The sequence below is a fragment of the Fertoeibacter niger genome (assembly GCF_009380135.2).
GTDB classification, from domain to species: Bacteria; Pseudomonadota; Alphaproteobacteria; order Rhodobacterales; family Rhodobacteraceae; genus Fertoeibacter; species Fertoeibacter niger.
Window position 1 is genome coordinate 1 of the sequence record NZ_WHUT02000009.1, and the last position, 115,081, is coordinate 115,081.

Annotated in this window: 106 protein-coding genes and 1 pseudogene (1 of these 107 cut by a window edge); 66 read left to right on the plus strand and 41 right to left on the minus strand. The window is 64.8% G+C overall.

The features are described 5' to 3' along the window. From GEU84_RS14845 to GEU84_RS14855, 3 genes are all read right to left on the minus strand, one after another. On the minus strand, positions 1–2,709 hold a 2,709-nt coding region (locus tag GEU84_RS14845; protein WP_174539902.1), incomplete at its 3' end, for an efflux RND transporter permease subunit. Between the two features lie 10 nt (positions 2,710–2,719). Next, the gene (locus GEU84_RS14850) at positions 2,720–3,823 is read right to left on the minus strand and encodes an efflux RND transporter periplasmic adaptor subunit (protein ID WP_338144811.1); all 1,104 of its coding nucleotides are present in this window, start codon (positions 3,821–3,823) and stop codon (positions 2,720–2,722) included. An 85-nt stretch (positions 3,824–3,908) separates the two neighbouring features. Next, positions 3,909–4,526 carry a TetR/AcrR family transcriptional regulator gene (locus GEU84_RS14855; protein ID WP_152827724.1) on the minus strand — a complete coding sequence of 206 codons (618 nt, stop codon included), beginning with the start codon at positions 4,524–4,526 and terminating at the stop codon, positions 3,909–3,911. A gap of 312 nt (positions 4,527–4,838) precedes the next feature. Here GEU84_RS14855 and purU point away from each other — a divergent pair, with 312 nt between their 5' ends. Further along, on the plus strand, positions 4,839–5,723 hold the full coding sequence (gene purU, locus GEU84_RS14860) for a formyltetrahydrofolate deformylase (protein ID WP_152827722.1): 885 nt from the start codon (positions 4,839–4,841) through the stop codon (positions 5,721–5,723). A gap of 75 nt (positions 5,724–5,798) precedes the next feature. Here the strand turns inward: purU and GEU84_RS14865 are convergent, their stop codons facing one another. Continuing rightward, a complete protein-coding gene (locus GEU84_RS14865) occupies positions 5,799–6,827 on the minus strand; it encodes a replication initiation protein (RefSeq protein WP_152827720.1) in 1,029 nt (342 codons plus the stop codon). 601 nt (positions 6,828–7,428) lie between these two features. On the opposite strand from GEU84_RS14865, the gene GEU84_RS14870 reads away from it, so the two are divergent. Together GEU84_RS14870 and GEU84_RS14875 are read left to right on the plus strand one after the other, a co-directional pair. Next, positions 7,429–8,631, plus strand: a complete 1,203-nt coding sequence (locus GEU84_RS14870) for an AAA family ATPase (RefSeq protein WP_152827718.1) — start codon at positions 7,429–7,431, stop codon at positions 8,629–8,631. Beyond that, positions 8,628–9,599, plus strand: coding sequence for a ParB/RepB/Spo0J family partition protein (locus GEU84_RS14875; RefSeq protein ID WP_152827716.1), 972 nt, complete (start codon positions 8,628–8,630; stop codon positions 9,597–9,599). The genes GEU84_RS14870 and GEU84_RS14875 overlap by 4 nt, the downstream gene beginning before the upstream one ends. A 188-nt stretch (positions 9,600–9,787) precedes the next feature. Here GEU84_RS14875 and GEU84_RS14880 read toward each other — a convergent pair whose 3' ends face one another. Together GEU84_RS14880 and GEU84_RS14885 are read right to left on the minus strand one after the other, a co-directional pair. Further along, the gene (locus GEU84_RS14880) at positions 9,788–9,976 is read right to left on the minus strand and encodes a DUF3734 domain-containing protein (protein ID WP_338144818.1); all 189 of its coding nucleotides are present in this window, start codon (positions 9,974–9,976) and stop codon (positions 9,788–9,790) included. 99 nt (positions 9,977–10,075) lie between these two features. After that, the gene (locus tag GEU84_RS14885; protein WP_152827712.1) at positions 10,076–10,852 is read right to left on the minus strand and encodes a 3-hydroxybutyrate dehydrogenase; all 777 of its coding nucleotides are present in this window, start codon (positions 10,850–10,852) and stop codon (positions 10,076–10,078) included. Positions 10,853–11,154: 302 nt separating this feature from the next. Between GEU84_RS14885 and pstS the strand changes: the two genes are divergently transcribed. The 3 genes from pstS (at position 11,155) to GEU84_RS14900 (ending at position 15,192) form a co-directional block, all read left to right on the plus strand. After that, positions 11,155–12,222, plus strand: coding sequence for a phosphate ABC transporter substrate-binding protein PstS (pstS, locus tag GEU84_RS14890; RefSeq protein WP_174539903.1), 1,068 nt, complete (start codon positions 11,155–11,157; stop codon positions 12,220–12,222). Between the two features lie 77 nt (positions 12,223–12,299). After that, positions 12,300–14,036, plus strand: coding sequence for a Na/Pi cotransporter family protein (locus GEU84_RS14895; RefSeq protein ID WP_152827708.1), 1,737 nt, complete (start codon positions 12,300–12,302; stop codon positions 14,034–14,036). A 100-nt stretch (positions 14,037–14,136) separates the two neighbouring features. Further along, entirely contained in the window at positions 14,137–15,192 is a 1,056-nt protein-coding gene (locus GEU84_RS14900; protein ID WP_152827706.1) for a tyrosine-type recombinase/integrase, read from the plus strand. Here GEU84_RS14900 and GEU84_RS14905 read toward each other — a convergent pair. Continuing rightward, entirely contained in the window at positions 15,189–15,602 is a 414-nt protein-coding gene (locus GEU84_RS14905) for a MarR family winged helix-turn-helix transcriptional regulator (protein ID WP_338144812.1), read from the minus strand. The genes GEU84_RS14900 and GEU84_RS14905 overlap by 4 nt on opposite strands. Before the next feature lie 128 nt (positions 15,603–15,730). Here GEU84_RS14905 and GEU84_RS14910 point away from each other — a divergent pair, with 128 nt between their 5' ends. The 17 genes from GEU84_RS14910 (at position 15,731) to GEU84_RS14990 (ending at position 36,363) form a co-directional block, all read left to right on the plus strand. Continuing rightward, positions 15,731–16,576 (plus strand): FAD binding domain-containing protein, encoded by an 846-nt coding sequence (locus GEU84_RS14910; protein ID WP_152827704.1) that lies wholly within the window; start codon positions 15,731–15,733, stop codon positions 16,574–16,576. Continuing rightward, the gene (locus tag GEU84_RS14915) at positions 16,573–19,299 is read left to right on the plus strand and encodes a molybdopterin-dependent oxidoreductase (RefSeq protein WP_152827702.1); all 2,727 of its coding nucleotides are present in this window, start codon (positions 16,573–16,575) and stop codon (positions 19,297–19,299) included. Before GEU84_RS14910 ends, GEU84_RS14915 begins: the two co-directional genes overlap by 4 nt. After that, on the plus strand, positions 19,296–20,759 hold the full coding sequence (locus GEU84_RS14920) for a 6-hydroxynicotinate reductase (protein WP_152827700.1): 1,464 nt from the start codon (positions 19,296–19,298) through the stop codon (positions 20,757–20,759). Before GEU84_RS14915 ends, GEU84_RS14920 begins: the two co-directional genes overlap by 4 nt. Further along, entirely contained in the window at positions 20,756–21,646 is an 891-nt protein-coding gene (locus GEU84_RS14925) for a UPF0280 family protein (protein ID WP_241427717.1), read from the plus strand. The genes GEU84_RS14920 and GEU84_RS14925 overlap by 4 nt, the downstream gene beginning before the upstream one ends. Beyond that, positions 21,639–22,220 (plus strand): amino acid synthesis family protein, encoded by a 582-nt coding sequence (locus GEU84_RS14930; protein WP_174539904.1) that lies wholly within the window; start codon positions 21,639–21,641, stop codon positions 22,218–22,220. The genes GEU84_RS14925 and GEU84_RS14930 overlap by 8 nt, the downstream gene beginning before the upstream one ends. Continuing rightward, positions 22,187–23,581, plus strand: coding sequence for a hypothetical protein (locus tag GEU84_RS14935; RefSeq protein ID WP_174539905.1), 1,395 nt, complete (start codon positions 22,187–22,189; stop codon positions 23,579–23,581). Before GEU84_RS14930 ends, GEU84_RS14935 begins: the two co-directional genes overlap by 34 nt. 110 nt (positions 23,582–23,691) lie before the next feature. Beyond that, positions 23,692–24,981: an ABC transporter substrate-binding protein gene (locus GEU84_RS14940; RefSeq protein WP_152827696.1), complete on the plus strand. Its 1,290-nt coding sequence runs from the start codon at positions 23,692–23,694 to the stop codon at positions 24,979–24,981. An 85-nt stretch (positions 24,982–25,066) separates the two neighbouring features. Further along, complete coding sequence (locus GEU84_RS14945) at positions 25,067–25,945, plus strand: branched-chain amino acid ABC transporter permease (protein WP_152827694.1); 879 nt, start codon at positions 25,067–25,069, stop codon at positions 25,943–25,945. Beyond that, positions 25,942–26,871 carry a branched-chain amino acid ABC transporter permease gene (locus tag GEU84_RS14950; RefSeq protein ID WP_152827692.1) on the plus strand — a complete coding sequence of 310 codons (930 nt, stop codon included), beginning with the start codon at positions 25,942–25,944 and terminating at the stop codon, positions 26,869–26,871. The genes GEU84_RS14945 and GEU84_RS14950 overlap by 4 nt, the downstream gene beginning before the upstream one ends. Then, positions 26,868–27,566: an ABC transporter ATP-binding protein gene (locus tag GEU84_RS14955; protein WP_217438585.1), complete on the plus strand. Its 699-nt coding sequence runs from the start codon at positions 26,868–26,870 to the stop codon at positions 27,564–27,566. The genes GEU84_RS14950 and GEU84_RS14955 overlap by 4 nt, the downstream gene beginning before the upstream one ends. Further along, positions 27,567–28,262, plus strand: coding sequence for an ABC transporter ATP-binding protein (locus GEU84_RS14960; protein ID WP_152827688.1), 696 nt, complete (start codon positions 27,567–27,569; stop codon positions 28,260–28,262). Then, entirely contained in the window at positions 28,263–30,323 is a 2,061-nt protein-coding gene (locus tag GEU84_RS14965) for a hydantoinase/oxoprolinase family protein (RefSeq protein WP_152827686.1), read from the plus strand. After that, on the plus strand, positions 30,316–31,998 hold the full coding sequence (locus GEU84_RS14970) for a hydantoinase B/oxoprolinase family protein (protein WP_152827684.1): 1,683 nt from the start codon (positions 30,316–30,318) through the stop codon (positions 31,996–31,998). The genes GEU84_RS14965 and GEU84_RS14970 overlap by 8 nt, the downstream gene beginning before the upstream one ends. A gap of 206 nt (positions 31,999–32,204) precedes the next feature. Continuing rightward, on the plus strand, positions 32,205–33,524 hold the full coding sequence (gene ugpB / locus GEU84_RS14975; RefSeq protein WP_152827682.1) for a sn-glycerol-3-phosphate ABC transporter substrate-binding protein UgpB: 1,320 nt from the start codon (positions 32,205–32,207) through the stop codon (positions 33,522–33,524). Positions 33,525–33,588: 64 nt separating this feature from the next. After that, positions 33,589–34,467 carry a sn-glycerol-3-phosphate ABC transporter permease UgpA gene (gene ugpA / locus GEU84_RS14980; protein WP_152827680.1) on the plus strand — a complete coding sequence of 293 codons (879 nt, stop codon included), beginning with the start codon at positions 33,589–33,591 and terminating at the stop codon, positions 34,465–34,467. Further along, positions 34,467–35,315 (plus strand): sn-glycerol-3-phosphate ABC transporter permease UgpE, encoded by an 849-nt coding sequence (ugpE, locus tag GEU84_RS14985; RefSeq protein WP_152827678.1) that lies wholly within the window; start codon positions 34,467–34,469, stop codon positions 35,313–35,315. Before ugpA ends, ugpE begins: the two co-directional genes overlap by 1 nt. A 1-nt stretch (position 35,316) precedes the next feature. Next, entirely contained in the window at positions 35,317–36,363 is a 1,047-nt protein-coding gene (locus GEU84_RS14990) for a sn-glycerol-3-phosphate import ATP-binding protein UgpC (RefSeq protein WP_152827676.1), read from the plus strand. An 8-nt stretch (positions 36,364–36,371) separates the two neighbouring features. On the opposite strand, the gene GEU84_RS14995 is transcribed toward GEU84_RS14990, so the two are convergent. Continuing rightward, positions 36,372–37,136 carry a DeoR family transcriptional regulator gene (locus GEU84_RS14995; protein WP_174539906.1) on the minus strand — a complete coding sequence of 255 codons (765 nt, stop codon included), beginning with the start codon at positions 37,134–37,136 and terminating at the stop codon, positions 36,372–36,374. A 207-nt stretch (positions 37,137–37,343) separates the two neighbouring features. Here GEU84_RS14995 and glpD point away from each other — a divergent pair, with 207 nt between their 5' ends. From glpD to phoB, 24 genes and pseudogenes are all read left to right on the plus strand, one after another. After that, complete coding sequence (gene glpD, locus GEU84_RS15000) at positions 37,344–38,954, plus strand: glycerol-3-phosphate dehydrogenase (RefSeq protein ID WP_174539907.1); 1,611 nt, start codon at positions 37,344–37,346, stop codon at positions 38,952–38,954. Positions 38,955–38,963: 9 nt separating this feature from the next. Then, the gene (locus tag GEU84_RS15005; RefSeq protein ID WP_152827674.1) at positions 38,964–40,049 is read left to right on the plus strand and encodes an ABC transporter ATP-binding protein; all 1,086 of its coding nucleotides are present in this window, start codon (positions 38,964–38,966) and stop codon (positions 40,047–40,049) included. 3 nt (positions 40,050–40,052) lie between these two features. Beyond that, the gene (locus GEU84_RS15010) at positions 40,053–41,144 is read left to right on the plus strand and encodes an ABC transporter ATP-binding protein (RefSeq protein WP_152827672.1); all 1,092 of its coding nucleotides are present in this window, start codon (positions 40,053–40,055) and stop codon (positions 41,142–41,144) included. Beyond that, positions 41,144–42,016 carry a carbohydrate ABC transporter permease gene (locus tag GEU84_RS15015; protein WP_152827670.1) on the plus strand — a complete coding sequence of 291 codons (873 nt, stop codon included), beginning with the start codon at positions 41,144–41,146 and terminating at the stop codon, positions 42,014–42,016. The genes GEU84_RS15010 and GEU84_RS15015 overlap by 1 nt, the downstream gene beginning before the upstream one ends. After that, positions 42,016–42,819, plus strand: coding sequence for a carbohydrate ABC transporter permease (locus GEU84_RS15020; RefSeq protein ID WP_152827807.1), 804 nt, complete (start codon positions 42,016–42,018; stop codon positions 42,817–42,819). The genes GEU84_RS15015 and GEU84_RS15020 overlap by 1 nt, the downstream gene beginning before the upstream one ends. Then, complete coding sequence (locus GEU84_RS15025; protein WP_152827668.1) at positions 42,819–43,220, plus strand: DUF2160 domain-containing protein; 402 nt, start codon at positions 42,819–42,821, stop codon at positions 43,218–43,220. The genes GEU84_RS15020 and GEU84_RS15025 overlap by 1 nt, the downstream gene beginning before the upstream one ends. A 47-nt stretch (positions 43,221–43,267) precedes the next feature. After that, entirely contained in the window at positions 43,268–44,986 is a 1,719-nt protein-coding gene (locus tag GEU84_RS15030) for an ABC transporter substrate-binding protein (protein ID WP_152827666.1), read from the plus strand. A 289-nt stretch (positions 44,987–45,275) separates the two neighbouring features. Continuing rightward, entirely contained in the window at positions 45,276–46,763 is a 1,488-nt protein-coding gene (glpK, locus tag GEU84_RS15035; RefSeq protein ID WP_152827664.1) for a glycerol kinase GlpK, read from the plus strand. Next, on the plus strand, positions 46,760–47,893 hold the full coding sequence (locus GEU84_RS15040) for an iron-containing alcohol dehydrogenase (RefSeq protein WP_174539908.1): 1,134 nt from the start codon (positions 46,760–46,762) through the stop codon (positions 47,891–47,893). The genes glpK and GEU84_RS15040 overlap by 4 nt, the downstream gene beginning before the upstream one ends. Before the next feature lie 118 nt (positions 47,894–48,011). Further along, positions 48,012–48,596 carry an ANTAR domain-containing response regulator gene (locus GEU84_RS15045; RefSeq protein WP_152827662.1) on the plus strand — a complete coding sequence of 195 codons (585 nt, stop codon included), beginning with the start codon at positions 48,012–48,014 and terminating at the stop codon, positions 48,594–48,596. Then, complete coding sequence (locus GEU84_RS15050; protein WP_152827660.1) at positions 48,593–49,759, plus strand: ABC transporter substrate-binding protein; 1,167 nt, start codon at positions 48,593–48,595, stop codon at positions 49,757–49,759. The genes GEU84_RS15045 and GEU84_RS15050 overlap by 4 nt, the downstream gene beginning before the upstream one ends. A 244-nt stretch (positions 49,760–50,003) precedes the next feature. Beyond that, entirely contained in the window at positions 50,004–51,365 is a 1,362-nt protein-coding gene (locus GEU84_RS15055; protein WP_152827658.1) for a CmpA/NrtA family ABC transporter substrate-binding protein, read from the plus strand. A gap of 40 nt (positions 51,366–51,405) precedes the next feature. After that, positions 51,406–52,479 carry an ABC transporter permease gene (locus GEU84_RS15060; protein WP_152827656.1) on the plus strand — a complete coding sequence of 358 codons (1,074 nt, stop codon included), beginning with the start codon at positions 51,406–51,408 and terminating at the stop codon, positions 52,477–52,479. Between the two features lie 5 nt (positions 52,480–52,484). Beyond that, complete coding sequence (locus GEU84_RS15065) at positions 52,485–54,173, plus strand: ABC transporter ATP-binding protein (RefSeq protein WP_152827654.1); 1,689 nt, start codon at positions 52,485–52,487, stop codon at positions 54,171–54,173. Beyond that, a complete protein-coding gene (nirB, locus tag GEU84_RS15070) occupies positions 54,173–56,611 on the plus strand; it encodes a nitrite reductase large subunit NirB (protein WP_152827652.1) in 2,439 nt (812 codons plus the stop codon). The genes GEU84_RS15065 and nirB overlap by 1 nt, the downstream gene beginning before the upstream one ends. Continuing rightward, the gene (gene nirD, locus GEU84_RS15075) at positions 56,608–56,940 is read left to right on the plus strand and encodes a nitrite reductase small subunit NirD (protein ID WP_152827650.1); all 333 of its coding nucleotides are present in this window, start codon (positions 56,608–56,610) and stop codon (positions 56,938–56,940) included. The genes nirB and nirD overlap by 4 nt, the downstream gene beginning before the upstream one ends. 26 nt (positions 56,941–56,966) lie before the next feature. Beyond that, the gene (locus tag GEU84_RS15080) at positions 56,967–59,597 is read left to right on the plus strand and encodes a nitrate reductase (protein ID WP_152827802.1); all 2,631 of its coding nucleotides are present in this window, start codon (positions 56,967–56,969) and stop codon (positions 59,595–59,597) included. A gap of 3 nt (positions 59,598–59,600) precedes the next feature. Then, positions 59,601–60,374, plus strand: coding sequence for a uroporphyrinogen-III C-methyltransferase (gene cobA / locus GEU84_RS15085; RefSeq protein ID WP_152827648.1), 774 nt, complete (start codon positions 59,601–59,603; stop codon positions 60,372–60,374). 399 nt (positions 60,375–60,773) lie between these two features. Continuing rightward, positions 60,774–61,814 (plus strand): substrate-binding domain-containing protein, encoded by a 1,041-nt coding sequence (locus GEU84_RS15090; protein ID WP_152827646.1) that lies wholly within the window; start codon positions 60,774–60,776, stop codon positions 61,812–61,814. Between the two features lie 72 nt (positions 61,815–61,886). Continuing rightward, positions 61,887–63,337, plus strand: a pseudogene (gene pstC, locus GEU84_RS15095) (phosphate ABC transporter permease subunit PstC). Then, on the plus strand, positions 63,334–64,692 hold the full coding sequence (gene pstA / locus GEU84_RS15100; protein WP_152827644.1) for a phosphate ABC transporter permease PstA: 1,359 nt from the start codon (positions 63,334–63,336) through the stop codon (positions 64,690–64,692). Before pstC ends, pstA begins: the two are co-directional and overlap by 4 nt. A 22-nt stretch (positions 64,693–64,714) precedes the next feature. Continuing rightward, positions 64,715–65,512 carry a phosphate ABC transporter ATP-binding protein PstB gene (gene pstB, locus GEU84_RS15105; protein WP_152827642.1) on the plus strand — a complete coding sequence of 266 codons (798 nt, stop codon included), beginning with the start codon at positions 64,715–64,717 and terminating at the stop codon, positions 65,510–65,512. 11 nt (positions 65,513–65,523) lie between these two features. Further along, positions 65,524–66,243: a phosphate signaling complex protein PhoU gene (phoU, locus tag GEU84_RS15110; RefSeq protein ID WP_152827640.1), complete on the plus strand. Its 720-nt coding sequence runs from the start codon at positions 65,524–65,526 to the stop codon at positions 66,241–66,243. Beyond that, positions 66,243–66,935, plus strand: coding sequence for a phosphate regulon transcriptional regulator PhoB (gene phoB, locus GEU84_RS15115; RefSeq protein WP_152827638.1), 693 nt, complete (start codon positions 66,243–66,245; stop codon positions 66,933–66,935). Before phoU ends, phoB begins: the two co-directional genes overlap by 1 nt. A 160-nt stretch (positions 66,936–67,095) precedes the next feature. Here phoB and GEU84_RS15120 read toward each other — a convergent pair whose 3' ends face one another. From GEU84_RS15120 to ytfQ, 6 genes are read right to left on the minus strand one after another with little or no spacing between them, the layout of a single operon-like run. After that, complete coding sequence (locus GEU84_RS15120) at positions 67,096–68,619, minus strand: aldehyde dehydrogenase (NADP(+)) (protein WP_152827636.1); 1,524 nt, start codon at positions 68,617–68,619, stop codon at positions 67,096–67,098. Between the two features lie 47 nt (positions 68,620–68,666). Continuing rightward, positions 68,667–69,401, minus strand: a complete 735-nt coding sequence (locus tag GEU84_RS15125; protein WP_152827634.1) for a FadR/GntR family transcriptional regulator — start codon at positions 69,399–69,401, stop codon at positions 68,667–68,669. 1 nt (position 69,402) lies between these two features. Then, positions 69,403–70,380: a galactofuranose ABC transporter, permease protein YjfF gene (gene yjfF / locus GEU84_RS15130; protein ID WP_152827632.1), complete on the minus strand. Its 978-nt coding sequence runs from the start codon at positions 70,378–70,380 to the stop codon at positions 69,403–69,405. Then, complete coding sequence (locus GEU84_RS15135; protein ID WP_152827630.1) at positions 70,377–71,390, minus strand: ABC transporter permease; 1,014 nt, start codon at positions 71,388–71,390, stop codon at positions 70,377–70,379. Before GEU84_RS15135 ends, yjfF begins: the two co-directional genes overlap by 4 nt. Further along, positions 71,387–72,940 (minus strand): sugar ABC transporter ATP-binding protein, encoded by a 1,554-nt coding sequence (locus GEU84_RS15140; protein WP_152827628.1) that lies wholly within the window; start codon positions 72,938–72,940, stop codon positions 71,387–71,389. Before GEU84_RS15140 ends, GEU84_RS15135 begins: the two co-directional genes overlap by 4 nt. A gap of 56 nt (positions 72,941–72,996) precedes the next feature. Next, on the minus strand, positions 72,997–73,968 hold the full coding sequence (ytfQ, locus tag GEU84_RS15145) for a galactofuranose ABC transporter, galactofuranose-binding protein YtfQ (RefSeq protein ID WP_152827626.1): 972 nt from the start codon (positions 73,966–73,968) through the stop codon (positions 72,997–72,999). Positions 73,969–74,155: 187 nt separating this feature from the next. On the opposite strand from ytfQ, the gene GEU84_RS15150 reads away from it, so the two are divergent. Continuing rightward, complete coding sequence (locus tag GEU84_RS15150; RefSeq protein ID WP_152827624.1) at positions 74,156–74,416, plus strand: hypothetical protein; 261 nt, start codon at positions 74,156–74,158, stop codon at positions 74,414–74,416. A gap of 12 nt (positions 74,417–74,428) precedes the next feature. On the opposite strand, the gene GEU84_RS15155 is transcribed toward GEU84_RS15150, so the two are convergent. From GEU84_RS15155 to GEU84_RS15215, 13 genes are all read right to left on the minus strand, one after another. Continuing rightward, positions 74,429–74,863 (minus strand): DUF302 domain-containing protein, encoded by a 435-nt coding sequence (locus tag GEU84_RS15155; protein WP_152827622.1) that lies wholly within the window; start codon positions 74,861–74,863, stop codon positions 74,429–74,431. 24 nt (positions 74,864–74,887) lie between these two features. Further along, positions 74,888–75,799, minus strand: coding sequence for an MBL fold metallo-hydrolase (locus GEU84_RS15160; protein ID WP_152827620.1), 912 nt, complete (start codon positions 75,797–75,799; stop codon positions 74,888–74,890). Between the two features lie 53 nt (positions 75,800–75,852). Beyond that, positions 75,853–77,115, minus strand: a complete 1,263-nt coding sequence (locus tag GEU84_RS15165) for an NAD(P)/FAD-dependent oxidoreductase (RefSeq protein ID WP_152827618.1) — start codon at positions 77,113–77,115, stop codon at positions 75,853–75,855. 46 nt (positions 77,116–77,161) lie between these two features. Beyond that, complete coding sequence (locus GEU84_RS15170) at positions 77,162–77,869, minus strand: c-type cytochrome (RefSeq protein WP_152827616.1); 708 nt, start codon at positions 77,867–77,869, stop codon at positions 77,162–77,164. 2 nt (positions 77,870–77,871) lie between these two features. Further along, a complete protein-coding gene (locus tag GEU84_RS15175; protein ID WP_241427718.1) occupies positions 77,872–79,230 on the minus strand; it encodes a c-type cytochrome in 1,359 nt (452 codons plus the stop codon). Then, positions 79,214–80,473: a sulfite dehydrogenase gene (gene soxC, locus GEU84_RS15180; RefSeq protein WP_152827614.1), complete on the minus strand. Its 1,260-nt coding sequence runs from the start codon at positions 80,471–80,473 to the stop codon at positions 79,214–79,216. The genes GEU84_RS15175 and soxC overlap by 17 nt, the downstream gene beginning before the upstream one ends. 17 nt (positions 80,474–80,490) lie before the next feature. Continuing rightward, positions 80,491–82,182: a thiosulfohydrolase SoxB gene (gene soxB / locus GEU84_RS15185; RefSeq protein ID WP_152827612.1), complete on the minus strand. Its 1,692-nt coding sequence runs from the start codon at positions 82,180–82,182 to the stop codon at positions 80,491–80,493. A 119-nt stretch (positions 82,183–82,301) separates the two neighbouring features. Then, positions 82,302–83,165: a sulfur oxidation c-type cytochrome SoxA gene (gene soxA / locus GEU84_RS15190; RefSeq protein WP_152827610.1), complete on the minus strand. Its 864-nt coding sequence runs from the start codon at positions 83,163–83,165 to the stop codon at positions 82,302–82,304. A gap of 29 nt (positions 83,166–83,194) precedes the next feature. Beyond that, positions 83,195–83,524 carry a thiosulfate oxidation carrier complex protein SoxZ gene (gene soxZ, locus GEU84_RS15195; RefSeq protein ID WP_152827609.1) on the minus strand — a complete coding sequence of 110 codons (330 nt, stop codon included), beginning with the start codon at positions 83,522–83,524 and terminating at the stop codon, positions 83,195–83,197. A gap of 18 nt (positions 83,525–83,542) precedes the next feature. Next, positions 83,543–83,962 carry a thiosulfate oxidation carrier protein SoxY gene (gene soxY, locus GEU84_RS15200; RefSeq protein WP_174539909.1) on the minus strand — a complete coding sequence of 140 codons (420 nt, stop codon included), beginning with the start codon at positions 83,960–83,962 and terminating at the stop codon, positions 83,543–83,545. Between the two features lie 32 nt (positions 83,963–83,994). Then, positions 83,995–84,468, minus strand: a complete 474-nt coding sequence (gene soxX, locus GEU84_RS15205) for a sulfur oxidation c-type cytochrome SoxX (RefSeq protein WP_152827607.1) — start codon at positions 84,466–84,468, stop codon at positions 83,995–83,997. A gap of 111 nt (positions 84,469–84,579) precedes the next feature. Further along, positions 84,580–85,137 (minus strand): SoxW family protein, encoded by a 558-nt coding sequence (locus tag GEU84_RS15210; RefSeq protein ID WP_152827604.1) that lies wholly within the window; start codon positions 85,135–85,137, stop codon positions 84,580–84,582. 11 nt (positions 85,138–85,148) lie between these two features. Continuing rightward, complete coding sequence (locus tag GEU84_RS15215) at positions 85,149–85,886, minus strand: cytochrome c biogenesis CcdA family protein (RefSeq protein ID WP_152827602.1); 738 nt, start codon at positions 85,884–85,886, stop codon at positions 85,149–85,151. Positions 85,887–85,969: 83 nt separating this feature from the next. Between GEU84_RS15215 and GEU84_RS15220 the strand changes: the two genes are divergently transcribed. The 3 genes from GEU84_RS15220 (at position 85,970) to GEU84_RS15230 (ending at position 87,871) form a co-directional block, all read left to right on the plus strand. Then, complete coding sequence (locus GEU84_RS15220) at positions 85,970–86,326, plus strand: thioredoxin domain-containing protein (protein ID WP_152827600.1); 357 nt, start codon at positions 85,970–85,972, stop codon at positions 86,324–86,326. A 113-nt stretch (positions 86,327–86,439) separates the two neighbouring features. After that, positions 86,440–86,805 (plus strand): ArsR/SmtB family transcription factor, encoded by a 366-nt coding sequence (locus GEU84_RS15225; RefSeq protein WP_420899285.1) that lies wholly within the window; start codon positions 86,440–86,442, stop codon positions 86,803–86,805. A gap of 19 nt (positions 86,806–86,824) precedes the next feature. Further along, positions 86,825–87,871, plus strand: coding sequence for a YeeE/YedE family protein (locus tag GEU84_RS15230; RefSeq protein ID WP_174539910.1), 1,047 nt, complete (start codon positions 86,825–86,827; stop codon positions 87,869–87,871). Between the two features lie 356 nt (positions 87,872–88,227). On the opposite strand, the gene GEU84_RS15235 is transcribed toward GEU84_RS15230, so the two are convergent. After that, positions 88,228–88,905, minus strand: a complete 678-nt coding sequence (locus GEU84_RS15235; RefSeq protein ID WP_152827598.1) for a phosphoribosyltransferase — start codon at positions 88,903–88,905, stop codon at positions 88,228–88,230. A gap of 67 nt (positions 88,906–88,972) precedes the next feature. Beyond that, positions 88,973–89,872, minus strand: a complete 900-nt coding sequence (locus tag GEU84_RS15240; RefSeq protein WP_152827596.1) for a LysR family transcriptional regulator — start codon at positions 89,870–89,872, stop codon at positions 88,973–88,975. 152 nt (positions 89,873–90,024) lie between these two features. On the opposite strand from GEU84_RS15240, the gene atzF reads away from it, so the two are divergent. After that, the gene (atzF, locus tag GEU84_RS15245) at positions 90,025–91,821 is read left to right on the plus strand and encodes an allophanate hydrolase (RefSeq protein ID WP_152827594.1); all 1,797 of its coding nucleotides are present in this window, start codon (positions 90,025–90,027) and stop codon (positions 91,819–91,821) included. 5 nt (positions 91,822–91,826) lie between these two features. Here atzF and GEU84_RS15250 read toward each other — a convergent pair whose 3' ends face one another. After that, positions 91,827–92,186 (minus strand): AtzH-like domain-containing protein, encoded by a 360-nt coding sequence (locus GEU84_RS15250; RefSeq protein WP_152827592.1) that lies wholly within the window; start codon positions 92,184–92,186, stop codon positions 91,827–91,829. Between the two features lie 80 nt (positions 92,187–92,266). Between GEU84_RS15250 and GEU84_RS15255 the strand changes: the two genes are divergently transcribed. The 12 genes from GEU84_RS15255 (at position 92,267) to GEU84_RS15310 (ending at position 104,353) form a co-directional block, all read left to right on the plus strand. Further along, a complete protein-coding gene (locus tag GEU84_RS15255; RefSeq protein ID WP_152827590.1) occupies positions 92,267–92,950 on the plus strand; it encodes a cysteine hydrolase family protein in 684 nt (227 codons plus the stop codon). Positions 92,951–92,965: 15 nt separating this feature from the next. Then, positions 92,966–94,549: a regulator gene (locus GEU84_RS15260; RefSeq protein ID WP_152827588.1), complete on the plus strand. Its 1,584-nt coding sequence runs from the start codon at positions 92,966–92,968 to the stop codon at positions 94,547–94,549. Beyond that, a complete protein-coding gene (locus GEU84_RS15265; RefSeq protein WP_152827586.1) occupies positions 94,546–94,743 on the plus strand; it encodes a DUF4089 domain-containing protein in 198 nt (65 codons plus the stop codon). Before GEU84_RS15260 ends, GEU84_RS15265 begins: the two co-directional genes overlap by 4 nt. After that, on the plus strand, positions 94,736–96,151 hold the full coding sequence (locus GEU84_RS15270) for an AtzE family amidohydrolase (RefSeq protein ID WP_152827584.1): 1,416 nt from the start codon (positions 94,736–94,738) through the stop codon (positions 96,149–96,151). Before GEU84_RS15265 ends, GEU84_RS15270 begins: the two co-directional genes overlap by 8 nt. A 74-nt stretch (positions 96,152–96,225) precedes the next feature. After that, complete coding sequence (locus GEU84_RS15275) at positions 96,226–96,906, plus strand: HAD family hydrolase (protein ID WP_152827582.1); 681 nt, start codon at positions 96,226–96,228, stop codon at positions 96,904–96,906. Next, positions 96,903–97,853 carry a sugar-binding transcriptional regulator gene (locus GEU84_RS15280; RefSeq protein ID WP_152827580.1) on the plus strand — a complete coding sequence of 317 codons (951 nt, stop codon included), beginning with the start codon at positions 96,903–96,905 and terminating at the stop codon, positions 97,851–97,853. The genes GEU84_RS15275 and GEU84_RS15280 overlap by 4 nt, the downstream gene beginning before the upstream one ends. Positions 97,854–97,969: 116 nt before the next feature. After that, the gene (locus tag GEU84_RS15285; protein ID WP_152827578.1) at positions 97,970–99,277 is read left to right on the plus strand and encodes an ABC transporter substrate-binding protein; all 1,308 of its coding nucleotides are present in this window, start codon (positions 97,970–97,972) and stop codon (positions 99,275–99,277) included. Between the two features lie 125 nt (positions 99,278–99,402). Then, the gene (locus tag GEU84_RS15290; protein ID WP_152827576.1) at positions 99,403–100,275 is read left to right on the plus strand and encodes a carbohydrate ABC transporter permease; all 873 of its coding nucleotides are present in this window, start codon (positions 99,403–99,405) and stop codon (positions 100,273–100,275) included. Between the two features lie 9 nt (positions 100,276–100,284). Beyond that, positions 100,285–101,115: a carbohydrate ABC transporter permease gene (locus GEU84_RS15295; protein ID WP_152827574.1), complete on the plus strand. Its 831-nt coding sequence runs from the start codon at positions 100,285–100,287 to the stop codon at positions 101,113–101,115. A gap of 7 nt (positions 101,116–101,122) precedes the next feature. Next, positions 101,123–102,121, plus strand: a complete 999-nt coding sequence (locus tag GEU84_RS15300; RefSeq protein ID WP_152827572.1) for an ABC transporter ATP-binding protein — start codon at positions 101,123–101,125, stop codon at positions 102,119–102,121. Next, positions 102,118–102,888, plus strand: a complete 771-nt coding sequence (locus GEU84_RS15305) for an L-iditol 2-dehydrogenase (RefSeq protein ID WP_152827570.1) — start codon at positions 102,118–102,120, stop codon at positions 102,886–102,888. The genes GEU84_RS15300 and GEU84_RS15305 overlap by 4 nt, the downstream gene beginning before the upstream one ends. Before the next feature lies 1 nt (position 102,889). Then, complete coding sequence (locus GEU84_RS15310; protein WP_152827568.1) at positions 102,890–104,353, plus strand: mannitol dehydrogenase family protein; 1,464 nt, start codon at positions 102,890–102,892, stop codon at positions 104,351–104,353. On the opposite strand, the gene GEU84_RS15315 is transcribed toward GEU84_RS15310, so the two are convergent. The 5 genes from GEU84_RS15315 to GEU84_RS15335 all read right to left on the minus strand — a co-directional run bounded on the left by GEU84_RS15315 (position 104,354) and on the right by GEU84_RS15335 (position 108,915). Next, positions 104,354–105,028 carry a DUF1028 domain-containing protein gene (locus tag GEU84_RS15315; protein WP_152827566.1) on the minus strand — a complete coding sequence of 225 codons (675 nt, stop codon included), beginning with the start codon at positions 105,026–105,028 and terminating at the stop codon, positions 104,354–104,356. It abuts the gene before it with no gap. A gap of 222 nt (positions 105,029–105,250) precedes the next feature. Beyond that, a complete protein-coding gene (locus tag GEU84_RS15320) occupies positions 105,251–105,667 on the minus strand; it encodes a RidA family protein (protein ID WP_152827564.1) in 417 nt (138 codons plus the stop codon). Positions 105,668–105,676: 9 nt separating this feature from the next. Continuing rightward, the gene (locus GEU84_RS15325; protein WP_152827562.1) at positions 105,677–106,849 is read right to left on the minus strand and encodes a LysR substrate-binding domain-containing protein; all 1,173 of its coding nucleotides are present in this window, start codon (positions 106,847–106,849) and stop codon (positions 105,677–105,679) included. After that, positions 106,846–108,363, minus strand: coding sequence for a 4-hydroxyphenylacetate 3-hydroxylase family protein (locus GEU84_RS15330; protein ID WP_152827560.1), 1,518 nt, complete (start codon positions 108,361–108,363; stop codon positions 106,846–106,848). Before GEU84_RS15330 ends, GEU84_RS15325 begins: the two co-directional genes overlap by 4 nt. Before the next feature lie 96 nt (positions 108,364–108,459). Further along, complete coding sequence (locus GEU84_RS15335; protein ID WP_174539911.1) at positions 108,460–108,915, minus strand: transcriptional regulator, SarA/Rot family; 456 nt, start codon at positions 108,913–108,915, stop codon at positions 108,460–108,462. 165 nt (positions 108,916–109,080) lie between these two features. On the opposite strand from GEU84_RS15335, the gene GEU84_RS15340 reads away from it, so the two are divergent. Beyond that, on the plus strand, positions 109,081–109,509 hold the full coding sequence (locus GEU84_RS15340; RefSeq protein ID WP_152827558.1) for an organic hydroperoxide resistance protein: 429 nt from the start codon (positions 109,081–109,083) through the stop codon (positions 109,507–109,509). A gap of 58 nt (positions 109,510–109,567) precedes the next feature. Here the strand turns inward: GEU84_RS15340 and GEU84_RS15345 are convergent, their stop codons facing one another. The 4 genes from GEU84_RS15345 to GEU84_RS15360 form a co-directional block, all read right to left on the minus strand. Continuing rightward, the gene (locus tag GEU84_RS15345; RefSeq protein WP_152827555.1) at positions 109,568–111,139 is read right to left on the minus strand and encodes a GMC family oxidoreductase; all 1,572 of its coding nucleotides are present in this window, start codon (positions 111,137–111,139) and stop codon (positions 109,568–109,570) included. A 14-nt stretch (positions 111,140–111,153) separates the two neighbouring features. Continuing rightward, positions 111,154–111,651: a Twin-arginine translocation pathway signal gene (locus GEU84_RS15350; protein WP_174539912.1), complete on the minus strand. Its 498-nt coding sequence runs from the start codon at positions 111,649–111,651 to the stop codon at positions 111,154–111,156. Positions 111,652–111,757: 106 nt separating this feature from the next. Next, a complete protein-coding gene (locus tag GEU84_RS15355) occupies positions 111,758–112,153 on the minus strand; it encodes a VOC family protein (RefSeq protein ID WP_152827551.1) in 396 nt (131 codons plus the stop codon). A 129-nt stretch (positions 112,154–112,282) separates the two neighbouring features. Next, positions 112,283–112,576 carry a ribbon-helix-helix domain-containing protein gene (locus tag GEU84_RS15360; RefSeq protein ID WP_152827549.1) on the minus strand — a complete coding sequence of 98 codons (294 nt, stop codon included), beginning with the start codon at positions 112,574–112,576 and terminating at the stop codon, positions 112,283–112,285. Positions 112,577–112,804: 228 nt separating this feature from the next. On the opposite strand from GEU84_RS15360, the gene GEU84_RS15365 reads away from it, so the two are divergent. Further along, the gene (locus GEU84_RS15365) at positions 112,805–114,094 is read left to right on the plus strand and encodes an AGE family epimerase/isomerase (RefSeq protein WP_241427719.1); all 1,290 of its coding nucleotides are present in this window, start codon (positions 112,805–112,807) and stop codon (positions 114,092–114,094) included. A gap of 273 nt (positions 114,095–114,367) precedes the next feature. On the opposite strand, the gene GEU84_RS15370 is transcribed toward GEU84_RS15365, so the two are convergent. Next, on the minus strand, positions 114,368–114,859 hold the full coding sequence (locus GEU84_RS15370; protein ID WP_152827545.1) for a hypothetical protein: 492 nt from the start codon (positions 114,857–114,859) through the stop codon (positions 114,368–114,370). A 149-nt stretch (positions 114,860–115,008) separates the two neighbouring features. Continuing rightward, on the minus strand, positions 115,009–115,081 hold the final stretch of the coding sequence (locus tag GEU84_RS15375) for a Crp/Fnr family transcriptional regulator (RefSeq protein WP_152827543.1). 659 nt of this gene lie beyond the right edge of the window; only the last 73 of its 732 coding nucleotides appear in the window; its start codon lies off the right edge, out of view; the stop codon is at positions 115,009–115,011.

Below are 115,081 nucleotides of genomic sequence, written 5' to 3' on the forward strand. Positions count from 1 at the left end.
CAGGCTGAACAGGATGGTAAAGGGCTGAATGACGGATTTGAACAGCAGGATCAGCACCGTCAGCACCAGCATCAGGCCCATGATCATGGCGTTGCCAAAGCTGGCGGTCAGTTCGGCCTGAATTTCCGCATCGCCCGCCTCGGCCACGCGCACCGAAGGCGGCAGTTCCACGCCGTCGGTGATTTCCTTGAACCGTGCCGATGCGGTGCCAAGCGCCACACCGACGGGCAGGTTGGCCCCGATGGTGGCGCGGCGTTCGCGGTTCAACCTGTCGACCATGCTGGGGCCTTCGGCAATCCGCACATCAGCCACCGTGCTGAGCGGCACTGTCGCGCCGCTGGCGGTGGTGATCTTCAGCGCCTCGATCCGGCCCAGATCCTCGCGCGCGGCGTCGTTCAGCCGCACACGCACCGGGATAAGCCGGTCATCCAGCCCGATCTTGGCCAGCGCCGCATCACCATCGCCCAGGGTCGCCACGCGCACCACTTCGGCGATCTGGCTGGTGGTGATGCCCAGACGCGCCGCCTCTTCCAGCCGGGGGGTGATCTGCACCTCGGGGCGCGGCAAGGCCCCCTCTGATGCGACCTGCGCCAGCAAGGGGTCGCTGCGCAGCGCCGCCTCCAGCCGTGCGACGGCCACGTTCAGGTCAGCCTCGTTTGTGGACAGGATCGAGAAGGAAATATCACGCTCGCCCCGGTCGTTCAGCTTGAAGGCGCGCACATCGGGCACGGCGGCCAGCAGGGTGAAAATCTCGGCCTCGATCTCGGCCTGCGGGCGCAGACGGCCTTCGGCGACCCGGTCGGGGATGTAATCGCCGACGAAAGGAATGGTCTTGCCGATGTCGGTCAGCTTGCCCAGCAGCGAATGGTCGAGCTTGTCCAGCAGCACGGTCAGGCTGGCGCGGCGCACATCCAGATCGCCGGTAGGTGACGCGCCGCCAAGCACGAATACGTTGGCCACGCCGTCAACGTCCTTGATGGCATCGACCATGGCCAATGTGGTGCGGTCAGTTTCCTCCAGCGTCGATCCGGGCGGCAATTCCACGCTCATCGGGATGCGGCTGACATCCTCGGGCGGAATGAAGCTGCCCGGAATCTGGATCATGAAATAGACCGATACCGCCAGAATGCCGATGGCCCCCAGCAGCGTCAGGTAACGCGCCTTCAGCGTGCGGCGCACAAAGCCCAGATAGCCGGTCATGATCCAGCCATCTTTCTGATCCTCCTCATGGGCGTCCTTGTCGCGCATGAGGTAAGCGGCCATCATCGGCGTGATCAGACGCGCCACCAGCAGGCTGAACAGCACGGCAATGGCCACCGTCAGACCGAATTGTCGGAAATACTGCCCCGGAATGCCGGGCATGAAGGACACCGGCACGAACACCGCGACGATCGTGAAGGTGGTGGCAATCACCGCCAGACCGATTTCATCGGCCGCCTCGATCGCGGCGCGATAGGGTGTCTTGCCCATGCGTATGTGCCGGGCGATGTTCTCGATCTCGACAATCGCGTCGTCCACCAGAATGCCGGTGGCCAGTGTGATGGCAAGGAAGGACACGAGGTTAAGCGAGAAGCCCAGCATGTCCATCACCCAGAAGGTCGGCACGGCGGACAGCGGCAGCGCCACGGCGGCAATCAGCGTGGCACGCCAGTTCTTCAGGAAGGCAAGCACCACCAGAACAGCCAGCAACGCGCCCTCGATCAGCGTGTGAAGGGCGGCCTCGTAGTTGCCGTAGGTGTAATAAACCGTGTCATCGACCAGCGTCATGTAGACGTCGGGGTTGGTGGCGCGGATCTGGTCCAGCGTTTCATTCACCACCTCGGCCACCGACACTTCGGACGCACCCTTGGCACGGAATACCGCAAAGGTCACAACCTGCTCGCCATCATAGCGCGAGAAGGACCGCAGTTCCTCATAGGTGTCTTTCACCTCGCCCAGATCGCCCAGCCGCACATGCTGGCCGGTGGGCAGGGCGATGGTGGTGGTGGCCAGGTCGGCCACAGTCGATGCATCGCCCAGCGTGCGGATGGCCTGCTCCCCTGCCCCGATGCTGGACCGGCCCGCGCCCAGATCGGTGTTGGTGGCGCGCAGCTGCTGGTTCACCGCCGAAGCGGTGATGCCGAAACTGTCCAGCTTCACCGGGTCAAGCTCCACCCGGATCTCGCGGTCTGCCCCGCCGTAGCGGTCCACCCGGCCGATGCCGGGGCGGCCCTGCAACGACCGGGTGATGGTGTCATCGACGAACCACGACAGTTCCTCGATGGTCATGTTGGGGTTTGACACGGCGAAGGTCATGATTGCCTGACCCTCGACATCAATCCGCGTGACAATCGGGCTTTCGATGTCGCCCGGCAGATCGCCGCGTATCTGGTCGATGGCGTCTTTCACATCCTGCACCGCCTTTTCGGTCGGCACATCCATGCTGAATTCGACGGCAGTGGTGGACACACCATCCGTCACCGATGATATGATGTTCTTGACCCCGGTGATGCCCGCCACGGCATCTTCGATTTCCTTGGTGATCTGGCTTTCCATTTCCGCAGGCGCGGCCCCGGATTGCGCCACCGTCACCGCCACAAGCGGCACGTCGATATTCGGGAAACGGGTGATCGGCAGCGCGTTGAACGACTGCCAGCCCAGCACCATGAGCATGAAGAACCCCAGAATCGGCGCGATGGGGTTGCGGATCGACCAGGCGGAAAAGTTCATGGCAGCTGCCTCAGTTCGTCGCGGCCGGGGCCGGAACAGGGTTTACCCGATCACCGTCGCGCACGAAGGCGGCGGCTTTTGTCACCACAAGGTCGCCGGCCACAAGACCCGCCACCACTTCCACCATGCCGGCATCGCGGATGCCGGTTTGCACCACCACGCGTTCGACAAGGCCGTCACGCACCCGCATCACCGTTGCACCCTCGTCGCTGGCGCCGATGGCGGAAACAGGCACCGCCAGCGCCTCGCGTTCCGCCACCAGAATTTCGGCATCGACGAACATTCCCGGGCGCAGCAGGTCGGGCGTATCCACCGTGATCCGCGCACGGCCCAGACGGGTCTGCATGTCGATGCTGGGCTCTACCAGCCGCACGGTGCCCGTCAGGGGTTCGGCAGCGGCTACCGAGGACAGCCGCGCCACCTGCCCCGGCTTCAGCCGCAGCAGATCACGTTCCGCCACATCGGCGCGCAGTTCCAGCGCACCGTCGCGGTTGATGGCGAACATCGGCTCGCCCGCCGCACTGGCCACGGCTCCGACCAGCGCGTTGCGCTCCACCACTTCACCCGAAACCGGGGCCACAACCTCGGTGCGCGACAATTGCAGGTCGATATTCTCGATCTGCGCCTCCACCAGCTTGGCCTGCGCGCGGGCAGCTTCCAGCGACTGCACGGCCACCGTGACGCCCGCCGTGGCCGAAATGGCCCGGGCCGAGGTCTGTTCGGCTGCCGCCTGCGTGGCTGCCCCCTGTCTTACCAATTGTGCGGTGCGGGCATTGGCGCGCTGCGCCTCGTCGGCATTGGCCCGCGCCTCCAGCTGCTGAGCCTCGGCCTGGGCCACCGTGGCCGCTGCCGAGGCGCGCGACGCGATCAGTTCGCTTTTCTGCAATTCCAGCGAGGTTTTTGACAGCCGGGCCAGAACCTGCCCTTCTGTCACACGGTCGCCGATCTCCACCTCCAGCGTCTCGATGGGCTGGCCTTCGATCAGCGGCTGCACCTGCACCCGTTCAACCGCGCCGACCATACCAGATGCCAGCAGCCTGTCGCGCATCAGCCGGGTTTCCACGGTGGAAACCGTGATGGCTGGCAGCGCGGCGCGCGGCGCTTCGGGTGTCACGGCGGTTTCTGCCGCCAACGGTCCTGAAAGCCCGGCTGACAGGGCCGCAACTGCAAGAATTCGAAACACTACACACCCGGTCATGTCAGCCCTTCACATCGTCAGGAGAGATTTCATTCAGCATATGGTCGATGTTGCGCCGGATCAGCGCAACTACATCGGCCTGCGACACATTTTCCACCTGCGCCACCATGGCGGCAGACTTTACCATCATCACGATCACCGCCGCATGCGCCCCGAAGCGCCGGGCCGCCTCGGGGCCGGGCAAGCCCGTTGCATGGGCAAAAATCGTGATCAGATAGCCCGCAATCTCTGTTTCCATCCGGGTCAGAACCTGCGCGATTTCCGGTTTTCGCAGGGCCGCAGCGCAGATTTCCGCCCACAGCGGGCCGTCCTCATCACAGACCTTGCCACTGACACGCTCGGCAATCGTCTGGCGCAGGCGCACCATAGGCGCAGGGGAGTTGATGATGGCGGCGAAGTCTTGCTCTGTCTCGGCCAGATCACGTGCCACCAACGCCTCGATGATTGCGGCCTTTGACGGGAAATAGCGGTAGAAATTGCCCACGCTCATGCCGGCCGCACGCGCCAGATCCTGCATCGACGCGCCGTCAAAACCCTTGGCTATGAAAATCTGGCGGATGCTTGACAGGATCGCATCGCTGCGATCGTCTGCCGTTGTCTCAAGGGCGGTCTGCGGCATTTCGGATTGATCCGTTGTGGTGTTTGGCCGTGCAGGTTTCGATCATGTGTGACCAGTGTTGACAGGTCGGCGCTGGGGTCAATCTGCGCGGGCCAGCCGCGCGAATGAACGTTCATTCACCGACATAGTGACCCCGCGTCATGGGTCAAGTGCAATTCATGCTGCAACTGAAAAAATCCCCCTGCCCTTTTCGGCACGGGTCAGTTCGGGCGATGTCCGAAAACGTCAACAAGCCGTCGCTTTGGGCTGTTGACGGGTTTGCCCGGGCGCGCTAGCCGCAATATCAGCCGTTTTCGTGCCAGAGGAAGCCCCATGTCGCAATTCGTTCTCACCGTAACTTGCCCTTCACGCCGCGGGATCGTCGCCGCGATCGCAGGCTATCTCGCAGAAAACGGCTGCAACATCATCGATAGCGCCCAATTTGACGATCTGGAAACCGGGCGATTCTTCATGCGCGTGGGCTTTACCCCCGAAACCGGCGCGACGCTGGATGCGCTGACCAGCGGGTTTGCTGCCACCGCCCAGGCCTTTGCGATGGATTGGGCGATGCATGACCGCGCCCGCAAGGCCAAGGTTCTGCTGATGGTGTCGAACTTCGGCCATTGCCTGAATGATCTGCTTTACCGTTGGCGCATCGGTGCGCTGCCGGTCGAGATTGTGGGCGTGGTGTCGAACCACCTGACCTATCAGAAAGTGGTGGTGAACCACGACATCCCCTTTCACCACATCAAGGTGACAAAGGACAACAAGCCCGAGGCCGAGGCGCGGCTGCTGGCGCTGGTGGACGATTCAGGAGCCGAACTGGTGGTGCTTGCGCGCTATATGCAAGTGCTGTCGGATGCGTTCTGCACGCGGATGTCGGGGCGGATCATCAACATCCACCATTCGTTCTTGCCGTCGTTCAAGGGGGCCAACCCCTACAAGCAGGCCTATGAGCGGGGGGTCAAGCTGATCGGGGCCACCGCGCATTATGTGACCGCCGATCTGGACGAAGGCCCGATCATCGAGCAGGACACCGTGCGCATCACCCATGCGCAATCGTCCGAAGATTATGTCAGCCTGGGGCGCGATGTGGAGGCTTCGGTTCTGGCGCGGGCTATCCACGCCCATATCCACCACCGGGTTTTCCCGAACGGCAACAAGACGGTGGTGTTTCCCGCGTCGCCCGGCGGCTATGCGTCGGAACGCATGGGCTGACCAGCAAAGGGCAGGCGGGATGGCAAAGCTCGCCTGCCCCGAGGTTGGGCAACCCAAAAATTGCCAATTGGCAATTCACACCGGGTTGCGGGCCGCAAAGGTGCGGAAGAAGGCGAGAAAGGCCCGGTCGGGGTCATCGGCGGACGGTTTTCCCGCCGCCCAGGCGCGCCATTCGCCCTCGACAAAATAGATGTCATAGCCCGCGTGGCGCAGGCGGGCGGTTTCATAGGTTTCGCTGCGCAGCGCAGGGCCGCGCGCATCCAGCCAGCCCGGCCTGGGGCGCAGCACGGGTTGCGGAGCCTCGGCCACAGGTTCGGTCCGTCCCTCGGCCCTGGCCCGCCGCCCCACCTTGGAAAACTGCAACGCCCGCCCCGCCGCACCGGTGGCATCACCATCCTTGCGCCACCAGCGCAATTCCACATGGCTGACGGCGCGACCTGTCTTGATCGGCTCGATCTCCACCATGAAATCCGACAGCGCGTTCACCTCGGCCACCGCCGGGTCAATGGCCCGCAGCTTCAGGTTCGACCACGAGGAAAGCTTGCCCTTCGGCACGCCCATGATGCCGCGCAGCGCCTCCAGACTAAAACGCTCGGATGCCTTCCAGCGCAGGTTGCCGCGCTTCTGCACCATCTCATACAGCGTCAACGCATATTTGGACGACAGCGCGAACATCACCTCGCGCTGCAACCGGGCAAAGACTTGGCTGTTGCCGATGATCTTGCGCAAACGCGCGGGGATTTCGTATTCGATCATCCCATCGGCCCGCAGAGCCTCGATATTGCCGCCCAGCAGTTGCACCCGCTCGATCGCCGACTCGCCGTCCCAGCTGACCGCAACCTTGACGATGGCCGACATCAGCCGCTCAAGGCTTTCACCGATCCGGTCGTTGGAATTGTGGCTGCCGCGCAGGGAGGCCTTGGCGATCAGATGCGTCACCGGCTTGTCGATGGCCTCCCATGCGTTTTCAAGCAACTGGTTGTAGATGCGCCGGTCGTTCAGCGTCAGCGGCGTCACTTCTATCAGATCCACCAGCTCTCCTGGCTTGACCAGACTTTCGGCATTGGGCCGCGCATCCACCGTGCGATATGATCGTTCCGCCATGCCAGCCCTACCTGCAACCGCTTACTTTTGTAGCCCATCATCCGTAAGGTTTCAAGCCGGGGCCACATCGCCACCCAAAAGGTAAGAGATCAGCAGGATACAGCACGAAAACCGATTCGCAGGCATATGCTTTCAAAGGGAAAAAACACCGCGTTTGCCAGGCAGGGCGCACTCACCCAATCTGTAAGATTATCCCCCACCCGAAATGTAGCGCCAGACCGCCCGATTCGTAAGCCGCCGCGGCCCGGGATGTAAGCGCAGCGCACCCGGAATGTAACGGATGAACCCGAAATAAGGTTTGGTTTCAAAGAGCTGCCTGTGATGAATCTTGAATCAACTAGAAAAGGAACCCAAAGGCGGTTTGTCTGATTTGATTTTACAGTTGAGCTCAAACGGCCCGGCCTCAAGGCCCCTTACAAAATGGGTGGAAAACCTGCCGGCGCAACGTCAGATATGCAACTGGATCGAAGATCGCAGGAAATGCCGTTATCAGGGGCATGAACCGCCAACTTTCGCTTTTCCCGGCGATACCCCAGATAATCCGAACTTTACCTCACGATCGGAATAGCGCATGATTTCGCCACATCATCCGGGAATGCGCATGGATACCACAGTTCTGCCCCCCGTCACACTCGACGAACTGGCGCTGCTGACGCGGCGGGCCTCGACCGTCATCGATCGCTTGCGCGAGCGGGTCTTCGCGCCAGGCACACAAAAGCAGCTTGATCTGCGGTTCAACGTGCGCACCGCCGCCGAAATGGCGGGGCGCACCGAAAAGGCGATCCGCGATGCCGAGGCCGATGGACGTCTGCCCGCACCGGAAAAGGATGACACCACCGGGCGGCGCAACGGCTATGCGCTCAGCGACGTGAACCGCATGCGCGAGGTGTTCGGCACCCTGCCGCACCGGGCCGCCGATGATCCGCCGCTGGTTCTGGCGGTGCAGAATTTCAAGGGCGGGGTGGGCAAATCCACTGTTGTCACCCATCTGGCGCAGTATTTCGCCCTGAAAGGCTACCGCGTCTGCGTGATCGACTGCGACAGCCAAGCCTCGACCACCGCGATTTTCGGGCTGAATCCCGATGTCGATGTGGATGAAGAGGAAGACACGCTTTACCCGTTCTTCCGCCACGGTGGCCCCAAGTCGCTGCATTATGCCCTGCGTGCGACCTACTGGCCGGGCATTGCCGTGATCCCGGCCAATCTGGGCCTTTACGACGCCGAGTATGAATTTGCCGCCCGCATGGCGCGCGAACCCACCTTCATCCTTGACCGGCTGCGCGAGGGGGTGGAAACCATCTCCGACCAGTTCGACATCATCATTCTTGACCCGCCACCTGCGCTGGGGATGCTGTCGCTGTCTGTTCTGCGGGCTGCATCGGCGCTGATCATCCCCGCACCGCCCAACAATATCGACTTCGCCTCCACCGCGCATTTCCTGAAGATGATGGAGGCGACGCTTTCCGAATTGTCGCGCCACGGCGGCGCGCGGTCTTACAGCTTTGTCAAAATCCTTGCGTCGAAGATGAATGACCAGAAATCCGCCCATGTGGCCATCAAGCGCATGATGGATGCCGTGTTTCCGCAGGACATGCTGCAGGCCGTGCTGAAAGACAGCGCCGAGATTGACAATGCCACCGCCAATCTGGGCACGGTCTATGAGATGACCGGCCCCGGCACACGCACCGAAACCCATCGCCGTTGCCGCGCCTATCTGGATGCGGTGGGCCGCGAGGTGGAGCTTTTGGCGCGCAAGACCTGGCCCAGCCATCACCGCGCCCTGCGCAAGGAGGGTCTGCTATGAGCAAACGCCACGACGCGATTTTCGATGATGTGCTGAAGGGCATGTCGGCGCCCGAGGCCCCAGCTGCCGACGACCGGGGCGGCACCCGTTTTTTGCGCCGCGCCAACGCGTTGGCAGATGCGGGCGCGCGCGAGGAAAAGGTGCTGCGCTGGGTTGACCCGGAAACCTGCGTGATGTGGGCACGGCACAACCGCGCCTATGATCTGCTGAATGCCGAAAATTGCCGTGACCTGATCGACAGTCTCAAGGCGCAGGGCCAGCAGGAATTTCCCGCCATCGTGCGGCGGCATGCCGGGGCAGGGGCAGATTACGAGGTGATCTGCGGCGCACGGCGGCACTTCGCCGTGTCCTGGCTGCGCGCCAACAATTACCCGCAGTTCCGCTATCTGATCGAAGTGCGCGACCTGACGGATGAAGAGGCGTTCCGCCTGTCTGACATCGAAAACCGCGACCGTGAGGATCTGTCGGATTTCGAGCGGGCGCGTGACTATGCGGCGGCGCTCGACCTCTACTATGGTGGGCGGCAAAAGGCGATGGCGGAACGGCTGGAGGTTTCCGAAGGCTGGCTGTCACGCTATCTGCAACTGGCGCGCTTGCCTGCGTTGGTCGTGGCGGCCTGGCCCTCGATCCGCGAGTTGAAAGAGCTGCATGCGCGGGCGCTGAAGCCCCTGCTGGCCGAGCCCGACAGCGAAGGGCGTGTGCTGGCGGAGGCTGCCCGGATCGGTGCAGAACAGCAGGCGGCACGGGCGGGGCAGGGGGTGCCGGTGCCCGCGCTGAAGGTGCTTGACCGGCTGAAGCGGGCTGGCGAGGGGCCACGGCCTGCCCGCACGACCGGGCCAGTTCCGGTTGCCGGTTTGACGATGCGCAAGCGCGGCAAGACCGTGACGCTTGAATTCCCCGACTCTTTGCCCGAGGCAGATCTGCGCGCGGCGCTGGACAGGTTTCTGGCAGAGCGCTTTGACAAATAGAAAATTGCCAATTGGCAATTTCGCCAAGCCCATGCCCGCAGGATGACGAAACCCGCAAAGGCGGGCAGGCATGGGCGAGGCTGGCACAAGGTTAAATTACGAACTATCAGATACTTGCACGGATGATGCGCATGGAAAAGCCGCCCATGCGCATCACCACACGCCTCGGTTCCCGCTGAGCGACAGCCTCAGGCGGGATCGCCCCAAGGCACATCATGCCCGGTTGCACCCCCGGTTTCGGTCGGCATTTCCAGCCAGTCATGCTGCGCAATCCTGCGGCGCGCTTCTTCCAGACCCGCCTGCCAGTGTTCCTGCATCAAGGTGCCAGAACACGGGTGATCCCGCTCCCTCGTCAGTCTTCTGCCGATGGACCAGATGCGCGATGTTGATCCGTGGCACCTCGGCGGTGTCGGCCAGCAACGCCCGGCACCGGGGCGGGCGGCATTCTCGCCGTGGTCATTTCTCGCGCAGCGGGCTCAATGGGCCGTCCAGCCGCCATCGATGGATTGCACGGTGCCGGTGATCGACCCGGCCTCATCCGAGGCCAGATAGGCCACCAGCCCGGCCACCTGATCAATGGTGACAAAGGCCTTGGTCGGTTGCGCGGCCAGCAGCACGTCCTGGATCACCTGCTGTTCGGTCATTCCGCGCGCGGCCATGGTTTCTGGAATCTGCTTTTCCACCAGCGGGGTCCAGACATAGCCGGGGGCGATGGCATTGGCGGTCACGCCATGCGGCGCCACTTCCAGTGCCACGGTCTTGGTCAGCCCGGCCAACCCGTGCTTTGCCGCGACATAGGCCGATTTGTAGGGCGAGGCCACCAGCGCATGCGCCGAGGCGATGTTCAGGATGCGGCCCCAGCCGCGCGCCTTCATGCCCGGCACCGCGGCGCGGATGGTATGGAACGCCGCTGTCAGGTTGATGGCCACGATCGCATCCCATTTCGCCACCGGAAAATCCTCGACCGGGCTGACAAACTGGATGCCCGCGTTGTTCACCAGCACATCCACGCCGCCAAAGGCTTCATCCGCCTCGGCCATCATGGCGGCGATCGCATCCGCATCCATCATGTTGGCAGAGGAGTAGCGGCAGACGACGCCGAACTCGTCGGCAATCGCCGCGCGTTCCGCCTCGGCTGCATCCAGATCGCCCAGCCCGTTCAGCATGATGTTCATGCCGCCCTGCGCCAGACGCCGCGCCACCGCCAGACCGATCCCGCTGGTCGATCCCGTCACCACTGCCGAACGCTGCATCGCAGCCCCCTTTGCCTGAGTATCACGGCTCCCTGCCACTGTCGGCCACCGCAACCCCAGCGCCTAGCGCGCACAGGTGTCGCGCCGATGACGGAACGGCGAAATTTCCGCTATGGGGCTCGCTTGCCAAATCGCCGCAAGCCAGGATTTTACTGCAGGCCCGGCACACGCGACGCCACGTCAACAAAGCGTTACCGGCGGGGTCTAGGAGTCGCGTTGCAACGGGCTGGTGGCAGGTCGGAGGTTCAATCGACCGGCATGCCCCGGCGAGTATGCGGACACAGCCGATGGGGGCTTTTCACATGTCTGGATTGATCTGGAAACAGGCGGCGGCAGGGTTTGCTGTCTGTGCCGCACTGCTGATGCCTGCAAAAACCGCCGAGGCAGACCCGATTTTGGGTGCCGGTTCCACCTTTGCCTTCCCGATGATCGCATCCTGGTCGGAAGGCTTGCAGATCGACCGCGCCGGCGGCACCGACTATGTGCCCAATGACGCGGGTGTCGATTACGAGCCGGTGGGTTCGGTTGGCGGCATGATGCGGCTGGCCCAGCCACAGGTCGATTTCGCGGCCACCGATGCGCCGTTGCCACCAGCCGAGCTGGAGGCGCGTAACCTGGCGCAGTTTCCCATTGTGGTGGGCGGACTGGCCGTTGTGGTGAACCTGCCCGGCGTGGAAAGCGGGCAGATGCAGATGCCCCGGGCCGTGCTGGCCGACATGTATCTCGGCCGCATCACCCGCTGGTCTGATGCGGCGCTGGCCGCCGCCAATCCGGGGCTGACGCTGCCTGACCTGCCGGTCAACGTGGTGGCGCGGCTGGATGGTTCAGGCTCCACCATGACCTTTACGCAATATCTGGCGCGGTCCAGCGCCGACTGGGCCGCAGCGCATGGCGCAGATACGCGGATCGACTGGCCCGCGGGCATCAGCGTCAAGGGCAGCGGCAAGATCGTGCAGGCGGTGCAGACCACGCCCGGCGCCATCGGTTATGTCGAATACGGCCAGGCCACCCGCGCCGGGCTGACCACCGTGGCGGTGGAGAATGCCGCCGGGGCCTTCATCGCCCCGTCGCCCGAAGCCTTCGCGCAAACCGCACGGCAGGCAAGCTGGGCCGAAGAGCAGGGGTTTTACCTGCATCTGACCGGCATCGACGCCGCCGATGCCTATCCGATAACGACGGCCACTTTCGCGCTGATGCGCAAGGGCGACACCGCTTCCCGCACCCTGCGCACGCTTTACTTCTTCAACTACGCGCTGGAACGCGGTGCCGACCGGGCGCGCGGTCTGGGCTATGTGCCCCTGCCCAAGACGCTGGTGGCACAGGTACAGAATTCCTGGCGCAAGACATTGCCGGGTGCCGAGGGGTTCTGACCCCTCCACCCCATTACGTTCCCGACCCTGCCTGACCCTGCCCCCGCACACGGGCGGCATCATGAAAGGACTGTGAAATGGAAGTCGATATTTTCAGAGAGATGATCGTGCCGATCATCGGCGGCCTCGGGATCTTCCTCCTTGGGCTGGATTTCATGTCGAACGGCATCCAGTCGCTCGCCGTGAACAAGATGCGTGCGCTGCTGGCCAAGTTTGCAGGCACGCCGGTAAAGGGCGTGATTGCGGGCACGATGATCACAGGGGTGCTGCAATCCTCTACCGCCATGACGGTGATGACGGTGGGCCTTGTGAACGCGGGCGTCATCGCGCTGCGGCCCGCGATCAGCGTCATCATGGGCGCCAACGTGGGCACCACGCTGGGCAACGGGCTGATCGCTCTGCCGCTGGGGCCGCTGGGCCTGCTGTTTGCGGGCATTGCCGCGCTGTTCTACGTGTTCGGCAAATCCGAGCGGATGCGCAACATCGCGCTGGCCTGCATGGGCTTTGGCCTGATCTTCTACGGTCTGAACCTGATGACCGGCGGCCTGAAGCCCTTGCGCAACATGCCCGAGATCATGGGCGTCATCTCCAGCCTGACCGCCGACAGCTTTGTGGGCTTGCTCAGCTGCGTGCTGATCGCCGCCTGCATCACCGCGCTGATCCACTCCTCCTCGGCCACCATCGGCATCGTGATGGGCCTCGGCGCTGCGGGTGTGCTGGACTGGCAGACCGCAGTGGCCTTTTCGCTGGGCGCCGACCTGGGCACCACGATCACATCTTGGATGGCCTCGCTGAACCTGTCGAAAAACGCCAAGCGCGCGGCCTATGCGCATATCTCGTTCAACTTCATCGGCGTGGCGGTGATGCTGCCGCTGTTCTTCCCCGCGATGATGCTGCTGGAATATGTGATGGGCTTCTTTGGTGGCGATCCGGCAGTGCCGGTGATGGTGGACGGCGAAGCCACCTATCCGCTGGTGCCTGTGGCGGTTGGCCTTTATTCCACCGCCTTCAACATCTTCAACCTCTGCCTGCTGTTCCCCTTTGTCGGTGTGTTCGAGAATGTGCTGCAACGCATCGGCCGCACCCTGTCGGAAGACATCGAGGATTTCTCGACACCGCGCTATCTGAGCGGTGAACTGTCCAAAGACCTGCTGCGCGCCGTGCCTGCGGTAGAGGCTGAAACCAGACGCCATCTGGAGGCGGGGGCCCTGTTTCTGGCCATCGCCCGGGGTGCCAAACATGCGCCCTCCGACCTGAACGAACACCACACGGCGGTGGATATTCTGAACCGCGACATCCGCAAGTTCTCGGCAGATCTCTTCCGTGACGACATGCCGGTCGAACAGCTTGATCTGGTCGGCAGCCTGATCGAAGAGGCTGATTTTACCGCCAGCCTTGCGGAATCGCTGCATCAGGTGGCCCGCCGGGTGAAACGGGAAGAGTTCGGCTCTCAGGCGATGGTGATGGTCGAGGCGGGCCTGACCCGGCTGGATGCCGCCCTGGGCCGCATTCTGCCCCTGCCCGCTGGCATGCCGGTGCCGATGATGCCCGCTGGCCATGTGCAGACCGACCCGATCGAGGTGTTGCGCAATCGCGTGCTGACCACGGGCACCGGCATATCTTCGGCCGAGCGCGGGGCCATTCTGGCGATCTTTGGCAGCATCGAGCGCGCCGAACTGCTGATCGACCGGATCGAGGCGGAACGCCGCTCGGTCAACCGCGCCGAAGTGCTGGAAAAGGTGCGCCCGATGTTTGCGGCCCCCGCCCGCAGCGATGACAGCACCGGCAGCTTCAGCCCGGTTCCGGCAGAGTAACCTGTCACCACTGCACATCCGCCCCGGGGCAACCGGGGCGGATGTTCTCTTTTCGTGCCTTTTCCTTGCACAATGCGCGCTGCTGCCGCAATGTGCGGCCATGAGCCTGCCGCAATCCCCGCTTCCCGTCCCGCTGCTGCGCCTGTCCGAAGCGGACGAGGCGGCGCTGACCGATCTTTACATCCGTGGCACCCCGGCCAACACCCTGCGCGCTTATGAGCGTGACCTGATCTACCTGACCGCCTGGAAGGCCGTGACCTTCGGCAAACCGCTGGCTTGGCCCGAGGCCGATGCCGTCGCCCTGCGATTCGTGCTGGATCATGCGCGTGATCTGGCGACGGCCCCATCCGATGATGCCGCCCGTCAGACCGCCGAGGTGCTGATGGCGCAGGGTCTGCGCCGCAGTCTGGCCTGCCCCGCCCCCGCCACGCTTGACCGCCGCATCGCAAGCTGGCAGGCGTTTCACCGTATGCGCAACCTTGTCTCGCCGTTCGAGGCGCCCTTGGTGCGGCAGGCCCGCGCCAAGGCCCGCCGCGCCGCCTCGCGCCCCCGGCAACCCAAATCGGCCCGGCCCATCACGCTGCCCTTGCTGGAAAAACTGCTGGCCACCTGCGACAACAGCCTGCGCGGGCTGCGTGACCGCGCGATCCTCAGCCTTGGTTTCGCATCCGGCGGGCGACGGCGATCGGAACTGACCAGCCTGAGGCTTGACGACATCGGGACCGAGGATTTTGCCGCCAAGGGCCTGTTGTGGATCAGGCTGTTGGAAACAAAAACCACGGCCAGGGGCACCGCGCCCAAGCTGGTGCTGAAAGGGCGACCCGCCCGCGCGCTGATGGGCTGGATCATCGCGTTGCGTGCCGATGACGGCCCGCTGTTCCGGCCCATTTCCAAATCGGGGCGCGCCCTGCCGCGCCGCATGGCCCCCGATGCTATCCGCATCATCCTGACGCACCGGCTGGCGCTGGCGGGTCTGCCCGCCGACCATGCCTCGCCGCACGGGCTGCGGTCCGGCTTTCTGACCCAGGCGGCATTGGAGGGTGCGCCGATCCAGGCGGCCATGCGGCTGTCGCTGCACCGTTCGGTGGCACAGGCGCAACGCTATTACGATGATGTGGAAATCGAGGAAAATCCGGCGACCGACCTGATGGGTTAGGTGAGCCGTGTCAGCAACGCCATCAACTGCACCCGTTCGTCGGACGACAAGGGCTCCATCGTGCGGTCGGACACCTGCAAGGCCCTGTCCAGCGACTGCGCCAGCAGCGACTGCCCGGCCTCGGTCAAGGCGACGGTCAGGCGGCGCTTGTCGGCGGCATTGGCGGATGTGGCCACCAGCCCCTGCCGGGCCAGCCGGTCCACCACGCCCTTGATCGTCGCCGCATCCATCGCCGTCGCCCGCCCCAGATGATTCTGCGACAGCGGCCCCAGCTCTTCCAGCCGCGCAATGACAGCGAATTGGGTGGTGGTCACTTCGGGGATCATCTCGGAAAACAACGCCAGATGGCGCTGCGTCACGCGGCGCAGCACATAGCCGATCTGGTCATCCAGCACATAGGGAGGCGGCACTTTTTTCACCCTTCCCCGATAGCCAAGGCCGCGCGCCAGCGCAAGGCAGTTGACAGGGCCGGTTCAGTCACCGCATCATGTTTGCACGCAAATGAATTGGCGCAGCCCGCGCCCCGGATCCGCCCCGCATGACACCCTACTCGCGTCCTGCCAGCCTTCCCGAAACGCTCTTTCTTCTGGCGCAGGGCCAGCCGCTGCTGCTGGCCGGGGGCACCGATGTCTATCCCGCCACCCAGGCGCAATGGCTGACGCGCCCGGTGATCGACATATCCGCCGTGCCGGAACTGCATGGCATCACCCGGGGGCCGGATGGCCTGCGCATCGGGGCCGGCACGACATGGGCCGCGATCGCGGCGGCGGCGCTGCCCCCGGCTTGCAATGCGCTGCAACAGGCGGCGCAAGAGGTGGGGGGCCGGCAGATCCAGAATGCGGGCACCATCGGCGGCAATCTGTGCAACGCATCACCCGCCGCTGATGGCGTGCCGCCGCTGCTGGTGCTGGATGCGGTGATCGAACTCGCCTCGCCGCGCGGGCTGCGCCGGGTCGCGCTGGCCGATTTCCTGACCGGGCCGCGCCAGACCCTGCGTGCGGCGGATGAGGTGATGGTGGCGGTGATCGTGCCTGATGCGGCGCTGTCTGGGGCCAGTCATTTCGTGAAACTGGGCGCGCGGGCCTATCTGGTGATTTCCATCGCCATGGTTGCCGTGCGGCTGCTGGTGGTCGCGGGCCGGGTGCAACAGGCGGCGCTGGCCGTGGGCGCATGCAGCGCCGTGGCGCGGCGGCTGCCCGGGGCCGAACAGGCTCTGCTCGGGCTTGCACCGCAGGAAACGGCCGCTGCCATCGACGCGGCGCAGGTGGCCGCCGCCCTTGCCCCGCTGGACGATCTGCGCGCCACTGCCGTTTACCGCGCCGAGGCGGCGGCAGAACTGCTGCGCCGCGCGCTGGCCACGCTTGCTCAGGATCACGCCGGATGAGCCTTGATTTCACCCTGAACGGTCGCACCGTCAGTCTTGACGTTGCCCCCACCCGCCGCCTGTCAGACACATTGCGCGAAACGGCGGGGCTTTGCGGCACCAAGGTGGGCTGCGATGCGGGCGATTGCGGGGCCTGCACGGTGCTGGTCGATGGTGCCGCCGTCTGCGCCTGCCTGATGCCAAGCGCCCGGGTGCAGGGCTGCCATGTGGAAACCATCGAGGCCACAGACCCCACGCTGACCCGCCTGCGCGCCGCCTTTCTGCGCCACGGGGCGGCGCAATGCGGCATCTGCACCCCGGGCATGCTGATGGCCGCCACCGCCCTGCTGCGCGAAACGCCACAGCCGACCGAGGCCGAGGCGGAACATGCCCTTGGTGGCGTTCTGTGCCGCTGCACCGGCTACCGAAAGATTCTGGCCGCCGTCTGCGATGCCGGGGCTGCTGTGCCGGCCCCGGTCGCAGCCCAAGGTCAGGCCGTGGGCAGCCGCCTGCACAGGCTGGATGGCGCGGCGAAAGTGGCGGGTGATGTGTTCGGGGCCGATCTGTGGCAACCCGGCGGGCTGCTGCTGAAGGCCGTCCGGTCCCCCCATCCGCGCGCCGCATTCCACTTTGGCGATCTGGCGGCTTGGCAGGCGGGCAGGGGCAATGTGGCCGCGATCCTGACCGCCGCCGATATTCCGGGCGTCAACCGCTTTGGCGTGATCCCGCCCTTTGCCGATCAGCCCGCGCTGGCCGAGACTGAGGCGCGGTTCCGGGGCGAGGCCGTGGCGCTTGTGGCCTTCGAGGATGACGGCACACCGCCCGATCTGGCAGATTTCCCCGTGCAATGGCAGGTGCTGCCCGCCGTGCTTGACCCGGCCTCAGCCGAGGCCACCGATGCCCCGCAGCTGCACGCCACCCGCCCGGGCAACCGCCTGACCGAGGGCCGCGTGCGCCGGGGCGATGCGGCTGCAGCACTGGCCGGATCGGCGCATGTGGTCAGCGGCAGCACGCAGACCGGTTTCGTCGAGCATGCCTATATCGAGCCTGAGGCCGGTGCGGCCTGGATGGACGGCGACACGCTGGTGATCCGCGCCTGCACCCAGGCCCCGGTGATGGACCGTGACGATTGCTGCGCCATCCTTGCCCTGCCAGCCGAACGGCTGCGCATCATCCCCTCGGCTGTGGGCGGCGGGTTTGGCTCGAAACTGGATGTCAGCCTGCAACCGCTGCTGGGGCTGGCGGTGCTGAAAACCGGGCGACCGGCGCGCATGGTCTATACGCGGGCTGAATCCATGGCCTCGACCACCAAACGGCACCCGGCGCAAATGCAGGCCAGCATCGGCTGCGACGCGCAGGGGCGGATCACCGGCATGGTGTTTGAAGGCGTGTTCGACACAGGGGCCTATGCCAGCTGGGGGCCGACCGTGGCCAACCGTGTGCCGGTGCATGCCTCGGGCCCCTATTTCACGCCGCATTACAACGCCGGGGCGCGCGCCATCCACACCAACAACCCGGTGTCGGGGGCGTTTCGCGGTTTTGGCGTGCCGCAGGCGGCGATCATGCAGGAAACGCTGTATGACCGTCTGGCCGAAGCGGCGGGCATCGACCGGCTGGCCTTCCGCAGGATCAACGCCTTGCAGACCGGGCAGGCGACAGCGACAGGGCAGGTGGTGCAGGCGGCGGGCATCGCCGCATGCCTTGATGCGCTGGCCCCCCACTGGCAGCGCGCGCTGGCCGACGCTGCGGCGGCCAATGCCACGCCCGGTCCGCTGCGGCGGGGGGTGGGTGTCGCCTCCTGCTGGTATGGTTGTGGGAATACGTCGCTGCCCAACCCCTCCACCATCCGCATCGGTCTGAGCAGGGATGGTGCATTGGTCCTGCATCAGGGCGCGACCGATATCGGGCAGGGGTCAAACACCGTCATCACCCAGATCGCCGCCGATGCGCTGGGGTTGCCGGTGGGCGCATTCACCCTGATCGGCCCCGACACCGCGCTGACGCCCGATGCCGGCAAAACCTCGGCCTCGCGGCAGACCTTTGTGTCGGGCCGGGCGGCGCTGGCGGCGGGGCACGCGTTGCGCGCCACCATCCTGCGGCTGGCAAATGCAGGTGATACGGCGGTGTTGGCGCTGGAGGCGGCGACGCTGACCGTCATCGAAGGTGCGGAACGCCGGGTGATCGACCTTTCCGCCCTGCCGCCCGATCCGCAGGGCTATGCCCTTTCGGCCGAGGAAACCTATGACCCGCCCACCAGCCCGCTGGATGCCGACGGGCAGGGCACACCCTATGCGCTTTATGGCTATGGCGCGCAGATGGTCGAACTGGCGGTGGATTCCGCGCTTGGCACCGTGCATCTGCTGAAGATCACCGCCGCGCATGACGTGGGCCGCGCCATAAACCCCACGCTGGCCGAGGGGCAGATCGAGGGTGGCATCGCACAGGGCATCGGTCTGGCGCTGATGGAGGAATATATTCCAGGCCGCACCGAAAACCTGCATGATTACCTGATCCCCACCATCGGCGACGTGCCGCCCGTCGAAAGCCTGCTGATCGAGGTGCCCGACCCCGAGGGTCCATTTGGCGCCAAGGGTCTGGGTGAACATGTGCTGATCCCCACAGCGCCCGCGATCCTGAACGCCATCCGCCACGCCACGGGGGCCGAAATCACCCGTCTGCCCGCCCTGCCGCACCGGGTATTGGCGGCGATCAAACAGGCTTCGGGCCAAGGGAGCCAGCCATGACCGGCGAAGCAGCCCCCCGCGCCGTGGTCGAGAAAATCCGCTGCGATGCCTGCCCGGTCATGTGCTATATCGCACCGGGCCAGACCGGGGCCTGCGACCGCTATGCCAATGAGGGTGGCCGCATCATCCGCACCGATCCGGTCACGCTCTTGTCGCGCACCGTCAACGGCGGCGGGCGCATCATTCCCTTTGCCCGGGCCGAATGGGATGGTGCGATGATCCCACCCGCCGACACATTCGTGACCGGCATCGGTGCGGGCACCACTTACCCCGATTACAAACCGGCCCCCTTCATCGTGTCTTCGCAGGTTGCGGGCGCCGATATGGTGACGGTCGTGACCGAGGCGATCTTCAGCTATTGCGGGGTCAAGGTGAAGATCGACACTGACCGGCATCTGGGGCTGGAAGGGGCGATCGTCAGGGCGGGCGGAGAGGCTGTCGGCCATGTCACTACCGCCGAATATGGCAGCCAGATGCTGTCGCTGGGCGGGGTGCATCACCTGACCGGCGGCTCGAAACCCGAAGGGCGGCAGACCTGTGCGGCCCTGCTGGCCCTGTGCAACGGCGAGGCGGTGGATCTGACCATCGACGGCGGGTCGGCGCTGACGGTGCAGGCCGGTGCGGCGCCTGTGGTTGATGGCACGCGTGAGCGGCGCATGCGCGTGGGCTGCGGGTCTGCCACCATCGGCATGTTTGCCGCACAATGGCAGGGGCTGGTGGATGAGGTGGTGGTGGTCGATGACCACATCACCGGCGTGGTCAGCGAACATCAGGCGGGCAAGGTGCTGGGCTGGGCCGACACGGGCATAAAGATACTGGGCCACCGTTCCACCCCCGGGCGGTATTTCCGGGTGTCGGAACCGGGGCTGGGCTGGGGCGGCACAAAAATCAGCGATCCGCTGGAAATTCTGGGGCCGTGGAACGCCCGCAAGGGGGCAAGGCCGGGTCTGACCCTGCTGATGGTATCCACCACCGGCGAGGAATATGCCTATTATGTGCTGGACGAGGCTCTGGTGCCGCAACCCCACCCGCTGCCCATGGCCCTGCACGAGACTGTGCGCCTGATTGATGAAAACTGCGAACCCTCGCTTTGCACGGTGTTGTTCATCGGCGGGGCAGGGGGGTCTTTGCGGGCCGGGGTCACGCAAAACCCGGTGCGGCTGACCCGCTCGGTGCAATCCGGTGCCACGCGGATGACCAGCGGCGGGGCGGAGTGTTTCGTCTGGCCGGGGGGCGGCATCACCTTCATGGTCGATGTGTTGCGCCTGCCGAAAGGGGCCTTCGGCTATGTGCCCACGCCCGCGCTGGTGGCCCCGCTGGAATTCACGCTGCCCCACGCTGCCTATCTGGCGATGGGCGGGCACGAAGCCGCGATCCGCACCCTGGCCGAGATGGTGGGGCAGGGCGGCGAATACGCCACATCGGCCCGGCTGGATGGCTGGGTGGAGGGCGGGGCATGACGGCAGCGGTCTCCATGCGGGCGCAGGCCGCGCCGCAGGGCGGGCCCGGCCCACAGGCGGCGCTGTTGCCCGACGGGCGCCTGCACCTGCACCATGGCCCCATCGACCTGATCATCGGGGTGTTTGGCCCGGGCGACATTGCCGCCGCCCATGCCCGGGCGATGGCGCGGTTTGACGGGCTGCTGGAAGGTCTGGTGGCCGAGCTTCCCGCGCTGCGGTCGGCCACGCCCCACCCCCTGCGCGGCCCGGTGGCCCGGGCCATGGCCGCCGCCGTTGCCCCATTTCGCCCCGCCTTCATCACGCCGATGGCTGCCGTGGCGGGCGCTGTGGCCGATGCTGTGCTGGCCGTGCTGCCCGGGCCCGGCATCACCCGGGCCTATGTGAACAACGGTGGCGATATTGCACTGCTGCTGGCGGAGGGGCAGGCGCTGACCGCCGCCATTGCCGCCCGGCCCGGCCTGCCCGACCGCGTGACCATAGCCCATGCCGATCCGGTGCGCGGCATTGCCACATCCGGCTGGCGCGGGCGCAGTTTCTCGCTGGGCATTGCCGATGCCGTCACCGTGCTGGCCCCCAATGCCGCCACGGCCGATGCCGCCGCCACGATGATCGCCAATGCGGTCGACCTGCCCGGCCACCCCGCGATCGCCCGCCGACCGGCGCGCGATATGGACGCTGACAGCGACCTTGGGCAGCGCCTTGTGACCATTGCCGTTGCACCCTTGGGCCCAACCGACTGTGCCGCGGCGCTTGACGCTGGGGCAGCCTTCGCCGATACCCTTTGCCAGCGCGGCCTGATCAACGGGGCCGCGCTGTTTCTTCAGGGTGCAACCCGAACCATTGGCCAGCCCCTGTTGGCCCCGAATCCGGAGCAACCCCGTGCCTGATTTTCCCCTGCGCAAACTGTCGGTTACGGTTGAAGAGATTTGCCACGAAGGCGGGCCGCCCCCCGCCACCCCCCGCCTGCGCGGGGCCGTGCTGGCGGTGGTGAAAAACCCCTTTGCCGGTGGCTATACCCCTGATCTGCAAGCCGCGATGGAGGATCTGCGCCCGTTGGGCCTGATGATGACTGACCGGCTGATTGCGGCGCTTGGCGGCCCCGACGGCATCGACAGCTATGGCAAGGGCGCGCTGGTGGGTGCGGCGGGTGAAAGCGAACACGGCGCACTGTGGCATGTGCCCGGCGGCTATGCGATGCGCGAACGGCTGGGGGAAAGCCGGGCCATCGTGCCCTCGGCGATGAAGGTGGGCCCGCTGGGTGGCAGTCTGGATGTGCCGCTGGGCCACATCAACGCCGCCTATGTGCGCAGCCATTTCGATGCCATGACCGTTTGGGTGCCAGACGGGCCGAAACCTGACGAGATCGTGCTGGCGCTGGCCATGGCCAAAGGCGGGCGCATCCACTCGCGCATGGGCGGGCTGGAGGTATGGCAGGTGACGGGCGAGGACGGGCTGCGCTGATGCGGGGGGCGGGCCTTGCCACGCTGCTGCTGATCCCCGGCGCGGCGCTGGCCTGTGCCCTGCCACCCTCCATCGTGATGACGCTGCCCACAGGCTATTACATGGCGGGTGCTGCGGCGACGGTGGCGGTGACGGCGCTGCTGGGCGCGGGGGCGCAGCGCCTGCCAGCCTTGCGCGCGGTGGCGCTGTGGGAACGGCGCGTGCTGCTGCCTGTGGGCCTGACCAGCTATCTGGCCTTCCTATTGTTTCTTGCGCTGGTCTTTGTCGGCTTCTTCGGCAGCCGCGACCCGATGCACAACCTGCTGACGCTTGTGTTCTGGACAGTGGTCTGGGTGGCGGTTCCCATCGGATCATTGCTGTTCGGCAATCTGTGGCGGGCGGTGAACCCCTGGGTCGGGCCGGTGCGCATCGCCAGGGCGCTGCTGGGGCGCCGGGGGGGCATCGGGCTGGCGCGGCTAGGCCAGTGGCCTGCCGTTCTGGGATACCTGAGTTTCGCGTGGTTCGAGATCGTGTCGCTGTCGCCTGACGATCCGGCCGTTCTGGCCACCGCGGCGCTGGCCTATTGGCTGGTGATCTTCGTTCTGGCGGTCTTGGAGGGCGAGGACTGGTTGCAGGAGGGTGAGTTTTTCACCGTCTATTTCACGCTTATCGCCCGCATCGCCCCGTTCTGGCTGGTGATCACCGGCGCCCGCGCGCGGCTTATGGCGGGCTGGCCCGGCACGCAGGTGCTGGCGATGCCGCCACTTGCCCCCTCGGCCATCGCCTTTGTCACGCTGGCGTTGGCGGCGCTGACCTTTGACGGGCTGGCAAAGACCTTCTGGTGGATGGGCCTGATCGGGGTGAACCCGCTGGAATTTCCGGGGCGCTCGGCGGTGATGGGGGTCAATACGCTGGGGCTGCTGACGGTCTGGGCGATCACGGCGGCCACCATTCTGGGCGCGCTGTCGCTGGGGCGACGATTCGCGGGTGAGGGGCGGGGCGACGCGGGGCCGATCATGCTCAGCTTTCTGGCCATCGCGGCGGGTTATCACGGTGCCCATTACCTCGTCACCCTGCTGACCGCCGGGCAATACACACTGGCCGCGCTGAACGACCCGTTCTTTCGCGGTGACGCGTGGCTGGGCCTGCCGCCGTTTTATGTGTCATTCGGGTTTCTGGCCGATCCGTGGTTCGCCACGCTGGTCTGGAACGGGCAATTCGCCGCCATTCTGGCCGCACATGTGCTTGCCGTGGTGCTGGGCCTGCATCTGGCGGCCCGGTCCGGCCTGTCGCGCCCCGCCGCACATCTGCCGATGACGGCGTTGATGGTGGGCTATACGGTGCTGGGATTGTGGCTGCTGGCCTCACCCACCGGCGCATGAAAACGGAGAACAGAAAGTTGTAGACTTTTCGTTTGCATACACACAGTATTTCCACAAGGCCCGGACATAACGACAATCACGAGCCACCTTCCAACAGCGGAGACGACCCCATGACAACGAAACTGATCGGCACTTCCCCCAACCGGCGCTCGGTTCTGACGGGCATGGCGGCGGGCGGTCTTCTGGCCAGCGGGGCCTTGCCCCGTTTCGCGCAGGCGCAATCCTCGGCCCCGATAAAGCTGGGGTTCCAGTTGCACCGCACCGGCATCGGCGCCTCTTATGGCCGCTGGTATGAACGCACGGCGCAGGCGGCGCTGAAGCTGCTGAACGAAGGTGGCGGCATCAACGGCCGCCCGGTGGAAATCATCTTCGAGGATGACGGCACCGACCCGAGACGCGGGGCCGAAGTGGTGGAAAAGCTGGCCAGCCAGGCCGGGGTGGATGCCATTTTCGGCCCGCTGTTCAGCCATGTGGTGATCGGCTCCGCCCCCCGCGCGGGCGAGCTGAAGGTGCCCTATCTGGTCTGTTCCGAGGGCTATCATGTGGCCTCTGGCATGCTGAACCGCTGGACGCTGCAACCCGGCATCACCGATGTGCGCGCGCAGGTGTCGTCGATGGCGCCCTGGGTGATGAACAACCTGGGCAAGAAGGTGACGATGGTGTTCCCCGACTATGCCTTTGGCTATGACCACCGCGATTTCTTTACCGCGGCGGTCGAGGCGCAGGGCGGGCAGGTGGTGGCGCAACTGGCCATTCCGCCGACCGAAACCAGCTTTACCCGTTACCTGCCGCAGATACCGGCAGAAACCGAGGTGCTGTATCACGTCATGGTCGGCCCCGCCGTGCTGACCTTCGTGAAGGAACTGGGCGAGTTTTACGGCACCGGCCCGCGCCCGGAAATCTTCGGCTTCATCGACAGTCTGGAGGCGGTGAACATCGCCTCGCCCGGTCTGGAATTTCTGGAAGGCACGCATTTCTGGGAGGGGCATTGCCGCACCCAGCAGGCCGACGCGTCGGAGTTCGAGATTGCCTATCGCGCGGCGGTGGGGGTGGATGCCGATGGCGCATCGGTCAGCGATGCCAAGGATGTGGCAACCTATGCCCATATGTTTTCCACCTGGGAAACCCTGTTCATCCTGAAGGCGGGGATGGAGGCTGCGGGCTATCAGGGCCCGGCCGACCGGCAGAAACTGGTGGAGGCCATCGAGGCGATGACGGCGATGCCCGCCAGCATGGCCCATCCGCAGGGCGACAAGATGTTCAACGGCAAGACCCATCAGGTGTTCGGCCACCAGAATATCTCGAAGGTCGAAGGCGGCAAGCTGTTGCGGGTGCACAAGACCACGCTGGAAGACAGCATGTATGAAGATGCGGTGGATTACACCACCATGTCGTTCTGACCCTGAAACGCCGCAAGGGCAGGGGGGCTGCGGCCTGATTTGCCGCCACGCCCCCCGATCCCCTCAGCCCCGAAAGTAAACCCCTTTGGCCTTCGGACCTTTCCTTTTGCTGGCCCTCATGGAGGGGCTGGTCATGGCTGCCGTGCTGGCATTGACCGCCGTGGGCCTGAGCCTGGTGTTCGGCGTCATGCGCGTGGTCAATGTGGCGCATGGCGAGTTTTTCATGCTGGGCGCGGTGGCGGCCTGGTTCGTCACCGCATTTACCCCCGGCCCGCCGGTGGTGGGGTTTGTGGCGGCTCTGGTGCTGTGCCCGCTGCTGGTGGGTGGGGTGGCGGCGCTGGCCGACAGGCTGGTGCTGAAACGGCTGAACTATGACCCCGAGGCCACGATCGTGGCCACCATCGGGCTGCTGTATATCCTGCAACAGGCGGCGCTTTCGCTTTATGGCCCCGATGCCCGCCCGGTGCCGGCACCGTTTGAATGGCGCATCCAGCTGCCGTGGTTCGGTTATTCCGGTTACAAGCTGTTCGTGGTGGCGGCGGCCTGCGTGATCCTGCTGGCGGTCTGGCTGTTCATGACGCGCAGCCGGGCCGGGCTGGTGATGCGCGCCACCCAGATCGACCGCGACACCGCCCGCGCCTTTGGCATCAACGTGGACCGGGTCTATGCCGGGGTGTTCGCGCTGGGGGCCGGGCTGGCGGCGATTGCGGCCGTGCTGATCGTGCCGATCCAGCAGGCGCATTACCTGATGGGGCATGACCCGCTGCTGCTGAGCTTCATCGTGGTGATCATCGGGGGGCTGGGATCAGTGCGCGGCACGCTGGTGGCTGCGCTGCTGATCGGGCTGTCGGATGGCGTGATCTCGGTGTTCTACACGCCCACATTGGCCAAGATACTGGCCACGTTGTTTGTAGCCCTGGTGCTGGTGTTCCGCCCGCAGGGCCTGTTCGGGGCAAAACAATGAAATCGCTGGCCCTGCATCTGGCGGTGATCGCCCTGCTGTTCGCGCTGCAATTCGTGCTGCCGCCCTATCACCACACTAACATCGCCCGCGTCATGGTGCTGGCGGTGTTTGCCATGGGTTACAACATCGCCTTTGGCTATACCGGGCTTCTGAGCCTTGGCCATGCGCTGTTCTTTGGCGCCGGGCTTTATGCGGCGGGGCTGATGGCCAATGGCGGGTGGACGGGTCTGGCCACCTTGCCTGCCGGGCTGCTGGCGGGCGGGCTGGTGGCGCTGGCCGTGGGGATGCTGGCGCTGCGCACCGCAGGCGTCAGTTTCATGATCGTGACGCTGATGTTCGCACAGGCGGGGTATCTGACGATCCTCTACTTCGGCCCGGTGACGGGCGGGGATGAGGGATTTGTCTTGCCCGCCGCCGCGCGCAATCTGGCGGGCTTTGATCTGGCCACCGAAACCCCGCGCTATACGCTGGGGCTGGCGCTGTTTGCTGTGGCGCTGTTGGCCAATCTTGCGCTGGTCCGCTCGCCCCTAGGCCGTGTCATGGTGGCGATGCGCGAGAATGAGGAACGCAGCCGCATGCTGGGCTACAACCCCTTTACCGTGAAACTCACGGCGCTGGTGATATCCGGCCTCTATGCCGGGGTGGCGGGGGCGGGCTATGCGCTGATGTTCGGCTATGTGGGCGCGAGTTTCGCCGCCATCCAGTATTCCATCCTGCCGATGCTGTGGGTGCTGCTGGGCGGGGCGGGCACAGTGCTGGGGCCGTTCATCGGGGCGCTGCTGATGTTCTACCTGATCGACCTGTCCAGTTCGGTGACGACCGCGCATCAGATGGTGGTGGGTGTGGCGCTGCTGGCCTTGGTGCTGTTCGCGCCCAAGGGGCTGCTGGGAACCCTGCGCGAAAGGGGGCTGAAATGGCTGCCATGATCCTTTCCGCGCGCGGGCTGACGCGGCATTTCGGCGGGCTGAAGGCGGTTGACGGCGTGGATTTCGATCTGGCGCAGGGCGAGATTCATGCCATCATCGGCCCGAATGGTGCGGGCAAGACCACCTTTGTCAGCCTGCTGTCGGGGCGCATTCCGGTGCAGTCGGGCAGCATCACCTTCAACGGGCAGGACATCACCCGGTTGCCCGCCCATGCGCGGGTGGCGCGGGGCATCGCCTATACGTTTCAGATCACCGCGATCTACGCCCGCCTGCCGGTTTATGACAATGTTGCGCTGGCCGTGCAGCGGCAGGGCAGCCGGGCTTTGCGGCGCGACACGATGGCGGCCCTCGCACGGGTGGGTTTGGACGACAGGGCGGATCAGGAGGCGGGCACGCTGGCCTATGGCCACCAGCGGTTGCTGGAGATTGCCATGGGGCTGGCGCTGAAGCCCAGGCTGTTGATCCTGGATGAGCCCACGCAGGGGCTGGCGAACAGCGAAATCGAGGGGTTCAAGGCGCTGGTCCGGTCTGTCGTGCCCGACACCACCGTGCTGCTGATCGAACATAACATGGATGTGGTGATGGATCTGGCGCAGCGCATCACGGTGCTGAACTTTGGCAGGTTGCTGGCACAGGGCACGCCTGCCGACATCCGGGCAAACGGGGCGGTGCAGGCCGCCTATCTGGGGGGCTGAATGCTGGTTCTTTCCGGGGTGGATGGCGGCTATGGCCATGTGCAGGTGCTGCGGGGCCTGAGCCTTGAGGCGCGGGCGGGCGAAGTGACCTGTGTGATGGGCCGCAACGGGGCGGGCAAGACCACGCTGTTGCGCGCGATCATGGGGCAGGTGCGGGCCACGGCGGGCAGCATCACGCTGGACGGGCAGGCGGTGCATGACCTGCCCGCGCATGAGGTGCCGCGCGCCGGTATCGGTTACGTTCCGCAGGGCCGGCGGCTGTTCGGCCCGATGACGGTGGCCGAGAATATCGAAGTGGGGCTGATGACCCGTGGCAAGGGGGCCGCGACGCGCGAGCATGTGCTGGCGTTGTTCCCCCGCCTGCGCGAGCGTCTGGGGCAGGTATCCTCCACCCTTTCCGGTGGTGAACAGCAGATGCTGGCCATCGCCCGCGCCCTGTGTCTGGAGCCGAAAGTGCTGCTGCTGGACGAACCGACCGAGGGCTTGCAACCCTCCATGATTGCGCTGATCCGCGAGACGGTGACGGCGCTGAAAGCCACCGGGGTGGCGACGATCCTTGTGGAACAGCGGGTGGATGCCGTTTTGTCGGTGGCTGACCGGGTGGCCTTTGTCGTCGGCGGGACGGTGGCCGAAACCCTGCCCGCAGAGGAACTGACCGCAGATGCCCCGCAGTTCCGCCAATATGTAGGTGTGTGAATGAGCGTTCGTGAACCCTTGCCGCAACCATCGGGCCTTGTGGCGGGTGTCGATGTCGGCGGCACATTCACCGACCTTGTGCTGTTCGATGCAGCCACTGGCGCGGTAAAGCTGGCGAAAGTGCCCACCACGCTGGACAATCAGGCCTTTGGTGTGCTGGCGGCATTGGAGGCGGCTGGCGCAACCCTGCCCGAGGTTGACCTGATCGTGCATGGCACGACCACCACCACCAATGCCGTGCTGGAACGCGCGCTGTGCCGCGCCGGGATGATCACCACCCAAGGATTCCGCGACGTGTTGGAACTGGGCCGCCGCACCCGCCCGAACCCCTATGGCATGACCGGCCAGTTCACCCCGGTGATCCCGCGCGACCTGCGGCTGGAAGTGCCGGAGCGGATGGATGCGCAGGGCCGCGTATTGAACCCGCTGGATGAGGATGCATTGCGCGCCGCGATGGCGGACTTTGCCGCCAAGGGATGTGAATCACTGGTGATCCACTTCCTGCACGCCTATGCCAACCCTGCGCATGAACTGCGCGCCGCGGCGATTGCCGCCGAGGTCTGGCCCACGCCCTATGTCACCCTGGGCCACGCCCTCTTGTCGGAAAGCCGCGAGTTTGAGAGGGGGGTGACGGCGGCGGTGAATGCCAGCGTTCAGCCGATGCTGGAACGCTATGTCGCGCGATTGGCCAGCGAGTTGGCGGCACGGGGATACCGGCGCGATCTTCTGGTGGTGAACGGCAATGGCGGCATGGTTTCGGCGGGCCGCGTATCGCGTGAGGCGGTGAAAACCGTGATGTCCGGCCCGGCATCCGGCGTGATGGCGGCCGTGGTGACAGGGCGCAGGGCGGGAATGCCCAACCTCGTGACCTATGACATGGGCGGCACCTCCACCGATGTGGCGCTGATCCGCGATGCGCGCGCGCCGGTGTCGAACGAGATCGAGATCGAATATGCGATGCCCATTCATGTGCCGATGGTCGATGTGCGCACGGTGGGGGCGGGGGGCGGCTCTATCGCCCGCGTCGATGCCGGGGGGCTGTTGCGCGTGGGGCCGGAAAGCGCGGGGTCAAACCCCGGCCCCGTCTGCTATGGGCGTGGCGGGCAGCGGGTGACGATTTCCGATGCGAACCTGATCCTGGGCCGTCTGCCCGCCGCGCGGTTTGGCCAAGCGGCCGAGGCGGCGCGTCTGGCCATGGCAGAACAGATTGGCGCGCCTTTGGGCCTTGGTGTGGAACAGGCGGCCGAGGCGGTGATCCGCATCGCCAATACCCATATGGCGGGGGCGATACGGATGGTGTCGATCTCGATGGGTGCTGACCCGCGTGATTTCGCCCTGTTCGCCTTTGGCGGCGCGGGGCCCTTGCATGCCGTGGCGCTGGCGCGGGAACTGGCGATTCCCCGGGTGCTGGTGCCCGCGCGCCCCGGCATCACCAATGCGCTGGGTTGCGTGGTGGCCGACCTGCGGCATGATTTTGTGCGCACGCTGAACCGGCCTCTGGATGCGGCGGACATGGAGGCCGTCCATGCCATTCTGGCGGCACAAGAGGCCGAGGGCCGCGCGCTGATCGGGGCCGAACACATCACGTTGACCGCCGTGCGCGCCGAATACACCGCCGACATGCAGTTCGTCGGCCAGACGCATCTGCTGCGCGTGCCCTTGCCGCATGCCACCCCCAGCCGCGCCGAATTGCAGGCACTGTTCGAGGCCGCTTATCACGCGCGTTTCCACGTCGATCTGCCGACGATCCGCGCCAACCTCGTGAACCTGAACGTGTCGGTGATCGGCGAGCGTCCCGCAATGGATCTGTCGCGGCTGATCGACCCCGGCGGGCGGCGTGCTACCCCCGAGGCGGCCCGCACGGGCGCCCGCCCGGTGTGGTTCGGTGGCTGGGTGGAAACGCCGGTCTATTGGCGCGACCACCTGCCGCTGAACCTGTGCCTGCACGGCCCCGCGATCATCGAGCAGATGGATGCCACAACACTGGTGGAACCCGGCGATCTGGTGACATCCGATGCCGACGGCAACCTGATCGTGCATATCGGAGGTGTCCATGCTTGACCCCGTCACCCTTGCCGTCATTCAGGCCGGCCTGCAACAGGTCTGCGACGAGATGGACCTGACCTTTTCCCGCGCCGCCTTTTCCCCGGTGATCGCCGAGGCGGATGACCGGTCGGACGGCATCTATGCGGCGGATGATGGCAGCCTGATTGCCCAGGGCTCGCGCGGCCTGCCGGTGTTCGTGGGCACGATGCAGTTTTCCACCCGGCATATCGTGGAACGCATCGCCTCGGGTGAAACCCTGCCGCCCGAACCGGGCGACATCTATATCGTCAACGATCCGTATCTGGGCGGCACGCATCTGATGGATGTGCGGTTTGCCATGCCCTTTTACCGCGAGGGCCGTATCTATTGCTGGCTGTCGAACACCGGGCACTGGCCTGATACCGGCGGCGCAGTGCCGGGCGGTTTTTCGGCCTCTGCCATCAGCGCGGAGCAGGAAGGCCTGCGCCTGCCCCCCGTCAAACTGTTCAAGCGCGGCGTGATGGACCCGGAACTGTGGCAGGTGATCTGTTCCAACATCCGCGTGTCGGAGCAGCGCATCGGCGATGTGAAGGCGCAGGCTTCGGCGCTGCTGGTGGGGGCCGCGCGTCTGGGCGCGCTGATGGACCGCTATGGCGATGCCACGGTGACAGCGGCGATTGCCGAAATGCGCCGGCTGGCGGCACGGCAGATGCGGGCGTGCATCGCGCTGATCCCTGACGGGATTTACTGCGCGAGGGCGTTCATCGACAGCGACGGGGTGGTGAACGAACCGCTGACCATCGCGCTGGCAGTGACAAAGGCGGGCGATGGTCTGACCTTCGATTTCACCGGGTCATCGCTGCCCTGCGCGGGGCCGATGAACTCGGTGCGGGCGACCACGCTGTCGTCTGTCTATCTGGCGATGCGCCACATCTTCCCCGATGTTCCCATCAGTGCGGGCGCGTTCGAGCCTTTGGAGGTGACAGGCATCGCGGGCACCTTCCTTGACGCGCTCTATCCGCGCCCGGTGTCAGGCTGCGCCGCCGAGGTCAGCCAACGGATCGCCGAGGCGGTTTTCGCGGCACTGGTGCAGGCGATCCCGACCTTGGTCACAGCCTCGCCCGCTGGCACCAGTGGGAATTTCGGCCTTGGCGGGCATGACCCCGAACGCGGGCGCGACTATGTGATGTATCAAATTTCCGGCGGCGGCTATGGCGGCAATGCGGGGCATGACGGGCTGACCAACGGCTGTTCCACCATCGGCATTTCAAAAGCCCCGCCGGTGGAGATCATGGAGCAGATCTATCCGGTGCTTTATCGCCGCTATGCCCTGCATGAAGGGTCGGGCGGGGCCGGTGCGCAGCGTGGCGGGTTTGGCCTTGATTACGAGATCGAGTTGCTGCGCGGCACGGCGCGGGCCAGTTTCGTGATGGATCACGGGCGCACCGGGCCGCAGGGTGCGCTTGGCGGTGCCGACGGCGCGGTGAACCGGGTCGAAGTGACGCGCGGCGGTGTGGTGACGGTGCCCGAACATCTGTCGAAAGCGCAGGACATTCTGATGCAGCCGGGAGACAGGGTGCGTGTGCGCACCCCGGGCGGCGGCGGCTATGGCAACCCCTTGGCGCGTGACCGCGCGCTGGTGGCCGAGGATGTGCGGCTGGGCCGCTATACGGCGGAAGAGGCCGCGCGGCTGTTCGGCGCTGCGGGTTAACGCGGGCCGCCAGACGAGCATGACCGGCAGGTGATGCGCCGGCCTGCATCAGTGGAGCCCGCTGCGCGGTTGCTTTTGCCAGTGTGAACACGCAGCAATAGGGCCGGGCCTGCCACCTGTCACCAAACTTACACGCCATCGCAGCAAAACCGTCATCACCCTCGTCTATCCCCCGGCCCATGTTTGCATTCAAACGAGGGGATGACATGATCCGTATCGCAGCAGTTTCGGCCATTGCACTGGCCGCGTCGCTGAACGCCGCTTCGGCCCAGACCGAAGTTCAGTGGTGGCACGCCATGGGTGGCGAGCTTGGCATGAAGCTGGATGAGATGGTGGCCGCCTATAACGCCAGCCAGTCCGATTACAAGGTTGTGGCCTCGTTCAAGGGCACCTATGCCGAGACGATGACCGCCGCGATCGCCGCTTTCCGCGCCAACGAACAGCCCGCCATCGTGCAGGTGTTCGAAGTGGGCACCGGCACCATGATGGCCGCCAAGGGCGCTATCTATCCGGTTTACGAACTGATGGCCGACATGGGCGAGGCCTTTGATCCGGCGGCGTTCCTGCCGTCCGTCGTGGGCTATTACACCGACACCGCCGGCAACCTGCTGTCGATGCCCTTCAACTCCTCGACCCCGATCCTGTATTACAACAAGGACGTGTTCGAGAAGGCCGGCCTTGACCGCGAAACCCCGCCCGCAACCTGGGCCGATGTCGAGGCGTTCAGCGCCAAGATCATGGAATCGGGCGCAGCGCCCTGCGGTTTCACGACCGGCTGGATTTCCTGGATCCAGACCGAAAACTTCTCGGCTTGGCACAACCAGCCGATCGGCACGCTGGAGAACGGCTTCGGCGGTCTGGAGACAGAGCTGACCGTGAACGGCCCGGTTCAGCAGAAGCATTGGGAAAACCTGAAAAAATGGCAGGACTCCGGTGTCTTCCAATACGGTGGCCCGGTGGGCGGCAATGACGCCCCGCCGAAATTCTATGCGCAGGAATGCGCCATGATCATGAACTCTTCGGCTGGCCGCGCGGGCGTGATCGCCAACGCGACCAATTTCGAAGTGGGCTACGGCATGCTGCCCTATTACGACGACGTGGAAGGCGCGCCGCAGAACTCCATCATCGGTGGCGCGACGCTGTGGGTGCTGCAAGGCAAGGACGAAGCCCAGTACAAAGGCGTGGCGGATTTCTTCAGCTTCCTCGCTTCGGCCGAAGTGCAGGCCGGCTGGCACCAGGACACCGGCTATCTGCCGATCACCCAGGCGGCCTATGACCTGTCGACCGAACAGGGCTACTACACCGCCAACCCGGGCGCCGATGTGTCGATCAAGCAGATGACGCTGAACGCGCCCACCGAAAACTCCAAGGGTCTGCGCTTCGGTTCCTACGTCCAGATCCGCGACATCATCGACGAGGAATTCCAGGCGCTGCTGTCGGGCGGCAAGGATGCCAAGACGGCGCTGGATGCGTTGGTTTCGCGCGGCAACGTGCTGATCCGCGAATTCGAAGCCGCAAACAAGTAATCGTCCGAAAACACCGGAAAGCCCGCCTCAGTGCGGGCTTTCCCTTTTTCCTGCCGGAATCCCGATGAAACGCACCATCTTTGGCAATCAGTTGCTGCCCTGGCTTCTGCTGGCCCCGCAGCTGCTGATCACGGCCGTGTTCTTTCTGTGGCCCGCCGGGCAGGCGATCTGGCAGAGCTTTCTGCGCGAGGATGCGTTCGGGCTGAAAACGTCTTTCGTCGGGCTTTTGAATTACCGTGCGCTGTTCAATGACGGCGACTATGTGAATGCGCTGGGGGTCACGCTGGTGTTTTCGGTGGCAGTGGCCGCGCTGTCGATGGGGCTGGCGTTGCTGTTCGCCCTGGCCGTGGACCGGATGCTGAAAACCGCCAACATGTATACCACGCTGCTGGTCTGGCCCTATGCCGTGGCCCCGGCGATTGCCGGGATACTCTGGTGGTTCATCTTCAACCCGACCATTGGCATCCTGCCATATCTGCTGGATTTCGTGGGCTATGACTGGAACCATTCGCTGCAATCCGGCGATGCGATGGTGCTGGTGGTCATTGCCGCCAGCTGGAAACAGGTCAGCTACAACTTCCTGTTCTTTGTCGCGGGTTTGCAAAGCATCCCGCAAAGTTTGCGCGAGGCGGCGGCGATTGACGGCGCAGGGCCGGTGAAGCGGTTCTTTACCATCACGTTCCCGCTGCTGACGCCGACCACCTTCTTTCTGCTGGTGGTGAACGTGGTCTACACGATGTTCGACACGTTCGGCGTGATCGACGCCACCACACAGGGCGGCCCCGCGCAATCGACCAACATTCTGGTCTACAAGGTGTTCAAGGATGGCTTTCTTGGCCTGAACCTGGGGTCTTCGGCTGCCCAGTCGGTCATCCTGATGGGCATCGTGATCGTGCTCACGATCATCCAGTTCCGCTATATCGAACGCCGGGTGCAATACTGATGGTCGAAGATCGCCCGTTCCTGAACTTCCTCGCTCATGCCGTGCTCATCCTCGGCGTGGTGGTGGTGGCCTTTCCGGTATACCTGGCCCTGATCGCCTCCACCCATACCGCTCAGGCGTTCAGCAGTGGGGTGATCCCGCTGCTGCCGGGTGCCGAGATGGCGAACAACTACATGACCATGCTGGGAACCGGCATGTCATCCTCGGGCGCACCGCCGTTGGGCGGCATGATGCTCAACAGCCTGATCATGGCGCTGATCATTTCGCTGGGCAAGATCGTGATCTCGATCACCTCTGCCTTCGCCATCGTCTACTTTCGCTTTCCGTTCCGCAATCTGGCTTTCTGGGCCATCTTCGTGACCCTGATGCTGCCGGTCGAGGTGCGGATCGTGCCGACGTTCAAGGTTGTGGCCGATCTGGGAATGCTGAACTCTTACGCGGGCCTGTCGGTGCCGCTGATCGCATCCGCCACCGCCACCTTCCTGTTCCGCCAGGTGTTCCTGACCATCCCGGATGAAATGCTGGAGGCCGCGCGGATCGACGGCGCGGGCCCGATGAAATTCTTCCGCGACATCCTGATCCCGCTCAGCCGCACCAACATCGCCGCGCTGTTCGTGATCTTGTTCATCTACGGCTGGAACCAGTATCTCTGGCCGCTGCTGATCACCACCGACGACCGCTTCTACACCGTTGTCGCTGGGATCAAGCGCATGGCCGAAGTGGCCGATGCCGTGCCCCAGTGGAACTTCGTGATGGCCGCCGTGATGCTGGCCATGCTGCCGCCCGTGCTGGTGGTCATCTTCATGCAGAGGCTTTTTGTCAAAGGCCTGACCGAGACGGAGAAGTAACATGGCCACAATCACGCTGGAAAATGTGGGCAAGACCTATCCGGGCGGGGCGGCTGCGGTGCAAGGCATCAACATCGCCATTCAGGACGGCGAGTTTCTGGTGCTGGTGGGGCCATCAGGTTGCGGCAAATCCACCCTGCTGCGCATGGTGGCGGGGCTGGAGACGATCACGGAAGGCACGGTAAGGATCGGCGACCGCGTGGTGAACCAGGTGGAACCGGCGGATCGTGACATCGCCATGGTGTTTCAGAACTATGCGCTTTACCCGCATATGTCCGTGCGCCAGAATCTTGCCTATGGGCTGAAGAACCGCGGCACGCCAGCGGCCGAGATTACTCGCAGGGTGGACGAGGCTGCCGATATTCTGGAAATCCGCCCCTATCTTGACCGCAAGCCGCGTGCCCTGTCGGGTGGCCAGCGCCAGCGCGTCGCCATGGGCCGCGCCATCGTGCGCGAACCGGCGGCCTTTCTGTTCGACGAGCCGCTGTCGAACCTTGATGCCAAACTGCGCGTCACGATGCGCGGCGAAATCCGGCTTCTGCAACGCCGGCTTGGCACCACATCCATCTATGTGACGCATGACCAGATGGAGGCGATGACGCTGGCTGACCGGCTGGTCGTGCTGAACGGCGGGCGAATCGAGCAGATCGGCGCGCCGCTGGAGGTTTACAGACGCCCGGCCTCGGCCTTTGTTGCGGCCTTCATCGGCTCGCCCGCCATGAACCTGCTGAATGCCACACTGGACAATGGCCGGTTGCGCATCGGTTCCGCCAGCCTGCCCGCGGATGTCGCAGGCAGTGGCGCGGTGACGCTGGGCATCCGCCCCGAAGATTTGCGCCGCACTGCGGGGCGGGCCGATGCGCTGCATATGTCGGTGGATTATGTCGAGGAACTGGGCGCGACCCGTCTGGTGCATGGGCGGCTGGAGGGGCAGAAACTGGTCTGCACCCTCAGCGCCGACAGCACATTGGGCGACATGCTGGCGCTGGAGGCTGACGCGGGCGCCCTGCATCTGTTCGACGCGGGCACGGGCGCGCGCATCAACTGACCGGGGCGTCAGACACTGGCCACATGCACCTCGGTTTCCCATTCCTCGCAACGGCGCATCAGGTCGTCGGGCAGCGGCTTGTCGGTGAATACGGCATCCAGTTCGGCCAGTGACGCCAGCCTGACCGGGGCCGAACGGGCCAGTTTCGACGCATCCACCACCAGAAACACCTTGCGCGACTGGCGGATGATGGCGCGCGACACCCGCACCTCGGGCAGGTCGAAATCCAGAAGGTCGCCGTCGCCATCCAGCGCCGATGTGCCGATGATCGCGTAATCCACCTTGAACTGGCCGATGAAATCACTGGTCAGGTCGCCCACCAGGCCGCCATCGGACCGGCGCAAGGCACCGCCCGCCACCATGATCTCGCAACTGTCATTGCCGACCAGAGTGTTGGCCACATTGATGTTGTTCGTCACGACGGTGATGTTGGTGTGGTTCAGCAACTCGCGGGCCACAGCCTCGGTGGTGGTGCCAAGGTTCAGGATCATCGAACTGTTGTTCGGGATGCTTTGCGCGCACAGCCGCCCGATGGCGGCCTTGGCCACATCGTTCATCCGGCGGCGTTCCTCATAGCCGATGTTGCTGACCCCGGTGCGCATGACCGCCCCGCCATGCACGCGGTCCAGCAGCCCAGCATCCGCCAGCTCGGTCAGATCGCGGCGGATGGTCTGCAACGTGACGTTGAACCGCTCGGCCAGTGATTCCACCACCACGCGCCCTTCGGAACGGGCGATATCCAGTATTTCGCTTTGCCGGAAACTGAGTGCCACGCCACCCCCCTCATGTTCAGTTTTCCGTCTTTGGCACAGGTTGCGGAAAAAGTCATGGGCCTGTTGAGGTTTGGCCCCTGAAGCAATTGCGCGATTTTGGTGGGTAATGTTCGTTTGTGTGAAAAACGCAGATAAAACGAAAATAGCTTTTGACAAACTGCCGCGAAAACGATCACCTGCTGCGAGGTTCCTAGGGGGGAGACCATCGTGGCCCTGACTGCATCCGGCGCAAATCCGGTGGATCTTTTCATCATCGGCGGCGGCATCAACGGCTGCGGCATCGCGCGCGACGCGGCGGGCCGGGGTCTGTCGGTGGCTCTGGCCGAGATGGGCGATCTGGCGCAGGCGACCTCCAGCTCCTCCACCAAACTGTTCCATGGCGGGCTGCGCTATCTGGAGTATTTCGAATTCCGTCTGGTGCGCGAGGCTTTGGAAGAACGCGAGACGCTGCTGGTCGCCATGCCCCACATCAGCTGGCCCATGCGCTTCGTGCTGCCCTACCACCCCGACATGCGGTTTGAATCGGCCACGCCCACGTCAAGATTGCTGGGCTTTTTCATGCCCTGGATGAAAGGCCGTCGCCCGGCCTGGCTGATCCGGCTGGGGCTGTTCATGTATGACAATCTGGGCGGGCGGAAAATCCTGCCCGGCACCCGCACGCTGGATCTGGCGCGCGACCCGGCCGGCAAGCCGCTGAACCCGAAATTCCGCCATGCCTATGAATATTCCGACTGCTGGGTGGAGGATTCGCGTCTGGTGGTGCTGAACGCGCGCGACGCCGAGGCGCGGGGTGCCCGGATCATGGTCGGCACCAAGGTGCTGTCGGCCAGCCGCGAGGGCGACCTGTGGCATGTGCTGACCGATGGCCCCGATGGCCGCGTTACCCACCACGCCCGCGCACTGGTGAACGCCGGGGGGCCGTGGGTGGAAGATGTGATCCGCAACACCATCCGCATCAATTCGACCGAAGGCGTGCGGCTGGTGCGCGGCAGCCATATCGTCACGAAAAAGCTGTTCGACCACGACCGCTGCTATTTCTTTCAGGGCGAGGATGGCCGGATCATCTTCGCCATTCCCTATGAGCAGGATTTCACCCTGCTGGGCACCACAGACCACGATCATCAGGGCGCACCGGGCAGCCCGGTCTGCACGCCCGCCGAACAGGATTACCTGTGCAATTTCGCATCGAACTACTTTGCGAAGCCCGTGACCCGCGATGATGTGGTCTGGACCTATTCCGGCGTGCGGCCCCTGTATAACGATGGCGCGAAATCGGCCACCGCGGCGACGCGCGACTATGTGCTGAGCCTGAACGGCGCGGCGGGGCAGGCCCCCTTGCTGAACGTGTTCGGCGGCAAGATCACCACCTACCGCCGTCTGGCGGAATCGGCACTGGAAAAGCTGACACCGTTCTTTCCGCAGGCCAAGGGCAAGTGGACTGCGCGCGTTCCCATGCCCGGCGGGGATTTTCCGCATGACGGGGTGGCGGCGCTGACCGCGCGGCTGAAGGCCGATCACCCGTTCCTGACCGACTATTGGGCGGGGCGGCTGATCCGGGCCTATGGCACCGAGGCGGCGCTGATCCTGAACGGTGCGAGTTCCGCTGCCGATCTGGGCCAGTCCTTTGGCGGCACGCTGACCGAGGCCGAGGTGCGCTGGCTGATGACCCGCGAATATGCCCGCAAGGCCGATGACGTGGTCTGGCGCCGCTCGAAACTGGGGCTGCGGATGACCAAGGATGAGATTGCTGCGCTGGCCGCCTTCATGGCGGCCGCGCAACTGGCCGCTGCCCGGGCCGAAAACCCGGCGGCGGAGTGAGGGGATAACATGGCACTGGAGCTGAAGGGGGTTTCGCGGGCGGTTGAGGGGCGGGTGCATATCCACCCCACCGACCTGACGCTGCTGGGCGGCACGATGAATGTGCTGCTGGGCCCGACACTGTCGGGCAAGACGAGCCTGATGCGGCTGATGGCGGGGCTGGATGCGCCGACCACAGGGCAGATTCTGTGGAACGGCAGTGATGTGACCGGCCAGCGCGTGCAGGACCGCAAGGTGGCGATGGTCTACCAGCAGTTCATCAACTATCCGGCGATGAGCGTTTATGACAACATCGCATCCCCGCTGCGCCTGATGGGCAAATCCAAGGCCGAGATCGACCGCGAGGTGCGCGCCACCGCCGAGATGATGAAGCTGACACCGATGCTGACCCGCAAGCCGCTGGAATTGTCGGGCGGCCAGCAGCAGCGTTGCGCGTTGGCAAGGGCCTTGGTCAAGGGCGCGGGGCTGGTGCTGCTGGATGAACCGCTGGCCAACCTCGACTACAAGCTGCGCGAGGAGTTGCGGGCCGAGATCCCCCGGATATTCGAGGCGTCCGGCGCGATCTTTGTCTATGCCACCACCGAACCCGAAGAGGCGCTGCTGCTGGGCGGCAACACGGCGACATTGTGGGAAGGCCGCGTGACGCAGTTCGGCCCCACCCCCGCCGTCTACCGCCAGCCAAATGATGCCACCACCGCCCGGGTGTTTTCCGACCCGCCGATGAATTTCGCCCCCGTGGTGAAACAGGGCAGCCGCCTGACCATCGGCAACGCCGACGCCCCTGCCGAAGGCCCGCTGGCCGCGCTGGCCGATGGCAGCTATCTGGCCGGTTTCCGCGCCAATCATCTGGATCTGCACCGCCAGTCGGGCGCGTCCATCGCCTTTGCCTGCACGCTGGCCGTGACCGAGATCACCGGATCGGAAACCTTCCTGCACCTGCACCATGGCCCCGACCGTTGGGTCGGCCTTGTGCATGGCGTGCATGATCTGGAGCCGGGCGCTTCCATCACGGTCTGGCTGGACCCGGCGCATGTTTACCTGTTCTCGACTGCCGGCGCGATGGTCGCCCCGGCCCCCTATGCGCTGGCGGCCTGACCCATGGCACAGATCACCCTTTCCAAACTCGCCCACAGCTACTTTCCCAACCCGAAATCGGAATCCGAATTCGCGCTGAAAGAGATGGATCACGTCTGGGATGACGGCGGGGCCTATGCGTTGCTGGGGTCTTCGGGCTGCGGCAAGACCACGCTTTTGAACATCATTTCCGGCCTTGTGCGGCCCAGCCATGGCCGGGTGCTGTTTGGCGCGACCGATATGACCGATGCCCCCACGGCCGAGCGCAACATTGCGCAGGTGTTCCAGTTTCCCGTGGTCTACGACACGATGACGGTGCGCGACAATCTGGCCTTCCCCCTGCGCAACCGGGGCAAGGATGCGGCCTATGTCAAGGCGCGGGTCGATCATATCGCCGCCATGATCGGGATGGAGGCGCGGCTGAACCACAAGGCGCGGGGCCTGACCGCCGATGCCAAGCAGAAGATCAGCCTTGGCCGCGGCATGGTGCGCGAGGATGTGAATGCCATCCTGTTCGACGAACCGCTGACGGTGATCGACCCGCACATGAAATGGGAACTCCGCACCCAGCTGAAACAGTTGCACCGCGAATTCCGCCACACGATGATCTACGTGACCCATGACCAGACCGAGGCGCTGACCTTCGCCGACAAGGTGGTGGTGATGTATGACGGCCGCGTGGTGCAAATGGGCACCCCGCAGGATCTGTTCGACACGCCCGCGCATACATTCGTGGGTTATTTCATCGGCTCGCCGGGGATGAACCTGTTCGATGCCGATATCGCCGGATCGCACGCCGCCCTCCTCGGTGTGCAGGTCGCGCTGGGTGCGGCCTACGGGCCAATCAAGGGCCGCACCCAGATCGGCATCCGGCCCGAGTTTGTCACGCTGACGGCGGGGCAGGGCGTGCCGGTGCGCATCCTGCGGGTGGAGGACGTGGGCCGCCACCGCATCATCCGGGCCGAGGCGGGGGGCAAACCGCTGAACATCATCGCGCCCGAGGGGCAGCCCATTGGCACCGACCTGACGCATGCCGCCTTCGCCCCCGACCGTATCAGCGTTTACGCCGACGACTGGCGCGTGACGCCTGCAACCGCCACCCGGAAGGTCGCCTGATGGACAAGACGCAGAACAACAAGGCGTGGTTTCTGGTGCTGCCCGTGCTGGCGCTGGTGGCGTTTTCGGCGGTGATCCCGCTGATGACGGTGGTGAACTACAGCCTGCAAGACACGTTCGGCAACAACGAGTTTTTCTGGGCGGGCCTTGAATGGTTCGAGGATGTGCTGGACTCAGACCGCATCAAGGATGCGCTTGGCCGTCAGATCCTGTTCACCGGCATCATTCTGGCCATCGAGGTGCCGCTGGGTATTTTCGTGGCGCTGAACATGCCGAAGAAGGGCTTCTGGGCGTCATTCTGTCTGGTGCTGATGGCGCTGCCGCTGCTGATCCCCTTCAACGTGGTGGGCACGATCTGGCAGATTTTCGGGCGGGTGGATATCGGCCTGCTGGGGCATACGCTGGCGGCCATGGGCGTGGACTACAACTACACCAATGACGTCTTCGATGCCTGGGCCACCGTCATCATCATGGATGTCTGGCATTGGACCAGCCTTGTCGCCCTGCTGTCCTACGCCGGTCTGCAATCCATCCCCGAGGCCTATTATCAGGCGGCCAAGATTGATCAGGCCGGGCGGCTGGCGGTGTTTCGCTATATCGAGCTGCCAAAGATGCAGGGCGTGCTGCTGATCGCCATCCTGCTGCGGTTCATGGACAGTTTCATGATCTATACCGAGCCTTTCGTGGTCACGGGCGGCGGGCCGGGCAATGCCACCACCTTCCTGTCGATCGACCTGGTGAAACAGGCCATTGGCCAGTTCGACCTTGGCCCCGCCGCCGCGTTCAGCCTGATCTACTTCCTGGTGATCCTGCTGATTTCCTGGGTGTTCTACACCGTGATGACCAACCTTGATAAACGGGACGGTGTATGATGCGCATCAAGGGTTCCGCCATCGTCATGGGGCTTTACCTGCTGTTTCTGCTGGTGCCGATCTACTGGCTGGTGAACATGAGCCTGAAGACGAACACCGAGATCACCTCCACCTTTTCACTGTTTCCCAATGACCTGACCTTCGCCAATTACGTCACCATCCTGACCGATCCGAGCTGGTATAACGGCTATATCAACTCGATGATCTATGTGTCGATGAACGTGGTCATTTCGCTGACGGTGGCGCTGCCTGCGGCCTATGCGTTCTCGCGCTACCGCTTCATGGGCGACAAGCATCTGTTCTTCTGGCTCCTGACCAACCGCATGGCACCGCCCGCCGTGTTCGCGCTGCCGTTCTTTCAGCTTTATTCCTCGGTCGGGCTGTTCGACACGCACATCGCCGTGGCGCTGGCGCATTGCCTGTTCAACGTGCCTCTGGCGGTGTGGATTCTTGAAGGTTTCATGCGCGGCGTGCCCAAGGAAATCGACGAGACGGCCTATATCGACGGCTATTCCTTTCCACGCTTTTTCGTGAAGATCTTCCTGCCGCTGATCGCCTCGGGTGTGGGCGTTGCCGCCTTTTTCTGCTTCATGTTTTCCTGGGTGGAACTGCTCTTGTCACGCACCCTCACCGCAACCCATGCCAAACCCATCGCCGCCACCATGACCCGCACCGTTTCGGCCTCCGGCATGGACTGGGGCGTGCTTGCCGCCGCCGGGGTGCTGACCATCGTGCCGGGTGCGCTGGTGATCTACTTTGTCCGCAACTACATCGCCAAGGGCTTTGCCCTGGGGAGGGTGTGATGACCGCAACCCGCTGGTCCACTGTCTATGCCATCACTGGCCTTGCGCTGCTGGCAATCCTTGGGTTGATCCTGACCGTCGTGCCCCGCACCGAAGACGGGATCGACTGGGTGGCACCGCTGATCCCCGGCGGCTGGATGGCCTGGACATTCCCGGTGCTGCTGTTCTTCTATGTCATCGGCAGCCTCTTGATCCTGTTCACCATTCTGGCCATCCGGTTTCCCGAAACCCCCCGCGTCGGCGTGCTGCGCATTGAAACCACCCGGGGCGACCGGCTGTTCATCACCCTTCTGGGCTCGGCTTTCATCTGTCTGGCCTGGCTCGCCGCCTTCGGCTCTCCCCTCTGGGGGGCGCTGATCTGTTGTCTGGTCTATGCCGCAGCGGTGTTCCGCTGGGTCTAGATCGGCAAGTCTGACGAAAAGTCCAACATCTCTGGGAGGAGACAACAATGAGACTTCGTTACGCAACCACCGCCATGGCGCTTGCGCTGGCGGCCACAGGCATCCCGGCCTGGGCGGATATCGAGGCGGCGAAAGCCTTTCTCGACGCCGAAATCGGTGAACTGTCGAGCCTTGACCGCGCCGCGCAGGAAGCGGAAATGCAATGGTTCATCGACGCCGCCGCGCCCTATGCGGGCATGGAGATCAAGGTGGTCTCGGAAACCATCACCACCCACGAATACGAATCCAAGGTGCTGGCCCCGGCCTTCACCGCCATCACCGGGATCAAGATCACCCATGATCTGATCGGCGAAGGCGATGTGGTGGAAAAGCTGCAGACGCAGATGCAGTCGGGCGAGAACATCTATGACGCCTATATCAACGATTCCGACCTGATCGGCACCCATTGGCGCTATCAGCAGGTCCGTATCCTTGATGACTGGATGGCCGGCGAAGGCGCGGCTGTCACCAACCCGAACCTTGATATCGCCGACTTCATCGGCACGTCCTTCACCACCGCGCCGGATGGCAAGCTGTATCAGCTGCCGACCCAGCAGTTCGCCAACCTTTACTGGTTCCGCTATGACTGGTTCAACGACGCGAAAACCCAGGAAGATTTCAAGGCCAAATATGGCTACGATCTGGGCGTTCCGCTGAACTGGTCCGCCTATGAGGACATCGCCGAATTCTTCACCGGCCGCGACATGACCTATGCCGGTGGCCCGGCCTCGGCCTGGGGCAACATGGACTACGGCAAGAAAGACCCGTCGCTTGGCTGGCGCTACACCGATGCGTGGATGTCGATGGCCGGCATGGGCGATGTGGGTGAGCCCAACGGTGTGCCGGTTGATGAATGGGGTATCCGGGTTGACGAGAACTCGCGCCCTGTCGGGTCTTGCGTAGCACGTGGCGGTGCCACCAACGATGCGGCGGCGGTCTATGCCGTGACCAAGGCGATTGACTGGTTGCAGAAGTATACTCCGCCAGAGGCGCAGGGCATGACCTTTGGCGAGGCGGGGCCAGTCCCCGCGCAAGGCCAGATCGCCCAGCAGATGTTCTGGTATACCGCCTTCACCGCCGACATGGTCAAGGAAGGCCTGCCGGTGATGAACGACGACGGCACGCCGAAATGGCGCATGGCCCCTTCGCCCCACGGTGCCTATTGGAAAGAGGGCACCAAGGTTGGCTATCAGGACGCCGGATCGTGGACACTGATGAAATCCACCCCGGTGGACCGCGCGCAGGCCGCATGGCTTTATGCGCAGTTCGTGGTGTCCAAAACCGTGGATGTGAAGAAATCGCATGTCGGGCTGACCTTCATCCGCGAGTCGACGATCGACCACGAAAGCTTCACCGAGCGCGCGCCGAAACTCGGCGGTCTGGTGGAATTCTACCGCTCTCCCGCCCGCGTGCAATGGTCGCCCACTGGCACCAACGTGCCGGACTATCCGAAACTGGCACAGCTGTGGTGGCAGAACATCGGCGACGCCATGTCGGGTGACAAGACCCCGCAAGAGGCGCTGGATGCCCTGTGCGAAGAGCAGGAAAAGGTGATGGAGCGCATAGAGCGTGCCGGCGTCCAGGGCGACATCGGCCCGAAGATGAACGAACCGCAAGATCCGCAGATCTGGCTGGATGCCCCCGGCGCGCCGGTGGCGAAACTGGAAAACGAAAAGCCCCAGGGCGAGACGATCAGCTATGACGAGCTGATCAAATCCTGGAACTGATCTGAACAGGGGCGGGCGGGGTGTGATGCCCCGCCCGCCTTTTCTGCATTTTCTGTCTTCAAGTATCCCCGCCGGAGGCCTCGACGCCAGCCGCGGGGGAGCCGCCCTCGGGGGCATCGAGCCCCGCTCGGGCGGCGCTGCCGGGGGATGTCGCGTGCCGTTGCGCCTGTGGTGACGGTTGAGGCCTCCGGCGGGGATATTTAAAGACAGAAAATGTGCAGGGCTCTTGCCCTGCCGGTGTGACATGGCCTTTCCGCGGTGGCGGCGGGGCGCTGCGGGGGACTGTTCGATGCCGACCCATATCCTTGCCATTGACCAGGGGACCACTTCATCGCGCGCGATCCTGTTCGACACGGATTTGCGTGTGGTGGCCGTGGCGCAGGAAGAGTTTCCGCAGATTTACCCGCGCCCCGGCTGGGTGGAACATGATCCGTCGGATCTGTGGTCCACCGTGGCGGGCACGGCGCGGGCGGTGCTGGAAAAGGCGGGAGTCGATGCGCGCGATCTGGCGGCCATCGGCATCACCAACCAGCGCGAAACCACATTGGTGTGGGACCGCGCGACCGGCCAGCCGATCCACAATGCGATTGTCTGGCAGGACCGGCGCACCGCCGATACCTGTGCCGCGTTGAAGGACGCGGGGCTTGAGGCGGAGATCACGGCAAAGACCGGCCTGCTGCTGGACCCGTATTTTTCGGGGACAAAGCTGAAATGGTTGCTGGATCACGTGGATGGTGCCCGGGCGCGGGCCGAGGCGGGGGAACTGCTGTTCGGCACGGTGGACAGTTTCCTGATCTGGAAGCTGACCGGCGGGCGGGTGCATGCGACCGATGCCACCAATGCGGCGCGCACCATGCTATACAACATCCGCGAGGGGCGTTGGGATGCGGGCATCTGCGACCTGCTGGGCGTGCCCATGGCCATGCTGCCCGAGGTGAAGGATTGCGCTGCCGACTTTGGCGTGACGCGGGCCGATCTGTTCGGGCGCGAGATACCGATCGCCGGGGTGGCGGGCGACCAGCAGGCGGCGACGGTGGGGCAGGCCTGTTTCAGCCCCGGCATGATGAAATCAACCTATGGCACGGGGTGTTTCGCGCTGCTGAACACCGGCGATCAGATGGTGGCCTCCAAAAGCCGCTTGCTGACGACGATTGCCTATCAGTTGAACGGCAAACCCACCTATGCGCTGGAAGGCTCGATCTTCATCGCGGGCGCGGTGGTGCAATGGCTGCGCGATGGGCTGAAGATCATCCGCGAAGCGAAGGAGACGCAGCCCCTGGCCGATGCCGCCGACCCCGCGCAGGAGGTGGTGCTGGTGCCGGCCTTTACCGGGTTGGGGGCGCCTTATTGGCGGCCCGATTGCCGGGGGGCGATCTATGGGCTGACGCGCAATTCGGGGCCTGCGGAACTGGCTCGGGCGGCACTGGAAAGCGTGGGCTACCAGACGCGCGACCTGCTGGAGGCGATGAAGGCGGATTGGGGTGCGGCGGCGGATGGCGTTCTGCGGGTGGACGGTGGCATGAGTGCCAGCGACTGGGCGATGCAGTTTCTGTCCGACATCATCGGCGCACCCGTGGATCGGCCCGTGGTGACGGAAACCACCGCGCTGGGGGCCGCTTGGCTGGCGGGCATGCAGGCGGGCATCTGCCCCGGGCCGGAGGAATTTGCGCGCGACTGGGCGCTGGAGCGTCGGTTCGAACCGGGGATGGACGAGGCGACCCGGCAGGCGAAATACGCCCGCTGGGGTCGCGCCGTGCAGGCGACGATGACGCTGTGACGCCCTATGCGATCACATTGCCGGGCCGCATCCTGTTTGGGCGCGGCGAGGCGGCACGCGCCCCGGCGCTGATCCGGGCCTTTGGCGAACGGGTGCTGGTGGTGCATGGCGCGCAATTCGCGCGGGCTGACTGGCTGGTGGATGCGCTGGCGGGGCAGGGGGTCGAGATACAGCGCCTGCCTTGCGCGGGTGAGCCTGATCTGGCGATGCTGGAGGAGGCCATTTATCACACGCGCGGGTTCGAGCCGCAGGTGGTGGTGGGTCTTGGCGGTGGCGCGGTGCTGGACATGGCCAAGGCGTTAGCCGCGCTGATCCCCGCGCCGGGCGGGCCGATGGACCATCTGGAGGTGGTGGGGCGCGGGCTGCCGCTGGTCGTGGCTCCCTTGCCGTTCTGCGCGCTGCCCACCACGGCCGGGACCGGGGCCGAGGCGACGAAGAACGCCGTCATCGGTGTGCCGGGCCGCAAGGTCAGCCTGCGCGATGACCGGATGCTGGCGCGGGTTGCCATTGTCGATCCGGCGCTGACCGATGGCTGCCCGCGCGGGGTCACGCTGGCCTCGGGGCTGGATGCCATCACACAGGTCATTGAACCCTATGTGTCGTGCCGGGCCACGCCCTTTACCGACGCGGTCACGCGGCCAGCCATTGCGCAGGGGTTGGCGGCGTTGCGGCGGCTGATGCAGGGCGAGGACAGCACGGCGAGGGATGCGTTGGCGCAGGTCAGCCTGACGGGCGGCATGGCGCTGGCCAATGCGGGCTTGGGCGCGGTGCATGGGCTGGCGGGGGTGATCGGCGGGGTGACAGGTGCGGCGCATGGCGCGGTCTGTGGCGTGTTGCTGGCCCCGGTGCTGGCGATGAACGCCGCGAGGGCCGTGCCGGGCAGCGTGGCGGCTGTGCGGTTGGCCGAGGTGCTGGCGCTGCTGCGGCAAGAGTTTGGGGCAAGTGATGGCGCGGCGGCGCTGGCGGACTGGGCGGCGGATGCGGGCCTGCCCCGGTTGACGGCGCTGGGGCTGGATGCGGCGCAGCACCGGGCGGTGGCCGAGGCCGCACAGGCATCATCCTCGATGAAAGGCAACCCGGTGCCGTTGTCAGTGGATGATCTGGTGAGTGTGCTGCGGGCGGCGGGGTGATCTGCCTGATAATGCGGCATCTGCCGGGGTGAAGGGTGATTTTCGGGCCGTCAGGCCGCGCCCTTGCTTGCCCTGGCCCCCGTCCCGGCCTAGCCAAAAGCACTCCAGCGAGGTGCCGATGCCCGAACCCCTGTCCATCGTCGTTGTCGAAAAGGACCGTGAGCGCGCGCAGTTGATCATCGCCGCGCTGCGCGAGGCGGGCGCGACCGAGGTGTTCGTGATTGCCGAAGATACCGGGCTGGCGCGGCGCATTGCCGAACGCCGCCCCGATCTGGTGCTGGTCGATATCGCCAGCCCCTCGCGCGATGTGCTGGAGGAACTGGCGCTGGCCTCTGGCCCGCTGGAACGGCCGGTGGCGATGTTTGTGGACCGCTCGGATGCCGGGCTGACCCGGGCGGCCATCGAGGCAGGAGTCTCGGCCTATGTGGTCGATGGGCTGCGCGGCGACCGCATAAAGCCCATTCTGGATGCCGCCATTGCCCGGTTCCACATGTTCCAGAAGATGCGCACCGAACTGGCCGCCACCAAGGCCGCGCTGGAAGAGCGCAAGGTGATCGACCGCGCCAAGGGCCTGTTGATGCGCGCGCGCGGCATCGGCGAGGAAGAGGCCTATGCTCTGCTGCGCAAGACCGCGATGGATCAGGGCCGCCGCATCGCCGATATCGCTCAGGCGCTGGTCACGGCGGCGGAGCTGCTGCGATGAACCGTCATGTGCTGCCCGTGGGCTTCATTCCGCTGGTCGACGCCGCGCCGCTGATCGTGGCGCAGGAAATGGGCTTTGCCGATGAGGAGCGGTTGACGCTGGATCTGCGCCGGGCGGCCAGCTGGTCGATGCTGCGCGACATGCTGGTGTTCGGGCAGGTGGACGCGGCGCATATGCTGTCGGTGGTGCCGGTGGCCACGGCGCTGGGGCTGGGCGGGGCCATGGCGGGGCTGGAGGCGCTGATGGTGCTTAGCCTGAACGGGCAGGTGGTGGCGGTGTCACCCGCACTGGCCGGGCGCATGCAGGCCGCAGGGCACGGGTTTGATTTCACGGACGCGCAGGCGGCGGGGCAGGCGTTGCTGGCGGCAGGGCAGGGGCTGCGCATCGGGGTGCCGTTTCCGTTTTCCATGCATGCCGAGCTGATCCACTATTGGCTGGATGGGATGCAGCCGCAGGGGCTGACCATCCATACCGTGCCGCCGCCGCATATGGCCAAGGCGCTGGCGGCGGGTGAGATTGATGCCTTTTGCGTGGGCGAACCCTGGGGGTCGGATGCGGTGGAGCGCGCGGGTGCGGCGCTGCTGCTGCCGGGTTCCGCGATCTGGAGTCAGGCGCCCGAAAAGGTGCTGGCAACCCGTGCGGGCTGGGCCGAGGCAGAACCGGAACTCGCGGGCCGCCTGATGCGGGCGTTGTGGCGCACCGCGCGCTGGCTGGGCGATCCGGCCAACCGGCTGACGGCCTCGGAAATGCTGGCGCGGTCGGACTATCTGGATCTGGAGGCCGAGGTGATTGACCGCGCGCTGAGCGGTTTGCTGATCACGGCGGCGCGCGGTGCCGAACTGCATGTGCCGCAGTTTCTGGAATATCACGCGGGGGCAGCGAATTTCCCTTGGCGCAGCCAGGCGGCCTGGATCGGCGCGCGGCTGGCCGGGCGCTTCGGGCTGGATGTGCCGCAGGCTATCGCGGCGGCCAAGGCCACGTTCCGGTCTGATCTGTATCGCCAGCATCTTGGCCCGGCGGGGGCGGAACTGCCCGCCGCATCGGAAAAGCTGGAAGGCGCATCAGAGGTGCCGACGCCTGCCGCCTCGAATCGCGGCAAGCTGGTGTTGCAGCGCAACCGGTTCTTTGACGGGCGGATTTTTGATCCGATGCCTGCGGGCTGATGTTTTTTTGTGCAGAAATTCTGCGTTGCAGAAATTCTTGCCGCGCCACCGATCAGCGTGGTTGCAGCGCCCCGGCCAGCCCGCTTTAGTCAAGAAATGCGGGCCAACGATGGTTCGCAACGAAATTCGCCCCGGTGATCGGGGCACGGGCAAAGCCGCTCGACCATCGCCGCGCAGGAATGCGGCTTTGGTCGGCGGCTTTTTCATTTTCCGCGCCACGCTGCGCCAGCCACGGGAACATCACATGCACCGCCTTATGACCCTGCTTGCCGCCACCACGATGCTGACCAGCCCGGCCTTGGCCGAAATGCTGGATGTGGAAAAGGACGAACTGACCCTGGGTTTCATCAAGCTTACCGACATGGCCCCGCTGGCGATTGCCAAGGAAAAGGGGTTTTTCGAGGATGAGGGGCTTTATGTGACGCTGGAGCCGCAGGCCAACTGGAAGGTGCTGCTGGATGGCGTGATCTCCGGGCAACTGGACGGCGCGCATATGCTGGCGGGGCAGCCTATTGCCGCCAGCATCGGCTATGGCACCAGCGCGAAACTGGTGACGCCGTTTTCCATGGACCTGAACGGCAACGCGATCACCGTGTCGAATGCGGTGTGGGAGCTGATGAAACCCGCCGTGCCCATGGGCGCAGACGGCAAGCCGCAGCACCCGATTTCCGCCGCCGCGCTGAAGCCGGTGCTGGAAAGCTATGCCGCCGATGGCAAGCCCTTCAACCTGGGCATGGTGTTCCCCGTCTCCACCCACAATTACGAACTGCGTTACTGGCTGGCGGCTGGCGGCATCAACCCCGGCTATTACTCGCCCGATGACGTGTCGGGCCAGATTGCGGGCGATGTGCTGATTTCCGTTACGCCGCCGCCGCAGATGCCAGCGACGCTGGAGGCCGGCACGATTGACGGCTATTCGGTGGGTGAGCCGTGGAACCAGGCGGCGGTGCAAAAGGGCATCGGCGTGCCGGTAATCACCGATGCGGATATCTGGAAGAACAACCCGGAAAAGGTGTTCGGCCTGACGGCGGCCTTTGTTCAGGAAAACCCGCAGACCACGCTGGCGCTGACCAAGGCGCTGATCCGCGCCGCGATGTGGCTGGACGAGGGCGACAACGCCAACCGCGCCGAAGCGGTGGAGATTCTCAGCCGCCCGGAATATGTGGGCGCGGATGCGGCGGTGATCGCCAATTCCATGACCGGCACCTTTGAATTTGAAAAGGGCGATACTCGCCCCGCCCCCGATTTCAACGTGTTCTTCCGCTACAACGCGACCTATCCGTTTCAGTCGGATGCCGTATGGTATCTGACGCAGATGCGCCGCTGGGGCCAGATCGCCGAACCGCAGACCGACGCATGGTTCGCTGAAAGGGCCGCCGAGGTCTATATGCCCGCCGTCTATCTGAAGGCCGCACGGCTGCTGGTGGACGAAGGGCTGGCGAACGAGGCCGATTTCCCCTGGGACAGTGACGGCTACCGCGCGCCCACCGCCGAGTTCATCGACGGTGTGACCTATGACGGGCGTGCCCCCAACGCTTACCTTGAAAGCCTGCCCATCGGTCTGAAAGGCGCACAGACGGTTGTCGGCGGCGAGGTGCAGGGCTGACCCTGCACTCGCCCACCGCGCCCACAGACAGGAGACAGCCATGACCGCCATCGATACAAACACCCTTGCGCGCGACGCCCGCCGCAGCCGCATCTTTGCCCGCATCAACAGGCTTGACGGTTGGCTGCGCGTGCTGGGCCTGCCCTGGGTCACGCCGATCCTCAAGGCGCTGGCGGGGGACAACCCGCGCGCGCAGATGAAGGACATCTGGCGGCTGCTGGGGGTGCCCTTGCTGGCCATCGGGGTTTTCCTGCTGCTGTGGGGCGTACTGGCCCCCCGGGTGCAAACCTCGCTGGGGGCCGTGCCGGGGCCTGCGCAGGTGTGGGAACAGGTGCTGGTGCTGCATGCCGATGCGGTGGCCGAGGGCGTGAAGGAAGACGAATTTTACGCCCGGCAGGACGAGCGCAACGCGCAACTGATCGCCGAAGGGCAGGCCGACAAGGTGAAGCTGCGCGATTACACCGGCAAGCCCACGTATTATCAGCAGATCTGGACCTCGATCCAGACCGTGTTCTTCGGCTTTCTGATCGCCACGACCATCGCGGTTCCGGTGGGCATCCTCACCGGCCTGTCGCCCACGGCCAATGCCGCCATCAACCCCTTGGTGCAGATTTTCAAACCCGTGTCGCCGCTGGCCTGGCTGCCCATCGTCACCATGATCGTGTCGGCGGTCTATGCCACCAACGACGGGCTGTTTTCCAAATCCTTCCTCGTGTCGGCCATCACGGTGACGCTGTGTTCGCTGTGGCCCACGTTGATCAACACCGCGCTGGGTGTGGCCAGCATCGACAAGGATCTGGTCAATGTGTCGAAGGTGTTGAAAATGGGCACCTATGCCAAGATCACCAAGCTGGTGCTGCCTTCGGCGTTGCCGCTGATCTTTACCGGGCTGCGGCTTTCGCTGGGCGTGGGCTGGATGGTGCTGATCGCCGCTGAAATGCTGGCGCAGAACCCCGGGCTTGGAAAATTCGTCTGGGATGAATTCCAGAACGGCAGTTCGCAATCGCTGGCCAAGATCATGGTGGCGGTGCTGACCATCGGCATCATCGGTTTCATCCTGGACCGTGTGATGTTCGCGCTGCAATCGCTGTTCACCTTCTCGAACAACCGGTGATGGCCATGACCCCCATTCTTGAACTTTCAGGCGTCTTCAAGGGCCATGGCACCGGAGCAGAGCGGAACGCGGTGCTGCGCAACATCAACCTGTCGGTGCGCGACGGCGAGTTTCTGGCGATCCTGGGCTTTTCGGGCACCGGCAAGACCACGCTGATAAACCTGATGGCCGGGCTGGCCCTGCCCGATGCGGGAACGGTGCGTTTCAAGGGCGCAGCCGTGACCGGCCCGGGGCCGGAGCGTGGCGTGGTGTTCCAGTCCTATTCGCTGATGCCGTGGCTGACCGTGGCTGGCAATGTGGCGCTGGCGGTGGATGCCGTGCACCGCGACAAACCAAAGGCCGCACGCGCCGCGATGGTTGCGAAATACATCGGCATGGTGGGCCTGTCGCATGCCGCCGAACGCCGTCCGGCCGAGCTTTCGGGCGGCATGCGGCAGCGGGTTTCGGTGGCCCGTGCATTGGCGATGACGCCCGAGGTGCTGCTGCTGGACGAGCCTTTGTCGGCGCTGGACGCGCTGACCCGCGCCAATCTGGCCGACGAGATCGAGGCGATATGGGAGGCTGACCGCCGCACCGTCGTGCTGATCACCAATGACGTAGACGAGGCGTTGCTGCTGGCCGACCGGATCGTGACACTGAACCCCGATGGCACGCTGGGCGCGGAATATGCGGTGACTTTGCCCCGCCCGCGCGACCGGGGGGCGATGAACCACGACGCCACCTTCAAACGCCTGCGCGCCGATGTGACCAAGACGCTGATGGACATCGGCATTTCTGCGAAAGCCGATGGCAGCCGCCTGCTGCCGCAGGTCACACCGCTGCACGCCATGCCGCGCGCCTATGCGAAAGCGGCGGAAAGTTTCACCGATGACCGCTACCTGCATTTCTCGCAGCTGCACAAGATCTATCCCACGCCCAAAGGCCCGCTGACCGTGGTGGAGGATTTCAACCTGACGCTGAAGAAGGGCGAGTTCGTCTCGATCATCGGCCATTCCGGCTGCGGCAAATCCACGGTGCTGACCATGGCAGCGGGGCTGAACGGCATCTCGAAAGGCGCGATCAAGCTGGACGGGTTGCATGTCGAAGGTGCCGACCCCGAACGCGCCGTGGTGTTCCAGTCGCCCAACCTGTTCCCCTGGCTGACCGCGAAAGAGAATGTGGCCATCGGGGTGGACAAGGTTTACCCCAAGGCCAGCCAGGCTGAGCGGCAAGAGGTGGTGGAATACTACCTTGAACGTGTCGGCCTGGCCGATGCGATGGACCGCCAAGCCGCCGACATGTCGAACGGCATGCGCCAGCGGGTCGGCATCGCCCGCGCCTTTGCCCTTTCGCCGAAACTTTTGCTGCTGGATGAACCCTTCGGCATGCTCGACAGCCTGACGCGGTGGGAGCTGCAAGAGGTGCTGATGGAGGTGTGGAGCCGCACCAAGGTGACGGCCATCTGCGTGACGCATGATGTGGACGAGGCCATCCTTCTGGCCGACCGCGTGGTGATGATGACCAACGGGCCGCGCGCCACCATCGGCAAAATCGTTGACGTGGGCCTGCCGCGCCCCCGCACCCGCAAGGCCCTGCTGGAGGATCCTGATTACTACGGCTACCGCCAGCAGGTGCTGGATTTCCTGACCGAATACGAACATGGGGCCAAACCTGCCCCCGCACCAAAAAAGCCTGATGCCAAGGAGGCCGCGTGATGTCGCAAAGACTTGTCGTGATCGGGGCCGGCATGGCCTCGGGCCGGGTGCTGGAGCATCTGTTTGAAGATGCGCCGGGGGCCTTCGAGGTTACGCTGTTCAACGGTGAGGCGCGGGGCAACTACAACCGCATCATGCTGTCGCCCGTGCTGTCGGGTGAAAAATCCTATGCCCAGATCGTCACGCATGATGATGCCTGGTATGCCGCGCACAATGTCGATTGCCGCTTTGGCGAGCCTGTGGTGAAGATCGACCGCGAGCGCAGGATCGTCTATTCCAACGCGGGTGGCGTGCCATATGACAAGCTGCTGATCGCCACCGGATCTGCGCCCTTCATCATCCCGGTGCCGGGGCACAAGCTGCCCGGCGTTGTCACCTACCGCGACCTTGACGATACCAATGCCATGATCGCGGCGGCCCGGCCCGGTGCCAGGGCCGTGGTCATCGGCGGCGGGTTGCTGGGGCTGGAGGCGGCGGCAGGCCTTGCCCTGCGCGGGATGGAGGTGGTGGTCATTCACCTCATGGGGCATCCGATGGAGCGCCAGCTTGACCCGGCCGCAGGATACTTGCTGCAAAAGGCGCTGGAGGCGAAGGGCATCACCATCCATTGCAAGGGGGCGACCAAGGCCATTCTTGGCACAGACCGCGCCGAGGCGGTGCTGCTGGAGGATGGCACGGTTTACGGCGCCGACATTGTGGTGATGGCCGTGGGCATCCGCCCGGAAACCCGGCTGGCCAATGATGCGCATCTGGAGGTGGGGCGCGGAATTGTCGTGACCGACCAGATGGTGACATCCGACCCCGACATTCTGGCTGTCGGTGAATGTGTGGAGCATGACAAGCAATTGTTCGGCCTTGTGGCCCCGCTCTACGATCAGGCCAGGGTGGTGGCCGCCACGCTGCTGGCCAACCCTGCCGCCTTCCGCCCGGTGCAGACGGCGACCAAGCTGAAGGTCACGGGCTGCGATCTGTTCAGTGCGGGCGATTTCGCCGATGCGCCCGACCGCGAGGATATCGTGTTCCGCGATCCGGCACGCGGGGTCTACAAACGGTTGGTGCTGAAAGACAACCGCCTGATCGGCGCGGTGCTGTATGGCGATACGGCGGACGGGCAATGGTTCTTTGGCCTGATCAAGGACGCCACCGACATCACCGACATGCGCGAGACGCTGATATTCGGCCCGGCCTACCAAGGGGGGGCCTCGGTAAACCCTATGGCGGCCGTTGCAGCCTTGCCGCCTGAGGCGGAAATCTGTGGCTGCAACGGCGTCTGCAAGGGCAAGATAGTCACCGCGATCAGTAGCGGTGCCGTCACGCTGGATGCTGTGCGTGCGCTGACCAAGGCGTCATCCTCCTGCGGGTCTTGCACCGGGCTGGTGGAACAGGTGATGGCGGTCACGCTGGGCGATGCTTTCGCCAAGTCCGCAGCCCAGCCGATGTGCAAATGCTGCGATCACACGCATGAGGATGTGCGCCGGTTGATCCGCAGCAAGGCGCTGAAATCCATTCCCGCCGTGATGCAGGAACTGGGCTGGAAAACGGCGGGCGGCTGCCATTCCTGCCGCCCGGCGCTGAACTATTACCTCTTGGCCGACTGGCCGCTGGAATACCGCGACGACCGGCAGAGCCGTTTCGTGAACGAACGCAACCACGCCAACATCCAGAAGGACGGCACCTATTCCGTCGTGCCGCGCATGTGGGGCGGGCTGACCACGCCGAATGAGCTGCGCGCGATTGCCGATGCCGCCGACAAATACAACGTGCCGATGGTCAAGGTGACGGGTGGCCAGCGCATCGACCTGCTGGGCGTGCGGAAAGAGGATCTGCCCGCGATGTGGGCCGATCTGAACGAAGCCGGGATGGTGTCGGGCCACGCCTATTCCAAGGGTCTGCGCACGGTGAAAACCTGTGTCGGCACCGAATTCTGCCGCTTTGGCACGCAGGATTCCACCGGGCTGGGGGTAAAGCTGGAAAAGCACCTGTGGGGGTCGTGGACGCCGCACAAGGTGAAAATGGGCGTCTCCGGCTGCCCGCGCAACTGCGCCGAGGCGACCTGCAAGGATGTGGGCGTGATCTGCGTGGACAGTGGCTATCAGATTTCCGTGGCGGGTGCGGCGGGGATGGAGGTGAAGGAAACCGAGTTTCTGGCCGCCACGGCGTCTGAGGCGGAGTGTATCGCGATCATCACCGCCTTCGTGCAGCTTTACCGCGAATCCGCCCGCTATCTGGACCGGCCGTGGAAATGGGTGGCCAAGGTGGGCCTCGACTGGGTGAAGACGCAGGTGGTGGATGATCTGGCCACCCGCGCCGCACTGGTCGAACGGTTCGAAGTCTCGCAATCCGTCTACCGCAAAGACCCCTGGGCGGAACACGCGAAACCATCCGAGCGCCCGAACTGGGGCATGCTCGCCGATCTGACGCTGGAGGCTGCGGAATGAACTGGCTGGATATCGGGGCTTTGGCTGACATTCCCGCACAGGGCGCGCGGGTGGTGAAAACGGCCCATGGCTGTGTGGCGGTGTTTCGCACTGCGGATGACCGGGTGTTTGCGATGGATGACCGCTGCCCCCACAAGGGCGGGCCTTTGTCGGAAGGCATCGTGCATGGCACGCAGGTCACATGCCCGCTGCACAACTGGGTGTTTGATCTGACAACCGGGCTTGCACAGGGGGCTGATGCAGGAGGTGTGGCAACCCATCCCGCGCGGGTGGAGGGGGGCCGCATCCTGCTGGATGCGGCGCTGCTGGCGCGGAGGGCGGCGGCGTGACGATCGGGGGCATGACGATCGGGGGCATGACGATGACGGGCACCATCCGCACCACATGCCCCTATTGCGGCGTGGGCTGCGGTGTGCTGGCCACGGCTGATGGCAGGGGCGGGTTTGACATCGCGGGCGACCCCGATCATCCGGCGAATTTCGGGCGGCTTTGTTCCAAGGGCTCGGCGCTGGGTGAGACTACGGGGCTGGAGGGGCGTTTGCTGACCCCCCGCATCAACGGGGTTCAGGCGGGGTGGGATCAGGCACTTGACCTTGTGGCAGGCCGCTTCCGCCAGACCATCGCCGAACATGGCCCGGATTCGGTGGCGTTTTATGTCTCGGGCCAGTTGCTTACCGAAGATTACTATGTGGCGAACAAGCTGATGAAGGGTTTCATCGGGTCTGCCAATATCGACACCAACAGCCGCCTTTGCATGGCGTCCTCGGTGGCGGGGCACAAGCGCGCCTTTGGCAGCGATACCGTGCCGGGCTTGTATGAGGATTTCGAGCAGGCCGATCTGGTGGTGCTGGTCGGCTCCAACCTCGCCTGGTGCCACCCGGTGCTGTATCAGCGGCTGGTCGCGGCCAAGACCCTGCGGCCCGCGATGAAGGTGGTGGTGGTTGACCCGCGCCGCACCGCGACCTGCGATATCGCCGACCTGCATCTGGCGCTGGCCCCCGGGGCAGATGCCGCCCTGTTCAACGCGCTGCTGGCCCAGATAGTGGCGCGGGGCGCGGTCGACCGGAGGTTCCTCGCCCATGTCAGCGGTTTTGCCGAGGCGCTGGTGGCGGCCCAGGCCTCTGACCCCGGCGCAACGGGGCTTGCCCCGGCGGATCTGCGTGCCTTCTGCGACCTGTGGATCGGCACCGAAAAGGTTGTCACCGTCTACAGCCAGGGCATCAACCAGTCGGCCAGTGGCACCGACAAGGTGAATGCCATAATCAACTGTCACCTTGCCACGGGCCGCATCGGCCGTCCCGGCATGGGGCCGTTTTCCGTCACAGGGCAGCCCAATGCCATGGGCGGGCGCGAGGTGGGCGGGCTGGCCAACATGCTGGCTTGCCATCTGGAACTGGACAATCCTGCGCACCGGGATGCCGTGCAGGGGTTCTGGGGCTCGCCTGCGATGCCCACGGCCCCCGGTCTGAAAGCGGTGGACATGTTCCGCGCGGTCGAGGAGGGCCGCATCAAGGCGTTGTGGATCATCTGCACCAACCCCGCCGTGTCGATGCCCGATGCCGACCGTGTGGCGGCGGCGATCAGGGGCTGCGATTTCGTGGTGGTGTCGGACATGATCGCCGAGACCGACACGACGCGGCTGGCGCATGTGCTGCTGCCCGCGACCGGCTGGGCGGAAAAGGATGGCACGGTGACAAACTCGGAACGCCGCATCAGCCGCCAGCGGGCCTTGCGCGCGCCCGCAGGGCAGGCGCGGCATGACTGGCGGATCTTGGCAGATGTGGCGGCGCGGATGGGCTGGGGCGCGGCCTTTGCCTGGGCGTCGCCTGCCGAGGTGTTTGCCGAATATGCGGCGCTGTCGGGCGTGGCGGGCACGCTTGGCAGCGATTTCGACATTTCCAACCGCGCGGAGCAGGGGGCCGATGGCTATGCCGCGATGCAGCCTTTTTTGTGGCCCGATGCGCCCGCCCGTCAGGGGGGCCGCTTTTTCGGTGACGGGCGGTTCCACACCCCCGATGGCAAGGCCCGCATGCTGCCCGTCACGCCGCAAGCGCCAAAGGCCGCGCTGTCGCCGGACTACCCGTTCCGCCTGAACACGGGCCGCGTGCGGGATCACTGGCATACGCTGACGCGCACCGGGCTTTCGCCGCGCCTGTCGGCGCATCTGGCCGAACCGTTTCTGGAGATTCACCCCGACGATGCGATGCGCCTTGGCCTCGCCCCCGCCGGTCTGGCCGAAGTGACCAGCCCGCAGGGCCGCGCCGTGCTGCGCGTGCTTGTCACCGACCGGGTGAAGCCGGGCGAGGTGTTTGCCCCGATGCACTGGACTGGTGAGACCGCACCCACGGGCCGGGTCGATGCGCTGGTGGCATCAGTTGTTGACCCGGTATCGGGGCAGCCGGAAAGCAAGGCGGCGGCGGTGCGGGTGGCCCCCTTTGCCGCGCGCTGGCACGGGTTTGCAGTCTCTGCCAGCGCGTTCCGTCCCGAGGTCGACTTTTGGGCCGTGGCCCGCACCCAGCAGGGCATGCGCGCCGAACTTGCGGGCCTGACCATGCCCGAGGATTGGGAGACGATGGCGCGCATGTTGTTTACCCTGCCTGACGCAACAGCGTTGCACGTGATCGACCGGGCGCGGGGCATCGCGCGCATCGCATTTTGTGACGGGGCCCGGGTGTTGGCTGCGCTGTTCGTGTCGCCCGAACCCGTGGCCCTGTCGCGTGCCCATGTGGCGGGGCTGGTGGGGCAGGATAGCGCGCGGGAGGTTCTGTCAGGCCGCCCCGGCGCGGGCCGCCCCGACAACGGGGCCACTGTCTGCGCCTGTTTCGATGTGGGGGTCAACCAGATCATCCATGCCATTGCGGGCCAGCACGTGACCTCGGTTGACGCGCTTGGCAAAGCGCTGCGCGCGGGCACCAACTGCGGCTCCTGCCGCCCCGAGTTGCGCGCGCTAATCGCCCGCCACGCCCCGCCCCTTGCTGCGGAGTAAGCCATGAAACACGCCCCTTTTGCCGATCGCAGCCCGGGCTCCATCGCTTTGGTAGGGGCGGGGCCGGGCGCGCGTGACCTGCTGACGCTGCGCGCGGTGGCGCGGCTGGCGGCGGCGGATGTGGTGTTTTACGACAGGCTGGTAGACCCCGAGGTGCTGAGCCTCGCCCCGCAGGCCGAGCATGTGTTCGTGGGCAAGGAAGTGGGCGCGCATTCCTGGCCGCAAGACCGCATCAATGCCGTGATCGTCGCTGCCGCCTTGCAGGGCCGCCGGGTGGTGCGGCTGAAATCGGGCGATCCGTCGATTTTTGGCCGCGCCTGTGAGGAACTCGACGCCGCCCGGAGCGTCGGCATCGCGGTAGAGATCGTGCCGGGCATCACCGCCGCCTCGGCCGCTGCGGCGGCGCTGGGGCGGCCGCTGACCGAACGGGGCGCGACCGACCGGCTGGTCATCGCCACCGCCACCTGCAAACCCGGCGATCCCGACCCGGAGCTTGCCGCGCTGCTGACCCCCGGCACCACGCTGGCGCTGTATATGGCCATGCACCGGCTGCCGCTGCTGGTGGCGCAGATGCTGGCCGCAGGCCATGACCCGGCGCTGGCAGTCGAGGTGGTCGGCTCGGCCAGCACATCGCGCGAGGCGGTGCTGCGCTGCACGCTGGCCAATCTGGTGGCGCGGGTGGCCGAGGCGGTGCTGGGCAACCCCGCAATCCTGCTGATACGCCATCCCAAGGCGGCGGCGGTCGCCACGCGGCGGGCCATTGCGCTGGTGGTCTGAAACCTGCCCACCATAGCGGTGCGTTGACTGGCGGCCTTCCACGGGGCGGCATGCGGCGACGGCCCCGAGAATCGCCGACGGGCCACACCATCCGCATTGCCGATTGCAGGCCGTTTGTTACGCCGCAGCGCAGCAGGTCGCTTTTGCCCAGCTTCCGGCAGCCAAGGAACAGCCACGGCAGAAAATCACCGGATTTGCCATGTTTTTGCTGTGCTTTGTCACCAATTCACGGTGAAAGCCGGTCTTGGCGGGCGGCAAGGGTAGCTGCGTCCTCTGCCACAAATCGGCCATTTTCATAGAACTGTTACAAAACTATTACATAAGCGTTGTGTCCGGCGCGTAACCAGACGCCGAGGCCGCTGACTGGCGTGCTGAATGGATACGAAAAGGGAGATCCACATGTCCTATATCAAGATGACCGTCTCGACGCTGGCAATTGCTGCCGTCTCTGCCGGCACCGCCATGGCGCGCGACCAGGTTCAGGTGACGGGTTCGTCCACCGTGCTGCCCTATTCCACCATCGTGGCCGAAGCTTTCGGCGAAAACTTCGACTTCCCGTCGCCGGTGGTTGAAGGCGGTGGTTCGGGTGCCGGCCGCAAGAAGTTCTGCGAAGGCGTGGGCGAAAACACCGTTGACGTTGCCAACTCCTCGTCGCGCATTTCGCAGTCCGACATCGACCTGTGCACCGCCAATGGCGTGACCGAGATCATCGAAGTGCGTTTCGGCTATGACGGCATCGTGTTCGCCTCGGCTGTTGACGGCCCGGATTTTGCGCTGACCCAAGCTGATGTTTACAACGGCATCGGCGCGCAAGTGCTGAAAGACGGCGCGCTGGTTGCCAACACCGCCGCGACCTGGGCTGACGTGAACGCCTCGCTGCCCGCGCAGACCATTCTGGCGCTGGTGCCCGGCACCAAGCACGGCACCCGTGAAGTGTTCGACGAGAAAGTGATCCTGCAAGGCTGCGAAGATTCGGGCGCGTTTGCCGCTTTCGCCGCTGCCAACGCCGGTGACGAAGACAAGGCCGAAGAGCTGTGCATGGAACTGCGCACCGACGGCACGTCGATCGACATCGACGGCGACTACACCGAAACGCTGGCCCGTCTGGAAGCTGACAAGAACGCCCTGGGCATCTTCGGCCTGTCGTTCTACCAGAACAACACCGACAAGCTGCGCGTTGCAACGATGGCTGGCGTCGTTCCCTCGACCGAGTCGATCGCTTCGGGCGAATACCCCGTGTCGCGCCCGCTGTACTTCTACGTGAAGAAAGCCCACATCGGCGTGATCCCCGGCCTGAAGGAGTATGTGACCTTCTTCATGTCGGATGACATCGCCGGCCCGAACGGCCCGCTGGCTGCCTATGGCCTGGTGTCCGACCCGGAACTGGCCGCCACCCAGGCGATGGTGGAAGCCGAGACCCCGATGGGTCCGCTGAACTAAGCTGACTGAACGCCGGGGCGGTGCCGAAAGGTGCCGCCCCACTTCTTTTCATTCTTGCGGACGGGACAGCCGATGTCGGTTCTTTTGCTGCTAGTCGTGATCGCCGTGCTGGCTGTGGCGGGCTATGTGCTCTGCCGTCAGCGCGCCATGGCCTCGGTCCAGGGGAACCCTCGCGGGTTGCATTCCCTTCCGGTCTATTATGGATGGCATGGCGCCATCATGGTTCTGCTGCCCGCATTGGCCGGGCTGGCGCTGTGGCTGCTGATCCAGCCGATGGTCATCGAAAGCCGGATTTCCGCGCAGCTTCCGCCCGAAATGGTGGCGGATGGCAGCTCGCGGGAACTGGTGATGACCGATGTGCGCCGCGTGGCGGGTGGTCTGGATACCGCTGTGGCCGTGGGTGCCATGACCGAGCAGGAAGCGGGCATGATCCGCACCGAGTTTACCAACGTGCGCGACCGCCTTGCATCTGTCGGCGTGGCGCTGGGGTCGAATGTGTCGCCCGCCGTGCTGGCCGCCGCGCAGGATTACCGGGTAATGGCCTCCTATGGCACGATGGGCCGCAGCGTGTTGGCGCTGCTTCTGGCCATCGGCGGTTTGGCCTATGCGGTCATGGCGACCACCAAGGATTTTCGCGCCCGCAACCGGGTGGAATCCGTGGTCCTGGGGCTGCTGATTGCAGCCTCTTCCATCGCAATTCTGACCACGGTGGGCATCGTCTATTCGATGCTGACTGAAACGTTCAATTTCTTTGCCCAGTATCCCTGGCAGGACTTCTTCTTCAGCCTCACCTGGTCGCCCAACTTCCGCGGCGGGTCGGATCTGGGGATCATCCCGCTGATCTGGGGCACGATGTATATCAGCCTGGTGTCGATGATCGTGTCGGTGCCCGTGGGTCTGTTCGCCGCGATCTATCTGGCGGAATATGCCAGCAAGCGCACCCGGTCCTGGGTGAAACCGCTGATCGAGATCATCGCAGGCATCCCGACCGTTGTGTTCGGCCTGTTCGCTCTGGTGACGGTCGGCCCGCTGCTGCGTGACTACTTTGCCGAACCGCTGGGGCTGGGCAATTCGGGCTCGTCTGTCATGACCGCCGGTCTGGTGATCGGCATCCTGAACATCCCGTTCATCTCGTCGCTGTCGGATGACATCATCAACTCGGTGCCGCAGTCGATGCGTGACGGGTCGCTGGGTCTGGGTGCCACCAAGTCGGAAACCATCCGCCAGGTGGTGCTGCCCGCAGCCCTGCCCGGCCCTGTCTGATGGCCGCCAGCCGTGCCATCGGTGAAACCATGATCGTGGTGATGGGCGCCGGGGCCGCAGCCAAGCTGAGCCTCAACCCCTTCGAGGCCATGACGACGATGACCGTGAAAATCGTGGGCCAGCTGACCGGCGATACCGACTTTGCCGCGCCGGAAACGCTGGTTGCCTTTGCACTGGGGATGACACTGTTCGTCATCACGCTGGCGCTGAACATCTTTGCCCTTGTGATCGTGCGCAAATACCGGGAGCAGTACGAATGACCGACGCAACCGCATCGGGGATGGCCGTTCCGGCCGGGCGCCCGAAATCGTCGCTGCTGGCGCAGACCGCGCTGATGAAAAAGCGCAATGCCTCCGAGGCTCGCTTCAAGTTCTATGGCGTCGCCGCCATTGTGCTGAGCCTCTCTGTGCTGGCCTTCATGCTGTGGACCATTCTCAACGATGGTGTCTCGGCGTTCTTTCAGGCCAAGCTGTCGTTCCCGCTGGAGCTGACCGCCGAAACGCTTGACCCCGAGGGCAACCGCAACCGGGACGAGATGGCCAGGGTGACAACCATCGGCTATGGCAGGGTGCTGACGACCGCCTTTGCGACCGAGCTTGAAAAGCGCGGTATTGCCGTTGAAGGCGTGTCCGAAAAAGACATCTCGGACATGATCTCGAAAGACGCTGCGGGTGATCTGCGTGCCACGGTTCTGGCCAACCCGCAGATGGTGGGCACGACGATTGACGCCACCGTTCTGGCCACAGGCCGGATTGACGGCTATCTCAAGGGCCGCGTCACCATGGAAACCGCCGAGCGCGACAGCAATGTCACGCCGCAACAGTTGCAACTCGCCGATGCGCTGCGCGATGCGGGCATCCTCGGGTCATCTTTCAACTGGGATTTCATCACCAGCCCCGATGCGTCGGATCAGCGGCCCGAAGCTGCGGGTCTGGGCGTGGCCATCATGGGGTCGGCCTACATGATGCTGCTGGTGTTGATCACCTGCGTGCCGATCGGTGTTGCCGCTTCGATCTATCTTGAGGAATTCGCGCCAAAGAACACCTGGACGGATGCGATCGAGGTGAACATTTCCAACCTTGCTGCCGTGCCGTCAATCGTGTTCGGTATCCTTGGTCTAGCGATCTTCATCAACTTTGCCGGCATGCCGCAGTCTTCATCGCTGGTTGGTGCACTGGTTCTCAGCCTGATGACCCTGCCCACGATCATCATCGCCACCCGCGCCAGCATCAAGGCCGTGCCGCCGTCGATCCGTGACGCGGCGCTGGGGATCGGCGCATCCAAGATGCAGACGGTGTTCCACCACGTTCTGCCGCTGGCCATGCCGGGCATCCTGACGGGCACCATCCTGGGCCTGGCTTCGGCCCTGGGCGAAACCGCGCCCCTGCTGCTGATCGGCATGGTCGCCTTTGTCGACAACTACCCGGCTGCCTCGGTCGCCGGTGTGCTTGACCCCGCGACCGCCCTGCCGGTGCAGGTCTATGGCTGGGCACAGCGCGCCGACCCGGCTTTCATCGAACGCTCCTCCGGGGCGATCATCATCCTGCTCATCTTCCTCGTCGCTATGAACGTGCTGGCCATCCTTCTGCGCCGCCGCTTCGAGCGCCGCTGGTAAACCCGGACGGAAAGGCCAAGCCATGAACGACATGAGAATAGTGGAGAGGACCGTGGATACTCAGAACACCAAGATCACGGCCCGGGGCGTGCAGGTGCATTACGGCACATCGCATGCGATCAAAGACCTGAACGTTGACATCCTCGACAAGACCGTGACGGCCTTTATCGGCCCGTCGGGTTGCGGCAAGTCCACGTTCCTGCGGTGTCTGAACCGGATGAACGATACGATCGCGGTCTGCAAGGTCTCGGGCGAGATCAAGCTGGAAGGCGAGGATATCTATGATGCCCGCGTTGACCCGGTGCAATTGCGCGCCAAGGTCGGCATGGTGTTCCAGAAGCCGAACCCGTTCCCGAAGTCGATCTATGACAACGTGGCTTACGGCCCGAAAATCCACGGCCTGACCCGCAACAAGGCGGAACTGGACGAGATCGTGGAATCGTCGCTGAAAAAGGCCGCGATCTGGAACGAGGTGAAAGACCGCCTCAGCGCCCCCGGCACCGGCCTTTCGGGTGGCCAGCAGCAGCGGCTGTGCATCGCCCGCGCGATTGCCACCAGCCCCGAAGTGCTTCTGATGGACGAACCCTGCTCGGCGCTGGACCCCATCGCCACCAGCCAGGTCGAAGAGCTGATCGACGAATTGCGCAGCCAGTTCTCGGTGGTGATTGTCACACATTCCATGCAGCAGGCCGCCCGCGTTAGCCAGAAAACCGCCTTCTTCCATCTGGGGCATCTGGTGGAATACGGCGAAACCGGCCAGATCTTCACCAACCCGCAAGACCCGCGCACTGAATCCTACATTTCCGGCCGGATCGGCTGACGGGAGGCATCATGAACCAAGAACCCCACATCGCCTCGGTCTTTGACCGGGATCTGGAGGCCATTCAGGCCATGATCATGAAGATGGGCGGGCTTGTCGAAGCCGCCATCCTTGACTCGTCGCTGGCGCTGGAAAGCCGGGATGAGGAACTGGCCGACAAGGTGCGCAAGGCCGATGCGGCGATTGATGCGCTGGAAGAGCAGATCAACACCGAGTGTGCCCGCGTGATCGCGCTGCGCGCGCCCACGGCCAGCGACCTGCGCACCGTGCTGACCGTGATGAAGATCGCGGCCAGCCTGGAACGCTGCGGTGATTATGCCAAGAACCTGGCAAAGCGTTCGACCGTGCTGGCGCAGATGCAGCCCATCGGCGGCTCGGCAGGGTCGATCCGCCGGATGGCCAAGGCGGTGGAACTGCTGCTGAAGGATGCGCTGGACGCCTATATCCAGCGTGACGCCGTGCTGGCCGCCGAAGTGCGCGAGCGCGACCGTGAAATCGACCAGATGTATAACGCATTGTTCCGCGAATTCCTGACACATATGATGGAAGACCCGCGCAATATCACCGCCTGCATGCATCTGCATTTCATCGCCAAGAACATCGAGCGTGTGGGCGACCATGCGACCGGCGTGGCCGAACAGGTGATCTATCTGGTGACGGGGGCCCTGCCCGAAGAGGCGCGTGTGAAGGGCGACATCACCTCGTCGATCCGCATTGAGGGTGGCAAGTGATGGCAGCGGCGGAACAGCCTGTCGTCCTGCTGGTCGAGGATGAGCCCGCGCAACGTGAGGTTCTGTCCTACAACCTTGAAGCCGAAGGTTTTCGCGTGTCACAGGCCGCGAATGGCGAAGAGGCGCTGCTGCTGGTCGATGAAGTTTCGCCGGACGTCATCGTGCTTGACTGGATGCTGCCCAACGTATCGGGCATCGAGGTCTGCCGCCAATTGAAAACGCGCCCCGAAACCCGGGGCGTGCCGATCATCATGCTGTCGGCCCGGTCCGAGGAAGTGGACCGGGTGCGCGGGCTGGAAACCGGCGCCGATGACTATGTGATAAAGCCCTATTCGGTGGTCGAACTGATGGCCCGGGTCAGGGCGCAGTTGCGGCGCACGCGGCCCTCGTCTGTGGGTCTGGTGCTGGAATATGTGGATATCCGGCTGGACCCGGAAAGCCACAAGGTGTTTCGCGCCGACAAGGTGCTGAAACTGGGGCCGACCGAATTTCGCCTGCTGACCACTTTCATGGAAAAACCGGGCCGGGTGTGGAGCCGCGAACAGTTGCTTGACCGCGTCTGGGGCCGCGACATCTATGTGGATACCCGCACGGTCGATGTGCATATCGGGCGGCTGCGCAAGGCGCTTTGCCAGTTCGGCGGCGACGACCCGCTGCGCACCGTGCGCGGTGCGGGTTACGCGCTGGGATAGGCCTGCGCCGGTTCGTTGGTGCATCCTGCATCTATGACAGACAATCAGCCCGTTCGCGCCGCATCTGGACGAACGGGATGATTTTTTTGGGAAATCGTGGTTCGCCGCGTCAGATCGTGCGGGGCCGGAGTGTGCGAACACCCGGCCCCGCACGCCTTGGTCAGGCCTGTTCGCGCAGGTCGTCGGGCAGCAGCGCCTCGGGCAGGTTCTGATAGCAGACCGGCCGCAGGAAGCGGCGGATCGACAGGGTGCCGACCGAGGTTGCGCCAAAATTGGTTGATGCGGGGTAAGGCCCGCCATGCACCATGCTGTCGGCCACCTCGACCCCGGTGGGGAAACCATTGGCCAGCACCCGCCCGGCCTTGCGTTCCAGCACCGGCAACAGGCGGCGGCCATGCGCCGTATCGCCCGCATCCAGATGCAGGGTGCAGGTCAGCTGCCCCTCCAGATGTGCGGCAAGCGCCAGCATCTCATCCGCGTCGGTTACGGTCACGATCAGGCCAAGCGGGCCGAACACCTCTTCGCCCAGGGCGTGATTGGCCAGCCATTCCGCGCCCGTGGTGCGGAACAGATAGGGTGCCGCGCGACGCTGGTCGCAGGGTGTCGCCACCAGCGCCTGCACGCCAGACGTGCCCGCGATGCGTTCGCTGCCCTGACGGTAGGCGGCGGCGATGCCGTCGGTCAGCATGGTCTGGGGTGCCACGGGTTGCAGCGCCGCCGTGGCCGCAGTTGCAAAAGTTTCGGCGTCGGGGCCAGCGATCACCACCGCAATGCCGGGGTTGGTGCAGAACTGGCCCGCCCCCATGGTCAGCGAGGCGGCCCAGCCCGCCGCGATCTGCGCACCGCGCGCGGCCATCGCCTCGGGCAGCAGGAACATCGGGTTCACCGAGCCCAGTTCGCCAAAGAACGGAATGGGTTCGGGACGCGCGGCGCACAGGTTGAACAATGCCCGCCCGCCACCCAGTGACCCGGTAAAGCCCACCGCCTTGATCGCCGGATGTGTCACCACAGCCTCGCCCACGCTGCGGTCGCCGCCCTGAATCAGGCTGAACACGCCCGCAGGCATGTTGCAGGCGATCCGCGCGGCATGCACCGCCTCGGCCACGATCTCGCCCGTGCCGGGATGGGCGGAATGGCCCTTGACCACCACAGGGCAGCCCGCCGCCAGCGCCGCCGCCGTGTCACCGCCCGCCGTGGAAAAGGCCAGCGGAAAGTTTGACGCGCCAAACACCGCCACCGGGCCGATGGGCCGCTGCATCATGCGCAATTCAGGGCGCGGGGCGGGCTCGCGGTCGGGCAGGGCGGCGTCGAAACGCCGGTCAAGGTAATCGCCCGCCAGGATATGCGCCGCAAACTGCCGCAACTGGCCGGTGGTGCGCCCGCGTTCGCCGTTCAGCCGCGCCTCGGGCAGGCCGGTTTCTTCGGTGCCGATCTGGGTGATGGCGGCTGCGCGCGCCTCGATCTCGTCGGCGATGGCGTTCAGGAAGGCGGCGCGTTCGGTGCGGGTTGTGGCGGCATAGGCGACGGCACAGGCCTCGGCCGCACGGCAGGCGTCATCCACCAGCGCGGGCGATCCCACGGCAAAGTCATGCGCCGCGCCATGTGCGGGGGATGAGGTAAAGGTGCCCGGGCCGGAAACCCAGTCACCCGCGATCAGGTGCTTGCCATGGGGGGTGAATGTCATGGTGGTGGTCCTTCTTGTGGGTCGGGGGAGGAGTGCGGCGGGGCCGGTCATGGCCCCAGCGCGCAGGCTTCGTCAATGGCCAGAATCTCGGCCATGGCGGCGGCGGCGGCGGGTGGGGCCTGACGCTCCACCGCGCCCAGAAGTGTGGCGTAGGCTGCCTGCTTTTCCGCCGCGAATTCGGTGTCGCCCCGCGCCAGCCTTGGCACCAGCGCGCGCACAACGGCAAATTCGCACAGGGCATTGGCCGCGCGCAACAAGGGGTTGGCACTGGCCTCGCCCAATGTGCGGTGCAGTTCGAATTCCGCCTGCGCAAAGGGTTCGGGCATGGTGGCGACCGTTTGGCGCTGGCCCAGCCAGTAGAACAACTGGCGCAACTGGTCGGCGGTGCGGTGCCTTGCGGCCAGTTCGGCGGTTTGCAGTTCCAGCGTGCGGCGCACATCGAAAAATGCGTGCAGAAAGGCGGGTTCGGGCCCGGCATCGTTCATCCAGGCCAGCACCTGGCGGTCAAACAGGTTCCAGCGGCTGCGCGGCAGCACGCGGGTGCCCACCTTGGGGCGCGCCTCGACCAGACCCTTGGCCTCCAGCGTTTTCAAGGCCTCGCGCAGCACGGTGCGCGACACGCCGTAAGCGTCGATCATCTCGGCGTCATTGGGCAGGATGGTGCCCACCTTCATCCGGCCCGACACGATGCCCAGCCCGATTTCGCCGATGACGAAGGAATGAAAGTTCCGGGCCGCCTGCCTGCCTGCGAGCGTGCGGATCAGGCTGCCGGGTTCACTCATCTCACGCTTTCCAGAGGGCCTTCCGTGACGGTGCCGACGCCGAGAAGATCAGGCGCTGCAAGAGGATGAACATGAACAGCAGCCCGCCGATGACGATCTTTGTCCACCAGCTCGAAAGTGAGCCGTCAAAGACGATATACGTCTGCACCAGCCCCTGCAACAAGACCCCGATGAAGGTGCCGGCAATGAAACCGTAACCGCCGGTCAGCAGCGTGCCACCGATCACCACGGCCGCAATCGCGTCCAGCTCCACCCCCACGGCCGACAGCGAATAGCCCGCCTTGGTGTAAAGCGAGAATACCGCCCCGGCCAGCCCCGCCAGCGTGGAAGACAGCGTATAGATCAGGATCGTGGTGCGCGGCACCGGCACGCCCATCAGCGCCGCCGACGTGGGGTTGCCCCCCAGCGCATAGACCGCCGAGCCAAACCGCGTGCGGTGCGCCAGCAAAGCCCCCAGCACGAACACCGCCACCATCAGCCCGCCAATCACCGTGATCCGCCCGCCACCCGGCAGCAGAAGATAGGTCTGCGACACGGCGGTGTAGAAATCATGCTTGATGCCGATGGAATCGGGCGAGATGACCGAGGCCGCGCCCCGCGCCAGAAACATCCCCGCCAGCGTCACGATAAAGGCAGGCACCTGCAGATAGGCAATCGCGGCGCCCATCGTGGCCCCGAATGCCGCCGCCACCACCAGCGCCACGGCAAAGGCCGCCAGCGGGTGCAGACCCGCCCACATCACCAGCACCGCAATCAGCACGGTGGTGAATCCGATCACCGCGCCCACCGACAGGTCAATGCCGCCTGCAAGGATCACGAAGGTCATGCCCACCGCCGCGATGCCCAGAAAGGCGTTGTCGGTCAGAAAGTTGCCCAGAACACGGGTGGAAAGCAGCCCGGGGTATTGCGACACGGCCAGCGCATAGGCCAGCACGAATATGATCGTCGTGGCCAGCAGGGGGCGAAGCGAGCGGTTCATGGCATCGTCCTTTCGCGGGGGGCTGTCTTGCGTTTCGGCATCCGGCGGGCAAAAGCCTCGGCGGCCAACGGCGATTGCAGGATCAGGATCAGGATGATGATGCCCGCCTTGACCATCAGGTTGAACTCGGGCGGCAGGCCGGAAATCAGGATGCCGGTGTTCATCGCCTGGATGATCACCGCGCCCAGCACCGACAGCGGGATGGAAAACCGCCCGCCCAGCAATGACGTGCCGCCGATCACCACGGCCAGAATGGCATCAAGCTCCAGCCACAGGCCCGCGTTGTTGGCATCGGCGCCCCGGATATCGCCCGCCACGATGATGCCCGCGATGGCCGCGCAGAAGCCCGCAAAAGCATAGGCCCCGATCAGCAATAGCCGCGCCGGAATGCCCACCAGCCGGGCGGCACCCTTGTTCACGCCCACCGCCTCGATCATCAGCCCCAGCGCGGTGCGGCGCACCAGCAGCGTGGTCAACAGCAGCAGCGCCAGCGCGATCACCACGGGCATCGGCAGCCCCAGGAAGGCCCCCGTGCCGATGTAGATCAGCACCGGGTCGGAAAAGGTGACGATCGACCCTTCGGTTATCAATTGCGCCAGCCCCCGCCCTGCCACCATCAAGACCAGCGTGGCCACGATGGGCTGCATGTCCAGATATGTGACCAGCACGCCGTTCCACAGCCCGCACAAAAGCCCGGCCGCCAACGCCGCCGTCACCGCGACAATCGCGGGCTGCCCGCCAACCACCAGCGTTGCCGCCACCGCCGCGGCAATGGCCATCACCGCGCCGACCGACAGGTCAACGCCCTTGGTCGCAATCACCGCCGTCATGCCGATGGCGAGGATGGCGACGGGCGCGCCCCGGTTCAGCACGTCGATCAGACTGCCGAACAGGCGGCCGTCGCGCCATGTCAGGTCAAAGAAATCGGGGAACAGCAACCAGTTCATCAGCAGCACGGCAACCAGCGCCGCAACCTGAGGGCGCAGGAAAATGCCGGAAAGGCGGGTCATGGCGTCTCCTCTGGCGTCTGGTCGGGTGCCGCTTGTCCGGCGATGGCCTGCACGATTGTCGCAGGGTCGATCTGTTCACCGCGCAACTCGGCCACCATCTGCCGCTCGCGCATCACCACGATGCGGTTGGAATAGGCCACCACCTCGTCGAGCTCCGATGAAATCACCAGCAGCGCCAGACCATCCTCGCGCAGCCGGTTGATGGTGCGCACAATCTCGGCATGGGCGCCCACGTCGATGCCGCGCGTGGGCTCGTCCAGGATCAGCACGCGCGGATCGGTGGCCAGCCAGCGCGCCAGAATCACCTTTTGCTGGTTGCCGCCCGACAGCAGTTTCACCGCCATGTCGTGATGCGCCGCACGTATATCCAGCGCATCGGCAAAGCGGCCCGCGATATCCACCTGTTCCTCGGTCGTCAGCATGCGGAACCAGCCCAAACGGGCCTGCAAGGCGATGATGATGTTCTCGCGCACCGACAGATCGGCAAAGATGCCGTCCAGCTTGCGATCCTCGGGGCAAAAGCCGAAACCTGCCGCCACGGCCTGCGCCGGGCTGCGCAGCGCGAACACCCGCCCGCCCATGCGCACCATGCCGCTGTCGGCCAGATCGACGCCGAACATCAGCCGCGCCATTTCGGTGCGGCCCGACCCAAGCAGCCCGGCCACGCCCACCACCTCGCCTTCATGCAGCGTCAGGGTAAAGGGGTGCACCTTGCCCGCGCGCCCGATGCCGTCGAATGTCACCACCGCGGGCCCCGTTTCCGCATCCGGGCCGCCGCCGATGGCATGGGCAAAGCTCAGATCCTTGCCCAGCATCATGCGCACCACCTCGGTCTGCGACAGGCCCGCCAGCGTTTTCGTGCCTACCAGCCGCCCGTTGCGCAGCACTGTCACCCGGTCGGCCAATGCAAAGACCTGATCCAGAAAATGCGTGATGAACACGATGGCAAGGCCCCGCGCCTTCAGCGCCCGCACCACATCAAACAGCTTGTCCACCTCTACCCGGTCAAGGCTGGCGGTGGGTTCGTCCAGCACCAGCACCTTGCCCGACAGTTCCACCGCCCGCGCGATGGCCACAATTTGCTGGATCGCCACCGAATAGCTGCCAAGCTCTGCCCGCACGTCGATTTCCAGCCCATAGGCCGCCAGTATCTGCCGCGCCTGCCGCTCGATCACGCCTTTGCGCACCAGGCCGAAGCGGGTCGGCTGGCGGCCAAGAAACAGGTTTTCCGCGACCGAGCGGTTTGTCAGCAGGTTCACCTCCTGATAGACCGTGCCGATGCCTAGGCCCTGCGCCTGCTGGGGGTCGCGCAGATGCACGGGCTGGCCTTCGACCAGCACCTCACCCGCGTCGGGCTGCAACGCGCCGGTCAGTATCTTGATGAGTGTGGATTTTCCGGCGCCATTCTCGCCCAGCAGGGCATGCACTTCGCCCGCGCGGGCCTCGAAATCCACGCCATCCAGGGCATGGTGCTGGCCAAAGATCTTGCCGATCTGCCGCGCCTGCAACAGCGGCGGGGCAGCCGCCTGCGCCCCCTGAGCCTGTGCCATGTCATCCCCCCTCCGGTGGTGGGCGCGGGGCCGAACCCCGCGCCGCGCGCCTTGTGTCAGTAGCCCAGACCCTTGCGGCGGTCATATTCACCCTGCGGATCATCAGCCGGAGTATACAGCTTTGATTCCGTGATGATGAATTTTTCCGGCACGGTGCCACCGTTCAGATAGGCATCCAGTGCTGCAAAGGCGGGGCCGGCCATGTTCGGGGTCAGTTCCACCGTGGCATTCGCCTCGCCTGCCACCATGGCGGCAAAGATATCGGGCACGGCGTCGATCGACACCACCAGAATGTCGGTGCCCGGCTTCAGGCCCGCATCCTTGATCGCCTGAATGGCGCCCACGGCCATGTCGTCGTTATGGGAGTAGACCGCGCAGATGCCCGCGCCGCCGCCTTCGGCCTTGATGAAGCCTTCCATCACTTCCTTGCCCTTCGACCGGGTGAAATCGCCGGTCTGGCTGCGGATGATCGACACATTGGCCGCACCCGCGATGCCTTCTTCAAAGCCCTGTTTGCGGTTGATCGCGGGGGATGAGCCCACGGTGCCCTGCAATTCAACAACCTTGCATTCCTTGTCGCCGACCGCGCCGACCAGCCATTCGCCCGCAACGCGGCCTTCCTTGACCTGATCCGACGCAACCGAAGTCAGATACAGATCTTCCGGCGCTTCGATGCCACGGTCCAGCAGCACCACGGGAATGCTGGCTTCCTTGGCTTCGGTCAGCACCTCTTCCCAGCCGGTTGCAACAACCGGGGCCACCAGAATGGCATCGACACCCTGGGCGATGAAGCCACGGATCGCCTTGATCTGGTTTTCCTGTTTCTGCTGCGCATCGGCGAATTTCAGGTCGATGCCCAGCCGTTCGGCCTCGGCCTTCGTCACCGAAGTTTCGGCCGCACGCCAGCCGGATTCAGACCCGATCTGCGAAAAGCCCACGACCTTGCCGCTGAGCCCCTGCGCCAAAGCGGATGAGCACAACAGGACGGCCAGCCCCCCTGCGAGGGCAGTTTTATGAAGAATTGACATGTTTCCTCCCTGGAACATCGCGTGCCCTCCCGGCAGAGGCGATGCAGAGAACGCTAACAAAAGTAATACTATATGTAAACGCAGAAGTGATCAGCCCGGTATTGTGGCCCGGCGCGGCGCCATTCTGCCAAGGTGGCAGATGCAGAGCACTGATTTTTAGGGGAATTTGCAGAAGCAACCGGGCAGTTTGCGCAGCCTCCATGCGCAATGCCTGCACCATCGCCTTGCGGTGGCCTGTTTGGCCGACTCTTCGATGGCGAGTTTCGCGTTCAGAAGACCGGAACGAACCGGTGCAAAGCCAGCCGTGGCCGGGCTGTTCCCGGTGCTGGGTGCTGACCTTCAGGCAGCTGCAAATGGCATTCGCGCCGATGGCCGTGACCTCGGCTTACTTCTGGAACGATTGACCGACATGGCCTTTGATCAGGTGCTGGGCAAGGTCAGGGGCTGATGGCCCTTGCCGTCACTCGCCAACCGCCTCGCGCGCGATGTCGTCAAGAAGGGCCTGCACCTCTTGCATCGGGCCTTCGGGCAAGTGGCGGAACCCGATGGCGACCTGGCCATTCTGGTCGGTGATGAAGATGCCGTAAGGGCAATGCGCGATGTTGAGCGGGTCAGCCTCCATCACCTTGCGCGACAGGACAGCCGAGCAGAACAGGAACACATCTGCACTGTCAAAGACGGTCACGGCGCTGCCGACGTCCGCGCCGGTGCGGTTCAGCATGTCGCCCACATGGCTGCGGTAGTCGATGACCAGCCCCTTGCCGATGATGGCGGATTCGACGGCAAAGGCCGCATCGTCGAAGCTGCCTTCGAAAGGATAGGTGGTTGCATCCTGTGCCAGCGCGGCGGGGGCGCCGAGGATCAGTGCCAGAAGCGAGAGTTTCAGTCTGTGCATGGTGCAACCTTTCAGATGGGGTTCTCAGACAGCTTCCACAAAACGGTATCCGGTTTCGGCCCGCTCCACCCTGCCGATGCCGCCCCCCGGCAGGTGGTAGCCGATGATCGCGTGGCCATCGCTGACCAGCCTGTCGAGAAGGGCGACACGCGTGGCCGCCGCAGTCGCGGCGTCCTGATCCGAGCCGGAGGCCCATTCGGGGCGCTCGAACGCGACGTGATGGTTGGCGATGCAATCGCCCAGCACCGTGGCCGGGCTCGGCCCCGCGATGTCGAATGCCATGTGGCCGGGAGTATGGCCGGGGGTCAGACGGGCGGCGATGCCCGGCAGGGGTTCGTCACCATCGACCAGAAGGCGGATTCTGTCGCCGATCAGCGCCAAGCGGCGCGCGGCACCAACGGCAAAGGTCGCCCGCGCCTCGCCAATGCTGCTGACGGTGTCAGGATTGGTCCAGTAGTCGAACTCGGTCTGGCCGATCATGTAGGCAGCGTTGGGAAAGACGGGTTCGTCAAAGTCATCCAGCAGGCCCCAGAGGTGATCGGGGTGGCCATGGGTGAACAGGACATGGGTGATGTCATCGGGGGTCAGGCCAATGGCCTCCAGCGCCTCGGCCAGTTTGCCGGCCGAGGGTTGAAAATCCGGACCCGCGCCGACGTCGAACAACACGGTATTGGTGCCATCGCGCAAAAGCGTGACGTTGCAGGGCGGGGTCAGCTGATCGGTGGGCAGGCCGTAGCGGGCGGCGATGGCCTGCACTTCCTCTTGCGGCATCCCGCCAAGGATGAAGTCACCGGGCAGGACAAGATTGCCATCCGACAGCGTGTCGATCTGCGTAGATCCAAGGGTCAGCGTGCTGGCGGCCCACAGGCGGCGCGGCGCCATCGGGGCGGCAAGGGCGGCGGCAGAGGCGGTCAGCAGGTGGCGGCGGGTCAGCATGAGTTCTGTCCGAATGGGGGCGGGCGCGGTAGTCTGCGCCCGCCGGATGGGTGTCAGCCGAACATGTCGGCGGTGATCCCGGCATACCAGCCCAGCGATTCCTCGTAGGTGGCCTTGCGCAGGGCGGCATCTTCGCCGGTTGCCGAAATGAAGCTTTCGACACTGGCAATCTTTTCCGGCGTCGGTTCATAGGATGCGCCGACCTTCACCCCATCCTCGGGCGCGATCAGCGACCAGCAGGTGTTGGAGTATTTGGCCGGGAAGGTCTTGGAGCCCGTCAATTCGCCCCGGATCGCCATGGCGGCAACCTTCGCCTGGCTATTGGCCGAGAAGCCGGATTTCGGCATGTCGCCCTGCGCCGAGCTGTCGCCCAGAACCCAGGTGTTTTCATCCATCTTCGATTTCATCGAGGCCGGATCGACCGGGGCCCAGCCAGAGTCATCCGTCACACCCGCAATGGCGGCTATCTTGCCCGCCATCTGGCCGGGAATGACATTGCAGACATCGACCTTCGTCACATCGCCGTCGATCACGACTTCCATCGTGTCGGGGCGCACCTCGACGGCGTTGCCGCCGAAATCCGGGCCGACCCATTCAACCATGGTGCCGTAGTGCCGTTGCCAGCCTTCCTCGAACAGCGCCTGTTTGGAGTATTTGTCCTTGGGGTCCAGCACCAGGATCTTGGCGGTGGGGTTCTTTTCCTTCAGCACATGGGCGACCATGCTGATGCGTTCATAGGGGCCGGGGGGGCAGCGGTAGGGGTTCGGGGGGGCGACCATGGCAAAGGTGCCACCCTGGGGCATCGCCTCGATCTGGGCCTTCAGAAGCTGGGTCTGCGGCCCAGCCTTGTAGGCATGTGGCATGATCTCGGCATGGGTGTCTGCCGACCAGCCGGGGACCGAGCCGTCCTTGAAGTCGATGCCGGGCGACAGGACCAGCCGGTCATAGGGCAGGACCGTGCCACCGGCCAGCGTGACGGTCCTTGCCGCACGGTCGACGGCGGTCGCCATGTCGTTGATGACGGTCACACCGCCGCCCGCCAGCTTGTCATAACCATGCTGGAGGTTTTCGAAGTCGTAGAAGCCGCCAAGGTAAAGGTTGGAAAAGAAGCAGGTGGTGTAGATCGGGTTGGCCTCGACCAGCGTCACTTCAAGCGCGCCGTCGCTGTCCTTGGCCAGATAGCGCGCGGCGGTGGCCCCGCCTGCACCGCCGCCAATGACGACAACTTTGGGCTTGGCCTGCCCCCAGACGGTGGGTGCTGTCAGAAAGGCGCCGGCGGCCATGCCAGTGCCCAGGAATATACGTCTTGTCAGCATCGGGTTCTCCTCCCCTTGGGTTGGTCGGGCGCGGTTGTTCCGCGCTTCATTCTTCAAGCGTGGCGAAATAGGCGGCGAGTGCGGCAATCTCTTCGTCGTTCAGACGGCTGGCCATCATCTGCATCACGGGATGCGGGCGCAGTTTCTGTTTGTAGGCATGCATGGCGACGACAAAATCCTCGGCTGGCCAACTGGTTATCGACGGAATACCCTGATCGGAGCCGTCGGTCTGGTGGCAGGTCTGGCACTCCGACGCGAGGTATTCGCCATATTCGGGGTCGCCCTGGATGGACAGGGTGGCGGCAGACAGATCGGGGTCGGTCTTCAGCGCGGTCGGTTCGGACTCCGGGATGTCCTGTGGCCTGTCAGACCAGTCGCGCAGAAAGGCCATCAGCGCGGCGCGGGCCTGCGGGTCTTTCATGCCGCGGTAGTTCATCCGCGTGCCCGACACCAGCGCCTTGGGATTTTCGATGTAGGCGTCAAGGGTTTCCAGCGTCCAGACAAGACCGTCTGCCCCCATGCGCGCCATGGGTCTGGAGTAGTTGAAGCCTTCAAGACTGCTCGCCTTGCGGCCAAAAATGCCATTCAACTGCGGCCCGACCCGGTTCACGGCACCTTCGCCGATCTGGTGGCAGGCTTTGCATTGCTGGGCGAACAGCGTGGCACCGCGTTCGGCATCGCCGATGTCCTCGGCCCAGAGGGGGGCACCTGAAAGGCAAAGAACAGCGGCAATACGGGGCAGGAGCGAGGCCATGGTCAAGGGCCGAAGGTCGAAAGATAGGCAATCACGGCGTCACGCTCTTCGGGCTTTTTCAGGCCTGCAAAGGACATGCGTGTGCCCTTCACGAAACCCTTGGGATTTTCCAGAAAGGCGTGCAGCGAAGCGTCATCCCAGATCCCCCCGGCGGCCCCCATTTCGGCCATGGGGGCAGAGTATTTGAAGCCATCGACCTGACCCATCGTCGCGTTGACGATGCCGTTCAGGGCAGGGCCGACGGTGTTTTTCGCGCCTTCGCCAACTTTGTGGCAGGCGGCGCATTTCTTGAAGGCGGCCTCGCCAGCCGCGATCAGGGCCGGATCCGCTGCGCCTGAGGGCTCTGCTGCGGGTTCGGGTTCTGCCGGGGTGGCTTCGGCCGTGTCGGCGGGGGCTTCGGCTGCCGTCACTGGCGCGACGGGCGAGGTTTGCGCGATGATGACGGGCAGGGTGCCTGCGGGTTTGCCGTCAGGGTCTTCGGGCGTCACGTTGATGTCGACTGCGCGTTTGGTCACCTCTGGGGCCGCCGAGCGGCAGTTTTCCATGCAGGGCTCGGCGCTGAAGGCCGGGTATTCGGTGGCAGCCCGGTCGTCGGGGTAGAACCCATCGGCGTTGGGCATGGTGATTTCGGTGAAATTCTCATGCGTCAGGACAAAGTCATCTTCGACGATGCCGTTGGAGTAGAGAAGGAAGGCCGTGATGGCATAGGTGTCATCCGCCGTCAGGGTCTGCGCCCCGCCAAAGGGCATCGACCGGTGAACATAGTCGAAAACGGTCGAAAGGTGCGGCCAATAGCTGCCGATGGTCTTGACCGGGCGCGGGTCGGTCAGGGTGCCAGTGCCACCGGCCAGAACGGGCCAGCTGTCCAGCCCTTCGGCAAAGTCGCCATGGCACGACGCGCAGTTGTCGTAAAAGACCTGATCACCGGTTTCCACATCGCCCGATCCTTCGGGCAGGCCGGTGCCATCTGGCAGGACGGCCACATCCCAGGCGTCGATTTCGTCCGGCAAAGCCGGGCGGCCAAGGCCGAGTGGGGCAGCGGCGGCCAGGATCGCGGCGGCAGGTTCGGCTGCGGGCTCGGCTGCGGGGGCGGGGGCTGCCGGGGCTTCGGCCACGGGGGCGGGCTCAGGTTCCGGCGCAGGGACTTCGGCAGATTCTGCGGGGGCAGGCTCTGCCTGCACGGGTTCCGGGGGCGCTTCGACCGCCGCGGCGGGGGCTGCGGTTTCGGCATTGGCCGCGCCCGCCATGTCAAGCGTCTCGACCGCATCCGGGGCCGAAAGAGCCAGAACGACGGCCAGCACGGCAACGGTGGAGACGCTGGCGCCCAGCAGGATGATCGGGAATTCAGGCGATTTCGACATTCTCGACCTCTCCGTCGGCGCGCACCCACCAGGTCTGGATGCTGTTGTTGTGGTAGACGTTGTTCAGCCCGCGAATGTCGCGCAGGGCCTGTTTGGTCGGCTGGACATAGCCGGTTTCATCCATGGCGCGGGACAGGATGAACATCTCAGACCCGTCCCAGGTCATGTCGTAGTGGAACCGTGTCAGCGCCTTGGACCGCGCCTCGCCCGATATGCGGGCGGGGGTCCATGTCGCCCCGCCATCGGTGGACACATCGACACGGGTGATCCTGCCGTTGCCGGACCATGCCAGACCGGTGACGACCAGCGGCCCGGCACCATGGCGGATCGGGGCTTGCGGGCTGGGCGAGGTGATGACGGATTTCGCATCCATCACCCAGGTCCATTTCCGCGCCCGGCCATCCGGCATCATGTCGGTGTATTTCGAGGTTTCCTCGCGGCTTTCCACGGCCTGATCATAGACGCCGATCCGGCGGACCCATTTGACCCACATGTTGCCTTCCCAGCCGGGCACGACCAGCCGGACGGGGTAGCCATGTTCCTTGCGCAACGCCTCGCCATTGGCAAAGAAGGCGACCATCACATCGTCCAGCGCCTTTTCCAGCGGGATCGAGCGGCCGTTGGACGACGCATCCGCACCCTCGACATAAACCCACTTGCCCGCCGTCTGCACCCCCGCTTCGGCCAGCAGATCGCGCAGCATGACGCCGGTGTATTCCATGTTGTGGATCATGCCCTGGGTGAACTGGCAGCCTTCCAGCTGCGCGCCACCCCATTCCATGCCGCCATTGGCCGCGCATTCGCAAAAGGCGGTGGTGATGTGGCGGGGAAACCGCAGAAGGTCTTCGAAGGTGAAGACCAGAGGCTTGTCGACCAGCCCGTTGATCATCAGGCGGTAATCGGTCTTTGACAGCTCGATCGCACCCGAATGGTGGCGTTCGAACGCGCAGCCCTGCGGGGTGATCGTGCCTTCCAGTGCGTGAATGGGCGTAAAGTTGATCGAGGAGACCGGGCTTTCGGTCAGCCATTCCACATTGCGGCGCACGACATGGGATTCGAAGCTGATCGGCATCCCGTAAGGGGCGGCATCGACCGGGTCGCCGAAGGCCGAAGCCCAGGGCTGCACCTCGGTGATCAGCGGATCAGCGGTCTGGGCAGCGGCGGCGCTGGCCACAAGCCCCGCCCCTGCGGCGGCGGTGCCGGCCAGAAAGGCGCGGCGAGAGGGTGTGGGTTCGTCGGTCATCTGGCGAACGCTCCTGTTCAGATCCCGGTCACTTTGACCGAGGGGTTGGGGTCAAGCCGGACGGTGCCCAGCTTCTTGATATGCGCTTCCACCACGTCCCAGATCTGCGGGCCTTCGGTGCCTTCGTTGACCGATGCCCAGCCGCCGACGGTGTAGGATTTCGCGGGGTCAATCGCCTCGGCCGTGTCCAGCAGGACCATGTTGCTGACGCGGTTGCCGATGGGTTTGGACACGTCGCAGGCAAAACCCATGCCGCCGATGCGGACCATGTCGCCACCCTGCTGATAGTAGGGGTCGGGGTTGAAGATGTTGTCGGCCACATCTTCGAGGATTGTCTTGATCGTCTCGCCCGTCATTTCCGTGCGATAGACCTGACCATAGGTCATCGAGGTTACGTTGTGGATGTCTTCTCGGGTGATCGTATCGCCAGGCAGCAGCGACGCGCCCCAGCGCACGCCGGGGGAAAACGCGATCTGCACATCGCGTTCGCTGCGAACGGCGTTGCAGATGAGATCGTCCCAGGTGCCCTGAAAGTTGCCACGGCGATACAGCAGGCTTTCAGTGGTGCCGATCTTCTCCTCCAGCTGCGCCTTGAAGGGCGCGCGTTCGGCGTCGATCAAGGTGGCCATGTCGGCGTCGGGGGTGATCACGTCTGAAAAAACCGGGATCAGCTTGTGGCGGTAGCCCATCATCCGGCCACCCTGCACATCCAGATCGATGCGGGAAACAAATTTGCCGTGGCTGCCGCTGGCAATCAGGATGGTCTGGCCGACCAGCACGGGTTCGGGGATGGCGTCATGGGTGTGGCCGGTCAGGATCACGTCGATGCCCTGCACGCGGGAGGCCATCTTCTTGTCAACGTCAAAGCCGTTGTGCGACAGGCAGACCACCAGATCGACGCCCTCGGCGCGGATCTCGTCCACCACTTCCTGCATGCGCTCCTCGCGGATGCCGAAGGAATATTCGGGGAACATCCAGTTCGGGTTGGCGATGGGCATGTAGGGGAAGGCCTGCCCGATGACGGCCACGCGCAGGCCGGCCCTGTCAAAGATCGTGTAGGGCTCGAACGCGGGTTCGTCCCATTCGGCGTCGAAGATATTCGCGCCGAGGAAGGGGAAGGGCAAAGCCTCGACGATTTCCTGCACGCGGGCGGTGCCAAATGTCCATTCCCAATGGCTGGTCATGGCATCCACGCCCAACGCGTTCATCACGTTGACCATGTCCTGACCCTTGGTCAGATAGCTGGTCATCGAGCCGTGCCAGGTATCGCCGCCATCCAGCAGCAGGCTGTCGGGGCGTGCGGCGCGGATCGCCTTGACCACGGTGGCAACGCGGTCCATGCCGCCCATCCTGCCATAGGTCTTTCCCAGGGCGGAAAAGTCTTCATGGGTCAGGGCATAGGCCTCGGGTGATCCGGGGGCGATATTGAACATGTCCTGAAAGGCGCGGCCTACCACATGCGGTGGCTGGCCCTTGGCATCGCCCACGCCAAGGTTCCATTCCGGTTCGCGGAACCAGATCGGTTTCAGCTGGGCATGGATGTCGGTCACGTGGATCAGCGTCAGATTGCCGAAGTCGTCGAACTGCAACAACTGGTCCTGCGTCAACGCCTGTTGGGCGGCCAGCCGTGACCAGTTGCCAAGGCCCGAAGCGCCGTAGATCGCCGATGCGGCCAGCGAGGCCTGTAGAAATTCGCGCCGGGTGATCATCCCGTTCTCCTTGCAGCGGGCATACTCCATCGGTCGTGCAGACACGTCCGGCGGGTGGCCCATCCTTCCTGAAACAGTCCGGGCGGCGGCGGGGGAGAGCAGCCGCCACCCGGGATGGCCTAGTGGCGCACCGAGACGCCTTCGACCGACAGTCCGTTGCCGCGCGAGGCGACGTAAAGTTCCAGCGCCTTGAACTCATCCGAGTTGGGCTTGAACGTCTCGGCCCGGGTGTCGCGCACGCAGCCGACAAAGCGTTGCTGCGCCGACAATATGCCCGCGTCTTTCAGCCGGTAGACGGGAAAGCCGTTGACCTGGCCCTGGCTGAGGTGGTCGGCGCGGATGTAACGGCCCTGATTGTCCTCGTGGCACGACGCGCAGGACATCTCAAGTTGCCCGAACCGGGTGTAGTAGAGTTCCTTGCCCTTTTCCCAGAACGAGGCCGCAGCGCCGTCGATGGCCACATTCACCGGCATGCCCCGCGACTGCATCGAAATCAGGGCCAGCATGTCCTTCATCTGGCTGCCGGTCCAGCCCCAGGCCTCCAGCCCCATGCGGTCGGTCACGCAGGCGTCGACATAGTTTTCAACCGTCATCAGCGCACCGGTCTTGGCATCGACGCGCGGCGTCGTGGCGCGCAGGCCCGCCATCGACTCTGGCCCTTCATGGCAGCCGGCGCAGCTTTGCCCATCCGTGCCGATGGTCGCATTCCACAGATCCAGCCCGCGGTCGACAAAGACCATGCCCGGATTGTCGAAATCGTCCCGCTGCAGGTCGCGCGTTTCATCCTCGCGGTAGTGCCAGCCGGAATAGATGGTGTCGACTGTGTCTTTCAGGAACTCCGGCGCCGGTGCGGTGGTCACCAGATCGACGGTGCCCTCTTCGGCCTCGACGACCAGTGTGTCTTCGACCGGATCGGCGGCCACGGCCCCTGCAAGCGCAAGTCCAAGCGTCAAGGTGGCCCAAGTGGTGGCTGTGCGGTGCATGGCTGTCTCCTCCCCTGTTCGCCTGACCGTCAGCCGATCGCGATCGGCTTTGTGTCTTCGTAGATCGAGCCGTCGTCGTCATACCAGGTGAACTTGAACTCACCCGCGGCATCGACCTTGGCCTCGAATTCGAAATAGGGGTTGGTAGAGACCGCCGGGTCGATGGCCACATCAATCACGTTCATCCCGTTCAGATCGCAGGTGAAGCGATTGATGATCTTGCGCGGAATAAGGTTGCCCTCGGCATCCTTGCGCTGACCGGATTCCATCGTGTGCGAGACCAGCGCCTTGATGGTGACGACTTCACCAGCGGCGGCGGTCTTGGGGGTTTTCACCCGGGGTTTGACGTCTTCAGCCATGGTTTTCTTCCTTCTTTCTCAGCCGCCGCAGCCGCCGATGGTGACCTTGACGGTGGCCTGGGCCTGGACGATCGAGCCATCGGCCATCTTGGCCATGGCGACGACGTCCTGGGTCTTGGCCAGACGGATGCGGGTGGCGGCGAACTGCCGGCCTGCGGCGGGGCCGAAGGCAAAGGTCGCCACCGCGGGTTCAGGGTTGCCCGAGGCGAAAAGGATGATCGCCACGGCACCCGGCGCATCAACCGATACGGGCACGGTGTTGCCGTTTTCGGCAATTTCCGGCGTGGTGAGGGTGATGCCACCCGTGCCGGGGGCAGCACCCCCGGTGAAGGCAGCGGTCAGCTCGTCCATGGTGGCGGCGGCGGACAGGCCCGGCAGGGCGGCAAAGGCGATGCCGCCGAGGCCAATGGTCAGGGCCTTGCGTCTGGTCAGGGTCACGGGGTTGTCTCCTTTCTGGGGCGGTCAGCCCGTCATTCCTTGAGGGTAAGAAGGTAGGCCACGACATCCTCGATCTGCTGACCGGTCAGGATGGGCGGCAGGTCGCCTGCGGGCGCCTTGCCGGTGTAGCCGCCCCCGGGGCGGATGAAACCTTCGGTCTTGTAAAAGGCGGGCATGAAGCTGCCCTCGAAGGTCATCTTGGCATTGGCAACTATGCCGCGCAGCTCGGCCTCGCTCCAGCGGTCGGCGACGCCGTCCAGGGGCGGCGCGATGTCGCCGGGAAACTGCACATCGGGCAAAGCCGCGATGGTGTGGCAGGCCACGCAATTGCCAAGGGCTGCGGTCGTCATCACCGTTATCCCGTTGGCCGGGTCGCCGGGCGTAGCTGTCAACGAGGTCTCGATCTTGCCCTCGGTGTAGGCGACGTCGGTGGGCGCAGTCTCAGTCAAGGCTGGCGTCGCGAGAGTAACACTCATCGCGGCGGCCAGGCACAGCTGGCGCGTCATGGTCTTCCTCCCTGTATTCCTCCGTATACCACTATGGGAGGGAATCGAGCATCGGGCAAGAAAAATATAGCAAGAAAGCAATATCTATATAGTTGCGTCGGTTGAGCGGGTTCAGCCGCCCGTCGCCATCCGCTCGGCCACGAATTTCTGAAAGTTTTCGCCCGACTCGTATCCCTTGTCGCGCACCCAGATCAGCAGGGCTTCGGTCGTGACCGTGCCGAACGCGCCGGGCATCATGGCGACGGCCGCATCAGGGGCCGACATGGCATCGCCCACCGTCTCGGGCAGAAAGATCAGTGTGGGGGTGAACATGACGCCCCAGCGCATCGCCATCTCTTTTCCCGACAGGGAAGTGCCATCGAAATCGGTCACCTCTACATCGCCGAACAGGTTCATCTGCACGACGAAATAGTGATCGCGGATCAACTGGTCGATCGCGGGATCGGTGAACACCTTTTCATGCATTTCGGTGCAATAGATGCAGCCGCGCTGTTCGAAGACGATCAGCAGCCGCTTGCCCTCGGCTGTGGCCTCGGCCAGATCGTCGCTCAGATCTTTGAACGTCTCGCGCAGCCAGGCGGGCTTGTGCAGCCCGTCATCGCCCAGCTCGACAGCAAGGGCCGGGGCAGCAAAGGCAAGGGCGAAAGCAAAGGCAAGGCGGCGCAGCATGGCAGTTCCTTTCAGGTGAGTGTGGCGGACCAGTTGAAGTTGCGGATCATCCATTCGGCGATCAGGTTCACCGTGTTGGTGGCGATCAGGATGCCGAAGACGATCAGCATCACCCCCATCGCCTTTTCGACATGGCCCATCAGCGCCCGATGTCTGGCGACCCAACCCAGGAAAGGCCCGGCAAAGAACGCGGCAATCACAAACGGCAGCGTCATCGACAGACCATAGATCAGCAACAAAAGCCCGCCGCGCCAGAGGTCGCCCATGCCAGATGCGACCATCAGTATCGCTGCCAGCGCCGGGCCAACGCAGGGCGTCCAGCCAAAGCCGAAGGCGAGGCCCATCACATACGCCCCGGCCAGTGTGCGGGGGTTGGCGGTGGATTGGGCGCGCGCCTCTCGATACAGGAACCCGATGCGCAGGATGCCCAGAAAATGCAGGCCAAAGACGATCAGGATCGCGGCGGCCACATAGGACAGCGGCTCTTTCCACTGGGCGAAGTTGCGGCCAAGGGCGGTGGCGCCCAGACCCAGCAGAACAAAGATCGTGGTGACGCCGATCGCAAAGGCCAGTGCCTGCACCACCAGCCGACCGCGCGCGCCGGGGGCGATGGTGTCGCCATCGCGCAGCTCACGCACCGACAGGCCGGCCATGTAGGACAGGTAAAAAGGCACCATCGGCAGGATGCACGGCGACAGAAAAGACAACAGCCCTGCCAAGGCCGCCCCACCGAATGAGATGTCAAGCATCACAGCTGCTCCCCGGGACGAGCGCCTTGCCGGCAAGGCGAATATAGATTAGGATACTTCTATGTTTATGTGAGGCTGTCAACATGGCTGCGCGCTTTCTGCTTTTGATCATGATGCTGGTGTTACCTGTCGCGGCGCGGGCCGAGGCATTGCAGCTTTTGATGTTCGAACAGCCCGGCTGCATCTACTGCGCGCGCTGGAACGAAGAAGTCGCGCCCCAATATCCCCTTACGACCGAAGGCAAGGCTGCCCCCCTGCGGCGGTTGCAGTTGCGCGACCCGTTGCCCGAAGATGTAGCTGTGGCGTCAAAGCCGGTGTTCACGCCGACCTTCGTGCTGCTTGAGGATGGCGTCGAGACCGGGCGGATTGAAGGCTATCCGGGCGCGGACTTCTTTTGGCCGTTGCTGGCAGAGTTGATCGCGGATGCTGCCGCCGAATAGGGCGCGCAGGTGCCAATTGTCGGGCAATACCCGACCACCGGGCCAAGAAGGGTTGCCCTTTGCGGTGGGCGCACGCAATAACGGTTTCGGGGAGATCTCGGGGCAGAACCAGCGTGATCGAAGGCAAACCGCTGACAGAGGGATGGGTTGAACCGGCCGGGGGCACCACCGCCCCGGACTGCAGCGGGCTGGTCGCCAACGCAGAAGACGCCTCGACGCTGTTGAAGGCCATGGGTCATGACGGTCGCCTGACGATACTGTGCTACCTGCGGTCGGGGCCGAAAAGTGTGACCGAACTTGAAAAGCTTCTGTCTGCACGTCAGGCTATTGTCAGCCAGCAACTGGCACGGCTGCGGCTGGAGGGGCTGGTCAGCGCCCGGCGCGAGGGGCAGGCCATCTACTACTCGCTGCTGGACCCCAAGGTCACCGAGATGATCGAGGTTCTTGCGCGACTTTACGATACGACAACGCGCGGCTGAACTGCCGGAGGAGGCGCGAATGCTGGAAACTGTTCCTATCGGCGTCTTGGCGGCCCTTGTCGGTCTGGCGGGCGGTCTGGTTTTGGGCCTTGCAGCAAGGCTGGGCGATTTCTGCACCCTGGGGGCACTGGAATCGGCAGCTTACGGCGAGGATCAGACGCGGCTTCGGTTGTGGGGCGTAGTGCTGGCGGTGGCGATCCTCGCCACGCAGGGTGGGGCGATGGCCGGGCTGATCGACCTGTCGGGCACCTTCTACCACGCGCTGCAATGGAGCCCGCTGGGATCCATCGTCGGCGGGCTGGTGTTCGGCTATGGCATGGCGCTGGCCGGCAACTGCGGCTTTGGCGCGTTGGTGCGGTTCGGTGGCGGCGACATGCGGTCTCTGGTCGTGGTGGTTGTGATGGGCATCTTTGGTTTCATCGCCCTTTCCGGCCCGCTGGCCCCGATGCGGGTGCTGTTGTTCCCGCAGCCCGACGCGACCGGGCCGCAGGGGATCGTGCATGATCTTGGTCAGTTGGGCCTGCCGCCCGCCTTGGTGATCGTTGGCATGGCTTTGGCGTTTCTGGCCTGGGCTTTGGCCCATGCCCCCCTGCGCCACAGCCCGCGGCAGATCGTTTGGGGCGTTGCGGTCGGGCTGGCGGTGGCCGGGTGCTTTGTTGGCACCACCTGGCTTGCCGCCGAAAGTCTGGGAGAGATCACTGTCGAAGGCCCGTCTTTCACCGCGCCAGTTGGGCGCACGCTGATCTTTCTGATGACCTCCACTGCCGGGGGCATCACCTTTTCCGTCGGCTCGGTGGTTGGTGTGATGGCAGGCTCGCTGATGGGTTCACTGATCCGTGGCCTGTTCCGGTGGGAGGCGTGCGAGGATCCGCGTGAGCTTGGCCGCCAAGTGGGCGGTGCCGCACTCATGGGGATCGGAGGTGTGGTTGCAATGGGCTGCTCTGTTGGCCAGGGCGTGACAGGCTTTGCAACACTTGCATGGTCGGGCCCCGTTACGCTTGCCGCAATAGCGGCGGGCGCGCTGTTCGGTCTCCGCCGCCTCATCGGCGGATTTCAACCCGAGTAGGCGCGGAGCCCCGCGCGCCAGACGGCGTAACGCCTTTGGCTTTGGCACTGGCCAACGCAGGGTTCGTCTTGCCGCAGGCTGTTCGCAATCCGGTTTCGAAGCGCATCAACAAACCCGCGGGCATCGGCGAAACAAGCGCCTTGTCCATCAAGGCGGCCACGTCACCGTTCATGTCAAACGTCGCCTCGCACAAGCGGGGGCATCGTGCGCAATTCGATCGTGCTGTGTGGCGATCTTTCAGCCCAGCTGCCGTTTTTGGTGGCATTCGGCGTTGGTCACACCGGTCTGGATCTTGCAACAGCAATCATCCAATGAAATCATGATATTACATAACTTTGCTTATCGGGATTGGATGATCAGACCAGCCACCCCGCAGGCCCGCGCCCCAGGATCGGGGTGCGGATCGCGCTTGTCACTGGCAGGCTTGGGGCGGTTTCGGCCAGCCTGTCGCGCCAGACCTCGCCCTGCATCATGGCGGCAGCGATTGCGCCGGGCATCACGCGCGCCCGCGACAAAAGCCGCAGCGCGGCGGCAATGGAGGTGCCGGTGCTGATCACATCATCCACCAGCAGCACCGGGCGATCCGCCAGCAATGGCAGCATCCGCGGGTCAAGATAAAGCCGCTTCATCTGCCCGGGCGAGGTGATGGAACTGATGGGTTCGGACAGCGCGTCATCATACCAGAACTTGCGGCTCGTGCTCAGCGGCACCATGCGGGCATGGCCAAGACGGCGGGCCAGCCCCTCGGCCAGCGGCAGGCCCAGGGTGGGCAGCCCCACCACCACGGCGGGCACAGCCTCCAGCGCCGCAACCACCGCATCGCACAACGCATCCAGCACGGCAAAGCTGGCCTGATTCAGGATGAGCGAGGCCACAGCCCGACCGGCCCCCCCCGGCAGCACACGGATCGGCAGCAGAATCTGGCGGCCGTCGGGCAAGGTGGCCGCATAGACATCCTGTCCCGCCAAGGGCCCCTCGGGCCAGGTGCCGGGCGGGTAAAGCTCTTGCCACATGTCCAGCGGTGCGAATGTCATGGCGGGCCTTTGTGGCAGGTTGTGCTGTTGGCAGATAACCCGCAATCCGCCCGCTGCGAAAGTCGGTTCAGCCTTCCAGCGCCTCCAGCGCCGCCGCAAGCTGCTGCGCGAATTTGGCCGAGGCCACCGGCAGGCTGCGCCCTTTCAACTGGCCCAGCAGCAGCATGCCCACCGGCACATCGCGGGGTGCAATCTCGCGCACCACCAGCCGGCTGTCGGGGCTGGGACGCAGGCCGATGGGTATCTGAAAGCACACGGCGTTTTCAAACAGCACATATTGCCGCATCAGCTCGAAACTGTCGGCCTCGACCACCGGGTTCAGCCGCCGCGACTTGCCCCGCACCGCCAGTTCCAAGAGATGCCGCACGCCATATTCCGCCGTGGGTATCACATGCGGCACGTCCAGACAGTCGCGCAGGCGCAGCACCGGCCTGCCGGCCAGCGGATGCTGATCGCTCATCACCGCGCAGACAGGTTGGGGAATGGCCTTTATCACCTCGAAATCGGCCAGATAGACCGGCTCGAACACCAGAGCGATATCGCTTTTGAAGGTGGACAGGTCATGTTCGGCCGCCGCCCTGTCGCGCACATGCACCGAGAATGTGACACCCGGATGCTGCGCGCGATACCGCGCGATCTGGTCGGGCAGGAAATGCGGGTTCAGCCCCTGGCTGCACCCGATCGACACATGCCCCCGCCTGACGCCCGACAGGTCGGCCACCTGGCTGCGCACCCGTTCAAGGTCGGTCATCTGGCCGCGCACATGCTGCAACAGCAGTTCCCCGGCGGGGTTGAGTCGCACGCCGCGCGGCACCCGTTCGAAGATCTGCGTGCCGAATTCCTCCTCCAGCCGCTGAATTTGCCGGTTCAGCGCCGATGAGGTGATGTTCAGATCCTCTGCCGCCTTGCGGATCGAGCCTGCGCGCGCAATGTCCTGAATAAGCGAGTATGTCTGCAAGTATCTCATATCGCGGCAGTTTCCCCATGCTGCTGCAAATAATGCAGCACTCTGCTGAGAATATAGCATTGGCCGTCAGCACAAAGAAGCCGCAAGCTGCTGCAATGCGGCAAGACGGGGTTTCAAATGGCATGTGGCGGGCGGATCAACCGGGGGCGCGGATGCTGACCGATCTGCCTTTCACCCTGCCCGCGCTGCGGGCGGCCTATGCCGCGGGGCTGGCCCCGGCAGGAGTGCTGGCCGAGATGTTGCGCCGTATCCGCGCGGCAGACGACCCCGGGATATTCATCCACCTGATCGACGAGGCGGCCCTGCTGGCCGAAGCGGTGGCTTTGGGGCCCTATGACCCTGACCGCGCCCTTTGGGGCATTCCGTTTGCGGTAAAGGACAATATCGACGTGGCGGGTTGCCCCACCACCGCCGCCTGCCCCGCCTTTGCGCGGATGGCTGAGGCGGATGCCTTCGTGGTGGCACGGTTGCGGGCGGCGGGGGCCATACCTGTGGGCAAGACCAACCTTGATCAGTTTGCCACCGGGCTGGTGGGGGTGCGCACGCCCTGGCCCGTGCCGCGCAATGCGATTGATCCGGCGATTGTGCCGGGTGGGTCATCCTCGGGCTCTGCCGTCGCGGTGGCACGGGGCATCGTGGCGTTTTCGCTGGGCACCGATACCGCAGGGTCTGGCCGGGTGCCTGCGGGGTTGAACAATATCGTGGGGCTGAAGCCCAGCCTTGGCGCGCTGTCAACATCGGGCGTTGTGCCCGCCTGCCGCACGCTGGATGTGGTGTCGATCTTTGCGCTGACCGTGGCCGATGCGCATGCTGTTTTCCGGGTGGCGGTGGGGTATGATGCCGCTGATCCCTACGCGCGCCGCGTTGTTGCCGGGCCGATGCCCGCCCTGCCCCCGGCCCTGCGCATCGGCATTCCCAGCCGCCAGACCATCCGTTTTTTTGGCGATGATGCACAGCAGGCGATGTTCGACGCCACCTGCGCCAGCCTGCGGGCGATGGGCGCCGATGTGGTGGAGCTGGATTTCACCCCGTTCTACGCCGTGGCCGCCATGCTTTACGAGGGTGCCTGGGTGGCCGAGCGTCATGCCGTGGTGGGCCCGCTGCTGGCCTCGGACCCGCAGGCGGTGCATCCGGTGATCCGGCAGATTGTCGGCGGCGCTGTGGGCATGACGGCCACCGATGCATTCAAGGGCTTTTATCGGCTGGAGGCGCTGCGCCGGGCGGTGGAGCCTGTGCTGGCCAGCGTCGATATGCTGTGCGTGCCCACCATGCCCACATTCCCAACGTTGGCCGAACTGGCGGCAGACCCGATCACCCCCAATTCCCGTGCGGGCACCTATACCAATTTCGTCAACCTGCTGGGCATGTGCGGGCTGGCCGTGCCCGCCCCGCCCCGCGCCGATGGTCGCCCCGGCAGCGTGACATTGCTGGCGGCGGGCGGGCGCGATGCGACGCTGGCCAGTCTGGGGCAGGTGATCGAGGCATGGGGCGAGCGGACTTTGGGCGCAACCGGCTGGGCGCGGCCCGCCACGTTGCCCGCGCTGGCCCGCGCGATGCCGGAAGACATCGAACTGGCGGTCTGCGGCGCGCATATGTCCGGCCTGCCGCTGAACAGTGAACTGACATCGCGCGGCGCGCGGTTCCTGCGGCGGGCGGAAACCACGGCGGACTACCGGCTTTACAGCCTGCCCGGTGGCCCGCCCCGCCGCCCCGGCCTGCTGCGCATGGCCGGTGGTGGCCCGATCCGGCTGGAGGTCTGGGCTCTGCCGCTGGCCGAGGTGGGCGGCTTTCTGGCAGGCATTCCCGCGCCGCTGGGTCTGGGCACAGTGGTTCTGGCCGACGGCACCACGCCCAAGGGCTTCCTGTGCGAGGCGGCTGCTGTGGCCGGGGCCGAGGATGTCACCGCCTATGGCGACTGGCGGCTGGTGTTGCGCGAGGCGGCGGCATGATGGCTTCAGCCACCCAGGCTGACATGCGCCGCCGCGATGCGCCAGCCATCGGCGGTGCGTTGCCACACCTGCGTCTGCGCGCCCCGCTTGCCCGACCCGCGCCGGGTGTATTCGGCGGTGGCCACGCCGATGTCGGCGCTCAGCACCCGGATCTCCACCCGCGTCAGATCACGCGCGATGTCAGACGCATCGCGACCCTTGCGGAAACCGGCAATGGATTCAATGCCATACAACCCCGCATCATTCATCATGCGGATCACATCGGCATCGGCGCGGAAATAGCCCACCAATGCTGCCACGTCATTCTCCATCAGCGCCGCCTCATAGCCGTCAAAGGCCGCCCTGATCTCTGCCGCAACATCCATGCCCCTGCCCTCACCGTTTTCCGCAGCGCAGCGTGCCGCAGCCTGCCCGCCTGTCAAGCCCCTTCCGCATCGGAGCCGCCATGCTGATCACCCTTGATGCCGAACCCGGCCCCATCCGCTTTGCCCCCAACCGCGCCGCTCTGATCCTGATCGACATGCAGCGCGATTTTCTGGAACCGGGGGGTTTTGGCGAAACGCTGGGCAATGACGTAGCGCTGCTGCAAATGGCGGTCGGCCCCTGCCAGATGGCGCTGGCCGCCGCTCGCGCTGCGGAATTGCTGGTGATTCACACCCGCGAGGGCCACCGCCCCGATCTGCGCGATGCGCCCCCCGCCAAGCTGGAACGCGGCGCACCCAGCAAGCGCATCGGCGACCCGGGGCCCATGGGGCGCATCCTGATCCGGGGCGAGGCGGGGCATGACATAGTGGCAGCCTTGGCACCCCTGCCCGAAGAGCCTGTGATCGACAAACCCGGCAAAGGCGCCTTTCACCAGACCGATCTGGACCAACTGCTGCGCAACAACGGCATCGACACGCTGATCGTGGGCGGCGTGACCACCGAGGTCTGCGTTCACACCACCATCCGCGAGGCGAATGACCGGGGCTACCGCTGTGTGGCGCTGGCCGATGCCTGCGCCTCGTATTTCCCGGAATTTCACCGCATCGGGCTGGAGATGATCAAGGCCCAGGGCGGCATTTTCGGCTGGGTCAGCGATGCCGCCAGCTTTCGCAACGCCATGAACGCCGCCGTCAGAGCGGCCTGATCAAGAGGGAACGCCATGCAGACCACACCAAAACTCTGGACTCCGGGCGACTGGAACGCCCTTTTCGGCTTTGGCACCAACATCCTTGTCAACCTGCTGGTGCTGACCGGCCTGTTGCAATTCGTGTTGCAGATGCCTGCCGAGATCGTCTTTGGCCGCATCCTGCCTGCCTTGGGCCTGATGATGGCGCTGTCCACCGGATATTACGCCTGGCTGGCCTATCAGCTGGCCAAGGAAACCGGGCGCAACGATGTCTGCGCCCTGCCCTCGGGCATATCGGTGCCGCATATGTTCGTGGTGACATTCGTTATCATGCTGCCGATCTCGCTTTCGACCGGCGACCCGGTGAAGGGGTGGGAGGCTGGTCTGGTCTGGGTGTTCTTCCAAAGTTTCATCCTGATGATCGGCGGCTTCATCGCCCCCTATATCCGCAAGATCACCCCCCGCGCGGCGCTGCTGGGCACGCTGGCGGGCGTATCCATTGCCTTCATCTCCATGCGCCCGGCGCTGGAGATGTTTCTGAACCCGGTGATCGGGGTTGTGTGCCTTGCCATCATCCTGGTGGCCTGGTTCGGCGGGGCGCGTTACCCGCGGGGCATTCCTGCGGGGCTGGTGGCCATCGCCTTTGGCATGCTGATCGCCTGGGGCGCGGCGGCGCTGGGGTTCAGCGTGGGCGGCATCAGCGCGGGCGGTCTGTCCGGGGCATTCGCCAACTTCGGCTTTTCGCTGCCCATTCCGGCCATCGACCATGTGTTTGGCGGGTTTGAATTTCTGGGCATCATCCTGATCACCGCCATCCCCTTCGGCATCTATGATCTGGTCGAGGCGATGGACAATGTGGAAAGCGCCGAGGCGGCGGGCGACCATTACCCCACCACCCGCGTGCTGACCGCCGACGGGGTGGTTTCGCTGATCGGCTGCCTGATGGGCAATCCGTTCATCAACGCGGTCTACATCGGCCATCCGGGCTGGAAATCCATGGGCGGGCGCATCGGCTATTCGGCCGCCACCGGGCTTTTGGTGATCGTGCTGTGCTGGTTCGGCGTGATTTCGTTGCTGCTGGCGCTGGTGCCGGTGGTCGCCATTTCGCCGATCCTGCTTTACATCGGCATGCTGATCGGCGCGCAGGCGTTCCAGACCACGCCGCTGACCCACGCCCCCGCCATCGTGCTGGGCATGCTGCCGCATCTGGCCGCCTGGGCAAAAACGCTGATCGACGGCAGCCTTGGCGCGGCCGGAGTGCAGATGACACCCGAACTGGTCGAGAAAATGGCCATGGGCGGCGTGCTTTATGAAGGGCTGGCGGTGTTTGGCAGCGGGGCCATTCTGGTGGGTCTGGTGCTGGCGGCGATTGCGGTTTTCATGATCGAGCGCAAGTTCGAATGGGCCGCAGGCTTTGCGCTGGCCGGTGCGGCGATGAGCTTCTTCGGCTTCATGCATGGCGAGGCTTTGGGCGTGAACGTGACGCCGATGGTGTCGCTGGCCTATGTGCTGGTGGCGGGGTTCCTTTACCTTTGCGCCCGGTCGCAGGTGGTGTCGTTTGACCGCACTCCTGCCCCCATGGCCTCTGACGCGCCTTCGGCCCAGCCCGCTGAATGACGGCGGATGCCTATATGGATGCGGCGGCGGCGGTGGTTGGCCTGACCATCAGCGCCCCGCAGCGCGACGGGGTGGCCCGTTTTCTGGGGATCGCGGCGGATATGGCCGCGATCCTTGATGCCTTTCCGCTGGATGACGGGGTGCTGGCGATGGCCCCTGTTTTCCGCCTGCCCGAAAGCCCGCCTGATGAATGATCCCACTGGCCCCTGGGCCACCGCCGCCGAGATTGCCAGTGCCGTCGCGGGTGGCACGGTGTCTGCCCTGTCGGTCACGCAGGCCGCATTGGCGCGCGTTGCCGCAGGCAATGCCGCGATCAATGCCTACACCGATGTGACTGCCGACCGCGCCCTGCGCGAGGCGGCGGCGGTGGATGCCGCGCGGGCGGCTGGGGCCATGCCCGGGCCGCTGGCGGGCGTGCCCTTTGCGGTGAAGAACCTGTTTGATGTCGCGGGCCTGCCCACCCGGGCCGGGTCGAAGATCAACCGTGATCGCCCGCCTGCCCGTGCCGATGCCAGCCTGTTGCTGCGGATGAATGCGGCGGGGGCGGTGCTGCTGGGCGGGTTGAACATGGGCGAATATGCCTATGATTTCACCGGTGAAAACGCGCATGACGGGGCCTGCCGCAACCCGCATGCCATGGGCCGGATGACCGGCGGTTCATCCTCGGGGTGCGGGGCCGCCACGGCGGCGGGGCTGGCGCCTGTCTCGCTGGGGTCTGACACCAACGGCTCGCTGCGGGTGCCTGCGGCGCTGTGCGGTGTGTTCAGCCTGAAACCCACCTACGGGCGACTGGGGCGGGGCGGGACGTTCCCCTTTGTGGATAGTCTGGATCATCTGGGGCCGATGGCGCGCTCGGCCACCGATCTGGCGCTGGCGCATGACGCCTTGCAGGGGCCGGATCCGGGGGATCATGGCTGCACCGGCAAAATCGCACCTGTGATGCCATCGCTTGAATGTGGCGTCGCGGGGCTGCGCATCGGGGTGCTGGAGGGCTGGTTCGCCAGTCATGCCGATACCGATGCGCAGGCGGCGGTATCAGCAGCGGCAGCGATGCTGGGCAAAACCACCGATGTCTTCCCGCAACGCTTTGACGCGGCCGAGGCTGCAAGGGCGGCGGCCTATCTGATCACCAACAGCGAAAGCGCGGCCTTTCACCTGAACCGCCTGCGCAACCGCGCCGACGATTTCGACCCCGACACCCGTGACCGTTTTCTGGCCGGGGCGTTGCTGCCCGCTGCCTGGATCGCGCGGGCGCAGCGGGTGCGGCACTGGTGCCTGGAACAGGCGCTGGCGCTGTTTGCCGATACCGATCTGCTGCTGGCCCCTGCCACACCCTGCGCCGCGCCACTGGCGGGCCAGCGGCTGCTGCAATTGGCCGGGCGCGACATGCCGTTGCGCCCCAGCCTTGGCCTGCTGGCCCAGCCGTTTTCCTGCATCGGCCTGCCGGTCGTCACGGTGCCGGTCTTTGCTCCGGGTCAGCTACCGCTGGGGGTGCAGATTGTGGCCCCGCCCTGGCGCGAGGATCTGGCCCTGCGTGCGGCACTGGTGTTGGAACAGGCAGGCGTGGCGCAGGCGCATCCGCCGGGCCAGCGCGCCGCATAGCTCTGTCACCCCCGCCTTGCGCGGAAAATGGCAAAGTGCAAAGGTCGCGCGTCCTTGCACCGGAGCCCGCGCCCTTGCCCTATGACCTCGTGATCTTTGACTGCGACGGCGTGCTGATCGACAGCGAGATCATATCCGCCCGCATGCTGATCGCTGCGCTGGCGGGGTTGGGGGTGCATATCGACCTTGATTATGTGGCGCGGCATTTTCTGGGGCGCAGCTACCCGGTGGTGATGGCGCAGATAAGGCAGGAATTCGGGCTGGATCTGCCGCCGGAGTTTGAGGAACAGTACCGCCAGCGCCTGCTGGCGGCCTTCGAGGCCGAACTGAGGATCATGCCGCATGTGCAGGATGTGCTGGCGCGGCTGGCGCATCCCTATTGCGTGGCCACATCCTCCAGCCCGGTCAGGGCCCGGAAATCACTGGCCATGGTGGGGTTGGAGGGGCTGACCGGCCCGCGCCTGTTCACCGCGACCATGGTGGCGCGGGGCAAGCCTGCGCCCGATCTGTTCCTGCATGCGGCGGCCACGCTGGGGGCAGACCCCGCCCGCTGTCTGGTGATCGAGGACAGCCTGAACGGGGTGCGGGCGGGCCTTGCGGCGGGTATGCAGGTGTGGCGGTTCACCGGGGGCAGCCATCTGGCGGGGCGCGACCTGACGGCCCCCCCCGACGCACGCGCACACAGGGAATTTGCATCTTTCGCCGATTTCTTTCAGATTGACCCCTTATTGCGCCCCACAACGGAACAGGCATGAGCCGGATCGACCCCGAACCCACGTTGCAGGACGAGGCCGCGCGCGCCGGCTGGCTTTACTATGTCGGTGGCCTGACGCAGGACCAGATCGCGGCGGAACTGGGCGTGTCGCGGCAGCGGGCGCAGCGGCTGGTCAGCCGGGCGATGGCCGAAGGGCTGATCCATGTGCGGCTGGAGCACAAGATCGGCGCCTGCCTGCAACTGGAGGCTGAACTGGCCCGGCGCTACGGGCTGGGTCAATGCCGTGTCGCCCCGGGGCTGGGCGCGGGGGCCGACCCGGCCCGCGCGATTGCCGGGCCTGCGGCGGCGCTGCTGGAACATTATCTGGCGCGGGCCGAACCGCAGGTGATAGCACTTGGCACAGGCCGCGCGCTGCGGGCCATGGTCGAAGAACTGACCGCGCAGGATTGCGAGCGGCATCATGTGGTGTCGCTGATCGGCAATATCGCGCCCGACGGGTCGGCGTCATTCTATGATGTCATCATGCGGATCGCCGACAAGCTGCACGCCCCGCATTACCCCATGCCCGTGCCGGTGATCAGCGACACACCCGCCGAACGCGCGCTTTTCCACTCGCTGCGCCCGGTGCAGGCGGTGGTGGCGCTGGTGCAGCGCGCCGACGTGATCTTTGTGGGCGTGGGGCAGATGGGCGATGATGCCCCGCTGCTGCTGGACAAATTCGTGACCACCGGCCAGTTGCGCGACATGCAGGGCGTGGGCGCGGCGGGCGAGATTGCGGGCTGGGTGTTTGACGCCACGGGCCGCTACATCGACTGCGACGCGAATGACCGGGTGGGCGGGGTGCGCATTGATGCAGGCCGTGAAGCGCCGGTGATCGGTGTGGCTGCGGGCGCGACCAAGGTGCGCGCCATCCGTGCCGCGCTGACGGGGCGACTCATCAACGGGCTGGTGACAGACGAGCCGACGGCGCGCGCCCTGCTGGCCTGACCGAATTCGTTCAAACCTCTGGGGTGCAACGAAGTTTTTTCGTTGACTTTATTTTAGGCGCGAGTGAGTATTTACCCATGCGGTGAGCATCTGCTCACACGCTCAGGGAGGATAACATGACACTGACGATCCGGGCGCTTCTGGGCGCCTGTGCCGTCGGCGCGCTTTGCAGCGCCGCCGTGGCCGAAACCATTACCGTCGCAACCGTGAACAACGGCGACATGATCCGCATGCAGGGCCTGATGGCCGACTTCAACGCCAAGCACCCGGACATTCAGGTTGAATGGGTGACGCTGGAAGAAAACGCGCTGCGCCAGAACGTCACCACCGACATCGCCACCAGCGGCGGCCAGTATGACGTGATGACCATCGGCACCTATGAGGTTCCGATCTGGGGCAAGCAGGGCTGGCTGGTCAGCCTGAACGATCTGCCCGCCGAATATGACATCGACGACATCCTGCCTGCCATCCGTGGCGGCCTGACCGTCGACGGCAACCTGATGGCCGCGCCCTTCTATGGCGAATCCTCGATGGTGATGTACCGCCGCGATCTGATGGAAGCGGCCGGGCTGACCATGTCCGACGCGCCGACCTGGACCGAGATCGAAGCCGCAGCAGCCGCGATGACCGACAAGTCGAAAGAGCAATACGGCATCTGTCTGCGCGGCAAAGCCGGCTGGGGCGAGAACATGGCCTTCCTGACCGCCATGTCGAACTCGTTCGGCGCGCGCTGGTTCGATGAAAAATGGGTGCCGCAGTTCGACAGCGCCCAGTGGAACGCCACGCTCACCACCTATCTGAAACTGATGAACGAATATGGCCCCCCGGGTGCATCTTCGAACGGTTTCAACGAAAACCTGACGCTGTTCCAGCAGGGCAAATGCGGCATGTGGATCGACGCCACCGTTGCGGCATCCTTCGTGACCGGCAAGGATTCGACCGTGGCCGACAAGGTTGGTTTCGCTCTGGCCCCCGACAATGGTCTGGGCAAGCGCGGCAACTGGCTCTGGGCCTGGTCGCTGGCGATCCCGTCCTCGTCGCAGAAACAGGCGGCTGCCAAGACATTCATCGACTGGGCAACCAACAAGGACTATCTGGCACTTGTGGCTGCAAACGAAGGCTGGGCCAACGTTCCCCCGGGCACGCGCACCTCGCTGTATGAAAACCCGGAGTATGCCTCGGTTCCGTTCGCCAAGATGACGCTGGACTCGATCAACTCGGCCGACCCGACCAAGCCGACGGTTGACCCCGTTCCCTATGTCGGCGTGCAGTTCGTGGCGATCCCGGAATTCCAGGGCCTTGGCACAGCTGTGGGTCAGGAATTCTCGGCAGCCCTGGCTGGCCAGAAAACAGCAGAAGAGGCACTTGCCGCCGCTCAGGCGCTGGTGACGGATGAAATGACGGCTGCGGGTTACATCCAGTAACCACCGCTGCCGCACGGGGCTGGCGCCGCGCCAGCCCCACCCCTGCCCGGCCCTGATGCTTTGCACGGATCGGCCGGGCCATTTCCCTACAGCGCCCCTGGCGGGCCCATTCAGGACACATGACCATGTCCACGCAATCTTCCCGCGCAACCGCGCGCCTGATGCTGTCGCCCACGGTGATCCTTCTGCTGATCTGGATGATTGTGCCGCTGGCGCTGACGCTCTGGTTCTCGACCCAGCGCTACAACCTGCTGTATCCCGACCGCCAGGGCTTCAACGATTTCGCCAATTACACGCGCTTCATCGCCACGCCTGCCTTTACCGCCGCGATCATCAACACGCTGGTCCTGGTGCTGGGGGTGCTGGTGATCACCGTGGTGCTGGGCATCCTGATTGCGCTGCTGATTGATCAGCCGCTGTGGGGCCAGGGGCCGGTGCGCATTCTGGTGATCTCGCCGTTCTTCATCATGCCGCCGGTGGCCGCGCTGATCTGGAAGAACATGTTCATGAACCCGACCAACGGGTTGTTTGCCGAGGCCGCGAAATATCTGGGCCTGCCACCGTTTGATTTTCTGGGCGCGGCACCCTTGGCCTCGATCATCCTGATTGTCGCCTGGCAGTGGCTGCCCTTTGCCACGCTGATCCTGCTGACCGCGCTGCAATCCTTGTCGTCGGAAGAGCTGGAGGCCGCCGAGATGGATGGTGCCCCGCCGGTCAAGCGGTTCTGGTATATCATGCTGCCGCATCTGGCGCGGTCGATCACCGTGGTGGTGCTGATCCAGACCATCTTCCTGATGGGCATCTTCGGCGAGATACTTGTGACCACTAACGGCGGGCCGGGGTCTGCCAGCACCACCCTGCCCTTCCTGATCTACAAAGAGGCCCTGCTTGATTTCGACGCCGGCACAGCCGCCGCCGGAGGTGTGGTGGCCGTCATCATCGCCAACATCGTCGCCATCTTCCTGATGCGGGCGATCGGCAAGAACCTCGACGCGTAAGGAGGCATCATGGCCCGCGCCGTCACCACCCGTCGCAAGATCATCAACACCGTCGCCGCATGGTCTGTTGCGCTGATCCTGTTCTTTCCGATCCTCTGGACGATCCTGACATCGTTCAAGCCCGAGGCGCAGGCGGTATCCTCGCCGCCGGTGTTCCTGGCCTTCGACTGGACGCTGCAAAACTACATCGACGTGAACGAGCAGCGCAATTACCTGAAATTCTTCTGGAATTCGGTAATCATCGCCGTCGGCTCCACCCTGCTGGGCCTGGTGATCGCCATTCCCGCCGCCTGGTCGATGGCCTTTGTGCCGGGCAAACGCACCAAGGATCTGCTGATGTGGATGCTGTCGACCAAGATGATGCCCGCCGTGGGCGTGCTGGTGCCGATCTACCTGATCTTCAAATCGCTGGGCCTTCTGGATACCCGCGTGGGTCTGGTGGTGGTGCTGACGCTGATGAACCTGCCGATCATCGTCTGGATGCTTTACACCTACTTCAAGGAAATTCCGGGCGAGATACTGGAGGCCGCCCGGATGGACGGTGCCAACCTGCGCGCGGAAATCCTGTATGTGCTGACGCCGATGGCGGTGCCGGGCATCGCATCGACCGTGCTTTTGAACATCATCCTGGCCTGGAACGAAAGCTTCTGGACGCTGAACCTGACCGTCACCGATGCGGCCCCGCTGACGAAATTCATCTCGTCCTTCTCATCCCCGCAGGGGCTGTTCTACGCGAAACTCTCGGCGGCCTCGACCATGGCCATCGCGCCGATCCTGATCATGGGCTGGTTCAGCCAGAAACAACTCGTCCGCGGCCTGACCTTCGGCGCGGTGAAGTGAGGACAGTATGGGACAGATCACACTCAAACAGGTGCGCAAATCCTTTGGCGATGTGCATGTCATCCCCGGCGTTGACCTGCGCATCGAAGAGGGCGAATTCGTGGTGTTCGTCGGCCCCTCGGGCTGCGGCAAATCCACCCTGCTGCGCCTGATCGCTGGGCTGGAGGATACGACCTCGGGCACGATCGAGATTGACGGCAAGGATGCCACCTATCTGCCCCCGGCCAAGCGCGGGCTGGCCATGGTGTTTCAAAGCTATGCCCTTTACCCGCACATGTCGGTGCGCAAGAATATCGCCTTTCCGCTGAAAATGGCGGGGCTGGATCAGGCCGAGATTGACCGCAAGGTTGAGGGTGCCGCCAAGGTGCTGAACCTGAACAGCTATCTTGACCGCCGCCCCGGGCAGCTTTCGGGCGGCCAGCGCCAGCGTGTTGCAATTGGCCGCGCCATCGTTCGCAGCCCGCAAGCCTTTCTGTTTGACGAACCGCTGTCGAACCTTGACGCCGCCCTGCGGGTGAACATGCGGCTGGAAATCAGCGAGCTGCACCAGAAGCTGAAAACCACGATGATCTATGTAACCCATGACCAGGTGGAGGCCATGACCATGGCCGACAAGATCGTGGTGTTGCAGGCGGGCCGTATCGAGCAGGTCGGCACCCCGATGGAGCTGTATAAAACCCCCGCCAACGTGTTCGTCGCGGGCTTCATCGGCAGCCCGAAGATGAACCTGATCGCAGGGGCCGAGGCCGCCAAGCACGGTGCGACCACCATCGGCATCCGCCCCGAACATGTGCAGGTGTCGGCCACCAGCGGGTTGTGGCAGGGCCGCGTGGGTGTGTCGGAACATCTGGGGTCTGACACGTTCCTGCATGTGACCACCGACATGGGCCTTTTGAACGTGCGGGCCGGGGGCGATGTCGCGCTCTATCATGGCGATACCGTCTGGCTGACACCCGATTTGGCGCATCTGCACCGATTTGATGCGAAAGGTCTGGCAATACGATGAGATTGCAGGGAAAATCCGCCATCATCACCGGGTCGGCCCGCGGCATCGGCCTGGCCTTTACCCGGGCCTATGTGGCCGAAGGTGCCACGGTGGCCATCGCCGACATCAACCTGCCCGCCGCCGAGGCGGCCGCCGCCAGCATCGGGCCGGGGGCCTATGCGGTGCATCTGGATGTGGCCGATCAGGCCAGCATCGACGCCTGCGTGGCAGCGGTGGTTGCCCGCACCGGCAGCCTCGACATCCTGATCAACAACGCCGCCCTGTTCGATCTTGCGCCAATAGTCGAGATCACCCGCGCCAGTTACGAACGGTTGTTCACAATCAACGTGGCAGGCACACTCTTCATGCTGCAAGCGGCTGCAAAGCAGATGATCGCGCAGGGGCGAGGCGGCAAGATCATCAACATGGCAAGCCAGGCCGGGCGGCGGGGCGAGGCTGTGGTGGGCGTCTATTGCGCCACCAAGGCCGCCGTCATCAGCCTGAACCAGTCGGCAGGCCTCGATCTGATCAAACACCGCATCAACGTGAACGCCATCGCGCCCGGCGTGGTGGACGGCGAACACTGGGACGGCGTGGATGCCCATTTCGCCCGGCACGAAGGCCTTGCCCCCGGTGAGAAGAAAAAACAGGTCAGCGCCGCCGTGCCTTACGGCCGCATGGGCACAGCCGAAGACCTGACCGGCATGGCCATTTTCCTTGCCTCGCCCGAGGCTGATTACATCGTCGCCCAGACATACAATGTCGATGGCGGCAACTGGATGAACTGACATGCCCCTTTCAAACGCCACCCTTTCCAGCCAGCCCAACCGCGTCGCCCTGCCCGGCTATGATCGTGCGGGACTGACCCCCGGCATCGTGCATATCGGCTGCGGCAATTTCCACCGCGCACATATGGCGGTGTATCTGGATGATCTGTTCGCGCTTGGCGGCGATCACGACTGGGCCATCCTTGGCGCAGGTGTGCGCCCCGGCGATGCAGCCATGCGGGAAACCCTTGCCGCGCAGGATTACCTGTCATCCGTCATCGAACTGGCCCCCGGCGCGCATTCCGCCCGCATCATCGGCGCAATGACCGGCTTTGTGCCGGTGGAACCCGGCAATGCCGCGCTGATCGCCGCCATGGCTCAGCCCAGCATCCGCATCGTGTCGCTGACCGTGACCGAAGGCGGCTATTACATCGACCCAAAGACCGGGACATTCAGCCCCGATCACCCTGACATCCGCCGCGACGCTGCCACTCCCGCCGCTCCCGAGACCGCCTTTGGCGCGATCATTGCGGCCTTGTCCTCCCGGCGCGCGGCGGGTGTGCCTGCCTTCACGGTGATGTGCTGTGACAACGTTCCGCACAACGGCCACGTCACGCGCGATGCCGTGGTGGGTCTGGCCCGGCTCAGCAACCCCGAACTGGCTGACTGGATCGCCGCCACCGTGGCCTTCCCCAATTCCATGGTAGACCGCATCACGCCCGCCACCGGCCCGCGCGAACGGGCCATGGCGGCGGATATGGGGCTGGACGATCAGGCCCCCGTCACCTGCGAAACCTTCCGGCAATGGGTGATGGAAGACCACTTCCCCGCAGGCCGCCCCGCGCTGGAAAAGGTGGGCGTCACCTTTACCCCGCATGTCGATGCGTTCGAGACGATGAAGATCCGCATCCTGAACGGCGGCCACGCGATCATCGCCTATCCCGCCGGCCTTGCCGACATCGAATATGTGCACGAGGCGCTGGCCGATCAGCAGCTGCGCGCCTTCCTTGATGCGGTGCTGACGCGCGAGGTGTTGCCCATCGTGCCCCCGGTGCCCGGCGTGCATCTTCCCGACTACAAGGCATTGATACTGGAACGTTTTTCCAACCCCGAGGTGGCCGATACCATCCGCCGCCTGTGCCTTGACGGATCGAACCGCCAGCCGAAATTCATCATCACCTCGATCCGCGATGCGCTGGCTGCGGGGGGGGATGCAGAAGGGTTGATCCTGCTGTCGGCCCTGTGGTGCCGCTATTGCCATGGCACGACTGAAAGCGGGGCGGCCATTGCGCCCAACGATCCGAACTGGGACATGTTGCAGGCCCGGGCCATGGCGGCGCGGGACAATCCGGCGGAATGGCTGGGCATGGCCGAGGTGTATGGCGATCTGGCGCAGAATGCGGCGGTGGTGGCACGGTTCAGCACCGCGTTGCGCGCCGTCTGGGCGCGGGGCAACCGGGCGGTGATCGCCGACTATCTGGGGTAGCTATTCATCCCCCGGGACGCCGTAAGACGGGGCCACGGTCGGGTCTTCGGCGCGCTGCACATAGGCGTCCATCTGCGGGCGATACACATCCCACGCGGCTTGCAGGGCAGTGATCGGACAATCATCTGTCCAGTCGCAGCGCAGATCGACGATCGGCCATGACAGCCGGTCGACGATCTTCATCCCCGCCGAATGCACCGGCCCGGCCTCGCCCCCCGCGGCAAGGCCGCCGTGCAGGGCGGCCATCAGCCTGTCACCGAACGACCCCGCAGCGGCCGCATAGGCCGCCAGCATCGCCGCCGGAATACCGTTATTGGCCAACAGGTTGCCACCCGCCGCCACATTCTCGGCCCGTTCGGTTTTCCATATCCCCAGGGAATGCGCCCCCGACAGCACGCCGCCGCGCCCCTGCGCATCCACGATCAGCAACTGGCGGAAGGCGATATGCGGATGGCTGTTCGCCACGGTCAGCAGCGCATCATCGGCCGACATCCCGCGCTCCATCAGATCCAGCAGCGCGGGCCCCAGTGCAGGGTCTGTGATGTTCTGGCTGGCCACCACCCCCACCCCGGCCCGCGCATGGGCGCAGCGCGCGGCGACAGCGGGCGAGGAAGAGGCGATCACCATGCCGAACTGGCCGGTTTGCGCGCAGCGGGCGATGAGGGAAAAGGTCATGCAAGGCTCCTGTTGCCGGTCGCCGGGGGCGCGTCGCCCCCCGGACCCCCAGAGGATATTTGCGTCTGGAAAGAGAGCGCGGCCCCCTCTCTTTCCAGACAGAAGTATCCCACGGGGTGATGAGTGTTAAGAACCCCTCCGGTGGAGGGGTTCAGCGAAGAACGCCTGGCCACAGGCCAGGCTGGGGGGGTGTGAAACACCCGGCGCGTTGAAACGGCTCCATCAGTCGGGGATCACCGCCGTCGCGTCAATCTCGACCAGCCAGTCGGGGCGGGCCAGAGCGACGACCGTGAGACCCGTGCACACCGGATGCACACCCTTTATGTATTCGCCCATGGTGCGGTAGACCGCCTCGCGGTGGCGCACGTCGGTCAGATAGACAACCAGTTTCACCAGATGGGTCATGTCGCCCCCGGCCTCGGTGATCAGCTGGCGGATGTTCTGCATCACCTTGTGGGTCTGTTCCACCGGGTCATGGGAGTTGATGTTCTGCGCGGTATCCAGATCCTGCGGGCATTGGCCGCGCATCCAGACAGTGCTGCCGCCCCGGGTGACGACGGCCTGGCACAGGTCATTGTCCAGCCGCTGTTCGGGATAGGTATCGCGGGTGTTGAAGGGGCGGATGCGGGTGTGGGTCATCATGTGGCCTTATGCGTCGAGGGCGAAGTGGTCGCGGCAGAACCAGAGAAAATGTTCGGCCATGGGCGAGGGTGTGGTGCCGCGCCGCTGCGCCAGCACGATGCGGCTGGGCGGAGCATCGCAGGCCAAGGGGCGCATGACCAGCGGGCGGCCGTCATAGCTGTGCATCGTGGCCGGGCGGGTGGCCAGCAGGGCGTAACCCAGACCTTGCGCCACCAGCCCGCGCACCATTTCAAAACTGGCCGAGCGGTGGGCGATGCGCGGTTCCACCCCCGCCGCGCGCAAGATGCCGGGGAAGTAATAGCGCGAGGGTGGCGCGTTCAGCAGGATCATCGGCAGGTCGCGCAGGTCTTCGGGGGTGATCTCTGCCCGCGTGGCAAGGGGATGGGGTTCCGCCAGCAGCACATAGGGCGGCAGGTCGATCAGCGGAATGGTTTCAAGGTCGGGCGACAGGCCAAGGTCATAGAGCAGCGCCAGGTCGGATTCCCCGGCCAGCAGGCTTTCCTGCACCCGGCGCTGGTCGCCCTCCACCAGCGAAAAATCCATGTCGGGGGCGGCGTCGGTCAGGCGGCGGATCATCTCGGGCAGGATATGCGGGCCGAAGGTGTGAAAGCAGCCGACCGACAGGCGGCGGGCCGAGGCCTGACGCCCCGCGGCGATCGAGGATGCGCCGTCGATGCGTTCCGGGCTGCCGTAGGAACGGTGGGTGTAGATGAGGGGTGAGCCGGGGGTGCCGAGGTGGACGGCCTGCACCTCGCCGATGAACACGTAATGCGTGCCGACCTGTTGCGATGAGGTGACGGTGCAGTCGAAGGCCACCAGCGGGTCGGCAGCGCGGGGGGCGCCGCCGGGCATCGTGACCCATTGGGTGCAGTCGAACTTGTCGGCCACCTGATCGCGGAAGCGGCCCGCGAACGTGTCGGCGATGAAGGATTGGTCGTCGCGCAACACATTCACGCAGAAGGTGCCGTTGCCGAGGATCAGGGTGGCGGCGGGCGACAGGTGATGCACGCAGACCAGCAGCGTGGGCCGCGTGGTATCGGCGGAGACCGATGACATCGCCGAGACTGTGACGCCCGCCCTGCCATGTGCCCCATCGGTGGTGATGATGTTGACCGTGGCGGCGGCCTGGCTCATCCCAGCCAGAAACCGGTCGCGCAGGCTGGCGGTCTGTTCCATCATTCTGCTGCGGCGCGGCTGGGCTCGCCATACCATTGCGTCAGGGTGGAATCGCCGGATTTCAGGGGTTTGCCCCCCATCACGCGGTCTGACAACCCGGCGGCCCCCTTGACGAAGGACAGCGGGCCATCCCAGTCGAAATTGCGGTAGACGGCGGCAAGGTGGGCATAGGCCGGGGCCTGCGCGAACATCTGGAAGGTCAGCCGGTGGCCCGCATAATCGGAATTCAGCATGTCGCGGGCGAAGGCCAGCAGCTTGCGGCGGTCATCGGCCACCCATTCGTCGTTGATGGTGTAGTATTTGTCGAGCCAGGGTTTCGTTTCGGGGTGGCGGAAGCTGGCGGCGTCTGGCGTCACGCAAATCTGGCCACCACACAGGTCGCGGGCGATATGCATCATGTGGTGCAGTTGAGAGCAGGCCAGCACCCGGCCGGAGTATAGCAGCGACTGGTTGGGCATCATCAGCCCTGCGGGAGAGCGTTCGCCAAGGGTAATGGCGGCGGTCAGATGGGCGTTGATCCCCTCACGATACACCGCGAGTTCGGCCAGTTTTTCCTGCACGGCCTGCTGTTTGTCCAACCCCGTCTGGCGGGCGTTGAACAGGGCGGCGCCGATCATCATGTCGGCCAGCTTCAGGTTGCGCTGCACGAAGGCGAAGGCGGAATAGCGGTGCAGGCAGGACCGGATGAAGGTGGCAGCCCGCGTGTGCCGGTAGAACAGCACGTTTTCCCACGGGATCAGCACGTTGTCGAAGATGACGATGGTATCCACCTCGTCGAACTTGTTGGCCAGCGGGTAATCCTCGGCCGGGGCGCGGCCCGCAAAACCTGTGCGGCAGATGAATTTCAGGCCGGGCGAGCCCAGATCGCAGATGAACCCCACCGCGTAATCCGACATCGCGGAATTGCCCCAGTTGGCAATTGTCGGCTTGGTGAAGGCCTGATTGGCATAGGCGGCGGCGGTTTCGTATTTCGCACCGCGCACGATCAGGCCCGCATCGGTTTCCTTCACCACATGCAGCAGCATGTCAGGATCCTGATCCTGCGGTGCCTTGGAACGGTCGCCTTTCGGGTCGGTGTTGGCGGACACATGGAAAGGGTCGGTTTTCAGCACGCGGGTGATGTGGTTTTCGATGTTGCGGGCGAATTGCGGGTCGATTTCCGCCAGCACGTCCTGCCCGTCGAACAGCGACCACATTTCGCCCACCGTTTCATCGCCCACGCGGGTGACGATGCCGCCCACATCCTCCAGCACCGCATCGGTGGCGCGGCGTTTGGCCCACCAGTCATCTTGCGTGTAGGGCAAGGCGTTGCCGATGGCGTTCACCTCGTCGCCGTCGCGCACGGTCATCACCGCTTCGGTTTTCACATCATGCGCCATGTCGTAGATCCGCGCGCGGATATCGACCAGCGGCTTGAACTGCGGGTGCAGGGTGACGTCGGCCACCTTCTGGCCGTTGATATAGACCTCGCGGCCATCGCGGATGGAATCACGGTATTCGGCGCCGGTGCGGATCATGGGAGGTTCCTGCTGCAAGACGGGGATGGCGTGCAGGATGCGCCCGGCCCGTGTTAGGCGAAAGCATGAATTTCTGTCGCCGGGATTAGGACTGTCCTAATCAATTTGCGGGCGTGGCGTGCCATTCAACAGGTCACGCAGGCGCCGCAGGGTGGCAAGGCTGGAATCCGCCTCGTCGCGCGTGATGCCAAGCGCGGCGGCCATGCTTTCGGGAATGCGCTGCGCGGCGAAGGCCGTGTCGATGCCCGCCGGGGTCAGGTGGATGAACACCCGCCGCTCATCGGTTTGCGAGCGTTCGCGGCGCAACTGGCCCGCAGCCTCCAGCCGTTTCAACAGCGGCGACAGGGTGTTGGTCTCGATGCCCAGATCGTCGGAAAGCTGCCCCACCGCCTGACCGTCCTGCTGACCCAGACTGAGCATCACCAGAAACTGCGGATAGGTCAGCCCAAGCGGATCAAGCAGCGGTTTGTAGGCCCGGTTAAAGGCATGGCTGGCGGCATAAAGGTTGAAGCACAGCAGCGCTTCGGGCTTGGGCAGGACAGGTGGTGTCACGGCGGCAGACTTTCAGCGGGATGCGGCTATGTATATCGCGCGCGATACAATCGCAATCGGTTGACAGCGGGCGGAGGAAGCCGATATGTATATCGCATACGATACAAGCGTTTGCGATACAATTGTTCGCCAACGCACGCAACGCCCCAGGTAAAGGACGGAATGATGAGCGTCGATGTGAAATACCGCACCCAATCCACCGCCACCGGCGGGCGCGACGGGCATTCGAAAAACGCCGACAGCGCGCTGGATGTGAAGATGGTCACGCCCAAGGCGCTGGGAGGCCCGGGCGGTGACGGGGTGAACCCCGAGCAGTTGTTCGCAACCGGCTATGCCGCCTGTTTCCTTGGCGCGATGAAATTCGCCGCCGGGCAGATGAAACTGGCCGTGCCCACCGATACCACCGTGACCGCCGATGTGGGCATCGGCCCGCGCGATGACCAAAAGGGGTTTGGGCTGGATGTGGAACTGCGCATCAGCCTGCCGGGGATCGAGGCCGAAACGGCGGACAAGATCATCGCGGCAGCGCATGTCGTCTGCCCGTATTCCCATGCCACGCAAGGCAACATCAGCGTGAAACTGACCCGCATCTGAGCGGCCGCAATGCAAGACGGCGCCCAGCAAGGGCGCCGTTTCCATGCGTCGGCCGTGGTCAGATCGTGCCCGCCGCCATTTCCCTTGCAATGTGGTCGGCCTGCCGGATCGCCAGTGCCACGATGGTCAGCGTGGGGTTTTCCGCTGCACCGGTGGTGAACTGCGAGCCGTCCGAGACGAACAGGTTCGGCACATCATGCGTCTGGCCCCATTTGTTCACCACGCCGTCACGCGGGTTTTCCGACATGCGGTTGGTGCCAAGGTTGTGGGTTGACGGATAGGGCGGCGTGGGCAGCACCCTTGTGGCCCCCACAGCCTTGTACATCGCCATGCCGCGCTCGTAGGCGTGGTTGCGCATCGCCACATCATTGGGGTGATCGTCGAAATGCACGTTCGGAGTGGGCAGGCCGAACTGGTCTTTCACATCCATGTTCAGCGTAACGCGGTTGGTTTCCTGCGGCATGTCCTCGCCCACGATCCACATGCCGGCCATGTTTTCATAGCTGTCCAGCGCGGTGGTGAATTCGCGCCCCCAGGCCCCCGGATCAAGGAACGCGGCCATGAACGGCAAGCCAAGCGCCAGGGTTTCCAGTTCATACCCCCCGACGAAACCGCGTTCGGGGTTGTGGCCCGCTTCGTCCTGCACGATGCCGGCCATGGTGGTGCCGCGCCACATCTTGACCGGCTTGTCGAACACGCCATAGACCGACCCGGTGACATGCCGCATGTAGTTGCGCCCCACCTGGCCGGATGAGTTTGCCAGCCCGTCGGGGAACATGTCTGACGCCGAGTTCAGCAGCAGGCGCGGGCTTTCGATCGTGTTGCCCGCCACGCAGACGATGCGCGCCTTCTGCACCACCTGATTGCCGTCCTTGTCGGCGTAAAGCACGCCCGTCACCTTGCCGGATGCGTCATGCTCGATCTTCAGCGCCATCGCGCGTTCGCGCACCTCAAGGTTGCCGGTCGCCTCGCCATCGGGGATCTCGGTATAGGCGGTGGACCATTTCGCCCCCCATTTGCAGCCCTGAAAGCAGAAACCGGTCTGCTGGCAGGCAATGCGGTTGCCCGCATCGGTGGACTGGATCGCCATCCGCCCGGTATGCACATCCTTGTAGCCAAGCGCCAGCGCGCCCTTTTCAAACACCTTGTAGTTGTTGTTGCCGGGCAGGCCGGGGCGGTCGCCGGTGCGGGTCACGCCCATCTTTTCCTCGGCCTTGTCATACCAGGGGGCCATTTCGGCGCCGTCGATCGGCCAGTCCAGCAGATTGGCGCCCTGCACCGGGCCATAGTTGGTCAGCGCCTTCCATTCATGATCCTGAAAGCGCAGGCTGGCCCCGGCCCAATGGGTTGTCGTGCCGCCCACCGCCTTGACGATCCAGGCGGGCAGGCCCGAGAAATCTTTCGCCACGCGCCAGTCGCCGCTGGTGGACCGCGCATCCAGCCAGGCCAGCTGGCCGAAACTGTCCCATTCGTCGTTCAGATAGTCTTCGGGCAGGTAGCGCCCGCCAGCCTCCAGCGCCACGACCTTGACGCCCTTTTGCGCCAGTTCGTTGGCCAGCGTGCCACCCCCGGCCCCGGTGCCGATGATGACAACGACGGAAGCGTCCGTCAGTTCGAATTTCGCAACCATTGGATCAGCCCCCCTTACAGCCAGTTGATGTCGTCAAAGCCGCGCTCGATATAGCCGCCCTGACTGAATGACTCGCCCTCATAGCCGAACAGCGGCCAGACGGCTTTCTGGTTGTAGAGGCCCGTCACCAGACCGCCGCGGATTTTCTGGAAGAAAGCCGATTGTTCCATGCCGCGCAAAATGTCCACGCGGTCGCGTTCCCATCCGGTGCCAAGGTAGGACGGGTGTCCCGCCCCAACCGCTGCGGCGTCAAGCGCGGCAATCCCGGCCTCGATCTCGGCGGCAGCCTCGGCGGTGTCATAGCCTTTCACGGCAATCGCATAGAATTCGTCGGCGATCCGGTCATGCGGGTAGATGTCGCGCGCCATCTGGATCAGCGTCGCCATGGTTGCGGGTTTCAGCGCCACGGTTTCCATGGCCCAGGCGGCATTCGGTGCCGCGACAAAGCCCGCGCCCACCACGAATGTCGCCCCAAGCGCCACGGAACGCGACAGAAGCTGGCGGCGGGTCATGCCCTTCCTGGCTGACGGATCTGGCCTGGGTGATTGGTTACTCATCGTATCTCCTCCCTGGGTGTCGTCGATGTGTTGGGCGGCCCCTCCCCGGGCCGCCGGTCGGTCACAGATACCGGCCGCCGCGTTGCAGCACCTCGATCTGATAGCCGTCGGGGTCGGCAATGAAGAAAAACCGCGCGATCACGGTGCCTGCGGGCGCGAAATCCACCAGCTTGCGCGGGGCAAGACCCGCCTCTGTCAGCCGGGCATGTTCGGCGTTCACGTCATCGACCGAAAACGCCAGATGGCCGTAACCGTCACCCAGCGCATAGGCCTCGGTGCGGCCCTTGTTGACCGTCAGTTCCAGCTCGAACCCGGTTTCCGGGTTGCTCATGTAGATCAGCGTGAAACTGTCGAAATCCAGCCTGTCGGCCACGGCCAGCCCGAAAGCAGCCGTGTAGAATCGCACCGACCGTGCCTCGTCAAGCACGCGGATCATGCTGTGTATGGCCTTTGCCATGCTGTTCCCCCCTTTTGGCGCGGTCTGCTGCGCCACAGGGTCAAGGGTGCAAGACCGGGGGAAACACCGGGTAGTAGCAGGATACTACGCAGGCCATTTGTGACCGGTCGCGACTAATACCTTAGTCGGTCATTCCGCTGCCAGCAGATGCGCAGCACCGTGGCCCGCACGCTCCAGATGCACAAGACAGGTGCAGCGCAGCAGCGAGGTGAAATTGGCAGGCTCGCCATGCAGTTCCAGCACCTCGCTGTGCAGTTTCGACATGAAGGCCGGGGTTGTCATGCCTTCGGCCAGCGCAATGTCGTCAAGAATGCCCCAGAAGGTGTTTTCCAGCCGGATCGACGTGCTCTGCCCGTTCAGCCGAAGCCTGCGTGTGGTCAGCGCATAGCGCGATGGCGCCTGGCCTGCGAAGATACGGCACATGTTCATCCTCCCCGATGCACGATTGGCCAGCGCGGTGCAGGGGCAGGCGAAACCCCCGCCCGGGCATGAGCGATCATAGCGCGCTTTGGGCCAAAGTCCATTTCCTGAACGCCATGCGGCTTTGCCCCGCTGTCACCTTGCCGCAATATGCGGTATGTCGGCCCAGACATGATTTGAACCGCCATGACAGACCCGGCACCCAGCCCGGGCACAGACAAAGGTGACGGGATGACAGACGGACGACTCGCAGCCGCAGCATGGTGCGGCACTGGCGGCCCCGATTTCACGCAGCGCCCGGCGCACCGGCTGTGGCTGCTGGATCAGGCACGCGGATTGTTTGATTTCTTTCTGCCGGCGCTGAACGCGGCGGGCGGGTTCTTTGCGCTGGACAAAGCGGGCCAGCCGTTCGAGGGCCCCGCCGGGCGGCTGCGCCACCTGCATGAAACCACCCGCATGGTGCATTGCTATACCATGGCGCATCAACTGGGCCTGCCGGGGGCAGACCGGATGATCGACCACGGCATGCAGTTTCTGTGGAACGGGCACCGGGACGCGGCGCATGGCGGCTATGTCTGGTCACTGGATGATGACGGCCCGGTGAATGCCACGAAACAGGCCTATGGCCATGCCTTTGTGCTGCTGGCGGCGTCATCCGCCAAGGTGGCGGGGCATCCCGATGCCGACCGGCTGCTGGGCGACATCACCGAGACGCTCCATGCGAGGTTCTGGGATGCGGCGGCCGGGGCCACGACCGAGGAATATGCGCAGGACTGGGCGCCGATCAGCGGCTATCGCGGGCAAAACTCCAACATGCACCTGACCGAGGCGCTGATGGCCGCGTTCGAAGCGACGGGCGATCGCGACTATCTGGATATGGCGGGCCGCATCGCCAGCCTGATCATCGACCGGCATGCGCGGGCCGAAGGCTGGCGCGTGGCCGAGCATTTCGACGACCAGTGGCAGCTTGACCGCGCCTATCGCGGCGATCCGATGTTCCGCCCGTTCGGCACCACCCCCGGGCATGCGCTGGAATGGAGCCGCCTTCTGGTGCAATTGTGGCAGTTGGGCGGGCAGCAGCAGGATTGGCTGCATGAGGCGGCGCAGGCGCTGTTCATGCACACCTGTGCGACCGGCTGGGACAAAGCCGCAGGCGGGTTTTACTATACGCTGGACTGGGACGACCGGCCCGAACAGGCCGACCGTTTCTGGTGGCCCTGCGCCGAAGGCATCGCGGCGGCGGCAGTGCTGCGTCAGGTAAGTGGCGATGCCGCGTTCGAGGAATGGTATCGGCGGATCTGGGGCTTTGTCGCGCAACATTTCATCGACCGCGCATCCGGGGGCTGGTTCCCCGAGCTGGACCCCGCGCTGCGGCCGGTGAACCGGGTGTTTCAGGGCAAACCCGATCTTTACCATTCGGTGCAGGCCTGCCTCATCCCGCTGGTGCCCGCCAATGGCAGCGTCACGCGCGGATTGCGCGACGGGGGCTTGCGCGACGGGGGGCTGGGCCTGCTGGCCTGAGAAAAATCTGCGGCAGAGCCGGGAACCAAAGGCAGGATGCGGCGTTCAATGATCATACCGGCGGAAACTGCGCCCCCAGCGCACTGTCCCTGTCCTGCCGGTATCTGCGCCGCCGGGGTGTGATCCCTCGTGCCCCGGCGGCTGTCTTTCCCTTGCTGATCCTGCGCGCCGCCCTTCGGGGTGGCGCTTTTTTATGTGCCAGGCCGGTGCAAGGCATGAAAAAACCCCGGCAAACTGCCGGGGTTCCTGTCGTATCTCCGATGCCGGAGGCGATCAGCCGTCGATGCGGGTGGAGATTTCCTGCGCAAAGCTGGTCACAAGCGCATTGTAAACCTCGGTGCTGGTCGGGGTCAGCACGGTCACGTCAACACCTTCGGGGATGAAGACGGTGGCCTGCTCCATCGACACGGCCAGATCGAACGAGTGGAAATTGCTGTTGTCGTTCGCGTCGGTCACGTTGATCTGGCCGCGCAGCATCGACTGGTCAAGGCCGGCCGCCACTTCGAAAGCCGAGGCAAGTTCGACCTCGGACACATCGACGCTGATCTTCATGCCGGCATCAGCCAGGCGGTCGGTCAGTTGCGCGGCGATGGCGCCTTCCAGATCGGCCTCAAGGTTCTTCCAATAGGTCGCAGCCTCGGCGTTTTCCAGCGCGGTCAGTTCGACCGTCACGTCGATTTCACCGATTTTTGCCAGATCCTGTGCGGCGACAGGCATGGCAAAGACAGCGCCCAGAAGGGCGGGAAACAGGAATGTGCGGGTCATGTTGGTCTCCGTTGCAGATCAGGTCTTGCGGGCAATTCCGCGTTTTCTGTCAGGTAGGCCGGCCAATCCGGCCAGCGGGGCGGGTGGGCTGTGTGCCTTCCCCTCCGATGCAGTTGAAACGCGGGTGGCGCGTTCCGGTTCCCGTGAATTCACATCAGCGGGCGGATTTCGGGTTTTTCCAGATCCACCAGCGCCAGCTTGGCCAGTTCCGACCGCGCGGGA

Coding starts and splice junctions, on each gene's coding strand:
- GEU84_RS15265 (WP_152827586.1), top strand. CDS start 94,546: ATGACGGCGGATGCCTATATGGATGCGGCGGCGGCGGTGGTTGGCCTG.
- GEU84_RS14915 (WP_152827702.1), top strand. CDS start 16,573: ATGAGCCTTGATTTCACCCTGAACGGTCGCACCGTCAGTCTTGACGTT.
- GEU84_RS15300 (WP_152827572.1), top strand. CDS start 101,123: ATGGGACAGATCACACTCAAACAGGTGCGCAAATCCTTTGGCGATGTG.
- GEU84_RS15160 (WP_152827620.1), bottom strand. CDS start 75,799: ATGCTGACCCGCCGCCACCTGCTGACCGCCTCTGCCGCCGCCCTTGCC.
- GEU84_RS15155 (WP_152827622.1), bottom strand. CDS start 74,863: ATGCACAGACTGAAACTCTCGCTTCTGGCACTGATCCTCGGCGCCCCC.
- GEU84_RS15295 (WP_152827574.1), top strand. CDS start 100,285: ATGGCCCGCGCCGTCACCACCCGTCGCAAGATCATCAACACCGTCGCC.
- glpK (WP_152827664.1), top strand. CDS start 45,276: ATGCCGACCCATATCCTTGCCATTGACCAGGGGACCACTTCATCGCGC.
- GEU84_RS15280 (WP_152827580.1), top strand. CDS start 96,903: ATGAGCCGGATCGACCCCGAACCCACGTTGCAGGACGAGGCCGCGCGC.
- GEU84_RS15240 (WP_152827596.1), bottom strand. CDS start 89,872: ATGAGATACTTGCAGACATACTCGCTTATTCAGGACATTGCGCGCGCA.
- GEU84_RS14960 (WP_152827688.1), top strand. CDS start 27,567: ATGCTGGTTCTTTCCGGGGTGGATGGCGGCTATGGCCATGTGCAGGTG.
- ugpB (WP_152827682.1), top strand. CDS start 32,205: ATGATCCGTATCGCAGCAGTTTCGGCCATTGCACTGGCCGCGTCGCTG.
- soxA (WP_152827610.1), bottom strand. CDS start 83,165: ATGCACCGCACAGCCACCACTTGGGCCACCTTGACGCTTGGACTTGCG.
- GEU84_RS14900 (WP_152827706.1), top strand. CDS start 14,137: ATGAGCCTGCCGCAATCCCCGCTTCCCGTCCCGCTGCTGCGCCTGTCC.
- yjfF (WP_152827632.1), bottom strand. CDS start 70,380: ATGAACCGCTCGCTTCGCCCCCTGCTGGCCACGACGATCATATTCGTG.
- GEU84_RS15175 (WP_241427718.1), bottom strand. CDS start 79,230: ATGTCGAAATCGCCTGAATTCCCGATCATCCTGCTGGGCGCCAGCGTC.
- GEU84_RS14950 (WP_152827692.1), top strand. CDS start 25,942: ATGAAATCGCTGGCCCTGCATCTGGCGGTGATCGCCCTGCTGTTCGCG.
- GEU84_RS15045 (WP_152827662.1), top strand. CDS start 48,012: ATGCCCGAACCCCTGTCCATCGTCGTTGTCGAAAAGGACCGTGAGCGC.
- soxC (WP_152827614.1), bottom strand. CDS start 80,473: ATGACCGACGAACCCACACCCTCTCGCCGCGCCTTTCTGGCCGGCACC.
- GEU84_RS15140 (WP_152827628.1), bottom strand. CDS start 72,940: ATGGCACAGGCTCAGGGGGCGCAGGCGGCTGCCCCGCCGCTGTTGCAG.
- GEU84_RS15030 (WP_152827666.1), top strand. CDS start 43,268: ATGAGACTTCGTTACGCAACCACCGCCATGGCGCTTGCGCTGGCGGCC.
- GEU84_RS15260 (WP_152827588.1), top strand. CDS start 92,966: ATGCAGACCACACCAAAACTCTGGACTCCGGGCGACTGGAACGCCCTT.
- GEU84_RS15065 (WP_152827654.1), top strand. CDS start 52,485: ATGACCCCCATTCTTGAACTTTCAGGCGTCTTCAAGGGCCATGGCACC.
- GEU84_RS15315 (WP_152827566.1), bottom strand. CDS start 105,028: ATGACCTTTTCCCTCATCGCCCGCTGCGCGCAAACCGGCCAGTTCGGC.
- purU (WP_152827722.1), top strand. CDS start 4,839: ATGTCGCAATTCGTTCTCACCGTAACTTGCCCTTCACGCCGCGGGATC.
- GEU84_RS15025 (WP_152827668.1), top strand. CDS start 42,819: ATGACCGCAACCCGCTGGTCCACTGTCTATGCCATCACTGGCCTTGCG.
- GEU84_RS14955 (WP_217438585.1), top strand. CDS start 26,868: ATGATCCTTTCCGCGCGCGGGCTGACGCGGCATTTCGGCGGGCTGAAG.
- GEU84_RS15350 (WP_174539912.1), bottom strand. CDS start 111,651: ATGACCCGCCGCCAGCTTCTGTCGCGTTCCGTGGCGCTTGGGGCGACA.
- phoB (WP_152827638.1), top strand. CDS start 66,243: ATGGCAGCGGCGGAACAGCCTGTCGTCCTGCTGGTCGAGGATGAGCCC.
- GEU84_RS15235 (WP_152827598.1), bottom strand. CDS start 88,905: ATGACATTCGCACCGCTGGACATGTGGCAAGAGCTTTACCCGCCCGGC.
- GEU84_RS15090 (WP_152827646.1), top strand. CDS start 60,774: ATGTCCTATATCAAGATGACCGTCTCGACGCTGGCAATTGCTGCCGTC.
- GEU84_RS15230 (WP_174539910.1), top strand. CDS start 86,825: ATGCTGGAAACTGTTCCTATCGGCGTCTTGGCGGCCCTTGTCGGTCTG.
- GEU84_RS15250 (WP_152827592.1), bottom strand. CDS start 92,186: ATGGATGTTGCGGCAGAGATCAGGGCGGCCTTTGACGGCTATGAGGCG.
- GEU84_RS14990 (WP_152827676.1), top strand. CDS start 35,317: ATGGCCACAATCACGCTGGAAAATGTGGGCAAGACCTATCCGGGCGGG.
- pstA (WP_152827644.1), top strand. CDS start 63,334: ATGACCGACGCAACCGCATCGGGGATGGCCGTTCCGGCCGGGCGCCCG.
- nirD (WP_152827650.1), top strand. CDS start 56,608: ATGAACTGGCTGGATATCGGGGCTTTGGCTGACATTCCCGCACAGGGC.
- GEU84_RS14855 (WP_152827724.1), bottom strand. CDS start 4,526: ATGCCGCAGACCGCCCTTGAGACAACGGCAGACGATCGCAGCGATGCG.
- ugpA (WP_152827680.1), top strand. CDS start 33,589: ATGAAACGCACCATCTTTGGCAATCAGTTGCTGCCCTGGCTTCTGCTG.
- GEU84_RS14910 (WP_152827704.1), top strand. CDS start 15,731: ATGACACCCTACTCGCGTCCTGCCAGCCTTCCCGAAACGCTCTTTCTT.
- GEU84_RS14895 (WP_152827708.1), top strand. CDS start 12,300: ATGGAAGTCGATATTTTCAGAGAGATGATCGTGCCGATCATCGGCGGC.
- nirB (WP_152827652.1), top strand. CDS start 54,173: ATGTCGCAAAGACTTGTCGTGATCGGGGCCGGCATGGCCTCGGGCCGG.
- GEU84_RS15270 (WP_152827584.1), top strand. CDS start 94,736: ATGAATGATCCCACTGGCCCCTGGGCCACCGCCGCCGAGATTGCCAGT.
- GEU84_RS15305 (WP_152827570.1), top strand. CDS start 102,118: ATGAGATTGCAGGGAAAATCCGCCATCATCACCGGGTCGGCCCGCGGC.
- GEU84_RS15010 (WP_152827672.1), top strand. CDS start 40,053: ATGGCACAGATCACCCTTTCCAAACTCGCCCACAGCTACTTTCCCAAC.
- GEU84_RS14940 (WP_152827696.1), top strand. CDS start 23,692: ATGACAACGAAACTGATCGGCACTTCCCCCAACCGGCGCTCGGTTCTG.
- GEU84_RS15365 (WP_241427719.1), top strand. CDS start 112,805: ATGACAGACGGACGACTCGCAGCCGCAGCATGGTGCGGCACTGGCGGC.
- GEU84_RS15340 (WP_152827558.1), top strand. CDS start 109,081: ATGAGCGTCGATGTGAAATACCGCACCCAATCCACCGCCACCGGCGGG.
- GEU84_RS15135 (WP_152827630.1), bottom strand. CDS start 71,390: ATGACCCGCCTTTCCGGCATTTTCCTGCGCCCTCAGGTTGCGGCGCTG.
- GEU84_RS15285 (WP_152827578.1), top strand. CDS start 97,970: ATGACACTGACGATCCGGGCGCTTCTGGGCGCCTGTGCCGTCGGCGCG.
- GEU84_RS15210 (WP_152827604.1), bottom strand. CDS start 85,137: ATGCTGCGCCGCCTTGCCTTTGCTTTCGCCCTTGCCTTTGCTGCCCCG.
- GEU84_RS15290 (WP_152827576.1), top strand. CDS start 99,403: ATGTCCACGCAATCTTCCCGCGCAACCGCGCGCCTGATGCTGTCGCCC.
- GEU84_RS15355 (WP_152827551.1), bottom strand. CDS start 112,153: ATGGCAAAGGCCATACACAGCATGATCCGCGTGCTTGACGAGGCACGG.
- GEU84_RS15165 (WP_152827618.1), bottom strand. CDS start 77,115: ATGCTGACAAGACGTATATTCCTGGGCACTGGCATGGCCGCCGGCGCC.
- GEU84_RS15080 (WP_152827802.1), top strand. CDS start 56,967: ATGACGATGACGGGCACCATCCGCACCACATGCCCCTATTGCGGCGTG.
- GEU84_RS15170 (WP_152827616.1), bottom strand. CDS start 77,869: ATGGCCTCGCTCCTGCCCCGTATTGCCGCTGTTCTTTGCCTTTCAGGT.
- GEU84_RS14970 (WP_152827684.1), top strand. CDS start 30,316: ATGCTTGACCCCGTCACCCTTGCCGTCATTCAGGCCGGCCTGCAACAG.
- GEU84_RS14925 (WP_241427717.1), top strand. CDS start 20,756: ATGACGGCAGCGGTCTCCATGCGGGCGCAGGCCGCGCCGCAGGGCGGG.
- GEU84_RS14935 (WP_174539905.1), top strand. CDS start 22,187: ATGGCAGGTGACGGGCGAGGACGGGCTGCGCTGATGCGGGGGGCGGGC.
- GEU84_RS15120 (WP_152827636.1), bottom strand. CDS start 68,619: ATGACATTCACCCCCCATGGCAAGCACCTGATCGCGGGTGACTGGGTT.
- atzF (WP_152827594.1), top strand. CDS start 90,025: ATGCTGACCGATCTGCCTTTCACCCTGCCCGCGCTGCGGGCGGCCTAT.
- GEU84_RS15055 (WP_152827658.1), top strand. CDS start 50,004: ATGCACCGCCTTATGACCCTGCTTGCCGCCACCACGATGCTGACCAGC.
- GEU84_RS14865 (WP_152827720.1), bottom strand. CDS start 6,827: ATGGCGGAACGATCATATCGCACGGTGGATGCGCGGCCCAATGCCGAA.
- soxB (WP_152827612.1), bottom strand. CDS start 82,182: ATGATCACCCGGCGCGAATTTCTACAGGCCTCGCTGGCCGCATCGGCG.
- GEU84_RS14885 (WP_152827712.1), bottom strand. CDS start 10,852: ATGCAGCGTTCGGCAGTGGTGACGGGATCGACCAGCGGGATCGGTCTG.
- soxX (WP_152827607.1), bottom strand. CDS start 84,468: ATGACGCGCCAGCTGTGCCTGGCCGCCGCGATGAGTGTTACTCTCGCG.
- GEU84_RS14920 (WP_152827700.1), top strand. CDS start 19,296: ATGACCGGCGAAGCAGCCCCCCGCGCCGTGGTCGAGAAAATCCGCTGC.
- GEU84_RS15215 (WP_152827602.1), bottom strand. CDS start 85,886: ATGCTTGACATCTCATTCGGTGGGGCGGCCTTGGCAGGGCTGTTGTCT.
- GEU84_RS15020 (WP_152827807.1), top strand. CDS start 42,016: ATGCGCATCAAGGGTTCCGCCATCGTCATGGGGCTTTACCTGCTGTTT.
- GEU84_RS15345 (WP_152827555.1), bottom strand. CDS start 111,139: ATGGTTGCGAAATTCGAACTGACGGACGCTTCCGTCGTTGTCATCATC.
- GEU84_RS15050 (WP_152827660.1), top strand. CDS start 48,593: ATGAACCGTCATGTGCTGCCCGTGGGCTTCATTCCGCTGGTCGACGCC.
- GEU84_RS14965 (WP_152827686.1), top strand. CDS start 28,263: ATGAGCGTTCGTGAACCCTTGCCGCAACCATCGGGCCTTGTGGCGGGT.
- soxZ (WP_152827609.1), bottom strand. CDS start 83,524: ATGGCTGAAGACGTCAAACCCCGGGTGAAAACCCCCAAGACCGCCGCC.
- GEU84_RS15325 (WP_152827562.1), bottom strand. CDS start 106,849: ATGATGGAACAGACCGCCAGCCTGCGCGACCGGTTTCTGGCTGGGATG.
- ytfQ (WP_152827626.1), bottom strand. CDS start 73,968: ATGTCAATTCTTCATAAAACTGCCCTCGCAGGGGGGCTGGCCGTCCTG.
- GEU84_RS14870 (WP_152827718.1), top strand. CDS start 7,429: ATGGATACCACAGTTCTGCCCCCCGTCACACTCGACGAACTGGCGCTG.
- cobA (WP_152827648.1), top strand. CDS start 59,601: ATGAAACACGCCCCTTTTGCCGATCGCAGCCCGGGCTCCATCGCTTTG.
- GEU84_RS15330 (WP_152827560.1), bottom strand. CDS start 108,363: ATGATCCGCACCGGCGCCGAATACCGTGATTCCATCCGCGATGGCCGC.
- phoU (WP_152827640.1), top strand. CDS start 65,524: ATGAACCAAGAACCCCACATCGCCTCGGTCTTTGACCGGGATCTGGAG.
- GEU84_RS15015 (WP_152827670.1), top strand. CDS start 41,144: ATGGACAAGACGCAGAACAACAAGGCGTGGTTTCTGGTGCTGCCCGTG.
- pstS (WP_174539903.1), top strand. CDS start 11,155: ATGTCTGGATTGATCTGGAAACAGGCGGCGGCAGGGTTTGCTGTCTGT.
- GEU84_RS15320 (WP_152827564.1), bottom strand. CDS start 105,667: ATGACCCACACCCGCATCCGCCCCTTCAACACCCGCGATACCTATCCC.
- GEU84_RS15310 (WP_152827568.1), top strand. CDS start 102,890: ATGCCCCTTTCAAACGCCACCCTTTCCAGCCAGCCCAACCGCGTCGCC.
- GEU84_RS15005 (WP_152827674.1), top strand. CDS start 38,964: ATGGCACTGGAGCTGAAGGGGGTTTCGCGGGCGGTTGAGGGGCGGGTG.
- GEU84_RS15255 (WP_152827590.1), top strand. CDS start 92,267: ATGCTGATCACCCTTGATGCCGAACCCGGCCCCATCCGCTTTGCCCCC.
- GEU84_RS15220 (WP_152827600.1), top strand. CDS start 85,970: ATGGCTGCGCGCTTTCTGCTTTTGATCATGATGCTGGTGTTACCTGTC.
- GEU84_RS14875 (WP_152827716.1), top strand. CDS start 8,628: ATGAGCAAACGCCACGACGCGATTTTCGATGATGTGCTGAAGGGCATG.
- GEU84_RS15125 (WP_152827634.1), bottom strand. CDS start 69,401: ATGAGTGAACCCGGCAGCCTGATCCGCACGCTCGCAGGCAGGCAGGCG.
- ugpE (WP_152827678.1), top strand. CDS start 34,467: ATGGTCGAAGATCGCCCGTTCCTGAACTTCCTCGCTCATGCCGTGCTC.
- GEU84_RS15060 (WP_152827656.1), top strand. CDS start 51,406: ATGACCGCCATCGATACAAACACCCTTGCGCGCGACGCCCGCCGCAGC.
- GEU84_RS15360 (WP_152827549.1), bottom strand. CDS start 112,576: ATGTGCCGTATCTTCGCAGGCCAGGCGCCATCGCGCTATGCGCTGACC.
- pstB (WP_152827642.1), top strand. CDS start 64,715: ATGAACGACATGAGAATAGTGGAGAGGACCGTGGATACTCAGAACACC.
- GEU84_RS15370 (WP_152827545.1), bottom strand. CDS start 114,859: ATGACCCGCACATTCCTGTTTCCCGCCCTTCTGGGCGCTGTCTTTGCC.